This is a genomic window from Methylobacterium sp. 88A (assembly GCF_000376345.1).
In the GTDB taxonomy this organism is placed as follows: Bacteria; Pseudomonadota; Alphaproteobacteria; order Rhizobiales; family Beijerinckiaceae; genus Methylobacterium; species Methylobacterium bullatum.
This window is the reverse complement of the sequence record NZ_AQVT01000001.1, coordinates 3,487,298-3,601,847: the sequence shown is the minus strand read 5'-3', so window position 1 is coordinate 3,601,847 and position 114,550 is coordinate 3,487,298. Positions and strand designations below refer to the sequence as shown.

Genomic DNA, 114,550 nt, shown 5'->3' with positions numbered 1-114,550 from the left:
CCCCGCCGCAACGTCGTCGACCGTGCCATCTCCCTCGGGGTCAACGAGATCATCGCCAAACCGTTCTCGCCCAAGACCCTGTGGTCGCGCCTGGACGAAGTCATCAACCGGCCCCGGCCGTTCTCCCAGGTGAAGAGCCTCCTGCGTCCGGTACCGAGAATGACGGCAGCCGGCAAAGCTCTCTGACGCCATCACGATCGAGGCTTTGCACTGACGCCCAAGGCCTGTAGGCTTCTTATCGCATGATGGTCGACCTACCCGGTCGGGCCACGATCGAGGATGCCGGCTAGGCCGATGAGGGAAGAGAGCGCCGCCATGATGCCGGCCCGCCCTATGGCTGGCCCGTCTTCACCGAGCGCTCCCGCCTTGCCGGATGCGGCTCGGTCGCCCGTGGTGGGTTACCGGCCCGGACGGCGCAACGCTTACGCCGCCCTCGACCTCGGCACGAACAATTGCCGCCTTCTGATCGCCGAGCCTGCGTCCCACGGCTTTCGCGTGGTCGATGCCTTCTCGCGCATCGTCCGGCTCGGCGAAGGGCTGGGGACGTCCGACCGTCTCAGCGAAGCCGCCGTGGAGCGCACGCTGGAGGCTCTGCGCGTCTGCCGCGCCAAGATGGAATCACGCGGCGTCGCCCGTGCCAAGATCATCGCCACGGAAGCGTGCCGGCTTGCCGTCAACGGGGCGGATTTCGTGGCGCGCGTGCGCGACGAGGTGGGGCTCGATCTCGAAATCGTCGACCGGCAGACCGAGGCCTACCTCGCCGTCACCGGCTGCGCCGCCCTGGCCGACCCCTATTCGGAATCGGTGGTCATCTTCGATATCGGCGGCGGCTCCACCGAGATCGCCTGGCTCGACGGCGCGGCCACCAACCCTTCGGCGGACCCCACCTTACGGATCCGCGCCTGGGATTCCCTCCCCGTCGGGGTGGTCACCCTGGCCGAGCGGCACGGAACGGCCGATGTCACCCGCCTGACGTTCGAGGGCATGGTGGAGGAGGTGGCCGACATGCTGTCGCGCTTTGCCATCCGCGCCGCGCCGGCGGCCAATGCCCGGCATTTCCATCTCCTCGGCACGTCCGGAACGGTGACGACGCTGGCCGCCATGCATCTGCGACTGGCACGCTACGAGCGCCGCCGCGTCGATGGCTTGTGGATGAGTGACGGCGAAGTCAGCGACGCCATCGACGATCTGCTCGACACACGCCTCGACCAGAGGGCAGACAATCCCTGCATCGGCCGTGATCGGGCCGATCTCGTGCTCGCGGGTTGCGCCATCCTGGAAGCGATCCGCCGGGCATTCCCCTCCGAACGGCTACGCATCGCCGACCGGGGGCTGCGCGAAGGTCTTTTGATGAACATGATGCGCGAAGACGGCGTCTGGCGCCGCGGAGGCTACCGTTGACCGACAGGCGTGGTGCGGGCGGCGGGTTGCGGGGCGATCTCAAGCAGCGGGTCAAGACGGGGCGAGGCCGCACTGCCTCTCAGAAGCGCTGGCTCGAACGGCAGCTCAACGATCCCTACGTGGCGCGGGCCAAGCGCGAGGGATACCGTTCCCGCGCGGCCTTCAAGCTTCTCGAGATCGACGAGCGCTTCAAGATCCTGAAGCCGAACCAGAAGATCATCGATCTGGGGGCCGCACCCGGCGGCTGGTCCCAGGTCGCCGCCAAGATCGTCGGGCCGAGCGGGCGGATCGTCGGCATCGATCTGCTCGAGATCGAGCCGATGGTCGGCGTCGAGTTCATCACCCTCGACTTCCTCGATCCCGACGCCCCGAAGCGGCTGATCGATCTTCTCGGCGGGCAGGCCGATATCGTCATGTCCGACATGGCGGCCAACACGACCGGGCACAAGCAGACGGACCATTTGCGCATCATCGGCCTCGCCGAGACCGCCGCCGAATTCGCCCGCGAGGTATTGGCGCCGGGCGGCACCTATCTCGCCAAGGTCTTCCAGGGCGGGACGGAGGGCACCCTGCTCGCCGACCTGAAACGCGACTTCACCCTGGTGCGCCACGTGAAGCCCTCGGCGAGCCGCGCCGATTCGAGCGAACTCTACGTGCTGGCTACCGGGTTTCGCGGAGCCGTCGTCGAAACTGCCGAGGACGACGCCTGACAGCGGATGGCAATGAGGGCTCTCATGGCCGTCTGCCGGTTTGATCGCAGGGCGGCGACCGTTCGCCGGGCGAGCTGATGTCGACCGGCGGTTGGGATCTGCGCCGCCCAGTATGAGCCGTCGCGGTCAGAGTCCCGGCGGGATCAGGATCGGGTAGCATCGCGCGCCGGCACCCGCCGCCAGAACCTCGACCGCACCCACGGTGGAGGCGTCGCCTGCCACATGCACGACGTCGGTGGTCTTCAGGCCGGTGAGATGCGCGGTGAGGGGGCCCGGACGAACATCCGGTGGGCGCTGCCGCGTCCTGTCGGCGACGAGGGTGATCCGTGAGACTCCCGTGGCCCTGAGCCAGTCGAGCGACGGGCGCATGTAGAGGTCGAGGGGGTCGCTCGCCCCGATCACCACCACGATCTCGCGCTGTGGCTCGATGTAGCGCGCCGCCCGGGCGATCGCCCAGATCGGCGCGAAGCCGGTCTCGCGGCCGACGAGGAGAAGACGACCGCCGCCGGGACGATAGTAGCCGCGACCGACCGGACCCTTGATCTTGACCGGATGCCCGAGAAGGATCTCCTCGCCGAGGGCATGGGCGACCGCGTCGCAGGCATGTCCGAGACGCAGGTGGAAGACGAGTTCGTTGAGCTCCGTCGTGCCGTCGAGGCGCAGGGTCGGGCTCACGTCGATCGAGTCGAACCCTTCGAACGTGGCGGTGACCTGGTGACCGGGCTCGATGTCGAGACGGCGCGTGATCGTGACCACGACCTCGACCACATGGGCGCCGAGGGGAACGATCTGCGTGACGGTGCCGACCCGGCGCGCCTGGGCGGCCGGCTTGACCTCGGCGAAGACGAGGCTCTCGGCCGCCTTGGACGGGCGGGGCGTGGAGAGCTTGACGGGCTCTGCCCGGTGCAGGCGGGCCTGGGCGCGGCGCGACGACGGGCTGGCGCCCTGGCCGAGGAGATGTGACCCGTGCAGGCCGGTGGTGGGGGCGATCACGCCGTCGGCAAGGGCGGCTTCGAGCGGCGTATCGCCGGTCGAGACCCGCACGGCCTTGCCGTTGACGACAAGCGAGCAGCGCGCGCTCATGGTCGAGCCTCGAATGGTGAGAGAAGTCGAAAGGAAGCCGGCATCGGATGACGCGCGCCGGCCGATGGCGGAGACCTCACCGGTGTCCGTCGAGCAACTGATCCACGAGAGCGGCCCAGCGGTCGCGCACCGCGCAGGCTTCCGGCGAGAGCGGTGCCGGCCCGGCGAGACGCTCGACGCTGGCACGGACGCTGGCGGCTTCCTCCCGCTCGGCGCGCAGGACCGCCTTCATCACCATGATCTCGGAGCGCAGCCGCGCCAGGTCGTCGGACGGTGCGGCCTCCTCGGCCACCTCCGCCCGCGGCTCCACCGGCAATGTCACCGGTGCGATGTCCACGCGCTTCCGCGCGGCGCCGGTGCGGATCGGGCGCGCCATGAGGCGCTTCACGATATCCGAGCCGAAATCCTCGCCCGGACCGAATTCGTCACCTAATCGCAATGCCGCTTCGGCCATCACGCCCGCCTCCTGTCGAACGGCAGACCGTGCCGCGCCGCTCGATCCATCTCGACCGTCACGATGAGCGATCATGGTTAAGGGAGGTTTAATTCAACCGTCGCGGTTTGGCGATCAGGCCGCTTCCGGTGCCGCGCCGACCAGTTGGCGGGCCTGGAGCATCGACATCGGGTCGCCGAAGGCGGGACCTTGCGCGTATTCGCAGCCGAACTCGGCCAGGGCCTGTGCGTCGGTTTCGTTCTCGGCGCCGTCGGCGATGATCGCGAGGCCGAGTTCCTGGGCCATCTTGACGATGGAGCGGAGCATCACCGAGTGCCCGGCCGCCATCTGGCGCACGAAGCTCGGGTCGATCTTGATCGTGTCGAACGGGAAACGCTGGAGATAGGACAGGGCCGAGTAGCCGGTGCCGAAATCGTCGAGCGAGAGGCCCGCCCCGAGATCGTGGATGCGGCTCAGCATCTGGGCCGCGTATTCCGGGTTCTCCATCACCAGCCCTTCGCCGAGTTCGAGCTTGAGCGAACCGGGAAGTACGCCCGAGCGGGCCAGGATCGTCTTCACGTCGTGAAGCAGGTCGTGCCGGAGGATCTGCCGCGAGGACACGTTCACGCAGGCGAAGATCGGCGGATCGACGTCGAGGGAGCGCTGCCAGGCGGCGAGTTCGAGAGCCGTGCGCTCCAGGGCGAAGATGCCGAGATTGACGACGAAACCGCTCTCCTCGGCGATGGGCATGAAGGTGGAATGCGGAATGCGGCCGAGCTTGGGGTGGTCCCAGCGCAGGACCGTCTCGAACCCCGCCACCGTGCGGTCCTCCAGGCGGACGACGGGCTGGAACAGCACCTTCATCTCGTTGCGGTCCAGGGCGCGGCGCAGGTCGGCTTCGAGCATCAGCCGGTCGCTGCGTTCGTTGCGCATGGAGGCGCGGAACACTTCGGTGCGGTCGCCGCCGTTGCGCTTGGCCTGGATCATCGCGATCTCGGCGTTCTTGAACACGTCCTCGCGCTTCAGGGCGGCACCGGCCTCGTGCAGGACGATGCCGATGGAGACAGTGAGGAAGATCTCGCGGTCGGCATAGGTGATCGGCGTGGCGATGGCCCGGCGGATCATGTCCGTGAAGGCGAGGATGCGGTCCGGCTCGCGCTCCGAGAGCAGGATCAGTCCGAACTCGTCGCCTGCGATGCGGGCCAGGGAATCCTGCGGGCGCAGAAGCCGGCCGAGACGGCGCGACAGGGTGAGCAGGATCGAATCGCCCGCCGAAAGACCGATAGCGTCGTTGATCGCCTTGAACCGGTCGACGTCGAGGAGGATCGTCGTCGGTTTCAGGCGCGCGTCCTGGCTCGCGAAGGCGAGGGCGGCGTCGAGGCGGTCGTTGAACAATTCGCGGTTGGGCAAGCCGGTGAGGCTGTCGTGGATCGCGTCGTAGAGCAGACGCTCCTCGGCCGTCTTCACCTCGGTCACGTCCGAGATGGTGCCGACGATGCGGATGACCTCACCGTCCGGTCCGATCACCGGCCGGGCCTTCAGCCGGTACCAGACATAGAGGCCTTCGGTGGAGCGCAGGCGGAAATCGTGGACGATGCGGCCGCGCCGTTCCTCGATCACCGTGTCCAGGGCGGCCGAGTATCGGTCCACGTCGAAGGGGTGGACGAGGCCGAGCCAGTTCGAGGCCGGCCCCTCGAGGGTGCCGCGCTTCAGGCCGAGCTGGTTCTCGATCTCCTGTCCGGCGAAGACCCGGTCGGCCGGCACGTCCCAGTCGAAGACCACGTCGCCGGCGCCGGTCAGGGCCAGGGCACGCCGTTCGGTGTCCGAGACCAGGGAATGGGTCATCCCGCCCCCGGTGAAGGCGTGCTGCATCACCGTGAAGCCGATGAGCATGACGATGAGGACGAGGCCTCCGATGAGCGCCGGCTGGACGAGGTCGCTGCCGATCTGGCCGGTGATGGCGAAGCCCGCGGCCACGACCCAGACGAGGAGCAGGAACCAGGTCGGCACCAGCAGGATCGCCCGGTCGTAACCGTTATGGATGGCGAGATAGACGATCAGCAGCAGGCCGACGCCGGCGACGGCGGCGATGGAGATGCGGGCGACGCCCGCCGCCACCGGCGGGTCGAACACCGCCAGGCCCACGAGGCCGGCCAGGAACGCGAGCCAGAAGAAGGCCACATGGCCGTAGCGCACATGCCAGCGGCTCAGGTTGAGATAGGCGAACAGGAAGACGAGAAGCGTCGCCCCCAGCACCGCCTCTGCGGAGGCCCGGTAGACCCGCTCGGCCACTTCGGTGACGGGAAAGACCCGCTGCAGGAACCCGAAATCGATGCACGCATAGGCGAGCACCGCCCAGGCGAGGGCGGCGGCCGCGGGAAAGATGATCGCGCCCTTCACCACGAAGATGATCGTGAGGAACAGGGCGAGCAGGCCGGCGATGCCGATGATGATGCCCTTGTAGAGCGTCAGGCCGGTGGATTTCTTGCGGTAGGCTTCCTGGTCCCAGAGATAGACCTGCGGCACGTTCGGCCCGTTCAGCTCGGCGACGAAGGTGACGGTGGCGCCGGGATCGAGGGTGATCACGAACTGGTCGGCTTCCGGGTTCTCGTCCCGCTCGGGCCTGATACCCTGGCTCGCCGTGATCGCCGCGATGCGCGAGCCGCCGAGATCCGGCCAGATCACGCCCGAGCCGACGAGACGGAAATGGGGCGCCACGAGGACCCGGTCGACCTGCTCGTCGGTGTCGTTGGTGAGCGCGAAGACCATCCAGTCGGGCCGCGCTCCGCTGTCGCGGGCCTTCACCACGATACGGCGGACGATGCCGTCCTTGCCGGGGGCGGTAGAGATCTGGATCAGGTCGCCGTCCGAGCGATAGCGCTCGATCATCGGCGTCAGATCGATCGCCGGAGCGTCGAGGGTCACGCGCACGGCTTCCACGGCCGAAGCCGGCATCCTCGTTCCGAGGAAGCCGATCAGGAGCGAGACGAAGGCGGTGAGGACGAGGAAAGATCTGCGCAACGGGCGAGTGTTCCGGCCGGGCGGGCACTGACGAGGAATACGGCTCAGCTTGTGGCCCAGTCGTACCGGCGGGGGGGTCCACGGACAAGGCGAGCGGCTTGCCCGCAATCGCGGCACCCACTGCTTCTTGGCGTAGCGCCGAGGCGTTTTGGATCGCGTCCTTTTGCGGCCAAAACAAGCCGGACACACTTCTGAAACGTGGAGGCGTACGCCTGGAACGCTAACAGGGTCGACAATCGCCGGTATGAGATCAAACCCATGACCCTTCGCCGGGCGTTCGGTCGGTCGTCGAAAGCCTTATCCTCGACGCCGAGCCGCCCGGCCGGCGGCGCCCATCAATTCGCCCGCAGCACGCCCGTCATCTTCTCCAGGGACGGGAGCTTCTTGATCGGGCCGATCGCGGCGAGCGTCGGAGCGCCCGAGAGCAGGCGCAATCCCGCCGCCCTGACGTCATCCACCGTGACGGCATCGATCTTGGCGATGACTTCCTGAGGCGGGATCACCCGGCCCCAGGCGAGCATCTGGCGGGCATTGCGCTCGATCCGGCCGCCGGGGGTCTCAAGGGCCGACAGGAGTGCCACCTTCACCTGCGCCTTCGCGCGGGCGACCTCCACGGAATCGGCATCGCGCGCCGCCTTGGCCGTGGCCGCCAGGGTCACGTCGACGAGTTCGGCGAGATCCGAGCCGGACGTGCCGGCGCCGATGCCGAACAGGCCGCAATCGACGAAGGACCAGTGGAACGCCTGAATCTCATAGGCGAGGCCGCGGGTCTCGCGCACCTCGTGCCAGAGCCGCGAGGTGAGACCGCCGCCGAGGACCTGCGCGAACATGTGGAGGGCGTAATAGCCTTCGTCGCGAAACGAGAGGCCGGGCAGGCCCAGCACGAGATTCGCCTGTTCGAGCTTCTTCTGGATCCGCTTCTCGCCGCCGACATAGCTGCCGGGGACCATGTCCGGGGCGACCGTCGCCGGCATCCCGCCGAAATGATGCTCGGCCGCCTCGACGATGGCCTCGTGGGAGATGGCCCCCGCTGCGGCAACGACGATGCGGTCCGGGGTGTATTCGCGGGCGAGATAGGCTTCGATGGCGTCGCGGTCGAAGCTCGCGATGGTCTGCGGCGTGCCGATGATCGGACGGCCGATCGGCTGGTCCGGAAACGCCGCCGCGGTGAAGGCCTCGTAGACCACGTCGTCGGGCGTATCCTCGATGGCGGCGTATTCCTGCAGGATCACACCCTTCTCGCGAGCGAGTTCACCCGCGTCGAAGACCGAGCGGGTGAGGATGTCGCCGATGACGTCCAGGGCGACGCCGGCATCCTCGCCGAGCACGCGTGCGGTGTAGCTCGTACCCTCGGCGCTGGTGGCGGCATTGATGTCGCCGCCGACATTCTCGATGTCCTCGGCGATGCGTCGGGCCGAGCGGGTCTCGGTCCCCTTGAACGCCATGTGCTCGATGAGGTGGCTGAGGCCACCCTCGTCAGGCCGCTCGTGGCGCGATCCGGCGCCGACCCAGACGCCCAGGGTCGCGGTGGCGACACCGGGCATCGTCTCCGTGGTGACGGTGATGCCGTTGGAGAGGCGGGACACCTTCAGGCCGGGGGAAGCACCATGGGTCGCGAAATGCTGGTTCATGGGTTCTCAGTTCCCCGCCGTGATGCGTGAATGTGCGCGGATGAAAGCTTCCACCGCCGCCTGGTCGTTGGCGACGCGGGTGAAACGCTCCTTCCGATCCAGCAGATCGGCGAGGTGCGGCGGCAGGGCCGGGCGATGGCCACCCGTCGCCTGTGCGACCGCATCCGGAAACTTCGCCGGATGGGCGGTGGCCAGGGCGACGACGGGGGTCTTGCCGTCCTTCTCCAGAAGGCGCCGGCCGGCATGAACGCCGATGGCGGTATGCGGGTCGATGACCATGCCGATCTCCCGGTGGACCCGCGCGATCTCGGCGATGACGGCTTCTTCGGGGACCGAGGCGGCATCGAATTCGTCACGGACGGCCTTGAGCACCGCCTCGTCGAGGTGGAATCCGCCCGATTGCTTGAGACCGGCCATCAATCGCGACAGGCTCGACGCGTCGCGGCCCAGGGCCTCGAACAGCAGGCGCTCGAAATTCGAGGAGATCTGGATGTCCATGGAGGGCGAGGTGGTCGGCTGGACGCCGCGAACCTCGTAGGCGCCATGCTCCAGGGTGCGCGCCAGGATATCGTTGGCGTTGGTGCCAATCATCAGGCGCTCGATGGGCAGGCCCATGCGCTTGGCGACCCAACCGGCGAGGATGTCGCCGAAATTGCCCGTCGGCACCGCGAAGGAGACGGGGCGGTGCGGTGCGCCCAGGGCCACGGCGCTGGTGAAGTAATAGACAGCCTGAGCGGCGACCCGCGCCCAGTTGATCGAGTTGACGCCGGACAGCCGCAGCTCGTCGGCGAAATCCGCGTGCTGGAACAAGGCTTTGACGATGTTCTGGCAATCGTCGAAATTGCCGTCGATGGCGATGGCGTGGACGTTGTCCGCGCCCACCGACGTCATCTGGCGGCGCTGCACCTCGGAGACGCGGCCATGCGGGAACAGGATGAAGATGTCGACCTGATCGAGCCCTCGGAAGGCCTCGACGGCGGCGCTTCCGGTATCGCCCGAGGTGGCGCCGACGATGGTGGCGCGGGAGCGGCGGGACCGCAGGACGTGGTCCATCAGCCGGCCGAGGAGCTGCATCGCCACGTCCTTGAACGCCAGCGTCGGACCGTGGAAGAGCTCCAGCAGGAACAGGTTGTCGTCGAGCTGCACCAGCGGACACACCGCCGGGTGGCGGAAGGTGGCGTAGGAGTCCTCGATCATCCGGTCGAGATCGGCATCCGCGATCTCGCCGTCGATCAGCGGCCTCAGGACGAGCTTGGCCGCATCGGCGTAGCGCTGTCCGGCGAGCCCGGCGATCTCGTCACGGGAAATCTGCGGCCAACTCTCGGGCAGGTACAGACCGCCGTCGCGGGCGAGGCCGGCGAGGAGAGCATCGGAAAAGCTGAGGGGCGCCGCGGCGCCGCGGGTCGAAACGTGTAGCAAAGGGGCCTCCGGGAAGGGGGCCGGTCTACACGAAGTGGATGGCGCTGTCGAAAGCGGGAAATTGCCGCCCTGTCGCAGCCGCTGCTCTCGCAGGCGTATTCAGCCGAGGATCGGGCCAGGGAAGGCAAATTGGTCCGACAACGTTGTGTCGCGAGAGGGAGCACGTGTGTTCTAGATGTTGGCAAGCCATTTTTCCGCTGAGTGAGACGTTCGCCCCGTGCTGATTGCGCAGCCTTGCGGGCGCAGGATACTTGACATTCACGAACCTTCGACTTGAGCCAGGAAGGCTTTTCCCATAAGCTAAATTTACCTGAGTCAAAATAAGTCGGGCATCTGATGGCGAGTACGATTATAAATATCAGCGTCGGATATGACGATTATGATCTCGACTTCACCGATACGCAGCGTGGATATGCCGAGCGTCACGGATACGAATATAAGAAAATAACTGATAATTTGATACCGGGAGCTTTGCCTACCTGGAGCAAACATCAAGCTGCGATCGAAATCATCGAGAACCGCGACGCTGTGATGATCATCGATACAGATGCAGAGATCCTCAAGACCTGCCCACCATTTCATCGCCTTGTCGCAGACAACCGCAGGCACGATCTTTTTTTCGCGTTGGGACATAGCTTTCGTCCCAATGCTGGTATGATTTTGCTCCGGGGCGGCAGTAAAAGCATCGCGCCGGAATTTCTGCGCACCATTCTTGCCGAAAGACTTGCTCCAACTAAAGACAAGGTCAAGCGTGGTGGCGACAATGGCCACGTCATCAGCATACTTCGAAGAAAAATGTTTGCAAAAAAACTGTTCTTACTTTCACCAGTATGGAACAATACAATAAAAACTTCAGATTGGGACCATATTAGGCATTATACCGGACCAATGCGAGAGGCGTTTTTGGCAAGTGCGGCGGAGAAAGTGAAGTCAAGGCAGGACCCGTAACGCCCTCCGGCTTCGCCTTGTCGATTTGTCCGTTCAGGGCGACGTGGAAAAGTAGAGAAGCCGCCGTCCTTATGCGTTGTCGCCGGGCGCCTTGGCGAGGCGGCAGCCATTGATCCGCCATGTGCCGTCGCTCTGCTTTTCGAGGCTGTAGAGCGCAGTCCAGTCGATGCCGTTCTCGTCCTGCAGCGTCATGCCCAGGCTGAGACCGTCCTTGCCGCTCTCCTCGACACGATCGATGCTGAAGCTGCGGGCGCGGTAGACGGCACCGTATCCCTTCCGGACCATCTCGATGAACGTGTCCGGTGAGGCGAACATCCCCTGGATCGACGGGGCGGCCTGGGCATAGGCGGTGGCCGCGTCGTCCTTGCGGAACGCCTCGATCTGACGCTCCACCGTCGCCCTGGCTGCGAGCTTCGCCGCTTCGTCTGCGGCCCGGGCCGGTTCCGAAGCGAGACAGGTGAGGGCGATCAGCAGGGAGAGGACGGCGCGCATGGACCACACTCCGCGATGGGGATGTCCGACGTCAGGATAGCGCGACGCGTCCGGCCGGCAAGAGCGAGCCCGGATCCCGAGCCCTGCCGGCTTCCTTATGTGGCCGGGTTGCTCCCGGAGCCGTCCCGTTCTTCCGAGAGACGTTTCCACGCGAAGACGCCGAAGACGCCGACCAGGCAGGCGGCGATGCCGAACCATGTGAAGGCGTATTGCATGTGGTTGTTGGGAAGGTCGACGCGAAGCTGTCCGCCCTTGGGCCAGCCGCCGGGGTTCGGCGTGGCATCCGCCTCGATGAGATAGGGCATCACGGTGAGCCCCCTCGCAGCGGCGATGCCGTCGATGTCGCGATGGAACCACTCTCCCTTGGCGGGCTCCGGCGGCGGCACGAACATGGTCCGTATCTCAGGACCGCGCAGCATCCCGGTGATCGTGACCGATCCGGCGACCTGTCCCGGCTGGCGCCGCGCCGCATCCTTCAACTCCGTGGGCACGAAACCCCGGTTGACGATGACGAGGCTGCCGTCATCGTCCCGCTTCAACGGTGTCAGAACGTAGAAGCCCTGGAGAGCCTTGCCAGGCACGGCACCGGCCGCGAGACCGTGGACCAGGGTCTCCTGATCGTTTAGCAGCGTCCCCGTTACCCGCACGCGCTCGAACTCGTCCCGCGCCGGATCCCAATCGTTTCGGGCCGGGAGAGGGGCAGGGGGCTCGGCGCGCGAGCGAGCGACGATGCGGCCGATCAGGGCCTCCTTCTCGCCCTTGCGATGCAACTGCCAGACGCCGAGGCTCAACAGGATGGCAAGGCAGATCAGCGAGGCGATGGCGGGCGCCGCCAGCGCCCGCACGGCGCCCGGACGAACAGGCTTGGGCATCAGCGAAAGCGCCCCTCCGCGGCCTTGTTGGCGAATTGAAGCGCCGCCAGCATTCCCTTCAACGGGCGCACGAGGGCGAGGCTCAGCCCGACCGACAGGGTGATGGCCACGACGGCATGGACCCAGATCGGCGGCTCGAAGGTGATCTCGAGCCAGAGCGCCAGCCCGACGACGACGATGCCGACGATGGACATGACGAAGAAGGCGGGGCCGTCGCCGGAATTGAAGTTCGAATAGTCGAGGCCGCAGACCTCACAGGACGGCCGGAACGTGAGGAAGCCGTCGAACATCGCGCCCTTGCCGCAGCGGGGGCAGCGGCAGCGCAATCCGGTGGGAACTGGCGGCGGTAGCGGCCGAGGGTGATTCACGATGCTTGGCTCCTCGGTGACGGGCGAATCCGCCGTCCGCCCCATATGGGGTTCCCGGCAGTCATGGCACGAAAAAGGGCGGCTCGCGCCGCCCTGATTCTCATACCTGTGTCGCTTCGCCTCGATGAGGCGGGACCGGTGTCAGTGAGCCGCCGTGCCGGCGCCCCAGACGTAGATCGACGCGAACAGGAACAGCCAGACCACATCCACGAAGTGCCAGTACCAGGCGGCGAACTCGAAGCCGAGATGCTGCTGGACCGTGAACTGGCCGAGATAGACCCGATAGAGGCAGATCGCGAGGAAGATCGTGCCGATGATGACGTGAGCGCCGTGGAAGCCCGTCGCCATGAAGAAGGTCGCCGAGTAGATGCTGCCCGAGAAGCCGAAATGCGCGTGGCTGTACTCGTAGGCCTGGCAGGCCGTGAACAGCACGCCGAGGATGATCGTGAGCCACAGGCCGTATTTCAGGCCCTTGCGGTCGTTGTGCAGCAGGGCGTGGTGAGCCCAGGTGATCGTCGTGCCGGAGGTCAGCAGGATCAGCGTGTTGAGGAGCGGCAGGTGCCAGGGATCGAACGCCTCGATGCCCTTGGGCGGCCAGGTGCCCCCGGTGAAATCCAGGCGCGTGGTCTGGATCGGGTCGGCGGTGTAGAGCGCCGCTTCGAAATAGGCCCAGAACCAGGCGGCGAAGAACATCACCTCGGAGGCGATGAACATGATCATGCCGTAGCGGTGGTGAAGCTGCACGACACGGGTATGGTCGCCGGCATTCGCCTCGTGGACGACGTCGCGCCACCAGGAGAACATGACGTAGAGCACACCGATCGTGCCGGCGCCGAAGATGTAAGGACCGGGGCTGAGCGTGCCGATCTGCAGGCTCTTCATCCAGAACACGGCGCCGAACGCCATGAGGAAGCCGGAGAAGGCACCCAACAGCGGCCAAGGGCTCGGGCTCAAGATATGGAAGTCGTGATTCTTGGCGTGCGCCTCGGCCATCTCAATTCTTCTCCTCACCCCGGGCCCAATGCCGCGAACGGCTCTGACCTTCTGAACGTTCGGCTACACCGGAACCCTTAATCGGGACGGCGCAGTGTTGTCACGCTTGAGACCTCAAAAAACCTGGCGCGTACAAAACGCGTCCCGCCAAATTAGTTGACGACCCTAGAAATTGGTTTTCGCACCCTTGCCGTCCGTCGTCGCCAGGGCGGCCGAGGGCTGGCCGTTCTTCGACGCGAAGTAGGTGTAGGAGAGCGTCAGTTCCTGCAGATGGGCGGTGTTCGAATCGGCGCGCACGGCCGGATCGATGTAGAACACCACCGGGAAATCCATCGTCTCGCCGGGCTGCAACGTCTGCTCGTTGAAGCAGAAGCATTGGATCTTCACGAAGAAGCTGCCCATGAGCCCCGGCTGGACATTGTAGGTCGCGATCCCCGTCGAGGGGGTCGTCCCCGTGTTCTTCACGCGGAAGAACACGGTCTTCGTTTCGCCCAGACGCGCCTCGATCTTCGGAGACTCGGCGACGAAGCGCCAGGGCAGGGTCGACGCGACGTTGGTGTCGAAATGGACGACCATGCTGTCGTCCATCGCGACTTGCGTGGGAGCGAGCCCGACTCGCGGCGTGCCGTCATAGCCGGTGGCCTTGCAGAACATGTCGTAGAGCGGCGCCGACGCGAAGGCGAGGCCGACCATTCCCATAGCCAGACCCGCACAGGCGAGGGCGGTGACCGAAGCCTTGCGGTTCGGCGTGCTGCTTCGCTTGGTTGGCATGTCGGTCATGATGACGTCCGACTCTCTTCGCTGAACGATCCTGTCGATCGGGTCACAGCGGGCGGTTGAGGATCTGCGGTCCGAGCTTGGCGATGGTCAGGGCGTAGAAGATGGCCACGAGGACGAACAGCACCGTGGCGATGGCGATCGAGCGCCTGCGCTGGCGCTGCTGCTCCTCGGGCGTCAGACGCCGCGGCGGCGTGGATTTCTCCGGCATCGAGGTCACGCCAGCACCGCGCGGTAGAGCCCGAGGCCCTGCTCGGCCAGGACCGCCGAGAACAGCAGGAACAGGTAGAGGATGGAAAAGCCGAACATGCCGAGCGCGGCCTTGCGTTCCGCCTCGCCCTCGCGGTTGCGGTAGACATGGACGCTGAAGGCCAGCATCCCGAGGCCGCCGATGAAGGCGGTGACGCCGTAGAGCCATCCACCGAAGCCGAGGAACACAGGGGCGAGGCCCACCGGGAACAACACGATCGAGTAGTAGATGATCTGGCGGCGGGTGGATTGCGGCCCGGCGACGTTGGGCATCATCGGGATGCCGGCCTTGGCGTATTCGCCGGCCTTGATGAGCGCCAGCGCCCAGAAATGCGGCGGCGTCCAGATGAAGATGATGAGGAACAGGATCGTCGATTCGATGCCCACCGATCCCGACACGGCGGCCTGACCGATCATCGGGGGCAGGGCACCGGCGGCACCGCCGATGACGATGTTCTGCGGCGTCGCCCGCTTCAGCCACATGGAATAGACCACGGCGTAGAAGACGATCGTGAAGGCCAGGAGCGAAGCGGCGAGCCAGTTCGAGGCGAGGCCGAGCACCAGCACCGAGCCCACCGACAGGACGATGCCGAAGGCGAGGGCCTCGCCGGGCTGGATGCGGCCGCCGGGGATCGGGCGGGTCGCGGTGCGGGTCATGACCGCGTCGATATCGGCATCCCACCACATGTTGAGGCAGCCGGAGGCACCGGCGCCCACCGCGATCATCAGGAGCGAGATCACGCCGACGACGGGCTGGATGTGAACGTGCGAGACCACCATGCCGACGAGGGCGGTGAAGATCACCAGCACCATCACGCGCGGCTTCAGGAGTGCGAAGAAATCCGCGACCTCACCACCGACCATCATCGGGGTCGGCGCGAAATCGTTCGGCTCGGCGGCAGCGGAGACGCTGTTCGACAGGCTCGTCATGGGGTCCCGATACTGTTGTCGGTATGGCCGGAATTCGGATCACGCCGTCTCTGGCGCCGCCCTTTGCGGGATGTCGCTCGGTGAAGAGGGGCATCCGGTAAAGAGCGAGGACCGCTCACGCGATCCTCGCAATCCCTAGTGTCGTTTTAGAACAATCGCAATTTCGAAGCCGATCGCGATCGTGAAGACGGCAGTGCCTCAGTGACCGTGGTCGTCGACGATGGTCGGCAGCGTCTCGAACTGGTGGAAGGGCGGCGGCGAGGAGAGCGTCCACTCGAGGGTGGTGGCGCCTTCGCCCCACGGATTGTCGGCAGCGCGGACCTTCGAACGGAAGGCAAGGACGACGCCGATGAAGAACACCACCATGCCGAGAGCGAAGATGTGACCGCCCCAGGTGGAGACCTTGTGCCAGCCGGCGAAGGCTTCCGGGTAGTCGGCGTAACGACGCGGCATGCCGGCGAGACCCAGGAAGTGCATCGGGAAGAACAGGACGTTCGCACCGATGAAGGCCAGCCAGAAGTGCAGCTTGCCGGCCCATTCCGGGATGACGTAGCCGGTCATCTTCGGGAACCAGTAGTAGACACCGGCGAAGATGATGAACACGGCGCCGAGCGACAGCACGTAGTGGAAGTGGGCGACGACGTAATAGGTGTCGTGCAGGTACTTATCGACCGCCGAGTTCGCCAGCACGACGCCGGTGACGCCGCCGACCGTGAACAGGAAGATGAAGCCGACCGCCCAGTGCATGGCGGCGGTGAAGCGGATCGAGCCGCCCCACATCGTCGCGATCCACGAGAAGATCTTCACGCCGGTGGGCACCGCGATGACCATGGTGGCGAAGACGAAGTAGGACTGCGTCTGGAGCGACAGGCCGACCGTGTACATGTGGTGAGCCCACACGACGAAGCCGACGACGCCGATGGCGACCATGGCATAGGCCATGGCGAGGTACCCGAACACCGGCTTGCGCGAGAAGGTCGAGATGATGTGGGAGACGATGCCGAAGGCCGGCAGGATCATGATGTACACTTCGGGGTGGCCGAAGAACCAGAACAGGTGCTGGTAGAGCACCGGATCGCCACCGCCGGCCGGATCGAAGAAGGTCGTGCCGAAGTTGCGGTCGGTGAGCAGCATCGTGATCGCGCCGGCGAGGACCGGGAGCGACAGGAGCAGCAGGAACGCGGTCACCAGCTCGGCCCAGGCGAACAGCGGCATCTTGTGCAGGGTCATGCCCGGCGCGCGCATGTTCAGGATCGTGGTGATGAAGTTGATGGCGCCCAGGATCGAGCCGGCGCCCGAGAGGTGGAGGGCGAAGATCGCGAAGTCCACGGACGGGCCGGGATGGCCGGAGGTGGAGAGCGGCGGGTAGACGGTCCAGCCCGTGCCGGCACCGGTGGTTCCGGGGGCGCCTTCGACGAACAGCGAGCAGACGAGGCTCGCGAAGCCGGCGACGGTGAGCCAGAACGAGATGTTGTTCATGCGCGGGAACGCCATGTCGGGCGCGCCGATCATGAGCGGGACGAACCAGTTGCCGAAGCCGCCGATGAGCGCCGGCATCACCATGAAGAACACCATGATGAGACCGTGGCCGGTCACGAACACGTTGTAGGTGCCGGGATTCGAGAAGTACTGCAGGCCGGGCTCTTCCATCTCCATGCGGATGCCGAAGGAGAGGAACGCGCCGATGATGCCCGCGCAGAACGCGAACAGGAGGTAGAGCGTGCCGATGTCCTTATGGTTGGTCGACAGGAACCAACGGGCGAAGAAGGACGGCGTATGGGAGGCGTGGGCGTCGTGATGCCCTGATTGTGCTGTGGCGGTTGCCATCGTTGCAGACCCTGTTCAGGTTTCTCTAAATCTCTCGATTTGCGAATGGACCGACCCGGTGAAGGGCCGGTCCAGCCGGTGCCGTCGGGCGGCGCCGGAAAAAGCCGCTACTTGGCTTCTGCGAACTTCGAACCGTCGTCGAGGCGGGCGAACTTGGTCTTCCCCTCGGCGAGCCACGCGGCGTAGGCCTCGTCGCTGACCACCTGCACCGTGATGGGCATGTAGGCGTGGCGGGCGCCGCAGAGCTCCGAGCACTGGCCGTGATAGGTGCCCTCACGCTCGGCCTTGAACCAGAACTGGTTCAGGCGGCCGGGGATCGCGTCGATCTTGAACCCGAAGGACGGCATCGCCCAGGAGTGCAGCACGTCGGCCGCGGTCACCTGGATCTTCACGATCTTGTTCACCGGAACGACCATGTCGTTGTCGGTGCCCAGCAGCTTGGGCTGCTTGTCTTCGTCGATATTGGCATCGAAGGTGAAGCCGCCGCCGTTCTCCACGGCCGGGTACTCGTATGACCAGTACCAGGCATGGCCGATCACCTTGATGATGACGTCGGCCTTGGGGTCCGAGAGCTGGGTGCGCAGCAGGCGGAAGGAGGGGATGGCCACTGCCACCAGGATCAGCACCGGGACGATGGTCCAGGCGATTTCGATCATGGTGTTGTGGGTGGTCTTGGACGGGACCGGGTTCGCCTTCGCGTTGAACTTGAAGATGCAATAGACGATCAGGCCCAGCACGAACGCCGAGATGCCGAAGGAGAGCCAGTGCATCCCCTGCTCGAACGTGTGGATGTCCCGCGCGTTCTCTGTGACGGCGACCTGACGGTCCATCTGCCACGGCTCGGGCTGGCCGATGCCCGCCGCCAGAGCGGCTGTAGAAACGAGGGCGGTGCCGAGCGCAGCAAAAGCGCCCGCAGCAAGTCCCCATGATGACCGGTGTTGCGCCTGCGTGGTCCGCATGTGCCTCTCGTGGCTCCCCTTGGTATCGTTCTACGTCGTCCCGCAGCGTCTTGCGACTTTTGACGTCGCGCGCAAGTCCTAGCTCAACGGGAAAGGCAAGCCTCGATCACGTATTTCGGGCCGGCATTGCCGGTGTCAGACCACATGGAGGTCGGCGGCGCAACCGCAACAGCGTCGCATGGATGAGGCTTTCCCCGTAGTGCAGGCCGAAGGGAGCCCGAATGACGAGTGGGGTTCAAAGCGATTTTGCTCGGCGGCAAACTTAAATTTATCTTACAGCGGTCTTCGGGGTTGAATCCATCGCCAGTATAGCGCCGTTCCCGCTATGGAGGGGGCCTGATCCCGTGCGAGGATGCCCGTGCCCATCCAGGTTTCGAACGCGCCGAAGGCCGGAACGGGGATGAACACGATAAGGTCCCGGCGGTGATCGAGCGTCTCGAATTCCTCCTTGCCTTGGCCCGCGAGCGGCATTTCGGCCGGGCGGCGCAATTCTGCAACGTGTCTCAGCAAACCCTGTCGGCCGGGGTGAAGCAGCTCGAAGAGCGACTCGGCGTCCTGCTGGTGGAGCGCGGGTCCCGCTTCCAGGGGTTCACCCCGGAAGGCGAGCGCGTCCTCGATTGGGCACGCCGGATCGTCGGCGACGCGCGCGCCATGCGGGAAGAGGTGGCCAGCTTGCGCCGAGGTTTGTCGGGTACCCTGCGGCTCGCGGCGGTTCCCACCGCGACGCCCATCGTCGCCTCGTTGACGACGCCCTTCCGTGCCCGCCATCCCGACGTGCGGTTCTCCGTCCACTCGACGACCTCCGGCGAGATCGGCCGGCTGATCGCCGACCACGAGATCGATGCCGGAATCACCTATCTGGAGAACGAGCCCCTCGGGAAAGTCATCGCGGTGCCACTCTACCGCGAGCGCTACCGCCTGCTCACGGCCATCGACGGCGTCTACGGCAAGAGGGATTCGGTCAGCTGGGAGGAGGTCGGTCGTCTGCCCCTGTGCCTGCTCACGCCGGACATGCAGAACCGCCGCATCATCGACGGTCACTTGCACAATGCCGGGCGGGATGCCGCGCCGCTGCTCCAGTCCAACTCGATGATCGTGCTGCTCACCCATGTCCGCACGGCGAAATGGGCGAGCGTGATGCCCGCTGTCCTCGCCGACAGCTTCCGCCTGAGTGAGCGCGTCCGCTCCGTTCCGATCGGTGAGCCCGATGTGAGCCACATGATCGGGCTGGTGGTGCCGGAACGGGACCCGATGACGCCCCTCTGCGCCGCGCTCATCGTCGAGGCCCAGGCGATCGCTCCCACCGTCGCCGACGACATCGCCTCGCTCTGACGGGCTGCCCCTCAACTCACTCGTCACACTGCCCTTTCGCAGCGCACAATAGAATTATAACAAAAAAGCATTGTCGACCGACCGAACCGCGCGATTGATTCACGTTCGGAGATATACCACCTTGGAACGACAACAAGTTCACTAGGTAGGAACAATGCTGCAGCACGAGCCCTGGAGCGCGCAGCGTGCGGCCGGCATCATCGCCGACCATACGCATCTCGAAGGCGCCACGCTCCCCATCCTCCACGCCTTGCAGGAGACCTTCGGTTACGTGGACGAGGGCGCGGTCCCGCTGATCGCGGATGCGCTGAACCTGTCTAGGGCCGAGGTTCACGGCTGCATCACGTTCTACCACGACTTCCGTCGCGCTCCCTCGGGCAAGCATCAGGTGAAGCTGTGCCGGGCCGAGGCCTGCCAGGCCATGGGCTCGGACGCGTTGCATGCCGACATTCTCGCCCGCCTCGGGATCGATTGGCACGGGACGACGCCTGACGGTCAGATCACCGTGGAGCCCGTTTATTGTCTCGGCCTCTGCGCCAACGGTCCGGGCGCCCTGGTCGACGACGAGCCGCTCGCGCGCCTCACCGCAGATTCCCTGGAATCGGCCCTCACGGAGATGAAGTCGTGAGCATCACCATCTATGTCCCGCGCGACGCCGTCGCCCTCGGTCTCGGCGCCAACCGTGTCGCCCGCGCGATCTTCGCCGGCGCCGAGCGCCGCGGCCTCGACGTCACCATCGTCCGCACGGGCTCGCGCGGGATGCTGTGGCTCGAGCCCATGGTCGAGGTCGCGACCCCGGAGGGCCGCATCGCCTACGGTCCCGTCACTCCCGGCGATGTCGACAGCCTTCTCGATGCCGGTCTGGTGAACGGCGGCGAGCATGCCCTTCGCCTCGGCAAGCCCGAGGAGATGCCCTATCTCGCCCGGCAGCAGCGCCTGACCTTTCATCGCTGCGGTGTGATCGATCCCGTCTCGGTGGAGGATTACCGGGCGCATGGCGGCTATAACGGGCTGGACGCCGCGCTGAAGCTCGATGCCGCCGGCATCGTGGCGCAGGTGCGCGATTCCGGCCTGCGTGGACGCGGTGGTGCCGGCTTCCCCGCCGGCATCAAGTGGAACACGGTGATGCTCGCCCAGTCCGAGCAGAAATACGTCGTCTGCAATGCCGACGAGGGCGATTCCGGCACCTTCGCAGACCGGATGATGATGGAGGGCGACCCCTTCAACCTCATCGAGGGCATGACCATCGCGGGCATCGCGACGGGCGCCACGCGCGGCTACATCTACCTGCGGTCCGAATATCCCCAGGCCTTCGCGACGCTCAAGGAAGCGATCGTCAACGCCCGGGCCGCCGGCTATCTCGGCGAGAACGTGGCGGGCTCGGGCAAGGCCTTCCATCTTGAAGTGCGCTTGGGCGCCGGCGCCTACATCTGCGGCGAGGAGACCTCTCTGCTGGAGAGCCTGGAGGGTCGTCGCGGCATCGTCCGCGCCAAACCGCCGATCCCGGCACTCAAGGGCTTCCTCGGTCAGCCGACCCTCGTCAACAACGTCATGACCTTCACGGCCGTGCCCTACATCCTGGAGCACGGCGCCAAGGCCTATGCCGATTACGGCATGGGTCGTTCGCTCGGCACGCTGGCGATCCAGCTCGCCGGCAACATCAAGCATGGCGGCCTCATCGAGTTCGCCTTCGGCATCACCCTGCGCGAGATCATCGAGGATTTCGGCGGCGGCACGCAGAGCGGCCGTCCGGTCCGCGCCGTGCAGGTCGGCGGCCCCCTCGGGGCCTACTTCCCCGACCATCTCCTCGACACGCCTCTCGACTACGAGGCGATGGCGGCCAAGAAGGGCCTCGTCGGCCATGGCGGCATCGTCGTGTTCGACGACACCGTGGACATGGCCAAGCAGGCCCGCTTCGCCTTCGAGTTCTGCGCGGTGGAATCCTGCGGCAAGTGCACCCCCTGCCGCATCGGCGCGACGCGCGGCGTCGAGACCATGGACAAGGTCATCGCCGGCATCCGTCCCACCGAGAATCTCGCCGTCGTGGCCGACCTTTGCGACGTCATGACCGATGGGTCGCTCTGCGCCATGGGCGGGCTCACACCGATGCCCGTCATGAGCGCGATCACCCATTTCCCCGAGGATTTCCAGCAGCGCGGACCGATGTCCGTGGCCGCTGAATAAGGAGGCGCGACCCATGGCCCTCATCAAAGAGATCGATTACGGCACCCCGATCCGGGTGAACGAGCAGACCGTCACCCTCACCATCGACGGCATGAGCGTGACCGTTCCCGCCGGCACCTCGGTGATGGCGGCGGCGATGCATGCCGGCACGCAGATCCCCAAGCTCTGCGCCACCGATTCGCTGGAAGCCTTCGGCTCCTGCCGCCTCTGCCTCGTGGAGATCGAGGGGCGGCGCGGCACGCCCGCCTCCTGCACCACCCCAGCCGAGAACGGCATGGTGGTCTCGACCCAGACGGACAAGCTCGCCAAGCTCCGCAAGGGCGTGATGGAGCTCTACATCTCCGATCACCCCCTCGACTGCCTGACCTGTGCCGCCAACGGCGATTGCGAGTTGCAGGACATGGCCGGCGCGGTCGGCCTGCGCGACGTGCGCTACGGCTATGACGGCGCCAACCACGTCAAGCCGTCCTCGGACCAGTACCTGGCCAAGGATACGTCCAACCCGTATTTCACCTACGATCCGTCGAAGTGCATCGTCTGCAATCGCTGCGTCCGCGCCTGTGAAGAGACCCAGGGCACCTTCGCGCTGACGATCTCGGGCCGTGGCTTCGACAGCCGCGTGGCTGCCGGCCCCACCGACTTCTTCAATTCCGAATGCGTGTCCTGCGGCGCCTGCGTCCAGGCCTGCCCGACGGCGACGCTTCAGGAAAAGTCGATCATCGAGCACGGCCAGCCGGACCATTCCGAGGTCACCACCTGCGCCTATTGTGGCGTCGGCTGCTCGTTCAAGGCCGAGATGCAGGGCACCCGCATCGTCCGCATGGTCCCCTACAAGGACGGCAAGGCCAACGAGGGCCATTCCTGCGTCAAGGGTCGCTTTGCCTACGGCTACGCCACCCACAAGGACCGCATCACCAAGCCGATGATCCGCGACAAGATCACGGACCCCTGGCAGGAAGTGTCGTGGGAGGTCGCGATCGACCGGGCCGCGTCGGAGTTCAAGCGCATCCAGGCCAAGTACGGCAAGGATTCGGTGGGCGGCATCACCTCGTCACGCTGCACCAACGAGGAAGCCTACCTCGTCCAGAAGCTCGTGCGCGCCGCCTTCGGCAACAACAACGTGGATACCTGCGCCCGCGTCTGCCATTCGCCCACGGGCTACGGCCTGATGTCGACGCTCGGCACCTCGGCCGGCACGCAGGACTTCGCCTCGGTGGCGCATTCCGACGTGATCCTCGTCATCGGCGCCAACCCGACCGACGGTCACCCGGTCTTCGGCTCGCGCATGAAGAAGCGCCTGCGTGAGGGTGCCAAGCTCATCGTCGCCGATCCGCGCAGGATCGACCTGGTGAAGTCGCCCCATATCGAGGCCGATTATCACCTGCCGCTGAAGCCCGGCTCCAACGTCGCCTTCATCAACGCGATGGCGCACGTCATCGTCACGGAAGGGCTCATCGACGAGGCCTATGTCCGCGAGCGCTGCGATCTCGGCGACTTCGAATCCTGGGCGCGTTTCATCGCCGAGGAGCGTCACTCGCCCGAGGCCCAGGCCGACAAGATCGGCGTGAACCCCGAGGACATCCGGGGCGCTGCCCGCCTCTACGCCACCGGCGGGGCTGCGGGCATCTATTACGGTCTCGGCGTCACCGAGCACAGCCAGGGCTCGACCATGGTCATGGGCATGGCCAACATCGCCATGGCCACCGGCAATATCGGCATGCTGGGCGCCGGCGTGAATCCGCTGCGCGGCCAGAACAACGTCCAGGGCTCCTGTGACATGGGCTCGTTCCCGCACGAGCTGCCGGGCTACCGCCATGTGTCGGACGATGCCACCCGCGAGACCTTCGAATCCCTGTGGGGCGTCCAGCTCGACAAGGATCCGGGCCTGCGCATCACCAACATGCTCGACGAAGCCGTCGATGGTGCCTTCAAGGGCATGTACATCCAGGGCGAGGACATCGCCCAGTCCGACCCGGACACGCACCACGTCACCGCCGGCCTGATGGCGATGGAATGCATCGTCGTCCAGGACATCTTCCTGAACGAGACGGCCAAGTACGCCCACGTCTTCCTGCCGGGCGCGTCGTTCCTCGAGAAGGACGGCACCTTCACCAATGCCGAGCGGCGCATCAGCCGCGTCCGCAAGGTGATGCCGCCGCTGGCCGGCTACGGCGATTGGGAGGGTACGATCCTGCTCTCCAACGCGCTGGGCTACCCGATGAACTATTCGCATCCCAGCGAGATCATGGACGAGATCGCCTCGCTCACCCCGAGCTTCAAGGGCGTGAGCTTCGCCAAGATCGACGAGCTCGGTTCGATCCAGTGGCCGTGCAACGACGCCGCCCCCAACGGCACGCCGATGATGCACGTGGACCGCTTCGTGCGCGGCCTCGGGAAGTTCATGATCACGGAATACGTGGCCACCGAGGAGCGCACCGGCCCGCGCTTCCCGCTCATCCTCACCACCGGCCGCATCCTGTCGCAGTACAATGTCGGCGCGCAGACCCGCCGCACGGAGAACTCGCGCTGGCACGAGGAGGACGTGCTGGAGATCCACCCGTTCGACGCGGAGGTGCGCGGCATCGTCCAAGGCGATCTGGTGGCCCTGGAGAGCCGTTCCGGCGACATCGCGCTCAAGGCGATCGTCTCCGAGCGCATGCAGCCGGGCGTGGTCTACACCACGTTCCACCACGCCAAGACCGGCGCCAACGTCATCACCACCGACTTCTCGGACTGGGCCACCAACTGCCCCGAGTATAAGGTGACGGCGGTGCAGGTGCGACGGACCAACCGGCCGTCGGACTGGCAGGCGAAGTTCTTCGAGGAGGACTTCTCGCTCACGAGAATCGCGACGCAATTGAATGCTGCCGAGTGAACGGAACGATCTGAACGAGAGCGACGCGCCGGCTCCGACGAGCCGGCGTGTCCCGACCCTGGTCGTGGCCTACGACGACCCCACGGCCCGCGAAGGGCATCGCGATCTTGCCGTCGAGATGCCCGTCAACCTCGTCTATGGCAGCGTGCCCTACGCGGTCATGATGACGACCCCGTCCGACCTCGTGGATTTCGCCTACGGGTTCAGCCTCACCGAGGGAATCGTCGAGTCCGCCGACGAGATCAGGTCGGTCCGGGTCGAGGACGGGGACGGGGGATTGCGCCTCGTGGTCGATCTCGCACCGGGGCGGTTGCGCGAGCACCTTGCCCGGAAACGCGCCATCTCCGGGCGCACCGGTTGCGGCGTCTGTGGGATCGACGATCTCGCCGCCCTGCCCAAGGCGGAGCCGCGTGCTCATGCGGTGCAGTCGGTCGGGATCGAATCGATCCAGCGCGCCCTGCTCGGAATGGGCGACGCGCAGGTTCTCAACCACACGACCCGCGCCGTCCATGCCGCGGCCTGGGCGGATCGCGACGGCAACCTTCTCGCCCTGCGCGAGGATGTCGGCCGCCATAACGGCCTCGACAAGCTGATTGGCGCGCTGATGCGGCAGCGGACCGACCCACGCGAGGGGTTCGTCGTCATCACCAGCCGCTGCTCGTTCGAGATGGTCGAAAAGGCCGCGACCTTCGGCGCCGCAATCCTCGTGGCGATCTCGGCCCCGACATCGTTGGCCATCGACCGGGCGCGCCTGCACGACATGACGCTCTGCGCCATCGCCCGGTCTGACACCCTCACGGTCTTCACCGGCCGCGAACGCCTTCTCCTTGCAGCCGAGTGCTAGAGGCGCGCGGCCCCCTTCACCCGTCGACCAGAGCCAGTCCCATGAGCGCCCTGACCACCAACGACAAGCTCGTCCGCATGGCGAACCAGATCGCGGGCTTCTTCCGATCCTATCCGGATGACGAGGCGGTCGCCGGAATTCACAAGCACATCGTCGCGTTCTGGACGCCGAAGATGCGCCGCGCCCTCGAAGCGCATGGCCCCACGGAGGGAAGCGGCCTCGATCCGCTGGCGTTGAAGGCGATCACGACCTCCCCCGACCAGAACGACAGCCCCGTTCGGGCGGCCACCAACGATCCGCACCTCCAGGGTGCCGGCGCCAGCGACGCCGGCTGAACGGCCGGAGGCGCTTCAAAGAAAATGGCGCCGAGCCCTCATGGCTCGGCGCCTTCTTTCGGCATGGTGGAAATTGAGGTGCCGGCTACTCGGCCGGACGGTCGCCCGGCTGATCCTTGTCGGTCGATCCCGGCACCACCGTCGCGCCGCCGATGACCCGAACGGCCTTCCTGTCAGACGGCGGGTCGCTCCAGGTCTGGGACTTGGCGGATGACGGAGCCTGCGCCGTGTCGCGTCGGGGCTGATTCGCTGCCGGCGTCGTTGGCTCGGCCTTCGGCTGCTCGATGGCGGCGACCGGCGGCGTGCTGGCCCGAGCGTCGGACGCTGCGTCCGCGGGGGACGGCGAGGGGGCTTCCGGCGCTAGCCGGGGCGCGGCCGGTTTCGCTGGCGGGGCCAATCTGGTGATTTTGCGGGCAGGTGCTGCTTCCGCCGGGCGTCTGACGTCGCCGGACCGGGCATCCGGGTTCAAGCCCAGCGGATTGCGGTCGGAGGGCTCGGCGCGGGTGGTGGACTCGGGGCGCGCCGCCACGTCGTAACGCGGCTGCCGGCCGATGCTATCCTGGCTCGGGATCCTGCCGGGAGGAACCAGCCGTTCCGCTTCGCGCATCGGTCGACGGGGCTGCTCGTCCGCTTCGGTCCAGCCATAGCCGGGCGCCGCCGGACGGGCGACCGGAACCGGTGCCGGCTGCATCGGGACACCGAGCCGCTGGCGGTCGAGAACGGCGCCGTCCCGTGCGTCCACGAACAACCGGACCCTGTCGCCATAGGGGCCGGTCGCTTCGACGATATAGGCCCGGCCGTCGAATCGCGGCCGCGTCACTTCGGTGAAGCCCCGGTCGTTGAGGCGCCAGACCACGGCACGGGGGGGAAGGAACGGATCGGGCTCGTAGCCGTACTGTGCCTGGGCCGTGCCCGTCCCGAGAGCCGATAGGGTGATGAACCCCGCCAGCATGGTCAGGCTGATCGTATGGGAGCGCACAGGCGCCCTGCGGCTCGATTCCATGGTGCCTCGTCTCGATGAAGTGTCGTCGTTCCGTAGCCCACTGTTCGCGCAGGTCTATGGAGGTCTCCGTGCGGTCCATCACCCCGCATGCCGCTTGTGCTTGGCAAGCCCTGTAGACTGCCTGAATGGGGCGGGAATACGAGTGAAGCGCGGCAAGTCGCGGGCGACCGCGATCCGCCGTGATTCCGTTAGGGACGAGTGCTGTCCATAGGCTACCGGGCGCCTCGGCCGGTCGCGGCGTCGCATGGCGTATCAAACCTGTCCAACACGCGCGCGAGCCTCTTGCTGGACCGTTTAAAATCTGTCACCTTCCGTAATTAGGACAGTACGGCTGTCCCATTTTTGGCGGGGCGTCCCTACGGCGAGCGATCGCCGGGGACGAAGTGCCTTCGAGGAACGTGGAAGGTCTGGAGCGGGTGTCGAATCTCACGAAAAAACGAGATTCCAAGCCGGTCGCCATCGCGGCGATCCGGGCCCGCACGGCTTGAATTCAAGCCGGCGCTGAGCCCGCGGAGAGCGGGCGCTTCCTCACCGAAGACCCTGCCCGAATCCGACCGCGTCGAGGACGGAGCCTGAGTGCCGGATGGCATTTGGGCATGAAACATGCTCGCATGCGGGCACGGACGAACGAGGCTGAGGGGTTATGAACATGGCCGCATCTGAGGTTGCCGGGGTCGTCCAGAACCCGATCCCCGCCACGCGGGACGGCGTCGCGCCGCTCGTCGTCCGCGATCACGCTCTCCCGCCCAAGCAGGGCCTCTACGATCCCGCCCGCGAGGGCGATGCCTGCGGCGTCGGCTTCGTGGCGGACATGCATGACCGGCGCACCCACGCCATCGTGGCGCAGGGCCTGCTCATCCTCGAGAACATCGACCATCGCGGCGCCGTCGGCGCCGATCCGAAGATGGGCGACGGTTGCGGCATCCTCACCCACATCCCTCATTTCCTCCTGAAGGAGGAGTGCGAGAGCCTCGGCATCGCGTTGCCCGAGCCCGGCCATTACGGCGTCGGGCAGTTCTTCATGCCGAAGGACGAGGAAGGCCGCCGCATCGTCGAGGAGATCGTCGAGAAGGCCCTCCAGGACGAAGGGCTTCCCTTCCTCGGCTGGCGCGACGTGCCGGTGGATTCGAGCGACCTCGGCGTGCGCGTCAAGGAGACGGAGCCGCACCACAAGCAGGTCTTCATCGGCCGCCCAGCCGCGATCACGGACGAGGACGCGTTCGAGCGCCGTCTGTTCATCGCCCGCAAGGTGATCTCGAACAAGGTCTATGGCCTCAACGATCCGCGCGTGAAAGCCTATTACCCGGTCTCCGTTTCGACCCGGACCATCGTCTACAAGGGCATGGTCCTGGTCACGCAGCTCGGCCATTACTTCAAGGACCTGCAGGACGAGCGCTACGTCTCGGGCCTCGCCCTCGTGCACCAGCGCTTCGCCACCAACACCTTCCCCACCTGGCAGCTCTCGCACCCCTACCGGATGGTCGCCCATAACGGCGAGATCAACACCCTGCGCGGCAACGTGAACTGGATGGCGGCACGCCAGGCCAGTGTCGATTCGGACCTGTTCGGCAACGACATCTCGAAGCTCTGGCCGATCTCTTACGAGGGCCAGTCCGACACGGCCTGTTTCGACAACGCCCTCGAGTTCCTCGTGCAGGGCGGCTACTCGCTCGCCCATGCCATGATGATGCTGATCCCGGAGGCCTGGGCCGGCAATCCGCTCATGAGCGAAGAGCGCAAGGCGTTCTACGAATATCACGCCGCGCTGATGGAGCCGTGGGACGGCCCCGCCGCCGTGTGCTTCACCGATGGCCGCCAGATCGGCGCGACCCTCGACCGCAACGGCCTGCGCCCCGCCCGCTACATCGTCACCGAGGACGGCCTCGTCGTGCTGGCCTCCGAGATGGGCGTCCTGCCGATCCCGGACGAGAGCATCGTCGAATCCTGGCGCCTGCAGCCGGGCCGCATGCTGCTCATCGACCTGCAGAAGGGCCGCATCATCTCCGACGAGGAGATCAAGAGCGAGCTCGCGGCGGCCAATCCCTATGCGCAATGGGTGAAGAACACCCAGATCGTGCTGGAAGACCTGAAGCCGGTCATCCCGCGCGCCTCGCGCTCCGACGTGTCGCTGCTCGATCGGCAGCAGGCGTTCGGCTACAGCCAGGAAGACCTCAAGCTGCTGATGGCGCCCATGGCCGTCACCGGCCAGGAGGCGGTCGGCTCCATGGGAACCGATACGCCGCTCTCGGCTCTCTCCGACAAGCCCAAGCCGCTCTACACCTACTTCAAGCAGAACTTCGCCCAGGTCACCAATCCGGCGATCGACCCGATCCGCGAGGAGGCCGTGATGAGCCTCGTCTCGTTCATCGGGCCGCGCCCGAACCTGCTCGACATGGAGGGCGCCTCCCGCAAGAAGCGCCTGGAGGTCCGTCAGCCGATCCTGACCAACGGCGATCTGGAGAAGATCCGCTCGATCTCGCATTTCGAGGACCGTTTCGACACCAAGACCCTCGACATGACCTTCCCGGCCGAATCCGGCGCCGTCGCCATGGAAGGCGCGGTCGACCGGCTCTGCGACCGGGCCGAGGCGGCGGTGCGCGGCGGCTACAACATCATCATCCTGACCGACCGCGGCGTCGGCCCGGATCGCATCGCGATCCCCGCCCTGCTGGCGACGGCGGCGGTGCACAACTACCTGATCCGCAAGGGGCTTCGCACCTCGGTCGGTCTCGTGGTCGAATCCGGCGAGCCGCGCGAGGTGCATCACTTCGCTTGTCTCGCCGGCTACGGCGCGGAGGCCATCAACCCCTATCTCGCCTTCGAGACCGTGATCGCGATGAAGGCCGAGTTCCCGCCGGATCTCACCGACGACGAGATCGTCTACCGCTACATCAAGTCCATCGATAAGGGCCTGCTCAAGGTGATGTCCAAGATGGGCATCTCGACCTATCAATCCTATTGCGGCGCCCAGATCTTCGACGCGATCGGCCTGAACTCGTCCTTCGTCGCCCGCGACTTCTTCGGCACCAAGACCACCATCGAAGGCATCGGCATGGCCGAGGTCGCCGAGGAGACCGCCCGGCGGCATGCCGACGCGTTCGGCGATGCCCCGGTCTTCCGCCATGCCCTCGATGTCGGCGGCGAATATGCCTACCGCCTGCGTGGAGAGAGCCATACCTGGACGCCGGATTCGGTGGCGACCCTGCAGCACGCGGTGCGCCTCGGCCTGCCCGAGCGCTACCGCGAGTTCGCCCGGCTGGTGAACGAGCAGGAGAACCACCTCAAGACCATCCGTGGTCTGTTCCGGATCAAGCAGGCGGCTGAGCTCGGCCGGGCGCCCGTCGACATCTCAGAGGTCGAGCCGGCGGTGGACATCGTCAAGCGGTTCGCCACGGGCGCGATGTCTTACGGCTCCATCTCGAAGGAAGCCCACGAGACCCTCGCCATCGCGGTGAACTCGTTCGGCGGTCGTTCGAATTCCGGTGAGGGCGGCGAGGAGGTCGAGCGGTTCAAGCCGATGGCCGACGGTCGTTCGCGCCGCTCGGCGATCAAGCAGGTGGCCTCCGGCCGCTTCGGCGTGACGACGGAGTATCTCGTCAATGCCGACATGATGCAGATCAAGGTCTCGCAGGGCGCCAAGCCCGGCGAGGGCGGCCAGCTGCCCGGCCACAAGGTCGACGCCAAGATCGCCAAGGTCCGTTACGCCACCCCCGGCGTCGGCCTGATCTCGCCGCCGCCGCATCACGACATCTACTCCATCGAGGACCTGGCCCAGCTCATCTTCGACCTGAAGAACGTGAACCCAGCCGCCGACGTGTCGGTGAAGCTCGTGTCCGAGGTCGGTGTCGGCACGGTCGCCACCGGCGTCGCCAAGGCGCGCGCCGACCACATCACGATCTCGGGCTTCGACGGCGGCACCGGCGCCGCGCCGCTGACCTCGATCAAGCATGCGGGCGGGCCATGGGAGACGGGTCTCGCCGAGACCCAGCAGACCCTGGTGCTCAGCCACCTGCGCGGTCGTGTCGTGCTGCAGGCCGATGGCGGCATCCGCACCGGTCGCGACGTGCTCGTCGCGGCCCTGCTCGGCGCCGACCAGTTCGGCTTCTCCACCGCGCCGCTCATCGCGGCCGGCTGCATCATGATGCGCAAGTGCCACCTGAACACCTGCCCGGTGGGCGTGGCGACGCAGGATCCCGTCCTGCGCAAGCGCTTCAAGGGCACGCCCGAGCATGTGGTCAACTACTTCTTCTTCGTGGCGGAGGAGTTGCGCGAGCTGATGGCGGCGATGGGCTACACCAAGCTCGAAGACCTCATCGGCCGCTCCGACTTCCTCGACACGCTGGAGGTCATCAACCACTGGAAGGCGCGGGGCCTCGATTTCTCGAAGCTGTTCCATCGGCCCGATGTCGGCCCCGACGTGGCGATCCGCCATACGGAGAAGCAGAAGCATCCGATCGACACGGTGCTCGACCGTCGCCTGATCGAAGGCGCCAAGGCGGCCATCGAGACCGCCGAGCCGGTGGTGCTCAACGAGGTCATCAGGAACTCGGACCGCACCGCGGGTGCGATGCTCTCCGGCGTCGTCGCCAAGCGCTACGGCCATGAGGGCCTGCCCGACGACACCATCACGGTGAACCTCGCCGGCACCGCCGGCCAGAGCTTCGGGGCATGGCTCGCCGCCGGCATCACCGTGGTTCTCACGGGCCACGCCAACGATTACGTCGGCAAGGGGCTGTCGGGCGGCAAGCTGATCATCCGGCCGAGCGACGCGCTGCGGTCGCCCGCCGGTCGGACGATCATGGCCGGCAACACGGTGCTCTACGGGGCCATCGCGGGCGAATGCTACATCCGGGGTTCGGCCGGCGAGCGCTTCGCCGTCCGCAATTCCGGCGCCATCACCGTGGTCGAAGGCATGGGCGACCATGGCTGCGAGTACATGACCGGCGGCGTCGTGGTGTCCATCGGCGAGACCGGGCGCAACTTCGCGGCCGGCATGTCGGGCGGCATCGCCTACGTGCTCGATGCGGACGGTTCGTTTGCCGCCCGCTGCAACCTCTCCATGGTCGATCTCGAACCCGTCGAGGAGGAGGACGACGTCATGCGCCGCTTCCACCAGGACGGCGACCTCGAGACCAAGGGGCGCGTCGACATCCTCGCCGACATGTCCGGGCACGACGAGGAGCGCCTGAGCCAGCTCATCACCAATCACCTGAAGTACACGGGGTCCCCGCGTGCCAAGGCGATTCTGGAAGACTGGGCCGGCTACCGCACGAAGTTCGTGAAGGTGATGCCGGTGGAATACCGCCGCGCTCTCCGCGAAATGGAGATGGCGCGGATGCCGGTGGCGGCGGAATAGCACTGAGACGTCGGATCGGTTCCGATCCGACGTCGTCGAGGGGATCGATGCGGACGCTCGTTTCGCGTCGGACCGTGACTGAGGAGAAGGGACGCATGATCGAACGGAGGATCAAGCTTCATCGCGAAGGGCATGAGCAGACCATCCGGCTCCCGGATGAGTTCGCTCTGCCCGGCGACGAGGCGATCCTTCGCTTGGAGGCCGGCCGTCTGACGCTCGAAGCCGTCGGACAGCCTTCCCTCCTGTCGACCCTTTCGCGCCTCATGCCTCTGGACGACGCGTGGCCCGAGATCGAGGACCGTCTTCCGGAGCCGGTTGATCTCTAGTGCGCTACCTGCTCGACACGAACATCCTGTCGGCCCTCGTTCGCGCTCCCAATGGGCTCCTCCGGGAGACGATTGCGCAGGTGGGGGAGTCGAACGTTTACACGAGTGTGGTGGTGGCCTCGGAACTGCGTTTCGGTGCTGCCAAGAAAGGATCCGAACGCCTGACCCGGCAGGTGGATGCGGTTTTGGGTGCGATCACCGTCGCATCCCTCTCCGTGCCCGTCGATCACACCTATGGCGAACTGCGCCGACTTCTCGAAGCGGCTGGAACACCGATCGGAGCGAACGACCTGCTGATCGCGTCGCACGCGATTTGCGATGGCAGTGTATTGGTGACGGACAATGTCGGTGAGTTCTCGCGGGTGCCGATGCTCGACGTCGAGAACTGGTTAAGACCGTAGCGAGCTCGCTCGCGAAAGAAGAATCGGTCTCCGCTTCGTGCGGAGCGCTTTGGGTGAGTGGGGCTTTAGGTCATGGGCAAGATCACGGGTTTCCTCGAGTTCGACCGGCAGGAGCAGAAGTATCAGCTCGCAGCCGACCGCGTGCGGCACTTCCGCGAGTTCACGCTGCCTCTCGACGAGCACGACCTAAAGAAGCAGGCGGCGCGCTGCATGGATTGCGGCATCCCGTTCTGCCATGGGCCGACCGGCTGCCCCGTCCACAACCAGATCCCGGACTGGAACGAGCTCGTCTTCCAGTCGGATTGGGAGGAGGCCGCGCGCAACCTCCACTCCACCAACAATTTCCCCGAGTTCACCGGCCGCGTCTGCCCCGCGCCGTGTGAGGAGGCCTGCACCCTCAACCTCGAGAACCAGCCCGTCGCCATCAAGACGATCGAGCAGGCCATCGCCGACCGTGCCTGGAACAACGGCTGGGTGAAGCCGGAAATCCCCACCACCCGCACCGGCAAGAGGGTCGCCGTCATCGGCTCGGGGCCGGCGGGCATGGCCGCTGCGCAGCAGCTCGCCCGCGTCGGCCACGACGTCCATGTGTTCGAGCGTGAGCCGAAGGCCGGCGGTCTGCTGCGCTACGGCATCCCCGACTTCAAGATGGAGAAGCGCCATATCGACCGGCGCGTGAAGCAGATGGAAGCGGAGGGCGTGACCTTCCATTACGGCGTCAATGTCGGCGTGACGAAGCCGCTCGACGAGCTCACCGCCGAGTTCGACGCGGTGCTCTTCGCCGGCGGCGCCGAAGATCCGCGCAACCCGCAGCTCCCCGGCCAGGAGCTCGCCGGCGTGCATTACGCGATGCCGTTCCTCGTCCAGTCGAACCGCAGGGTGGGTGCCGAGCCGATGCCGGGCAACGGCGAATTGCCGATCCTCGCCACCGCCAAGAACGTCGTCGTGATCGGCGGCGGCGATACGGCGTCGGATTGCGTCGGCACCTCCTTCCGGCAGGGCGCCCTCTCGGTGACGCAGCTCGACATCCGGCCGCGTCCGCCCGAGCGCGAGGACAAGCTCTCGGTCTGGCCCTACTGGCCGACCAAGATGCGGACCTCGTCGAGCCAGGCCGAAGGCGCCGAGCGCGAGTTCCAGGCCGCGACGCTTCGCCTGGAAGGCAACAAGAAGGGCAAGCTCACCGGCGTGGTCTGCACCCGTGTGGATGAGAAGCGCCAGCCCGTTCCCGGCGGTGAGTTCACCCTGCCGGCCGATCTGGTGTTCCTCGCCATCGGTTTCGCCGGTTCGGTCCGCAAGGGCCTGCTCGAGGAATCCGGTGTCATCATGGACAAGCGCGGCAACGTCACCGCCAACGAACTCGATTACCGGACGTCCAACGAGAAGATCTATGCCGCCGGCGACATGCGCCGTGGGCAGTCCCTCGTGGTCTGGGCGATCCGTGAAGGCCGCCAGGCGGCGCGCTCCATCGACGAGGCGCTGATGGGATCGAGCGTCCTGCCGCGCTGAAGTAGCAATCCGGGGCCGGCTTTATGCCAGGCCCCGGCGACTCGATCTCTTCTCGAACTCAGTTCCGCCACGCCGGGCTCAGCCCGGGGGCCATTTGAAATCGTCGGCCCGGCCCGGCTGGGGCATCGGCGCCGAGCCGCGCTGAAGCACCCGCTCCACGTTCCCCGATGCATCGCCATCGCGCGGTCGTCCGCTGATGAGCGTGCCGCCGGGCGTCACTTCGGCGCGGCCGAGGGGAATGACCGGGCCGAACGCGGGCTTCACCGGCAAGGCGGGGATGCCCGGAGGCTCCGGCAGGCTCGGCAGCATCGCGGTGATCTGGCGATCGATCGCGGCGGTATCGTCGAGCTTCGGTGTCTCGCCATCGAGGAGGGGGCCGGGAACCGTCGCCACGGGCGCGACGGCCGGCGCCTCGGTGGGGTTCGTGCCCATGAGACGCTTGAGTTCGACGTCGGCGAAATGCGCGACCTTGCGGGCGCCCGCCTTGGTGAAATGCACGCCGTCCGACGTCCGGAGCTTGGCTTCCTGCCCCTCCAGGTCGGGGCCGGTCATGGTGAAGCGGTTGCGGTCGTCGACGAAGCCCGGCCAGATGTCGACATAAGTCCCGCCCGCCTTGGCGACCCGGTCACGGATCAGGTCGTTGATCGACGCGATGTCTTTCGTCAGTGGCTCGCTGCGCATGGGCGGCGCGCCTACCCAGATGAACGGGATCTTCTGGCTGGCGAAGACCTTGGCCAGGGCGTCCACGCGGTCGCGGTAGATCTCGCGCCAGCGCTCCGTCCCCGGGTCGACATTCTCCGTCCCCTCGCGGATGGGCTGCCGGTCGTTCGCGCCCAGCATCACCACGGCGTAGGCGACCTTCGGGCTCGTTTTGAGGAAATCCTCCGCGGCCTTGGGCCAGTCGACCACGTCCTTCCGGACGAGGCCGCTATCGGCCTTCGAGCGGTCGAGGATCGCCACATCGGCATTGTCCTCAAACACGTCGTCGAGGCCGCGTCCGAGATAGCTCGCCAGCGAATCGCCGAACACCGCGATGCGGATCGACGGCTCCGCCTTGGGCTGGACCGGCTTTGGCTGGGCGATCACCGGAGCGGGACGCGGCCGCTTCGTGTAGGAGCGCTGGCTCTCCCCGATGGTCGGCGGCCGCGGCCGGGTGGGTCGGGCCGATGGCACGGGCGCGGGGGTCGGCTGAACCTGCTGAGGACGATCCTCCCAAGGCCAGTAGAATTGGCGCGGTGCCTCCTGAGGGGGAGGGGTGTAGCGCCGATTGGCCTGGCGTGCGCCGTAATCACCCTCCTCGCGGGGGCGGCGGCGCGGCGCGTAGTAGGAATCGCCGCGAGGGGTATCGTAGGAATCCCCCCATTGGGCCACGGCGGACGGGCTCGACGAGAACAGCGGGGGCGTCGCGAACAGAGCGAGGAGACAGGCGCGACGAACGGCGTCCTTCACCCGCCCCGCGATGGTCGCCCCGTTCGGTACGGTCTTGACGGTCCTTGATGCCACGCTGCGACCTGCCTGCTGATCGTCGAAGGACGAGACAATGCCATCCTATCCGACGATCCGCCCCGCGTCTAAGCGGGCGTTCGATCGAACCTTTCAGCGGATGATCGGGATCGATCGGGTCTTCCGATCCGACCACCTCATCCTGAGGTGCCCTTCGCCTCGGCGAAGGGCCTCGAAGGAGGGTTCCAGAGACCGATGCGATCCCTGGAGGGCTCCTTCGAGGCCGCTTCGCGGCGCCTCAGGATGAGGTAAGGTATTGGATCGTCGAGGCAAACTCAATTCGAGCCACCTTGCCATGTCCCCCGTCGCCGGTATCCCCCTTGAATAGAAAGACGCTTCGTATGACAGGAGTCACGGGCGCGCCGTGATGTGTTCGAGGAGAGCGGGCGTGGCATAGCCGTCGGCCACGAGACTTTCCTTGATCTGATACTGGCGGACCGCTTCGCGCAGCTTCGGTCCAGCGCGGCCGTCGGCGTCGCCGGTATAGAGGTTGCGGGCAGCGAGGCCCTTCTGCAGTGCCTGCAGGCCCGCCTTGTCGAGGCGAGCCGCGCCTGTCGGCCAGGGGGCCGCCAAGGCCGGCCCGCCGGCAAGACGGTCGGCGAGGTGCCCGACGGCGAGCGCGTAGGAATCCGAGGTGTTGTAGCCCCGGATGACCTCGAAATTGTCGGTGATCAGGAAGACCGGGCCGCCCGAACCGCCGGGCAGGAACAGGCTCGCCGCTCCCGATGCCGGCAGGGACACGCCATCGATCCTGCGAACGCCGCGCTTCGCGAAATCCGACAGGTCCGCGCGATACTTCGTCAGGTCGAAACCGCCGGGAAGCGTCACGGCGTAGCCCCACGACAGGTCGCGGTTCCAGCCGAGCGTTTGAAGATAACCGGCGATGGAGGCGAGGGCATCGGCCTCGGAGCGCCAGATGTCGCGGTGGCCATCTCCGTCGAAATCCACCGCATGTTTGAGGAAGGTCGACGGAAGGAACTGGGTCTGGCCCATGGCGCCGGCCCATGATCCCTTCATCGCCTCTGGCGCGATGTCGCCGCGCTGAAGGATGGTCAGGGCGTCGAGGAGTTCGTCGCGAAACAGCGTCCCGCGAAAGCGCGCCTGGGCCAGGGTCGCCAGGGCGCGGATGGTCGGGACGGTCCCGCCGCTCGCCCCGAAATCCGACTCGACCCCCCAGAATGCGAGGACGATCCAGCGGGGCACGCCCGTGCGCGCTTCGATCGCCGACAGGGTGCCGGAGAGACGCGCCGCCTGGGATCGCCCCTTGGCGATCCGCCCGGTCGACACCGCACCGACGAGATAGTCCCAGACGGGGCGTCCGAACTCCCCTTGAGCGGTGGTTTTGGCGAGAATGCCGGGGTCGGGGGAGGAGACTCCACGAAAGGCCGCATCGAAGGTCGCCGCGCTGACCCCACGTGCCTCCGCATCGGGCCGCAGGGCATCGATGAAGCTACGGAACGACGCGTTGGCCGCCGTGTCCGGTTTGGCGGCCTTCGCCGGTGCGCGGACGGCATCCCGTGCTCCGGCCTCTGTCGCCAACAGGACGCAGAGGGCGAGGGCGGCGCGAAGGAGCGTTGTCATAGGCGGTTGCGCCGGGCCAGCGACTCTTCCCAGGCGAGGGCCTGGGCCACGATCCCATCGAGGTCGTCATGGCGCGGGCGCCATCCCAATTCGCCGCGGATCCGGTCGGCCTTCGCCACGATCTGCGCCGGGTCGCCGGGCCTGCGCGGCGCCAGCCTCACCTCGAAGTCGCGGCCCGACATGCGCTTCACCACCTCGATCACCTGGAGGACCGAATAGCCGCGCCCGTAGCCGCAATTGAGCGTCTTGCTCTCGCCGCCCGAGCGCAGATGCGCGATCGCCACGCAATGGGCATCGGCGAGGTCGGACACCTGGATGTAGTCGCGCAGGCACGAGCCGTCGGGGGTGGGGTAATCCGTGCCGAATACGTCGAGATGAGTGCGCCGGCCGAGTGCCGCCTGAGTGGCCACCTTGATGAGGTGGGTGGCGTCGCTTGCGGATTGGCCGCTGCGCCCGCGCGGATCGGCCCCGGCGACGTTGAAATAGCGCAGGATGACGTAGCTGAAGCCGTGGGCCTTGGCCGCGTCGGCGATCATCCACTCGCTCATCAGTTTCGAGCGGCCGTAGGGGTTGATCGGCGCGGCGACGAGGTTCTCCGGTACCGGGACAATCTCGGGCTCGCCGTAGACGGCGGCGGTGGAGGAGAAGATGACGTGCTTCACCCCACCCGCGACGGCGGCCTCGATGAGCGCCCGGGTCTTGACCGTGTTCGCGAGATAGTAGCCGAGCGGGTCCGCCACCGATTCCGGCACCACGATCTTGGCGGCGAAATGCGCCAGCACGTCGATTCCGTGCTCGGCGATGACCCGCTTCACCAGGGCCTGATCCGCCACGTCACCCACCACGAGGGTCACTTCGGGGGGGAGCACCCAGTCGAAACCGGTGGACAGATCATCGATGACGACGACGTCCTCATGGCCGGCATCCAGCAGCGCCAAAACCATGTGGCTGCCAATATATCCCGCGCCGCCCGTCACCAGAATCGCCATGGCCCCACTTCCATTCCCGCCGACTTCGCGGAAGATATACCTTAAACTCTCCGTGTGATCATGCGGCGCGTTAGGCTGAGTTGGGCGTGGAAATGGGTTTGTTCTTGCTCGCGAGATCGCGACAACGTGCTATCGTCCTCCGCCTCCGGGTTGTTCCCACCGCATTTTAAGAGACCGGGTCCCGCTTGATGAAACCGATTCGTAAAGCCGTCCTGCCTGTCGCAGGGTTGGGTACCCGCTTCCTGCCCGCCACCAAGGCCGTCCCGAAGGAAATGCTCACCGTGGTCGACCGGCCGGTCGTCCAGCATGTGGTGGACGAGGCGCGCGAGGCCGGAATCGAGCATTTCATCTTCGTCACCGGCCGCGGCAAGGCCGTGATCGAGGACCATTTCGACATCGCCTTCGAACTGGACCGCATGCTGCAGGAGCGCGGCAAGGAAGCGATCTACGAGGAGTTGAAGCGTGATCTCCCGGCCGCCGGGCAGACGAGCTTCACCCGCCAGCAGGCCCCCCTCGGCCTTGGCCACGCGGTCTGGTGCGCCCGCGAGATCGTCGGCGACGAGCCCTTCGCGGTGCTGCTGCCCGACATGCTGAGCAAGGGCTGCATGCAGCAGATGCTCTCGGCCTACGAGCGCCATGGCGGCAACGTCATCGCGGTGGAAGAGGTGAAGCCCGAAGAGACGCACCAGTACGGCATCGTCGGCGTCGGCGAGACCTACGGGCAGACCTTCGAGATCAACGGCATGATCGAGAAGCCCAAACAGGGCACCGCCCCGTCGAATTTCATCATTTCCGGGCGTTACATCCTCCAGCCGGAGATCTTCTCGATCCTGGAGCATGGCGAGAAGGGGGCCGGCGGCGAGATCCAACTCACCGACGCCATGATCAAACTGGCCGAGAAGCAGTCATTCTTCGGCATGCGCTATGAGGGCCGTACCTACGATACCGGCTCCAAGCTCGGCTTCCTCACCGCGAACATCGCCTACGCGCTCGAGCGCAAGGATCTGGCCGAGCCGCTGAAAGCCGAAATTGCCCGTCTGCTCAGCGAATCGTGAGGGAAAACGGAGGAGACCTGCAAGCTGCGCCGTATGGTGCAGCGGACGCGGGCGGGGCATGCGCGGTGTGCAGCCTTTCGACGGCGAAACACTCTTGCGTTTTGTGCGGCGCACTTTACTTTGTGCATTGCGAGATCGCGATGGCGTCGCGGTCCCGCAGCCCTTCTTGGGCGTTTCCTCCCTAGACTTCGGGCCGCTCTTCGGAGCGGCCTTTTTTCTTGGGCGATCCATTTTTCGGTGGGGTCGGGCTCAGTTCAGCCGTTCAGGCGCGCTCGAACCCTCGATGGACGGGGGCAGAAGGCCCGGGCCTATTCGGCCGCCATTCTGCGCGGCGTGAGGCTGTCCATCTCCTCGGCGACCGCCTTCACCACCTCGCGCAGCATCCAGACCAGATCGGCGAAGCCCTGCGTGACCGCGAGGGTGGCCTCGTTCATGTAGAGACCGCGATTGATCTCGATCTGGAGCGCGTGACGGCCGATATTCGGCTCGCCGTAATGCTCGGTGATGAAGCCACCCGCATAGGGCTTGTTGCGCAGGGTGCGGAAGCCGCGCGCGTGCAAATGATGTTCGAACGCCGCGATCAGGGCCGGGGTGCAGCTCGTTCCGAACCTGTCGCCCAGAACGAAATCGGCCTTCGAATCCTCCTCGCGCAGCAGGCTCGATGACGGCATCGAGTGGCAATCGATGAGGATGGCGTGGCCGAACACGCGGGCCGTGCGCTGAACGAGACCGCGCAGGGTGCGGTGATACGGCTTGTAGAGTTCCTCGATCCGCGCGACCGCCTCCTCGACGGGAAACCGGCCGCGGTAGATTTCCTGGCCGTCGGCGACCACCCTCGGCACCGTGCCGAGGCCGCCGGCCACCCGCATGGACCGGGTGTTAGCGAAGGGCGGGAGGCGCCCGTCGAACATGCGTGGGTCGAGTTCGTAGGGCTCGCGATTCACGTCGAGATAGGCCCGCGGGAAGTTCGCGCGCATCAGCGGCGCACCGAGATCGACCACCGGCGCGAACAGCCTGTCGACATAGGCGTCCTCCGAGCGCCGGAGCGCCAACGGGTCGAGGCGTGACGCCGCCAGGAAGGCCTTCGGGTAGACCGCACCGGAATGAGGCGTGTTGAACACGAACGGAAGCGTGTGCTCCCTCGGCTCGTCGATGGCGAAGGGTGGCGCGAAATCTCCTGGATTCGCTGCATCCCGGCGAAGGCTCGGCTCGGTCATCGCGGCGTGGGCGCCCAGGGGCTGATGGGGAAACGCATGACCGCACTTTGCGGTGCGCGAAGGAGCGTGTCCACTGTGACACCACCTGTCACGAAACGAACGGTGTGCCCCTGTGCACGTGGCCCGGCCACCAATCTCAACACCTTGTTTACCAAGTCTGCGCTTTATGAAATGAACTCAGCGACTCACGGGTGCGGGACACCGACAGATGAAGATCCTCCTGGCCGAAGACGACAACGACATGCGCCGGTTCCTGGCCAAGGCGTTGCAGAATGCCGGCTATGACGTGCTGTCGTTCGATAACGGCCTGTCGGCCTATAACCGCCTGCGGGAGGAGCCTTTCGAGCTGCTCCTCACCGATATCGTGATGCCGGAAATGGACGGGATCGAACTGGCCCGCCGCGCCACCGAACTCGATCCGGACATCAAGGTGATGTTCATCACGGGTTTCGCGGCGGTGGCCCTCAACCCCGATTCGAAGGCTCCGAAGGACGCGAAGGTCCTGTCCAAGCCTTTCCACCTGCGCGATCTCGTCAATGAGGTCGAGAAGCTGCTGGCCGCCTGAGTCGGGACGTGATCCCCGGCCCGACGACGGCTTTGTAACAGGACGGTGTCTTGTCGGTAGGAAGGTGACCGCCGTTCCCCTATATGCTGAGGGGAGCGAAGCGGGACGTCAGCAAACCATGCCTCCGGTGACCATCTACACGACAGCCTGGTGCCCTTATTGCACCGCCGCCAAGACCTTGCTGCGGGAGAAGGGCGCTTCCTTCACCGAGATCGACGTCGAGAAGATCGCGGGCTCGCGCCTCGCCATGACCCAGCGTGCCGGCGGCCGGACCAGCGTGCCGCAGATCTTCATCGGCGAGGCGCATGTGGGTGGTTGCGACGACCTCTATGCCCTCGACCGGTCGGGAAAGCTCGACCCGCTCCTGTCGGCGCCGGCAGTGCAATCATGAGCGACGCGTCATCGACGGAACAGAGCAAGACGGAGCCCCGCTTCGTCGCGGCCTGCGTCCAGATGCGGTCCGGGCGCGATCCACTCGCCAACCGCGATGCCGCCGTCGCCCTTGTGCGAGAGGCGGCGTCCCAGGGGGCGGACTACGTCCAGACACCGGAAATGACCTCCCTGGTGGAGCGGGACAAAGCCAGCCTGTTCGCCAATGTGCGCGAGCAGGACGAGGACATGACCCTCGCCGCCCTGCGCGATGTGGCCCGCGAGCGCGGCATCGTCGTCCATATCGGCTCGCTGGCTGTGCGGAACGGCGACAAGATCGCGAACCGCGCCTTCCTCATCGATGCGGAAGGCGCGATTACCGCGTCCTACGACAAGCTCCACCTTTACGACGTGGACCTTCCCAACGGCGAGCGCTGGCGCGAATCCAACACCTATACCGGCGGCGCCTGTGCCGTCGTCGCCGAGACGCCCTGGGCGCCCCTCGGAATCGCGATCTGCTACGATCTGCGTTTCCCCGCCCTGTACCGGGCTCTGGCGGAAGCCGGAGCGACCATCCTCAGCGCGCCGGCCTGTTTCACCAAGCAGACGGGCGAGGCGCATTGGCATGTGCTCCACCGTGCCCGCGCCATCGAGACCGGATCGTTCATGATCTCGGCCGCCCAGGGCGGTCGCCACGAGGACGGCCGCGAGACCTACGGCCATTCGATCATCGTCGATCCCTGGGGCAAGGTGCTGGCGGATGCCGGCGGTGCCGAGCCCGGCGTGATCCTGGCCGAGATCGACCTCGCCCGCGTCACCGAGGCGAGAGGGCGGATCCCCACCCTCAAACACGCGCGCCCCTTCACGGTCGAGCGTATCGGGCGGGCCGGGTGAGCATGCGTCCGGTCCGATCCCGCCCATGATCCGCTACACGCTCGTCTGCGAGAACGGACACGATTTCGAGGGCTGGTTTCGCTCGAGCGATTCCTACGACGCTCAGGCGGCGGACGGTCTCGTGGCCTGTCTGGCCTGCGGCTCGACCAAGGTCGCGAAGGCCATGATGGCGCCGGCTCTGGCGAAGACCGTCGCATTGGCGCCTGACCGAAGCCGCCTGACTGTCGAACCCGCTGCGAGCGCGCCCGTTGCCGTGCCTTCGGCGGACGTGCCGGTGATGGCAGAGCCGGAGCGGCAGTTGCGCGCGTTGATGCGTGCCATGCGCGAGCATGTGACCCGGACGGCCGACAATGTCGGCCCCCGTTTCCCCGAGGAAGCCCGCCGCATGCATTACGGCGAGGCCGAGTCCCGGCCGATCTACGGCGAAGCGAGTCCCGCCGAGGCGCGCGCGCTGGTGGAGGAGGGAATCGACGTGGCGCCGCTCCCCGCACTGCCGGGCGACCTCAACTGAGAGGTCGGCCCCGTCTCGTCACCGCTTGAGGGCCGCCGTTCCGGCGATGGAGGCCAGGACGAAGGCGATCGCCGCATTCCAGCCGGCGAGCGAGATGCCGAGGAAACGCCAGGCGGCGGTGGAGCAATCGGCGACCCGCGTCGCCTTCAGGGTATCGAGGAAGTCGCCGACATCGCTGGGATTGGCGCCGCTGCCGCCGCCGCAATCGGACGGGCCGGCCCAGAACGCCCATTCGGCGCCCGCGTGATAGACGCTGAGGCCGGCCCCGTAGAGCAGCCCGAGGGCGGCGATCCCGAGGATCAGCCGGGTCAGGCGCTCGGGCGTGAAAAGGGCCAGGAGGGCCAGCGGGATCGCCGCGTAATAGGGCAGGCGCTCCGTCAGGCAGAGCTTGCACGGCACGTAGCCGAGGACCCACTGAAAATAGAAGGCGCCCGCGATCGCCAGTGCGGAGCCGATCAGGACCGCCAGCGCAGCCCGGCGAAGGCGGAGAAGGGTGGAGTAATCGATCACAGCAGCACCTTGAACAGGACGAAGCCGAGGATGACGACGGCCACCGTGATGGCCGCGACGACATTCAGATGCCGGTCGAGGACGGCGCGAATGGATACGCCGTAGCGCTTCAGAAGCCCAGCGAGCAGGAAGAAGCGCGCCCCGCGGGTGATGAGCGAGAGCAGGACGAACCAGAACAGGTCGTAATGGGCGAAGCCCGAGGTGATCGTCACCAGCTTGAACGGGATCGGCGTGAGCCCCTTCAGCAGGATCACCCAATGCCCGTACTGGGCGTAGGAGGCCTGGAAGCTCGCCGCCTTCTCGTTCAGCCCATAGAGCGAGAACAGCCAGACCCCGATGGAATCGTAGAGCAGGGCGCCGATGGCGTAGCCGAGCAGCCCGCCGGCCACCGAGGACAGGGTGGTGATCGTCGCGTAGAACCAGACCTTGTCGGGCCGGCTCACCGCCATCGGCACCAGCATCACGTCGGGCGGGACCGGAAAGAACGAGCTCTCCGCGAACGCCACCGCACCGAGTGCGTAGGGGGCCGACGGCTTGCCCGCGAGCGCGAGTATCCACTCGTAGAGGCGGCGGATCATGAAGGGCTTCTATCCGAAAGGGGAGGGCGCGAGGCCCTTTGAGCACAACCCGGCCGGACTTGCGAGCCGGAACCGTAGCGGCGAGGTTTCCCCGCAAAACCCCTCTGGCCGTCCGGGCGATCCTGTGCCATGAGGCGGATGTTGCGGGCGTGGTGGAACTGGTAGACGCGCCGGACTCAAAATCCGGTTCTGGTGACAGAGTGTCGGTTCGATTCCGACCGCCCGCACCAATCGACCCTGCGACGCGGCCCGTGAGCCAGAGGCGGGCAACCCCTATCTCGATTGCAGGAAACGGCGGATCCAGCCGCCGACGCGGTGAGCATCGCTCTCGCCGCGCAGCGAGGCGACGGCGGCTGCCTGAAACGCCTCGTCGTGGGGCAGCGTGGGCTGGTGCCCGGCAATCAGATCCGTGGCGTAATCGGTCTCGAATTCCGGATGGACCTGGAACGAGATCGCCCGTCGTTCGGGGTAGGACAGGATGCCGTAGGGCGTGAAGGCGTTGCCGCCGAGGATGCGGGCATCCGCCGGAGGAACGACGACCTGATCCTGATGGATCGCCGGGACCGAGACGCGGCGCGCCTCGTCCATCCATTCCGCGCGTTCGAAGACGTCATAGGTGTGGAGGCCGATGCCCCAGCCCTTGGCCGATTTCTCCACCGTGCCGCCGAAGGCCGCCGCCAGGATCTGGTGTCCGAAGCAGAGCCCGACGAGCTTGGCACGCCCGTCGACCTCGCGCAGGAAGCTCTTGAGCGGCGCGATCCACGGCAGGTCGTCATAGACGCCCGCCGCCGATCCCGTCACGACGAACGCATCGAACGCCTCGGGAGAGGTGGGAAACCGCCCCTCCGCCACCGGGAGGATCGTCACCTCGGCAGGGTCGCCGAGGAGCCTCTCCACCATGCGGCCGTAGGACGGGTAGGATTCGGCCAGGCGAGCGGGCGGTGCGCCCGCCTCAATGATTCCAATCTTCATCGCCGCCTTATGGCCAAGAGAGGGGATCGATGCGAGCCCTATGCCCTCAGATCCTACTTGATTGGATTTCTGAGCGAATACTCATGTCGACGTCGATCATCCGCCAAAGGCGATCGTCCAAGCAGACCGCCTCATCCTGAGGTGCCCTTTGCTGGAGCAAAGGGCCTCGAAGGAGCCCTCCAGAAACCAAAGTGATCCCTGGAAGGCTCCTTCGAGGCCGCTACGCGGCGCCTCAGGATGAGGTAAAGTCTTGGAAAAACGTCTCGATTAGCTCCTCAGATGACCGGATCGAGCGTCGCGGCGGGAGCAGCCGCCACCGGCCTTGCCAGGAAATGCGAGGCGGCGACCGCGACCACCATCACGGCCAGGAAGATCGCGAAGATCATCGGATTGAAGACGACCAGGGCGATGAAGCAGATGCCGGCCATGGCCAGAGCGAAGGCGGGGGCGACGGGGAAGAACGGCGCCCGGTAGGGACGGGCGAGGTCGGGCTCGCTGCGGCGCAGCTTGAACAGGGCCGCCATGCTCATCCCGTACATCACCAGCGCGCCGAACACCGCCATGGTGACGATGCTCGCGGTGAGGGACTGGCCCGCGATCTCGATGAGGTTGTCGCTGTAGATGGCGGCGATGCCGACGAGTCCGCCGGCCACCGTCGCCACGTGCGGGGTCTGGAAGCGGGGGTGCACCTTGGCGAGGAAACCGGGCAGGTAGCCGGCGCGGCCGAGGGCGAAGATCTGGCGCGAATAGCCCATGATGATGCCGTGGAACGACGCCACGAGGCCGAACAGGCCGAGCCAGACCAGCATGTGCAGCCAGCCGCTCGACTCGCCCACCACCGTCTTCATCGCCTGGGGCAGCGGGTCGTTGAGGTTGCTAAGGGTGCGCCAGTCACCCGAGCCGCCGGCGAAGATCATCACGCCGAAGGCGAGGACGGTGAGCGTCAGGACGCCCGTGATGTAGGCGATGGGGATCGTGCGCTTGGGGTCCTTGGCCTCTTCCGCCGCCATGGCGACGCCCTCGATGGCGAGGAAGAACCAGATGGCGAACGGAATGGCCGCGAACATGCCGCCGATTGCGGCGAGGCTGAATGTGGATTCACCGGCCCAGCCATGGGCGGCGAAATTGGAGAAGCTGAAGGCCGGGGCGACGACGCCCATGAAGACCAGCAATTCGGCCACCGCCAGGATGGTCACGAACAGTTCGAACGTGGCGGCGATCTGCACGCCGACGATGTTGAGGGTCATGAAGATCAGGTAGGCGCCCAAAGCCGCGTGTTTCGGGTCGAGCCCCGGAAACTGGACGTTGAGATAGGCCCCGATGGCCAGCGCTATGGCGGGGGGCGCGAAGACGAATTCGATCAACGTCGCATAGCCGGCGATGCAGCCGCCGATGGGTCCGAAGGCGCGCCGGCTATAGGCGAAGGGGCCGCCGGCCTGCGGGATGGCCGTGGTGAGCTCGGTGAAGCTGAAGATGAAGGCGACGTACATCGCGGCGATGAAGGTCGTCGTCACCAGGAAGCCGAGGGTTCCGGCGCTGGCCCAGCCATAGCTCCAGCCGAAATACTCGCCCGAGATCACGAGGCCGACGGCGATGCCCCAGAGATGGAAGGCGTTCAGGCCCTTATGCAGGCCGGTGGATTCGCTTTGCATGGTGGGTTCCCGTCATCGGCGAAGGCTGCCGTCGGGAATGGCCAAGCAAGAGTTTTGCCGCAAGAGAAATAGGGCGTGTGAAGCCCGTATCCGGCCTCACGCCGCCGTGGCGCGGGTGCGCAGGCGGGGCGTCTCCTTGGGGCGGATGTCCATGGCGTTGCCGCGCCAGACGATGGCGCTCTGCATCCAGGCGCTCGCCCACATGACGGGGAGGATCGCGTCGCGCAGGAGGAAGGCAAGGAGGAGCCGGGGAGAGCGGTGCCACCCGGCGCGGGCGGCGAGCGCGTATTCGGCCCCGTACCAGAGCATGGCCATGGCGACGACGCCGATCAGGACCGGAGCGTCCGGGACCGCGAGAGCCGCGATGGCGAAGGGAAGCACCGCGCCCGAGCCGATCTCGGGCGCGAAGAAATGCGGGAATGTCACCCGGCGCAGGCGCGCCCAGCGCACCTGCCGCGACCAGACCTCGCGGAACGTCCGAAATCCGAGGGGCTGGTCGAAGGGCGCGGCCACGAGATGCACCCGCTTGCCCGCCGCGCGCACGAGCTTGGTCGCCGCCGCATCCTCGGCGATCTCGGCGGCGAGCGCCCGGATGCCGCCCCGCCCATCGAGGAACGGCTTGTGCCAGAGCATGCTCTTGCCCTGAGCAAAGCCGAGGCCGAGGCTCTCGCCGGTATATTGCCAACGCGCCTGGAGCGTATTGAGGAAGGCGCATTCCAGTTCGGCGAAGAAGCCGTGCGGCCTTGCGCCGATGGGCGTGGAGCAGACGAGGCCCGTATCCGGCCGCCACGAGGCTTGCAGCCGCTGCAGGTAGTCCGGCGGCATCAGGACGTTGGAATCGGCGAGCACCACCCAGTCGTGGCGGGCCGCCTCCCAGCCGCGCACGCAATTGTTGAGTTTGGGATTGTCGCTGATCCGCTCGTCGCCGACGATGAGCCGCGCCGGCACCGCCGGATGGGCCGCCATCAGGCGGTGCAAGAGCGGGACGATGGGATCGCGGCCATCGGCGACGCAGAAGATCAGCTCGTAATCCGGGTGGGCGAGATGGAAGCCGCGCTCCAGCATCTCCTCGCTGAACGCTTCGAGACCGCAGACCGGGCGCACGAGGGAGATCGGCGCGGCGCTGGGAAAGCTCGGCGTGCCGCGGTTGCGGCCGATGCGCCATGCGGCGATGGCGATGCTGAGACAATTGACCAGGGTCAGCGCGGCACAGAGCGAGAGCGCGACGATCGCGCCGGTCTCGATGCTGCCGATCATGCCGTGCTCCCTCCGGGCATCCGCCGCCTGACGGAACCAGCCCCTGCCCGAGGCCGTAACAGGCAGGCTGTTTCAGTCGTATGACAGCAATGCGGAGTCGATCGGCTCCTCGTCGCAGGGAAGGGGCCGGTGTGACCGAGACGTGGCAGATCGCCGAGGCGACATGATTCCACCCATCGTCGTCCACCCCGCCTATCAGGCCGTCCTGCCGGACGGGCACCGGTTCCCGATGCGGAAATACGGTCGCCTCGCCGAAACGCTCACGGCGCTCGGGCTCGCTCCCGCCGGTTTCGTCAGACCCGAACCGGCCGACGCGGCCCTCCTGAAGCGCGCGCACCGCTCGAATTACGTCGATGCGGTCCTGTCCTGTTCGGTCTCGCGGGAGGTCGAGCGCGAGATCGGCCTTCCGGTGGACGAGAGCGTCGTCGCCCGCTCCTGTGCCTCCGCGGGCGGCACCCTCGCGGCGGCGCGGCTCGCGCTGGTCCATGGCCTCGCCGGCAGCGCCGCCGGCGGCAGCCACCATGCGCGGCGGGAGACCGGCGCGGGCTTCTGCGTGTTCAACGACGTCGCGGTCGCCGCCCTGGCGCTCCAGGACGAGGGCACGATCCGCCGGGCGCTGGTAGTGGATTGCGACGTGCATCAGGGCGACGGCACCGCCGATTGCCTCGCCGGCTCGCCGGATCTGTACACCTTCTCGATCCATGCCGAGAAGAACTATCCGACGCGCAAGATCCCCGGCGACCTTGATGTGGGCCTCGTCGATGGCGTCGACGACGCGGCCTACGCCGCCGTCCTCGGCGCGCATCTGCCGGGCCTCCTCGACGGGCTCTCGCCGGACATCGTGTTCTACAATGCCGGGGTCGATCCGCACGTGGACGACAGGCTCGGGCGCTTGGCCCTCACCGATGCGGGCCTCGCCGCACGGGATCGCTTCGTCGTGGGAGAAGCGCGCCGGCGCCGCATTCCCCTCGTGGCGGTGATCGGCGGCGGCTATGCCACCGATATCGACGCCCTGGCCGCCCGCCACGCCCTCGTCTTCCAGGCCATGGCCGCCCTCGCGTGAAGCCGCTCAGGGCGTCCCGCACGCTTCCGGCGGGATCTCGCCTTCGGTCACGCAGCGTGCCACCTTTTCGAGACCGTCGAAGAGCCGCTCCAACTGCGCGCCCTCCATGGAATGGAAGCCCAGCGTCCGGGAGATCAGCAGCCCCAGCGTCGAGAAAACCAATGCCGCACCGATTCCCGGACAGGTCTCGATCTTTTCCAGGGCGGCGAGCCGCTCGCTGAGGAAGGCGTTGAATCCGGCGAAGGCCTCGGGATTCTCCGCCGAGGCCAGGAGGAAGGCCCGCGGGAACCCCTCTTCCTCCGCATAGACCTGCCTCGCATGGGCGATCAGCGCGAGGGGGAGGGCCGAGGGGCCCGGCACCTGCTCCGCTTCGAGCTTGGCAATGCCCTCCTTGACCTCCTTCAGCTTGCGCTCGGCCATGGCCGTGATGAGCGCTTCCTTCGAGGAGAAATGGTGGAGGACCCCGCCCTTGCTTAAGCCCGCCTCCGCCGCCACCGCGTCGATGGTCAGGGTGCGCGTGCCCGCGCGACGGATCAGGCTTTCGGCCGCATCGAGGATGACGCTCGGCCGATCCTCCCGCCGTGTGCGCGGCTTCGCCATGTTCACACCCTAAAAACCGTCTGGACGGTCGGTAAGATAACCGATAGACAGGCGCTTCGATAGAGCTTTTGCGGGATGGGGTCACAGTGTCTGGTCCGACCATGTCCATTCGACGGTACCGAGGCGCCCGGACGGTGGCCTGCCTTGGCTTCGCCGCCCTGGCCTGCTTCCCGGCGCAGGCGAAGGACGAAACCGCCCAACCCGGCCCGACGCCTTCGAAAAAGAGCCTCGCCACGGTCCGCACGGCGAAGGCCGAGCGCAGCACCATCGCGGCCGATCTCGTCTTCACCGGCGACATCCAGGCCCAGTCGCAGGTGAACGTCGCCTTCCGCAACAACGGCAAGATCGCCGTGCGTCTGGTGGAAGTGGGCGATCACGTCACCGCCGACCAGGTTCTGGCCAGGCTCGATCCGCAGGAGCAGCGGGCCAACCTCAACAACGCGCAGGCCGCGCTGACCTCCGCCGAGGCGCTGCTGACCCAGGCCAAGGTCAATTTCAAGCGCCAGGAGATGCTGCTCTCCAGCGGATACACCACGCGGCCGAGCTATGACGACGCCGAGCAGCAGCTCCGCACGACCCAGGCCTCGGTGGAATCCGCCAAGGCGGCCCTGGGCACCGCCCAGGAGCAGTTCTCCTACACCGACCTGAAGGCGGGCGTGGACGGCATCGTGCTCAGCCGCAGCTTCGAGGTGGGCCAGGTGGTCCAGGCGGGCCAGACCGTCCTCACCATGGCGGAGGACGGGCCGCGCGACGCGGTGTTCAACGTGTTCGAGGCGGTGCTGGCGACCCCGCCCGAGAGCAAGCAGGTGGAGATCACCCTCCAGGCGGACCCGAAGGTGCGGACCGTCGGCACGGTGCGGGAAATCTCGCCGAGCGTGGACGCCGCCTCCGGCACCGTGCGGGTCAAGGTCGGCCTGAAGGACACGCCCGCCGCCATGTCCCTCGGGGCCATCGTCATCGGCACCGGCAAGTTCAGGCCGCAGACGGCCATCGTCCTGCCCTGGTCCTCGCTCTACCGCTGGGAGAACGGCCCCGCCGTGTGGGTGCGTGATCCGGCCAGCGGCAAGGTCGCCCCGCGCAACGTGACCATCGACCGGTATTCGCCCAACACCATCGCCCTGTCCGGCGGTGTCGAGCCGGGCGAGGAGGTGGTCGTCGCCGGCATCCAGTTCCTCCGGCCGGGCCAGTCCGTCGCCGTCGCCGAGGAGATCGCCCGATGATCCGCTCCGGCATCCGCCTCGCCCTGATCGGGGTGGCCCTGTCCGGCCTCGGCGCCTGCCATGGCGCGGAGGAAGAGGCCGGACCGCCGCCGGTGCGGCCCGTGCTCTATACGGAGGCCAAGCCCGTCGACACCATCGTGTTCGGGCCCTTCGCCGGGTTCGTGGCCCCCCGATATCAATCGGAGATCGGGTTTCAGATCGCGGGCCGTATGATCGCCCGCGACGTGACGATGGGGGACGTCGTCAAGAAGGGCCAGCGCATCGCCGCACTCGACCCCATCGTCACCCGCTTCGCTCTCACCCGCGCCGAGGCGGAGCTCGCCGATGCCACGGCGCAGGCGGAGAATGCCAGCGCCACGGAGTTGCGCCAGCGGCGGTTGATCGCCAACGGCAATGTCAGCCAGGCACGGCTCGACAGCGCCGTGGCGAGCCGCGACACCGCCCAGGCCCGTCTCGCCCAGGCCCAGGCCAACCTGCAGAAGGCCCGCGACCAGATGGGCTATACCGAGCTGCATGCGGATTTCGACGGCGTCGTCACCGTTCGCAGCGCGGAAGTGGGGCAAGTGCTCTCGGCGGGGCAGGCGGTGGCGACCCTGGCCCGGCCCGAGGAGCGCGAGGCCGTGGTCGACATCCCCGAGGATCTGGTCGGCGCCATGCCGAAGGATGCGGTCTTCACCGTGGCGCTCCAGAGCGCCCCCGACGTGACGGCGACGGGCAAAGTCCGCGAGATCTCGCCCTTCGCCGACCAGAAGACCCGCACCCGGCGCATTCGGATGACGCTGCTCAACCCGCCGGAGGCGTTCCGCCTCGGCTCCACCATCACGGTCGGGCTCTCGCGCCACATGAAAGCGCGGTTCCAGCTGCCGGCGACGGCGGTGTTCGAGGCCGATGGTCGAAGCGCGGTCTGGATCGTGAACGAGGCCGGGGATTCCGTGTCCCGCCGCGACGTCACCCTGGCGGAACGAAACGACCAGCGCGTGTCCGTCACCGAGGGACTGAAACCGGGGGACCGTGTCGTCCTCGCGGGCGCACGCAGTCTCGGCGAAGGCCAGCGCGTCCGCCTGTCCGACAAGCCGCAATAGCTGCCGCCCCGCGCTGGGTTTAGAGCCGCGCCGACCCGAACAGCCTCACGCGAGAGCCGCCCGTGAAGAACTTCAACCTGTCCGAATGGGCGCTCGAGCATCGCTCCTTCGTCTGGTTCCTGATGCTGATCTCGATGCTGGCGGGCTTCCTCGCCTACGAGAAGCTCGGCCGCGAGGAAGACCCGCCCTTCGCCATCAAGACCATGATCGTGCAGGCGCGCTGGCCCGGCGCCACGATCAGCGACACGCTGGATCAGGTCACCGAGCGGATCGAGAAGGAATTGCAGCAGATCGACGCCGTCGATTTCAGCCGCAGCTACACCACGCCCGGCCAGACCACGGTCTTCGTCCAGTTGCGCGAGACGACGCCGCCGAAGACGATTCCGGGCATCTTCTATCAGGTGCGCAAGCGCATCGGCGATATCGGCAGCACCTTCCCGCAGGGGATCCAGGGGCCGTTCTTCAACGATGAGTTCGGTGACGTCTTCGGCAACGTCTATGCGTTCACCGCCGACGGTGTCTCGATGCGCCAATTGCGCGACTACGTGGAGCGGGTGCGGGCCGACCTGAAGAAGGTCAACAATGCCGGTAAGATGCAGCTCCTCGGCGCGCAGGACGAGGTCATCTACCTCGACTTCTCCACCCGCAAGCTCGCCGGCCTCGGCGTCGACCAGGCCGCCGTCATCGCGACCCTGCAGGCACAGAACGCCATCGCCCCCTCCGGCGTGATCCAGGCCGGCCCCGAGCGCGTCTCCGTGCGGGTCGGCGGCCAGTTCGTTTCCGAGGACAGCCTGAGGACCATCAACCTGCGGGTGAACGACCGCTTCTTCCGCCTCTCCGATGTGGCCGAGATCTCGCGCGGCTTCACCGATCCGCCCACCGCCCTGTTCCGGTTCGACGGCCAGCCGGCGATCGGCCTCGCCATCGCCATGCAGCCCTCGGGCAACCTGCTGACCTTCGGCCACGACCTCAAGGCGCGGATGAAGAAGCTCGAAGGCGAGCTGCCTTATGGCGTCGGCATCCACCTCGTCTCGGATCAGCCGAAGATCGTCGAGGAGGCGGTGGGCGGCTTCACCAAGGCCCTGATCGAGGCCGTGGTCATCGTGCTGGGCGTCAGCTTCATCAGCCTCGGCTGGCGCGCGGGCCTCGTGGTCTCGTTCTCGATTCCCCTCGTCCTCGCCGTGGTCTTCGTGGTGATGCAGGTGATGGGCGTCACGCTTCAGCGCATCTCGCTCGGCGCCCTCATCATCTCGCTCGGCCTCCTCGTCGACGACGCCATGATCACCGTCGAGATGATGGTCGCACGGCTCGAGGTGGGCGACACCCTGAAGAAGGCGGCGACCTTCGCCTACACCTCCACCGCCTTCCCGATGCTCACCGGCACCCTCGTCACGGTGGCGGGCTTCCTGCCCATCGGCTTCAACGGCTCGGCGGCCGGCGAATACACCTACAGCCTGTTCGTGGTCATCGCGGCCTCTCTCCTGATTTCGTGGGTCGTGGCCGTGCTGTTCGCGCCGCTCATCGGCGTGAAGCTCCTGCCGAAGACCATCAAGAAGCACCACGACAAGCCGAGCTTCCTGCTCCGCACCTTCCGCGGGTTGCTGCTGCCGGCCATGCGGTTCCGCTGGATCACCGTGGCCTTCTGCGTCGGCCTGCTCGGCCTGTCGCTCTACGGCATCCAGTTCGTGCAGCAGCAGTTCTTCCCGGCCTCCGACCGTCCCGAGATCCTCGTGGACATGACCTTGCCGCAGAATGCCAGCATCGCCGAGACCAAGGCCCAGATGGACCGGTTCGAGGCGACGCTGAAGGGCGATCCCGAGATCCTGCGCTGGAGCTCCTATGTCGGGCAGGGCGCGGTGCGCTTCTATCTTCCGCTGGACCAGCAGCTCGGCAACGCGTTCTTCGGCCAGATCATCGTGGTGACCTCGTCGCTCGAGGCCCGCGATAAGATGATCCAGAAATTCGAGGCGCTGGCGGCCAAGGAATTCGTCGGCACCGACGTCTTCGTCCACTCCCTCGACCTCGGCCCCCCGGTGGGCCGGCCGATCCAGTACCGGCTGAGCGGACCCGATCTCCAGAAGGTGCGCGGCCTCGCGCTCCAGCTCAGCAACATCGTCGCCTCGAGCCCGAATGTCGGCCTGCCGAACCTCGATTGGAACGAGCCCGGCAAGGTGCTGAAGGTCGACATCATCCAGGACAAGGCGCGCCAGCTCGGCGTCACCTCGGAGGATATCGCCGGGCTCCTCAACGGCATCGTCGGCGGTCGCTCGATCACGCAGGTGCGTGATTCGATCTACCTCGTGGACGTGGTCGGCCGCGCCCAGGCGGCGGAACGTAAGTCCGTCGAGACGCTGCAAAGCCTGCAGGTGCCGCTGTCGAACGGGAGCGTCGTGCCCCTGCTGGCCTTCGCCACGGTGAGCTACGAACTCGAACAGCCCATCGTCTGGCGCCGCGACCGCCTGCCCACCATCACGGTGCGGGCGGCGATCGTCGACGACACCCAGGCGCCCACCATCGTCAACGCCCTCGATCCGGCCATCAAGGCGTTCGAGAAGACCTTGCCGGACGGCTACACCCTCGCGGTCGGCGGTGCGGTGGAGGAGAGCGCCAAGGGCAGCGGACCCATCGCGGCGGTGGCGCCGGTGATGCTGCTCGCCATGGCGATGTTCCTGATGATCCAGCTCCAGAGCTTCCAGAAGCTGTTCCTGGTGGCGAGCGTGGCGCCCCTCGGCCTCATCGGCGTGGTGGCGATCCTGCTGCCCTTCGGCAAGCCGCTGGGCTTCGTCGCCATCCTCGGCGTGCTGGCGCTCATCGGGATCATCATCCGCAACTCGGTGATCCTGGTGATGCAGATCGACGAGTACGACCGCGAGGGCTACGCCCCGTGGGACGCGGTGGTGGAGGCGACCTGCCACCGGATGCGGCCGATCCTGCTCACGGCCGGCGCGGCGAGCCTCGCCCTGATCCCCATCGCGCGGGAGGTCTTCTGGGGGCCGATGGCCTACGCCATGATCGGCGGCATCATCGCCGCCACCTTCCTGACCCTGTTCTTCCTGCCCGCGCTCTATGTCGGCTGGTACCGCATCAAGGCTCCGAAGGGGGACCGCCCCGCGGGCGGCGCATCGACGGCCCCGGCGGCTGGCCATCACGCCGAGGCCTGATCAGGGCGCTGCGGCGCAGAGTACGGGCTCCAATGCCCGCATGACGCGGCGATAATCGGTGATGTGCAGAGCGTCGCGCAAGGCGCCGGGCAGGGCGAACCCGGTGTCGCCGTCGCGCAGATCCGCGTAGGGGTCCACGTACCGGCAGGAGAGGCGCCGGCACAGAGCCTCGATCCGCGCGGAGTACGCGACGACCGCCGCCGGTTCGAGGCGCTTTTCCACCGAACGGGAGATGGGCGGAACGGCGGCGACCACGACACGGTCGCTGCCGGCCTGCAGCTGCTTCACGATCCGCTCCACCGCGTCGTCGAAGCCCTGGGCGGTCCTGTCGGACAACGGCTCCTTCTTCCGCTGCAGGTCGTTGGTTCCGATGAAGACCACCACCGCGCGGGCGCGGGTCTTCACCGACAGCTTGGCCACGAGATCGGCATAGACCGAAGCCGATGCGCCGCTGATGCCGCCATTGACGATCTCCGTGCCGCAGACCCGCTGGGCCGGGCTCTGCAACTCGGCCTGCGAATCGCCGGCGAGGAGGATGTAGCCGTTCGGTGCATCGTCGAGATGGGCCTGGATCGAAGGCAGCCGGTCCGTGGCGTAGAGCCGGGCGTTGAGACGCGAGGGCTTCTCGACCCATCCGACGGTGAAGCCCACACCGAGGACGGCCAGCCCGGCAATGCCCAGACGCAGGGCCTTCATCGGGTTGCTCCCGGCACGTCCGATGTCTTCGATACCTCCGATGTCTTCGCCGTGCCGGCCCTGTCGACGGTGGCGCCCGGCCGCGAATCCGTCGTGGCGTAATAGGGCTTGATGTCGAGGAGCGGCGTGCCGTCGAGGCAGTCGAGCCCCCGGACGCTCAGGGTCGCTCCGTCGATGCCGAGGAGTTCCACCACCGAGAGCGCGATGGGGTTCGGGCGCGCCGGCGAGCGCAGGGAGAACGTGCCCCGGCTGCCCTCCGCATGGCGCGGCCTCTGGCGCACGATGTCCCGGGCGGCCCGGTCCATCCAGTAAAGCACGATGAGGTGGCTCGCCCCCTCCACGTTCTGCAAGCCGGGGGCGAAGGTGGCATCGACCTCCAGCGTGCAGATGGCGTCGGTCTGAAGCCCGTTCTTGGGGCATTCCGCGCGGGTCGCCCACGGGGTCCTGACACGGCCGATGAAGTAGAGCCCTGCATCGTGGGAGGCGGGCAGCGTGACGGTCTCTTCGCCGGGCCGCCGGTCGATCGGGTCGCTCATCAGACGCATCGGATTTGGAGAGGCGGTGCCCGGAAGACCCCCGAGCCGTTCGAAGCGAGCATGTCGGACAACTCGCCCCCGTGCGCAAGCCGGTCGACAGCGAGCCGCCATGCGGGCCGCATCGTTCCATCGGGCGCCGGTGCGGTATAGATTCTTGCATATAGCCGTCGGCGGCACCGCCGGCCTTCGGGCCGAAGCCTTCCCAAGGAGAGAGCGTGACCACCAGCGAATGGCGCCCGATGGAATCCGTGGGCGATGCCGAGACCGCCGTCGACCGCCTCGCCGCTCTCTACGCGGGTGCGATCCAGTCGCTCCAGACCGCCCTGACCCGCTATCTCGACGGAGGCGCCGCGCCCGACCATGCCGAGCGGCTTCAGTTCCGCTATCCCGAGTTGCGGATCACCTATCACCCGTCCGGGCCGATCCCGCGTTTTTCCCGCGCGACGGCGAAGTTCCAGTCTCCCGGCACCTACGCCACCACGGTGACGCAGCCGGCGCATTTCCGGCCGTACCTGCTGGAGCAGCTGACGCCCCTGATCCGGGATTACGGTGCGACCCTCGAAGTCGGATTGAGCGCGCAGGAGATCCCCTATCCCTATGTGCTGGAGCCGGGCGCCAACCTCTCGGGCAGCGGGATCACGCCGCGCGATCTAGCCACTTACTTCCCCGTCCCGCTGCTCTCGGTGGTGGGAGACGAGATCGCCGACGGCCTCTGGGTGGCACCGGTCGAAGAGCCGAAGCCCCTGGCGCTGTTCGACGCGATCCGGGTCGATTACTCCCTGCGCCGTCTCGTCCATTACACCGGCTGCGACTGGCGCGACGTCCAGCCGTGGATCCTGCTCACGAACTACCATCGCTACGTCGACGGCTTCATCCGGCACGGCTTGGAGCAGCTGGCCAGCGGCAGGGACGGCTACGAGCGCATGATCCTGCCCGGCGGCATCACCGTCTCGCGGGAGGAGGCGGCGGGCATCGATCCGGCGGCCCTCATCGCCGCCTCGCCCTGGCACAAGTTCCAGATGCCGGCCTATCACCTCGTCGCGCGCGGCCCCGACGGGTCGATGCAGGGCACGACGCTGGTCAACATCGGCGTCGGCCCCTCCAACGCCAAGACGATCACCGACCATCTCGCGGTTCTGCGTCCGCATTGCTGGCTCATGGTCGGCCATTGCGGCGGGTTGCGGCAGTCGCAGACCATCGGCGATTACGTCCTCGCCCATGGCTATCTGCGCCGGGATCGTATCCTCGACGAGCTGGTTCCGCCGGACGTGCCGGTGCCGGCCCTGGCCGAAGTCCAGCTCGCGCTCCAGGCCGCAGCCGCCAGCGTCACCGGCGAGACCAGCGACGACCTGAAGCGGCGCCTGCGCACGGGCACGGTGGTGACCTACGACGACCGCAACTGGGAGCTCCGCTTCAGCCAGGAGCGGCGGCGGATCAACCTGTCCCGCGCCATCGGCGTCGACATGGAGAGCGGCACCATCGCGGCACAAGGCTACCGCCTGCGGGTTCCCTACGGCACGCTCCTCTGCGTCTCCGACAAGCCGCTCCACGGCGAGATTAAGCTGCCGGGCGCGGCCAACGCCTTCTATGAGCGGGCAGTGGCCGAGCACCTGCTCATCGGCCTGTCCGCCCTCGATATCCTCCGCGCCGACCGGAACGGCCTGCATTCGCGCAAGCTGCGCAGCTTCGACGAACCGCCGTTCCGGTAGGCCGCTCTATGCGGCGTTCAGTATTCTGGAGAGACCGACGATGAAGTCCCGGCCCGGATTGGTCCCGAGCTCGAACCGCTCCTGGTAGACAGCGAACATCAGGTCCCGCCGCCTGCGCGAGCGGGCCAGATCGGCGGCTGCCAGTGCTTCGGGCAGGTCTGCCAGCGTCACCTCGGTGCAGTAGCAGGGTGAGCCGGTCTGTTGCCGCCAGGAATCCGCGAGTGTGCCTGCATCATAGGCGTCGAAGCCCGAGTCTTCGACGAGCGCCATCGTCACCTCCCGGTCCCGGTCGCGGTCGGCTGCCACGGGGGCGGCGATGCGCTCCGGGTGGCCGGCGGGACGGCCCATCTCCTTCAGGGTCACGGAGTAGATCGAGTTCCACGCCTTCGCGATGGGACGACCGAGGCGCTCGGCGACCCAGGCGCTGTCCGCCTGACCGTTCTCGATCGCCTCGATCCGCTCGTCACGCGCGGGAATGTAGTTCGAGGTATCGATCACCACGGTCTCGGCGGGCAGTCCGGCGAGCAACGGCGCGAGGGCGGTGATGCCGCAGAAGGGGATCGAGAGGATGACCACGTCGGCATCCGCGACCGCATCCTCCTTCGTCACCGCCTGCGCTCCGGTGGACAGCACGTCGGCATCGATGGTGCGCGGATCACGCGAATTCGCGACCTTTACGCGATGCCCAGCGGCGCTGAGTGTCTTGGCCAGGGTACCGCCGATGAACCCGCTGCCGAGTATACCAATCTTCATATCGAACTATCCTAGGTTTCGCGTTGTCAGCTCTCAATTGCCGGAATGCACCGAACGGTTCATGGCGATGATGTCGGCATGGCTGGGGTTGGGACCGAGCTTTCCCATGAGGCCGTAGACCCGGATCAAGGTCTTTTGCGCCTCTCCCTTCACTGCGGCGAGCAGGGCCTTGTGCATCGTCTCCGCATCGTAATCGCAGCAATAACTCGGGGTGGCGGGCTGCTGACGCCAGGATTCCGCCAGCGACCCCCCATCCACCGGATCGAAGCCGACCTGGTCCACGATGCCCATCACGGTCCGCTTCGCGGCATCGTCGTCGCCGGCCACGGCGACGGCGATCCGATCGGGCGCTCCCGCGGGACGACCGAGTTCGGCGAGCGAGTCGGCGAGGATGTTGTTGAACGCCTTGATGATCGGACGGCCGATCTGTTCCGACACCCAGACGCTCTCCGTCTTCCCGGCGTCGAGTTCCGCGATCTGCGGATCGCGCAGGCCGGGATAGTAGTTGCCCGTGTCGACGATGGGGGTCGCCTCGGGCAGGCCGTCGAACAGGTCCTTCGGCAACTGCGCCACGGCGGGGAACGGAATCGACAGGATCACGAGGTCCGCGCCCGCGATGGCACCGTGGGCATCGGCGGGAGTCGCGCCGATCTCCTCGGCGAAGGCGCGCACGCCGTCGGGGCCCTTCGAATTCGCGACGCGGACCTCGTGCCCTGCCGCGCTGAGCTTGCGGGCGAGCGTGCCGCCGATGTTGCCGGTGCCGATGACGCCGATCTTCATGTCTGGTTCCTTTGCAGTTGGATGGATGGCCCCTCAGGGGGCGGTGATCGGGCGCGCGAGTCCGTCGAGCGTGCGCCGAAGCGCTTCGAGGCCGTCAGGGGTCAGCTGGCACGCCGTCCGGATCTTGTCGGGGATGCCGCGAAGCGCGTCTTCCATGGCCCGGCCATGCGGGGTCAGATCGATCAGAACCCGGCGTTCGTCGGACGCGTCACGTGTCCGCGTCACCACGCCGGCGGCCTCCAGCCGCTTGAGCAGAGGCGTCAGGGTGCCCGTCTCCATGTCGAGGCGGACACATAACTCGCCTACGGACAGCGGCGAGCCGTTCATCAATTCGAGGGCGACGAGGTACTGCGAGAATGTCAGCCCAAGCGGCTCGAGGAACGGCTTGTGCAGCCGCACCATACGGTTGGCGGCGGCGTTGAGCGCGAAGGAAAACTCCGTCGCGATCCTCTGTCGATCACGGGTCATTTGTGCAGCTTACTATCATGTAGTGTGCTGCACAAATGGGTGAGGCATGGTCGCTTGTCAATGGCGGGCGAACGAACCTACCGCTCGCGCCGCCACAAACCGGCCCGCTCGGACCGGGCCTGCTCCTCCGCCGCCAGAAGGTCCGACGGGGCATCCTCCGACGCGCGGGCACCGCCGGCCGTGAGGATGAGGGAGGCGAGGTCGTCGCCGTCGATCTGGCAGCGCAGGCCCGCGGGCTGCGCCTCGTCGGTCGCCTCGCCGGCCGCCGGGGCACAGACGACTTCGCGCCGGCGCAGATAGCGGGCGAGTTGGCGCGCCAGGGCGCCGCGCTCGCCATCGACGCCCAGCAGGCGCACCGTCCGGCCACGGAACGAGAGAGTGCCGGTATCGATCACCTCCGGCACGCCGCGCAACGCCCCGGCCGCACTGGTCTCCTTGGCGGCGGGGGCCGGCTCGGCGCGGGCGGCCGAGGGGCGCTTGCGCCGTGACGCCATCTGGATCGTGGCGCGCTGGGTAAAATCCTTGAAGATCGCCGCCGGCAGGTCGCCGCCGCCGACCTTGTTCATGGAGGAATTGTCGTCGTTGCCGACCCAGACGCCGACGACGAGGTCCGGGGTCACGCCGACGAACCAGGCATCGCGGTAATCCTGCGTCGTCCCGGTCTTGCCGCCCACCGCGAGGTTGGTGATCCGCGCCGCGCGCCCGGTTCCGCTATCCACCACGGCCTGAAGCGAATCGAGCATCATCGCGCGGCTCTCGCCCGGCAGCGGCGTCGTCGGTTTGGCGTCGGGGCGCAGGTAGAGCGGGTCTGGGCCGGGGCCGCGAATGGCATGGACGCCGTAGGTGTCGAGGGGCTGGGCGCTCGCCAGCACGCCGGCATAGGCCCGTGTCATCTCCAGCAGGGAGACTTCAGCCGAGCCGAGGGCGAGGCTCGGGACGTTGGGAAGGTCGGAGGTGACGCCGAGCTTGCGCGCGGTCTCGATCACGGAGGCCATGCCGATCTCGTCGGCCAGTTGCGCGGCGATGGTGTTGATCGATTGCGCGAAGGCGGTGCGAAGGGGGACCGCGCCCCGGAAACGGCCGCTGGCATTCTGCGGCTCCCAATCGCCGATCTGGATCGGCCGGTCCACCAGCACCGTCTCCGGCGAGAGGCCCTTCTCATAGGCGGTGAGGTAGACGAACAGCTTGAACAGCGACCCGGCCTGGCGCTTGGCCTGGGTCGCCCGGTTGAACTGGCTGTCCTCGTAATCGCGCCCGCCCACCATGGCGAGGATCGCGCCCTCCTTGTTCAGGACGACCATGGCGCCCTGGCTCGCCTTCTTCTTGGCCCCTTCCGCATCGAGCCGCCGGGCGATGACGCCCTCCGCCAGGCTCTGCAAATCGAGGTTGAGGGTCGTGCGCAGCGTGACGTCGCCGGCCGTGTCGGAGAGGCGCTTGGCGTCCGCCGACACCATGTCGAGGAAGTAGTTGGTGCCCGGCGGCGTCTCCGGCGGGGTGCGCAGGGTGATCGTCTCGGCGCGTGCCTTGTCGGCCTCGGCGGCGGTGATCGCGCCGGTCTCGACCATGGTCTGCAGCACGATGTCGGCCCGCTCCTTGGCGCCGCCGAAGTTGCGCGTCGGCGCCAATTGCGACGGCGCCCGGACGAGGCCCGCCAGCATCGCCGCCTCGGGCAGCGTCAGCGCCTTCGCGCCCTTGCCGAAATAGCGCCGGGACGCGGCGTCGATCCCATAGGCGCCGGCCCCGAAATAGGCGGTGTTGAGATAGCCGAGAAGGATCTCCTCCTTCGACATCGTGCTCTCCACGCGCAGGGCCAGGAACGCCTCCTGGATCTTTCGGCGCAGCGTCTTCTCCTGGGTGAGGGAGGTGAGCCGCACATATTGCTGCGTGATGGTGGACGCGCCCTCGCGCACGCCGCCGCTCACGGTGTTGCGCCAGAGCGCCCGCACCAGCCCGCGCGGGTCGACCCCCCAATGCGAGTAGAAGCGCCGGTCCTCGATGGAGACCACCGCCTGGGCGAGATGAGCGGGCATGTCGGCCGCCGTGAGCTTCTGGCCCTGGAAGGCGCCGCGCGTGGCGAAGACCCTCCCGTCATCCGCCTCCACCGTGAGGGCGCGCTGGCCGCCTTCCGGCACCACCCCGCCGAGCGGGGGCAGGGTCGCGAAACTGTAGAGGACGAGGCAAGCGACGAAGACCAGCGGCAGGGCGAGGGCCGCGAGACCGGCGGCGAGGTAGGGCCGTTGCCGCAGACGGCCGCGCCAGCCCGATTGTGGCGTCTGCGCCGCCGGAGCGATCCCTGCCGCAGGCGGAGTGCCCGTGTCGCTCGTCCGCGCGGAGGCGGCGCGCGCACTGAGCCTCGAACCGAGGGTGCCGAGCATCCGCCTCGCAGCGCGCCCCGTCGAAAGCGAGCCCCGCGCCAGGCCGCGTAAGGCCGTGGCGAGGAGGAAGCCGAGATGCCTGAACAGGACACGTGCCGCCTGCCCGGCTTCGCGGGCGGCGGTTCGGGCATCCGGCACGTCAGGGGCCTTCGGCCGTTCCGGTTCTTGATCTGTCATCGGCCGCCGGTCGTCATCCAGGAGTGCAGGTCCCGTCGGCTTACCGTCGGCGCTGATTTGGCGGTTCTAGACCGGAAAGAACCGTGGACGCCATGCCGGAAGCGGCATCGTCACGCCCTTTGGTCCCGTGCAGCCCGAGCGCCGAATCTCCTCCGAAGCTCTACTCTCTCGGCAAAGCCTCGGTCACCTGCATCCGCTGGGTCGGGGCCGAAACGCGCAGGCTGGCATCGAGGAGGGCCGAAGCCTGGCTCGGATCGCTGTTCGTCCCCGGGGTGACGTCCTGGGTACCGACCAGGGCGGTGACGCCTTCATACTGGTCGAGCCGGCGGTCGATCATGTCGCCGAGGCGCTCGCGGACTTCCGCGACGGTGAGGCTGCGGCGGTGCTTGCCGTCCTTCGCGGTGAAGAGGCTGCGGTTGGCGCGGGCTGCGGCGCGGAAAGCCTGCTTGGCCACGAGGTCCGGGTTGTCGTCGCTCAGCGTCAGGAACTTGCCGGCGCTCGACGTCCCGAGGAAATGGGCGAGATAGAGTTCTGACGTCTTCAGTTCGCGGCCGATACGCTGCTCAATGCGGGCGCGGTCGCGCTTGATCAGTTCGCCGGCCATGAGGGCTGCCACATAGGGGTCCTGCCGAAGGCGCAGCACGCGGGTGCGGGTGGCTTCGTCCTGAATCGTGATGGCGCTGCCGCGGCCGGTGATGGCGTTGGCCTCGGTCTCATAGCCGTAGCGGGCGCCATAGGTTCGCAGCAGTTCGAGCCAGGTGGCGGACAGGAACTGGAACAGCCCCTCGGCCGAAGAGGTCGATGCCTTCACGGTGGTCGAGAAGCTCGATTCCTTGTCGGCCAGCGCCATCATGTAGACCGGATCGACCCCGGTTTCGGACGACGCCTTCAGGATCGTCTCGACGATGTCGCGCGGGACATTCATGTCGCCGAACCGAAGCACGTCCCGGCCGTCGCTCTCGCGGCTCTGGGGAAGAGAGGCGAGGTCGTTCTCGATCAGGCTGGCCGTCGCAGGTTCCTGGTCGAGGAGGGGAACCCCATCCCAATCCGTGGGTTTGTCGATGGTGGCCGCCGCGAAATCGTTGGCGACGTAGGCGCGGATGTCGATGCGGTCATGGGCGGTCGCTGCCGGCGCCAGTGCGCTCTGTGGCAAACCTGAGCCGAGCAGCAGGCCGATTGCGATCTTCGCGACAGTGAGTTTGGCCGATACCGTGGTGCATGCCTTTTTCCTGCCGTGAAGGGAACCGGGCTTCAGCCAAGCCACCGTCTCGTCACGATCCAGGGTCTCGTTAGGCACGAGACGGCACGCGTCGTCGGCGCGGTGCGCCGGCTCCGGGAAAAGCCCCATCATTGTTCCTTGTTCGTGCCGCGGCGTTCTAGGACGCGGCTTCGATCAGTTCAGCGAGCGGACATCTCGCTGGGAGCTGTGACCACATTGGGACAGCTCCGTGATTCAAGCGTGGCACGCTTAAGGAACGGTTAAGGCTATGATTTAACGATATTTTAAGTAATCGTTCGGACGCGGTTCAGAGAGGCCGCGTCAAAAAGGCATTCTGGCCGGGGTTGGAACGAAGGCTCCGTAGCCCAGTTACGATGGTCCCAGAGGGCGATTTCGAAACATCGACGAGACGCGCCCCGATGGACCCATTGAAGGAAGCCTTTTTCCAATGAGCATGCAGACCGGTCGCCGCGTCGGCGTTGCCTTCGTCGGTATGGGTGGCGCTGTCGCCACCACCGCCATCGCCGGCATCGAGATGATCAAATCCGGATCGAACCGCCTCGACGGGTTGCCTCTCGCAGGCCTCTCGGTTGCCGGATTGGCCGATTACAAGGATCTCGTTTTCGGCGGCTGGGATCTCAACGACGACGATCTCGCCTCGGCCGCCACCGGCCACGGCGTGCTCACCAAGCAGGATATCGAGAACGGCGCCCAGGTACTCAAGGGCATCAAGCCCTGGCCGGCTGTCGGCAGCGCCAAGTTCTGCAAGAACATCGAGGGTGCCAACCGCATCGTCGCCGCCGATCACCGCGAGGCCGTCTCCGTCATCGCGAACGACCTTCGTCGTTTTCGGCTGGAGAGCAATCTCGACGAGGTCGTCGTGATCAACCTCGCCTCCACGGAACGTTGGCCCAACCTGGATGCGCCCGCACTGAACTCCCGCGACGCTTTCGAGAAGGGTCTCGATTCCAGCGACGAGGCGATCAGCCCGGCGATGCTCTACGCCTATGCGGCGATCCAGAGCGGCGTGCCTTACGCCAACTTCACCCCGAGCGTGGCCGCCGACATTCCGGCCCTGCTCGAACTCGCCCGCGAGAACGGCGTACCGTTGGCGGGCAAGGACGGCAAGACCGGCCAGACCATGATGAAGACCGTCCTGGCGCCGGCCCTCAAGGCCCGCGCCCTGCACGTGGATGGTTGGTTCTCCACCAACATCCTCGGCAACCGCGACGGTCTCGCCCTGAACGACAAGGATTCGCTCCAGTCGAAGCTCAACACCAAGGGTACGGTGCTGGATTCGATCCTCGGGTATCCGGTCGAGGACCATCTGGTCCACATCCACTATTACCGTCCGCGTGGCGACGATAAGGAAGCCTGGGACAATATCGACGTCACCGGTTTCCTCGGTCAGCGGATGCAGATCAAGGTCAACTTTCTCTGCAAGGATTCCATCCTGGCCGCACCCCTGGTGATCGAGATCGCCCGCGTGCTCGACCTCGCCAAGAAGCGCGGCGAGAGCGGCCCGCAGGAGCAACTGTCCTCGTTCTTCAAGGCGCCCATGGTCGCCAACGGCCATGGACCGGAGCACGATTTCGGTAAGCAGCAGCACATGCTGCTCGAGTGGCTCGGCGGCCAGCAATGACCTCGTCCGATACAGGGGGCGGCATGGCCGCCCCCTTCGCCTTGCGCGAGTTGTTCGTCGAACTCAACGACCTCAAGCGCGTGCATTCGGCCGGGCGCATCGGCTCCATCGCCGAGCGGCTGTTCGCGCAAGGCTGGTCGGCCCTGACCGGTGGCGCCGATCCCGAGACGGTCGCCATCGACATCACCGCCAAGGCGCTCGCGGCCTCCCGGCTCTGCGACCTCGACGCCGCTTTCCTCGCCTCCACCGGTCTCGGCGAGGTGGAAATCGGCGACGTTCTGACGTCCGGACTCGACGCCGTCACCGCCACGGTCGACCCCGAGCTGAAACGGCGTATGGCCGTCGCGTTGCGCACGAACGGGGTGGTTCATGGCGGTCCGTTACCGGGTTTCGTGGCGGCACTGAGCCACCAGCCGCGCGCCGGCGTGACCTGTCCCGGCAAGCCTCGCATCCTGCTCGAACCGCCGGAAAACCATGCCGAACATTGCCTGATGGTGGCGGTCTACGGGGTCGTCCTGAGCCCGTTCTACCGGGCCGACCCCACCCTCGTCTTCCTGGCGGCCATGAGCCACCACTTCCACAACGCGGCAATGCCCGATGCCGGTTTCACCGGCGAAATGCTGCTCGGCGACCACCTCGCTCCGATCATGGCGCGGACCGCGCAATGGGCTCTCGACGAGTTGGACGCCCCCTTGCGCGAGACCGTTGAGCGGGCGCGCGCCGTCCTGCCCGACGATGCGACGGCTGAGGGTCGCGCCTTCCACGCGGCCGATTGCATCGACCGGGTTCTTCAGATTTCCCAGCACCTTAAGGCTGCGTCCCTGACCATGACGACCGTGCTCGACGACATGGAGCTGGTCCATGCCGGCCCGGTGAAGGGCTTCCACGACCGTGTCCTCAGGGACATGCGAATCCCGTGATGGTTTGCAGCGGCAGGATGGGCCGCGTGTCATGATTCCATTCGACCTCCTCTCCCCTCACACGGGGCACGCGCTCAAAGCCGACACGCCGCATTCCCTCCGCGATGTGGAGACGAATGCGCGCTGGCCCGTCGTGGACGGCATTCCTTACCTCCGGACCGGGCGCGACGACCTCGTCGAATCCACGCTCGCCCTGCTCGACAACGGCCAGGACGATCTCGCCCTGGAAGGTCTGCTCGCCGATCAGGACGATTGGTGGACCGGCCCGCCGGCCGATCCCCTGGACCTCCATGCCCTCGTCCGCGACCGGAGCAAGGCCAGTCTGCGGGACGCCGTGCGTCTTCTCGGCTGGGGCCGAGTCGGCGACTACTTCCTGCATCGCTGGACCGACCCGACCTTCCTGGCCGGGCTGACGCTCCTTGAGGCGCATTGGAACGACCCCCTCTGCGTCTTCGAATTCGCCTGCGGCATCGGCCATTATCTGCGCGAAATCCAGGCGCGCGGCGTCAAAGTAGCGGGCGCCGACGTCGTCTTCGCCAAGCTTTGGGTGGCGCGCCATTGGGTCGTCGGCGAGACGGCGCAGTTCGTCTGTTTCGACGCCGGTTCGCCGCATTGGCCGATCCCGGGTGCGCCGGTGGATCTCGTCGTCTGCAACGACGCGTTCTACTTCCTCGACGACAAGCCGGCCGTGCTCGAATGCCTCCGCCAGAATGCCGGCGACGATGGCTGGCTCGTTCTCAGCCACATCCACAATTCCGAGCGGCCGGGCTTCTCGGCCGGTCGTGCGGTCTCGGCGGACGAGATCGAGGAGCTGTTTCCGGACGCGCTCGTCTACGATGACGACGAACTCACCCGCGCCCTCGTCGAGAAGCGCGCGCCGTCGCCACGGCGCCCGGCCGACCTGCGACATGTGGAGGCGTTCTCCGTGGTCGCCGGCGCCGGAATGAGGCCAGCCCCGCGCGCCATCCTCGATGGTCTGACCTGGCCGACCGAGGGAACGTCGCTTCGCCTTAACCCGCTCTATGAGCCCGACCCGGTGGGCGGCTACACCGTCGCTTGGCCCTCCGAACGCTACGAGTCGGAATACGCGTCCCGGGTGACCTATCCGTTGCATTCGGACGGACCCGAGTTCCTCGATTGGGTCGGCGGCGAGCAATCGCCCCACGAGGACCGTGTCCGTCGCCGCGAGTTCGTCGACCTGCCGGAGCGCTGGTGATGGGCGATTCCATCGGTTGGGGCATCGTCGGCTACGGCTGGGTCGCGCGTGATTACATGGCGCCCGGCATCCGCGGCGCAGGGCATCGGCTCGTTGCCGTGTCCGATCCCGGAGAGGCATCGCGCGCTGCCGCCGAGGCGGAAGGCGCTCGCGCTCATGCCGACATCGCCGGTCTGCTCTTGGAGCCGGAGGTCGAGGCGGTCTACGTGGCGACCCCGAACCACCTCCACCGAGAGGCGGTGGAGGCCCTCGCCGCATCGGGCAAGGCGGTGCTCTGCGAAAAGCCGATGGCGGCCTCGCTCTCCGACGCCGAGGCGATGGTCGCTGCGGTTGGCAAAGGCGGCATCTTCTACGGCACCGCCTTTGACCAGCGCCATCACCCGGCGCACCGGGTCATGCGCGACGCGATCCGTCAGGGCCGCATCGGCGCCGTTACCACCATCCGCATTGTCTATGCCTGTTGGCTCGACCGCGCCTGGACGTCCTTCGCCGGACAGGACAATTGGCGCATCGACCCGCTCAAAGCGGGCGGCGGCGCGCTGATGGATCTGGCACCCCACGGCATCGACCTCGTTGATTTCCTCCTCGACGAGTCGATCGAGGACATCGCCGCGCTGACGCAGGCGAGGGCGCAGGATTACGCTGTCGACGACGGCGCGCTTCTCATCGGCCGTACCGGCTCCGGCATCCTCGCCAACCTGCACGTCGCCTATAATTGCCCTGATGCGCTGCCGCGCCGCCGCCTGGAAGTGATCGGCACCAAGGGGGCACTCACCGCCATCGACACGATGGGGCAGGTGGCGGGCGGCACGCTCAGCTTCACCGACGGTGTCAGCGGGCAGGCGCAAGCCCTCTCCTTCGACGCAGAGGCCTCGCCCTTCCTCGAACAGGTCCGCGCCTTCGGCTCCGCCCTGCGCCGGCCCGCCGAGCGCGACGCCTACAGTGCCGAGCGCGACCTTCACACGATGCGGCTCCTGGCGCGGGCTTACGAAGGTTGCCGGACCGCTCGGGTCGTCGAGGACTAGAATGCGGACCGTGACGCCTACTTGCTTCCCACCCCGGATCTCATCCTGAGGTGCTGCGAAGCAGCCTCGAAGGAGACTTCCAGCGATCGCTCTCGGTCCCGGAGGCCTCCTTCGAGGCCGAAGCGACGCTGCGGCACCTCAGGATGAGGTCGATGGGTGGGACTATCCTGAACTGAGGGACGACCGACATGAGCGAACACGATCAGGACGCCCGGGCGCGCGACCCGCGCATCAAGTCTCCCCGGCCCTACACCTATGGCGGCCCACGGGTTATCGAGGGGCTGCCCGCGTCGCTGCCCGAGCCCGTGCGCGCCTATCTCGACATCCTGCCGAAGGGGCGCATCGTCGGCTTCCCCCTGGCCCCACTCGACCGGACCGGCATCCCTGTCTGGTTCGTCTCGCTGTTCCTCGACGATCCGTTCTTCGTCGGCGCCATGCCGAGCGGTATCGGCTACGGCGCCACCGACGACGAGGCGCTGATCGGCGCGGTCGCCGAAATCGCCGAGAACCTGATGCCATCGCTGGCGGTCATGCCGCGCAAGAAGGAGCGAGGCTCCTACCACGACCTGACCAAGGTCTTCGGCATTGGTTCAGTCGCCGATCCGCTCACCCTGTGTCTGCCCGCCGGCTCCTCGGTTGGCCGCGACACGGTGCTCGAATGGACACCGAGCGTCCGGGCGCGCACGGGCGAGACCGTTCTGATGCCCCTCGACATCGCGGCCACGGACTATTTCGAACTGTCGGAGGGCTACAAGCCCTTCACCAACCTCATCACCAACGGCCTCGGCGCCGGGCCGGATGTGGAGTTCGCCCTCGGCCACGGCCTGCTCGAACTGCTCCAGCGCGACGGTAACGGCCTCCTGTTCCGCGCCCTCGACCAGGGCGTGATGCTCGATCTCGACGGGATCGGCCCGGAAAACAGGGCGATGCTCGCCCGTCTCGACGATCTCGGCATCCGGGCGCTGCCGAAATTCGCCACCGACCAGTTCGGTCTCACCAACATCTACGTCGTCGGTCACGACCGGAACCCCGCCGACGCTCCGGTCCCCGTGGCCCTCTCCGCCTGCGGCGAGGCCTGTGATCCGGACCGCGAGCGGGCCCTGCGCAAGGCGCTCCTCGAATTTCAGGCGGCCCGCGTGCGCAAGGCCTTCGGCCACGGCCCACTTTCCTTCGCCGAACGGGTGACGCCGCCGGGCTACGTCAACGCCTTCATCCAGAAGGCTCTGCCGAGCCTCGATCTGGAGGAGAGCCGCGCCCTGAAAGCCATGCTCGAATGGATCGTCCTGCCGCCGGAGGGGCTGCGCGACGTTCTGAAGGACACGGTCTATTCCGAGCGCAGCACCAAGGCGTTCACGGACCTGCCGACGACGGAGGCCCCCGACGGCCATGCCCGTGGACGGATCGCCCGCGAGCGCCTCGAAGAGGCCGGGTTCGACGTTCTCTACGTCGATTGCTCTCCGCCAGGCGGCAGCGTCGGTGTGGTCAAGGCGATCGTACCGGGGCTGGAAGTCGAGACGATGAGCTATCACCGCATCGGCGAGCGCAACGCCGCCAAACTGATCGAGCGGGACCATCCGCTGATCACGTTCGGTGAGGCCAGCGAGACGAAGCTCCCCGTGCGTCTCACCCCCGAAGCGCTCGATCGTCTCGGTGGCCAGCCGCTCTTCGACGTGGCCCTGGCCGACGAGATCGTCGGGCGGCATTACCCGCTTTACCGTGAGCCGGAATCGCATCACGCGCCGTTCCGCCTCGAACAGCAGGGGAGGGCGGCATGACCCTTCGTTTCGCCTACAACACCAACGGCACGGCCAACCATCGCCTGGACGACGCCATCGAACTCATCGCCGATGCCGGCTACCAGGGCGTGGCACTGACCCTCGACATCCACCATCTCGATCCGTTCGCCGAGAACTGGGCCCAGGAGGCCCAGCGCGTGTCGAGCCGGCTGCAACGGCTGGGCCTCGGCAGCGTCATCGAGACCGGTGCCCGTTTCCTCCTCGACCCAAGGGCGAAGCACGAGCCGACCCTCGTGAGCGCGGACGCTTCCGGGCGCGCCCGGCGCATCGGGTTCCTCAAGCGGGCGGTGGACATCGCCGTGATCCTGCATTCGGAGGCGGTGTCGTTTTGGGCCGGCGTTCCGAGATCCGGCATCGACCGGGACGAGGCCCGCCTCTGGCTCGGCGATGGCGTCGCCGAGATCGTGGCTTATGCCCGTGAGCAGGGCATCGTCGCCTGCCTCGAGCCGGAACCCGGCATGCTGGTGGAGACCCTGGACGATTTCACCGCCTTGAACATCGAAGGCTTGAGGCTTGCCCTCGATACCGGCCATTGCCTCGTGACCGGCGAGCGCGATCCGGCGTTGGCCGTGGCGGAATTCGCCGACGTCATCGGCACCGTCGCCATCGAGGACATGGCGCGGGGCGAGCATATCCACCTGCCCTTCGGTGAGGGCGACATGGAGGTCGCCGGTGTGCTCGATGCCCTCGACGCCATCGGCTTCCAGCGCCTCGTCTGCGTCGAACTCTCCCGCGAGAGCCACCGCGCCGACGTCATGGTGCCGAGATCGCTGGATTATCTGCGGACCTGCCGCAACCACAAGGCAGAGGTGAACGCGTGAGGATCTGCTTCGTCAGCCGCCGCTACTTTCCGGCGATTTCCGGCATGAGCGTGTACGCGCAGAATCTGCTGCGTGAACTCGTGGATGCCGGCCACGACGTGACCATGATCAGCCAGTACCGGGGCGACGAATTCGGCACCCGCGTCTATGGCGGTGGCCCGCCGCCATCCGTGCCGGGTGTGCGCGTCATCGGCCTCGAACAGGTCGGCGAGCAGACGAACGGCGATTTCGAGCGCGACATCGAGACGATGGTGGAGACCGTCGTGGCCGAGCACGCGCTTAAGCCCTTCGATCTTCTCCACGCCCAATACGGCTATCCAACCGGCTGGGCGACGCTGCTCGCCTCGAAGCGGATCGGCGTTCCCAACGTCGTCTCGATCCAGGGCGGTGACGGCCATTGGGTCGGGTCCTGCTGCGAGACCCATCGCGTCGCCATGTGCGAGGTGCTGGCCCATGCCAACGCCCTCCTCATCGGCGGCCGCTCCTTCGTGGAGGAGGTCTGCGACCGGCTGGGCTCCGACCCGGACCGCTTCACCATCGTGCCCGGCGCTGTCGACACGGCGCGCTTCACGCCTGGTGTCGCCGGGCATGCGGGGCCGGTGCGGCTGTTCTATCACGGCCGGGTCGACCGCCGGAAAGGCGTCCTCGACTTCATCGACGCGCTCGGCCTGCTGCGTTCGCGCGGGGTTCCGTTCGAGACGATCGTCTCCGGCATCGGGCCCGACGTGGATTCCTCGAAGGCCCGTGCGGCAGAGCTGAACTTTTCCGAGGCCGAGATCCGCTTCACGGGCTACGCGGATTACCACACCGTGCCCGACCTCTACCGGCAGGCGGACGTCTTCGTTTCGCCGACCTATGCCGAGGGCTTTTCCAACACCATCCTGGAGGCCATGGCTGCGGGGCTTGCCGTGGTCTCGACCCATGCGGTGGGCGTGTCCGACTGCTTGCGCGACGGTGAGAACGGATTGCTGGTCCAGCCCGGCGACGTGGAAGCCCTCGCCGATGCGCTCCAGCGCGTCATCGAGGACGAGCCTTTGCGCCGGCGTCTCGCCCTGGATGGGCTCGACGAGTGCCGCCGCGTCTATTCCTGGACGGCGGTCGGCCGCCAGATCATGGACGTCTATGCCGAGGTCGCGGGCGAGCGGCCCCGGACTGACTTCGTGGACACCCTTCCGCATGATCCCGCCTGCCGGTTCCGCGCCGAGCCCCACCTGCTCTGACCATGCCCGTCGCCCTCGCGCTCTCACCCCATCTCGACGATGCCGCCTTCTCATGCGGGGGAACCCTGGCGACCCTGGCCGAATCGGGCTGGAAGGTGGTGATGGCGACGATCTTCACCGCCACCGTCGCCGATCCGAAGGGTTTTGCCCTCGCCTGCCAGACCGACAAGGGACTGGGGCCGGAGATCGACTACATGGCCCTCCGGCGGGACGAGGACCGGCGCGCGGCCGAAGCGCTCGGGATCGCGCCGCCCCTGCACCTGCCGTTTCGGGAAGCGCCGCATCGCGGCTACGGCACCGCACCGGAGCTCTTCGCCGAACCTCGCGGCGACGACGACATCGTCGATACCCTCGGCGATGCGGTCTCGCGCCTCGTCGGCGACGTCTCTCCCGATCTCGTCTTCGCCCCGCAGGCCGTCGGCGGCCATGTCGATCACGTCCAGCTGGTCCGCGCCATGAGCCAAGCGCGATGGACCGTTCCGATTCTGTGGTGGCGTGATTTTCCCTATACCGTTCGCGACGCTGCACCGAAGGAGCCGTTCAAGCGAGATTTTTATGCGTTGCCGGAGCGCGCGTATCGCTATTCGGCGATGGCCGAGGCGAAGAAGGGTGCCTCCTGCTCGGCCTATGCGACTCAGCTCGCGTTCCAGTTCGGTGGAGTGGAAGGGTTGATGGGTCGTCTGGCGGGCGAGGCGAGGACTGAGCGGTTCCGCCTTGCCGGGACATTGTCCGCCGATGTTGCCGCCCTGTTCGAGGACCATGCCGCCCGAGGCTGACGTGATCCGGCCAAGGAGCCTCGCCGATCCGGAGCAGCTCGCGGTCCGTCGCGCACGCCGAAATGCGGCGCATGTGGCGCCCTTGCAAGCGCTGGCGCGACGGATCGCGGCGGAACGGTCCGCGGAGGTGCCGGACCCCGATCCGCAAGATGGTGGGATCGGCGCACGGCTTCTCCTGCTGCTGGAGACACCGGGTCCGGGCATCGGCCGCACCGGCATCGTCTCGCGCGACAACCCCACCGGCACCGCCGCCAACCTGTTCCGGTTCATGGCGGAGGCCGGTATCGCACGGCGCGACAGCCTCATCTGGAACGCCGTTCCCTGGGTCATCCACGCGCCCGGCGCCCTCAACCGGGCACCGAGGAAAGCCGAGATCGCGTCCGCCGCCGTCTACCTCGCGCCGCTCATCGATCTGCTTCCGTCCCTCGCCGTCGTGGTGCTTGCCGGGCGCGTGGCCGGCCTGTCGCGCGAACCACTCTCGCGGCTCCGGCCGGGGATACCGGTTCTCGCCATTCCACATCCGAGCCCGACCTTCGTCTGCACCTCCCCCCTGGTGGCTCAGCGGATCGTCGAGGGGCTGGCCCAAGCCGCGGCGACGCTACTCTCATACCGGACTTCACCAGCGGAAGGGCCGAGGTGACTGGCCATCCGGACGCAAAGACCCTAAATGCCGGGGCACGGGCCGCGGTCCGGCAAAAGCTCGGTCCCAATCCACGCCGCCGTCGAGGTTGGGCGGGAAGGCCGGCGGAGGCGGACGCCGACGACATGAACTTTGCGGGAGACCATCATCGGCGGGCCGACGTGAAACCGGCCGAAGCCGTGAGGACGGCCGAAACAGAGGATTGCGCTCCGCCAGCGCCGAAGCGCTCCTACAGGAATCGCTACGCTTGGCTCGGCACCGCCGCCAGCATCGTCATCTTCGCGGTGTCAGTCGGCGTGTTGTGGAAGCTGTCGCAGCAGGTCACCTGGGCCGAGCTGCATGCGGCACTGACGGCGGCCACCGGCGAACAGCTTGGCTTCGCTTTCCTGTTCGTCGGTGTCAGCTATCTTTTCCTAACCTGCTACGACGCCCTCGCCCTGAGACAGCTCAAGATCAAAGTCCCCTACAGGACGACGGCGCTCGCCTCGTTCACCAGCTACGCGGTTAGCTTTACCCTCGGTTTCCCGCTGCTGACGGCGGGAACGATCCGCTATTGGATCTACTCGAAGAAGGGTTTGAGCGCGGCGAAGATCGCGGCGCTCACCGTCATCGCCGGCTTCACTTTCTGGCTCGGCATGGGGGTCGTCCTCGGTCTCAGCCTCGTGGTCGAGGCGGGGCAACTGGCGGCGCTCACCTTCACCAGCATCCGTCTGAACCAAGGCGTGGGCTTTGCGGCCCTACTCATGGTGTTCGGCTATCTCGGTTGGGTCTCGCTCAAGCGCCGCCATGTCAGGGTCAAGGGCTGGTCCCTCGAACTGCCTGGCGCCACGGTGTCGATGAGCCAGATGGTGGTGGGCATCGGTGACGTCTGCGCTGCGGCGGCGACGCTCTATGTCCTGCTCCCCGCTGGTTCGACCATCGGATTCACCACCTTCGTCGGCGTCTACGTCCTGGCGGCCATGCTCGGCATCGCCTCTAACGCACCGGGCGGGCTCGGGGTCTTCGAGGCGACGATTCTGCTCGCCCTATCGAGCCTGCCGCGAGATCAGGTCCTCGGCTCGCTGCTGCTGTTCCGGGTCTGCTACTACCTCGTTCCCTTCGTGGTCGCCCTGGCGATGCTTGGCGTCTATGAGATCGTCCGGCGCCTACGCGGGGCTTCGCCATCCGCGTCAAGCGGCTCCTGAGCGGTGTTTTCGGCCAGGGAACGGTGAGCGATGGCCCGTGGCGCGCGAAGATCGGCCTGGATCGGCGCAGGCATCGCTGCCACGATCACGGTCGTCGCCTCGAGCGTGAGAGGTGACCTTGCCGCCATCGTCGCCGCGGGCGCGGTGGCAATCGTCATTGGTGGCCTCGTCGGCAGCCTGAACCGGCCGAGGAGGGTGGCCCCGCCCGAGGCCGCCGCCCGCACGCGCCACTCCATCGCCGAGGCCCTTCTGGCCAACATCCCCGACCCGGTGATCCTGGTGGATCGGCGCAGCGTGGTCATCGAGGTCAACCCCGCCGCGCGCACGCTCCTACCGGCCCTCAAGCTCAAGCACCCGCTTTCCTTTGCCTTACGGGCACCCGACGTTCTCGACGGGATCGAGGAGGTGCTCCGCACCGGTGCCCCACTGAAGACCCTCTACACGACACGTGTGCCGACCGAGCGTGCGTTCGAGGTGCAGATCGGCGCATTGCCGATGCCGGACGGCCCGGGGGGCGGACAGCCCAACGTCGTCTTGTTCCTGCGCGATCTCACGGCGGCGCGTCGCCTCGAGGCGATGCGGGTCGATTTCGTCGCCAATGCCAGCCACGAGCTTCGCACGCCGCTCGCCTCCCTCCTCGGCTTCATCGAGACCCTGCAGGGGCCGGCCAAGGCCGATGCGCCGGCCAGGGAGAAGTTCCTCGGCATCATGAAGACCCAGGCGCAGCGCATGACGCGCCTCATCGACGACCTGCTCTCGCTCTCGCGCATCGAGCTGCGCGAGCACGTCCCGCCGACGCAGGTCGTCGATCTCGGTCAGATCGCGCGGCAGATGGTGGACATGCAGGGGCCGCTGGCCCGCGAGCGCGGCGTGAGCATCACCCTCGACGCGCCGGATGCCACCTATCCGGTGCTCGGCGAGCGCGACGAGCTCGCCCGCGTGGTCGAGAATCTCGTGGAGAATGCGGTGAAGTACGGGGGCGGCAACGTCGTCGTCGGTCTGGAACGGACCCTTCGCCCGGCGTCGGGAAAGCCGCAGATCGCGCTCAGCGTGCAGGATGACGGACCGGGTATCGCGCCCGAACACATTCCCCGTCTGACGGAGCGGTTCTACCGGGTGGATGTGGCCTCGAGCCGGCAGAAGGGCGGGACGGGCCTCGGCCTCGCCATCGTCAAACACATCGTCAACCGCCACCGTGGCAAGCTCGTCATCGAGAGCGAGCCGGACCGGGGCACCACCGTCCGCGCGCTGCTACCGGAACGGCAGGCCGGCGACGAAACGTCTACGACCCTCTGACCGTGGCCCTGGCCGTTCAGTTCCGGCTGGTGCCGAGGCGCCGGTACTGCGCCTCGATGATCGCCTTCAGCACGGGTAGGAAGGGGGAGGGGCTCAAGCGCTGGTCGACCGCATGGTCGAGCATGCTCAGGGCCGCCACCTGCTTCGCCGGACCGGGAAACGTCGCGAGATAGGTCTCGATGCAGGCATTGGCCTCGGCCTCACCCGCCGGGATGTCGGAGGTGATCAGCGCGCTCAAGGTTCGCATGCAGGTGTCGAGAGGCTGTATCATCGCCTTCCTATGACGCGGAAAAGCCTCGGACGCCATGCGCACGCGACGCGATGAGCCATGCGTCGCAGCCTTGACCTTCCCACGATGGGAAGCCCCACATAGGCTCGTATGGATACCGTGATCGCTTCCCCCAAGCAGCGCCCCGTCAGGGGACGTCGTCTCGACCTTCCAGTCGTCGGCATGAGCTGCGCGTCCTGCGTCGGTCGCGTCGAGCGCGCTCTTGCCGCTCTTCCCGGTGCATCTGACGTTGCCGTCAATCTCGCCACCGGGCGGGTCAGCCTGACACTGAACGACGACCCGGCAAGCGTCGTCGCCGCTATTCGCAGAGTTGGCTATGAGGTGCCCGAGACCGTCACGGAGCTGTCCGTCGACGGCTTGTCCTGCGCGTCCTGCGTCGGCCGCGTGGAGCGCGCGCTTCTCGCCCTCGACGGGATAAGCACAGCCAATGTGAACCTCGCCACCGGGCGCGCCACGCTGCGCCATGCGGAAGGGGCGGTCGACGTTGCGGATCTCGTAAAGGCTGTCGAGACCGCTGGCTACGAGGCCACTCCCGTTGGCGAGGTGAAGGGAGGAGTGCCCGCGGATCGGCACGAGCGCGAGGCTTCGGAGCTCCGGCGCGATGCCGTCATCTCCGCCGCCCTGTCGGCCCCGATTGTCGTCCTCGACATGGGGGGGCATCTCGTCCCCGGATTTGGTGAGGCGGTCCAGGCCCATCTCGGCACGGCGGCCGGCCTGTTTCAGGCCGTTCTCGCCACTCTCGTCCTCGCTTGGCCCGGACGGCGCTTCTTCCGGCAGGGTTTTCCGGCCCTGGTGAAGGGGCATCCGGACATGAACGCCCTCGTCGCCCTCGGCGCGGGGGCGGCGTATTCGTATTCCCTCGTCTCGACCCTCGCGCCGCAGGTTCTGCCGCCCGGAACGGCCCATCTCTATTTCGAGGCCGCCGTCCTCATCGTCACGCTGATTCTCCTCGGCCGCATGCTGGAGGCTCGGGCCAAAGGGCGTACCGGCGCGGCCATTGCGCGCCTCGTCGGACTCGCGCCGGCGACCGCACGCGTCATGCGGGAGGGTCGCGAAAGCGACATTCCCCTCGCGTCCCTTCGGCTCGGCGATATCGTCCGCATCCGCCCCGGCGAGCGCATCGCCGCCGACGGCGTGGTCGTTGCGGGGGAGAGCTTCGTCGACGAAAGCATGGTCACCGGCGAACCTTTGCCCGTGCGGAAGCGCGAGGGCGACCGCACGGTCGGCGGCACGCTGAACACCAATGGCGGCTTCGATCTGCGCGTGGACACGATCGGCGCGCGTACGGTGCTGGCGCAGATCGTGGGGATGGTCCAGGCGGCGCAGGGCGCCAAGCTGCCGATCCAGGCCCTGATCGATCGGGTCACCGGCTGGTTCGTGCCGGCCGTCATCGCCGCATCCCTGATGACTTTCGTCGGATGCCTCGCCTTCGGTCCGAGTCCCGCAATGGGCTTCGCCCTCGTCAACGCCATCGCCGTCCTCATCATCGCCTGCCCCTGCGCCATGGGGCTGGCGACGCCGACCTCGATCATGGTCGGCACGGGGCGCGCGGCGGAGCTCGGCGTGCTCTTCCGCAACGGCGCGGCGCTACAGGCCCTGCGCGACGCCAAGGTCGTTGCCTTCGACAAGACCGGAACCCTCACCGAGGGCAGGCCCACCCTCACCGACTTCGTCACCGCGGCCGGCTTCGAGCCGGACGCGGTGCTGAGGCTCGCGGCCTCGGTGGAAGCACGGTCCGAACATCCTATCGCGCGCAGCATCGTCGAGGCGGCCGGTGAACGGGGCGTTTCCCTGCTTCCCGTAGACCGTTTCGAGGCCGTGCCGGGCCACGGCGTCGAGGGCAGTGTCGGGGGGCAGACGATCATCGTCGGCGCACGGCGCCATCTGGACAGGTACGGCATCGCCGTGGCCGGCCTCGCCGAGGCGGCATCCCGATTGGAGGGTGAGGGAAAGAGCCCCCTTTACGTCGCCATCGACGGTCGCCTCGCCGCCCTCGTGGCCGTATCGGACCCGATCAAGGCGGGTGCGGCCGAGGCCGTCTCGGCCCTGAAGGCACAGGGTCTCGTCGTGGCCATGGTCACTGGGGATGCCAGGGGAGCGGCCTCCGGAGTCGCGGCCCGGCTGGGGATCCCCGAGATCGTCGCCGAAGTGCTTCCCGGCGGCAAGGTCGAGGCCGTGCGGGACTTGCGCGCCCGGTTCGGTCCCGTGGCCTTCGTCGGGGACGGTATCAACGATGCTCCGGCCCTCGCGGAGGCCGAAATCGGCCTCGCCATCGGGACGGGTACGGACATCGCCGTGGAGAGCGCGGACGTGGTGCTGATGTCGGGGGCACTGTCCGGCATCGTCTCTGCCATCGGCCTGTCGCGCGCGGTGATGCGGAACATCACGCAAAACCTGTTCTGGGCTTTCGCCTACAACGTCGCGCTGATTCCCGTGGCGGCGGGGCTGCTCCATGCGTTCGGCGGTCCGTCGCTCTCGCCGGTCCTGGCCGCGGGCGCCATGGCGCTGTCGAGCGTGTTCGTGCTCGCCAATGCCCTCCGCCTCCGTAATGCGGGACGCCGCGTGGGAGGCCTGGGATGAGCGGTGCCGTCACCATCGGCGTGGCGGCAAAGGCCACCGGCGTCTCGGCCAAGATGATCCGGTACTACGAGGAGATCGGCCTGTTGCCGCCAGCGGGCAGGACGACGTCCGGCTACCGGCTGTATGGCGAGGAGGATCTGCACGCCTTGCGTTTCGTGCGCCGCTCCCGCGATCTCGGCTTCTCCGTCGAGGACATCGCCGGCCTTCTCGCCCTCTGGCAGGATCGCAGCCGCGCCAGCGCCCAGGTGAAGGCTTTGGCCCTGCATCACGTTGCGGACCTGCGCCGCCGCATCGCCGAGCTCGAGGCCATGGCCCGAACTCTGGCATCGCTCGCGGACCATTGCAGCGGCGATGCCCGCCCCGATTGCCCGATCCTCGACGATCTCGCCGCCGCTCATGCGCCGGCTCCACGACGGCCCGTCCGGGCAAGGCCGCCCTCCCGCTAGCACCGGCGATCACGTTCTGCACATGATCCGTCGTCCGCGCCCTTTGAAATCGATCTGAATGGCCTCGCCTTTGCTGGTATGCGCTATGGTCGACGAGCTCGGCCCGAGACGAGCCAAGACGCGCAAGAGACGTGAACCATGCCCATCGTCGACCGGATCGCAGCCCTGGCGGATGAGATCACCGCATGGCGGCACGACCTCCACGCCCATCCGGAGCTGCAATACGACGTCCATCGTACGGCGGGCTTCGTCGCCGAAAAGCTTCGGGATTTCGGTTGCGACGAGGTCGCCACGGGGATCGGCCGGACGGGAGTCGTCGGGATCATTCGCGGGCGCTCGCACGGTTCGAACCGTGCCATCGGGCTGCGCGCGGACATGGACGCGCTGCCGATCCAGGAGGTGCGCGATCTCGCCTATCGCTCCACCGTGCCGGGGCGGATGCATGCCTGTGGCCATGACGGTCATACCGCGATGCTTCTCGGTGCCGCGAAGTACCTCGCCGAGACACGCGATTTCGACGGCACGGCGGTGATGATCTTCCAGCCAGCCGAAGAAGGCGGCGGTGGCGGCGAGGCGATGGTCCGCGACGGCATGATGGAACGGTTCGGCGTCGAGACCGTCTACGGCCTGCACAACATCCCCGGATTGGAACTCGGCCGTTTCGCAATCCGTCCCGGCCCGATCATGGCCTCCACAGACCGCTTCACCATCACGATCGAAGGGCGCGGCGGCCACGCGGCGCAGCCGCATCTCGCCATCGACAGCGTGCTGGTGGCGAGCCACATCGTCGTCGCGCTGCAATCGGTCGTGGCGCGCAGCGTGAACCCCCTCGAGAGCGGTGTCGTGTCGGTCTGTGCCCTCGAGGCCGGAGACGCCTTCAACGTCCTGCCCCAGCAGGTGACCATGCGGGGCACCATGCGCGCGCTCTCGAAGACGGTACGCGCCACCATGCTGGAGCGCATCGATGCCATCGTCACGAACACGGCCGCCGCCTACGGGGCCATCGCCCGTGTGGATTACAGCGGCGGATATCCGGTGACGGAGAACCACCCGGCCGAGGCGGAATTCATCGCAGACGTGGCGGCAGGGATGGTCGGAGACAGCCATGTGGAGCGGGATGTGGCGCCGATGATGGCGGCAGAGGATTTCTCCTACATGCTGGCCCACCGGCCCGGTGCCTACATCTTCATGGGGAACGGGGACAGCGCCGGGCTCCACCATCCGCATTACGATTTCAACGATGCCGCCATTCCCTACGGGGCTTCGCTGTGGGCGAGGGTGATCGAGACGGCTCTGCCGGCTCGCTGACCGTCAATCCGGGCGGATCCCTGAATCCGCCATGTCCCCGAATCCGCCATGCCCTTCGCGAATCATGTCGCCGGGCAGGCCACGCCGCCGGGCAGGATGATCGGCTTTCCGTTCATCGCTCGGACGGGCCAAGTCACTTCCTTCTCGAACGAGAAGGAGGTGAGCGCCGGGAAGATGTCGAAGATGGGCCTATATTCGATCGTCATCTTGGCGATGACGTAGCGGGCCTTGTCGACCGCCTCCGACGGTGGCGGTGCTCCAAGGTCCGTGGAAGCCGCGTATTTCTGGGCATTCACCGCCGTGCTGGAGCAGACCTTGGCTTTGAACGAACCGTCTTTCTGCTGATAGACGCCCGCCGCCGTCAGGACGATCTTCGCGTCGGTGGCATCGTACGGCGCCATCATGTTGCGGCCCGTGTTGTAGACGCCGTCCACCTCCTGAGCGGTCAGGGTCTTGCGTGAGATCAGATCCGCCATCGAGCGAGCGGCGCGGTTGGCATGTTGCCCGGTCGTGTAGGCACGGGGCAGTTCGATCGTTCCCATGAACAGCAGGATCATCACTGGCGCGACGAGTGCGAATTCCACGGCGGAAACACCCGAGCGCTCGGTGACGAACCGACGGCAGAGAATGACGGCCCGCATCAATTCGCCTGACATTTTCCCTGCGCGTATGGCTCCGCACGAAAGACGACCATCGACCGAATCATCTGCTCGTTGTTCGGGAGGGGCGGCAAGGTCAGTTTGGATGTCGGGAAATAGCGCGGGATCGCAGCCATGGCACAGATCGTGACGATATCGTCGCCATTGGGGCACTGGAACTTGGTCCCGAAACCCGCCGAGATCGACTGGCTCGTGCTGTCGTAGGGAGAGCAGGTCACAGGCGCGTCGTCAGCATCCGCGGTGGTGACCTCGATCTTGATCTTCTCCGCGTTGCACGTGAACAGCGTGGCGTCCTTGCACATTTCCTGGATGAGGCGGGCCGCCGGGTCGCTGCCGTTGGACCCCTGTTGGAACGTACCGGTGAATACGGCTCGCGCGGCCCGGTCCAGGGCGTTGTCGAAGGAGACCTGGGCGACCATGAACATGAAGCCTTCCAGCATCGCGCCGAGCAGCACGAAGAAGGGGATACCGACGAGCCCGAACTCGACGGCTGTCGCACCGCTTCGGTCACCTGGGAGTTCCCGCAGCGTGCGGACGATCAGGCGAGTGCGTCCCCGGACGTTCATCGGGAAATCCGCAACTCGCTCATCTGTGATCCGATCGCCTTGAAGGCATCGGTGAGTGTTGCCGAGTTCTGGACGTCGTAGAACTTGTCCGTGCTGGTGGCGCAGTTGCGCAGGATGTCGCTGGTTCCCTCGGTCACCTCGACGCGAACCGTGAAGATGGTGATGCCGGCATTCTTCATGTTGGAGCAGAGCGTCGACAGCCGGGCATTCATGGCGTTCGTGCGGGTGGTCGTATTCGTCGACGTGGTCCCGATCCGGTTCTGCCAGATGAAGCCGAGGCCGGAATAGATCGATGCGTTCGCGGACGATCCGACATAGGAGGTGTTCTGACCGTCCGTCATCAGGACGACGAACTTCCGGGTGTTCTTGTCGTCATAGGGCACACCCTCAGCGAAGGGGGCGTTCGGAGACAGCAGGTGCCATCCCCAGACCAACCCCATGGCGATGTTCGTGTCGCCGACCACGGTCATCGCGTTGATCGCGTTCGTGAGCGTCGATTGCGATGTGGTCAGGCGCGTGATGGGCTGGAGTTCGCAGCCGGAATTGGGCCCGTAGAGATAGGGGATGTTGCTGCTGATCCGGCCTTTTTGTAAGATGGCGTTCTTTGAATATTTTGTGATCTGGCCCTGTCGCGTGCGGTAGTCGGTCACCGACGACGTGGTGACGTAATCGTTCATATAATCGTTGACGGCGTTATTGTCCTTGTCGGACTCGTCGGGTGCGAAGAAGGGGACGAACAGAGTGTTGGGAGTGGCGATCGAGGGTGGCGTGTCCTGAACGTCGTAGGGCGCCGGCCGGCTCTCGACGCACCCGCCCCACGCGACCTTCATCTGGCTGAACAGGGTCAGGCGGTTCGCCGGCGAGACGAAGATGTCCGAGTGATAGGAGGCCTTCGCATCCTTATCGAGCCACGACTGGGTCGCATTCGAAGGCCCGACATTCACGGTCATCGAGAACGGGACAATTCCGATCTTGAGGGCGTTGGGCTTGGTGGTGTCGGCCTCTTTGAACAGCGACGTGACGAGGTCGTTGGCGGCCGCTTTCAGGTTGGTGATCTTCGTGCCGCTCATCGATCCGGTATTGTCGAGTACGAGGGCGATCTCGAGATTACCGGATCCGCGCGTGCCGGCGGCTGTGACCGAGACGGGAAAGGCATCGTAGCCGGCGATCTTGGACACGCTGGTCGGGCTCTTGCCGACCACCGTCACGGTGATCGTATTGTCCACGCGCGTGGCGGTGACCGTCGTGCCTGCGTCCACCAGTTTGGGAACGGCGGCCCGGATCTGTTTGTCCGCCTTCGCCTGGAGCTCGGCATCCGTGGTGGAGAGCGGCAACTTCAGCAATGAGATGACGGTGGAATCCGCAGCATCCTGGAGGCCTTGCTGGGCCATGGAGTTCACGCTGTAATCGATCGCTAGCCCCGACAGCATCAACAGGGGAATCGAGAGCAGGGCGAACAGAATGGCGATGGCGCCGTCGGTCTCCTTGCGAAACCGACCGAGTAGATTCATCGCCGACTGTCTGATGCGGGTGGTCATGCACCGAGGCGTAGGATGAACCTTCTAACGGAACACTAAATCCCGCCGGACCTCGGCAGTCGGCGGGAGACAATGTTGATGAATGTCAACAACCCGTAAACCAAACGGAAGACATTCGTCGCGTTCCCGCAGACCAGAACCAGCAAGGTATCGCTGCTGCCGGCAGGCGACGATCCCCTCAACCCTGGCGTGCCGTTCCGCCGAGGTGGAATACGCGATGCGGGACCAGTTCGCCGCGCTCGACGTCGCCCACGGCCACGAGGATACCGCCGCAGGTGGCAAAAGCCTTGCCCTCCGTGGGGGCGTCTTGCCCCCGGAGGAGAACCGGCTGGCCCCGCATCAGACGAAGCGCCATGTCGCGCGAGACGGCCACCGAGACGACTGCGTCGAGCGCCGTTTCGACGGGCCTAAGATGAGCGGCGTTGCCGTCCGGACCGCCCTCTTCGAGAGTGGCCACGAGGCAGGATTCGGCTTCCGCGAAGGGGCCGACGCGGGTGCGGCGAAGCGCCGAGACGTGCCCGTAACATCCGAGCACGCGGCCGAGATCACGGGCGATGGCGCGCACATAGGTGCCCTTGCCGCATTCGGCCGAAATGACGGTGCGATCGGGCGTGTGTTCCACCACCGCGAGATGGTCGATCTGGACCGGGCGCGCGACCAGCTCCACCACTTCGCCGTCGCGGGCAAGATCGTAGGCGCGCTCGCCGGCGATCTTGATCGCCGAGTAGCGCGGCGGCACCTGCTCGATAGCGCCGATGAAGGCGGGGAGGGCTGCCTCCACGAGGGCGCGATCCGGCCGCGTGTCGCTGGTAGCAACCGGACGGCCTTCCGCATCGTCGGTATCCGTCTCGATGCCCCAGGTCACGGTGAAGATGTAGGCCTTTCGGCCATCCATGACGAAGGGAACGGTCTTGGTCGCTTCTCCGAGGGCGATCGGGAGGATGCCGGAGGCCAGCGGATCGAGCGTGCCGGCATGACCCGCCTTTTTGGCGTTGAAGGCACGCTTCACCACGGCAACCGCATGGGTCGACGTCATGCCGACCCCCTTGTCGAGGATCACCCACCCGTTCACGTCGCGGCGCTTGGGCCGATCGGAGCCTTGACCCCGCTGCTGGCGGCGGCCTTTGGAGGGGCTTTCCTCGCCGGAACGGTGGGGCGGCGGGGAGGCGACGTCGGAATGCTCGATCGTCGGATCGTTGATCATGATGTCCTCGTCGGCGGCGAGATGGAAGCAACGGCCTCTGCAGCCGGAAAATCCTTAATCTACGCCAGGGTCAGTTCGTGATGGGGTGTAACGCAGGGGGCGGATCGCTGGGGCCGATCTGTATCGCCGCGGTGGTCAGTTCTGAGTGCCGCCGTCCTGATCGTCCGAATCCTGGGGTTGGGATTCGAGATCGCGCCGGACCTTCTCGCTCCTGAGAAGGGCGTCGATGCGGTCCGCCTCGTCGAACGTCTCGTCACGGAGGAAGCGGAGATCGGGGGCGAATTTCAGGTTCACGCGCCTGGCGACTTCCTGGCGCAGCGCCTTCTTGTTGCGCTCCAGGGCCGCGATGACAGGTTTCTCGTCGAGCCCGCCGAGCGGCATGATGTAGGCCGTGGCGATCTTGAGATCCGGGGACATCCGCACTTCCGGCACGGTGATGACGTGCGAGCCGAGGACGGGATCCTGGATGTCACCGCGTTGAAGCACCTCGGCGATGGCGTGCCGGACGAGCTCGGCCACGCGCTGCTGTCGCTGCGAGGGACCGCTGGGGTTGGGTTTCTGAGCCATGATCGCTTGGTCTCGGATCCGGGATCGCCTGGAGGGGGCAGCCCACCTTGCGGGGGCGCATCGACGTGCCGGCCCTCTTCAAAACAAAACGGCGGCTGCAGCGCGCGCTGCAGCCGCCGGGTTCGTCTGGCCGCGTCGCTGCTAGAGCGTGCGGCGGATCTCCTCGACCCGGTAGCACTCGATCGTGTCGCCGGCGCGCATGTCCTGGAAGTTCTCGAAGGACATACCGCACTCGTAACCCGACCCGACTTCCTTGGCGTCGTCCTTGAGGCGCTTCAGCTGGGACAGTTTGCCCTCGTGGATCACCACGCTGTCGCGGATCAGGCGGACATGAGCACCGCGCTGCACGACACCGTCGGTGACGCGGCAGCCGGCGATCTTGCCGACCTTCGAGACATCGAAGATCTGCAGGATCTGCGCCTCGCCGAGGCGCTCCTCGCGCAGGGTCGGCGGGAGCATGCCCGAGAGAGTCGCTTTGATGTCATCCACGAGGTCGTAGATGATGTTGTAGTAGCGGATTTCGACGCCCTTGTTCTCGGCCGATTCGCGCGCTTCCTTGTGGGCTCGCACGTTGAAGCCGATGACGACGGCCTTGGAGGCCTCCGCCAGGGTGACGTCCGACTCGGTGATGCCGCCGACACCCGCGAGCAGGATGCGCGCCGACACCTCATCGTTGCCGAGCTTCTCCAGTGCGCCGATGATGGCTTCCACCGAGCCCTGCACGTCGCCCTTGACGACGATGGCGAGTTCCTTGCGGCCCAGGCCTTCCTTGAGGTCGCGCATCATGTCGACGAGCGAGCGGTTCGCACCGCCGGTCCGTGCGGCGATGCGCTCGCGCTTCTGACGGGCGCGATATTCGGTGACTTCACGGGCACGGGCTTCGTTCGGCACCACGGCCACGCGGTCACCCGCGTCCGGAGTTCCATTGAAGCCGAGCACCTCCACCGGCACCGACGGACCGGCATAGGGGATGCTCTCTCCCTTGTCGTCGATGAGGGCGCGGACGCGACCCCATTCGGCGCCGGCGACGACGATGTCGCCGGTGAAGAGCGTTCCGCGCTGCACGAGCACCGTCGCGACGGGACCACGACCGCGATCGAGCTTGGCTTCGATGACCGTACCCTCGCCGTCGCGGGCTTCGTTAGCACGCAAGTTCAGGATCTCGGCCTGGAGCTGCAGGCCTTCGAGAAGGTCCGGCAGACCGTCGCCGGTCTTGGCGGAGACTTCGAATTCCAGGGTCTCACCGCCCATCGATTCGACCTGGATGTCGTGCTGCAGCAACTCGGTGCGGACCCGCTGCGGGTTCGCCTCGGGCTTGTCGATCTTGTTGATCGCCACGATGAGCGGCACTCCGGCCGCCTTCGCATGGCTGATCGCCTCCACCGTCTGGGGCATGACGCCGTCGTCTGCCGCCACCACGAGCACGACGATGTCCGTCACCTTGGCACCACGGGCGCGCATGGAGGTGAAGGCCGCGTGGCCGGGGGTGTCGATGAAGGTGACCATGTCACCGGATGGCGAGGCCACTTGGTAAGCGCCGATATGCTGTGTGATGCCGCCGGCCTCACCGGACACCACCGCGGTCTTGCGGATGGCGTCGAGGAGCGAGGTCTTGCCGTGGTCGACGTGGCCCATGATGGTCACGACGGGCGGACGCGGATCGAGATCCTCCTCGAGATCGGGCTCGTCGTTGAACAGGCCTTCCTCGACGTCTGACTCGGCGACGCGGCGCACGGTGTGTCCGAGTTCCTCGGCAATGAGCTGAGCGGAATCCGAGTCGATCACGTCGGTGATCTTGTGGATCTCGCCCTGCTTCATGAGCAGGCGAATCACGTCCACGGCCCGCTCCGACATGCGGTTGGCGAGTTCCTGGATGGTGATCGTCTCGGGGATCGTCACCTCGCGGGAGAGCTTTTCCTTTTGCTCAACCTGCCGGTTGCCGCTCATGCGCTGCTGACGGCGGCGGAACGAGGCAACGGAACGCGTGCGCTCGTCCTCGCCCGACGTGGCGGTAGCGATCGTGAGACGCCCACGGTTGCGGTCGCCGCCCGGCTGCTTGGGGGTCTTGGGCGGCGTGATGATCTTGAGCGGCATGCCCGGACGGCGGATCACGCGCTTCTGCTCGCTCTCCTCCTCGGCAGCCTGTGGCCGACCCGGCGCGCGGGCGGTGGGAGCCGCCGCACCGGCCGGGCGTGCAGCCGTGGAAGCGGTCGGAGCCGCCTCTGGCTCGGGCGCGGGCGCCGGCTTGGCCATGAAGTTCAGGTCGCGCGGCTTGCGCACGTCTGCGGTGATGGTCTTGCGCGGCTCGGCCGGTGTCGGGCGTGCTGTGAGGGGCTGACGCACGGCAGGGGCCGCCGGACGAGCCGGGGCCGCAGCCTGCGGAGCGGGAGCAGGTGCTGCCGGGGCAGGCTTCGGGGTGGAGGATATCGGAGCCGAGACGGGCGCCATCGGCACCGTCTTGGAGACGGGCTTCGGCGGCGTTGCCGGAACGGGCGCAGCTGCGGGGGCTGCCGCAGCGGCCTCCTTCGCAGCGGCCTCAGCGGCGCGAGCTGCCTCACGAGCAGCTTCTTCCTCGGCACGCAGGCGAGCCTGCTCCTCGGCGCGAAGACGCTCCTCTTCCTGGCGGCGACGCTCTTCGGCCTCGCGCTGACGGATTTCCTCGGCCTCGCGGGCACGCTGAGCAGCGGCCTCTTCCTCGACCTTGCGGCGTGCTTCCTGCTCGCGGCGCTGGGCGTCGGCGAGAGCTGCGGCGCGCGCGTCACGCTCCTGCTCGCTCAATGTCCGCAGCACGACGCCACCCGCCGCCCGCTGGGCGGGGCGCGGAGCCGCAGGTGCGGGAGGCGCCACGCGTGACGCCGGGGCGACCGGTTGCGTTTCGCGAACGGGAGCGGCCGGTGCCGCCCCGATGACGCGCCGCTTCACGGTCTCGACCACGACCTGCTTGGAGCGGCCATGGGAGAAGCTCTGACGCACCGTTCCCTGCTCGATCGGGCGCTTCAAGGACAGCGGCTTCGAGGGGGGTCGTGCCTGCGTCTTGTCGCCCGGATTATTCGTATCGCTCATTCAGTCCAAACCCTGAGGGTTTCCATCGTCCCGTGAACCGGCAAACTGCTGTGCGCCGGGTAAATCCGTCTCGTCGTCGTCCTGCAGAGTCGGAGCGGTCTGCCCTGTTCGGGCGTAACCGGCCCCCTCGGCCGTCGTGGGCTTGCCCTCGAAAGAGCGTAGCCGACGCCAACGCGCAAGGCAGCCGGTGCTTCCGACTCCTGCGACAAGCGCCGCATGTATCACATGATCCCGACCCAAGGCCATGTCCAATTCTTCATTGGACAAATCATCGATGACCGGGACACGGGATATGGCATCGCCATGCCTCCGGTGCAATGCCGCAGCGATCTTCCGCCTGCCATCCGCACTGCCATCCGAGGCCTGTATCACGGCGGCTACGCCGGCCTTGTCGCCGATCGCGGATTCGACCTTGGCGAAGCCGGCCACCAGGCAACCCGCCTTGTTGGCGAGTGATAGGGATTGGCGCAGGTCCTCGCGCAGGATCGCGGCGATCCGGTCGCCCAGATCCGCCGGTGCCACGGCATCCTTGGTCTTGAAGGCACGCTGGAACAGCCGCTTCTTCAAGGCCGCCTCCACGGTGACGCGATCGGCGGTGAGCCATGCACCGCGCCCCGGCAGCTTCGCTTTCAGATCGGTTACCACCTCGCCGCCCGGCGACAGAACGAACCGAATCATACCATCGGGATTTTGGGCGACCCGGCTGACGAGGCATGTGCGCATTGCATTGCGCCGGCCGCGCCCGAGACCGGGATCGAGCAGCGTGCTCGGCTCGGGCTCGGCGGCATCGTCCGCGACATCTGCGTATTCGCCCGTCATGCGGCGGTCGGATCCCTGTTGATCGTCGCATGGACCGCAACAATTCGCGGCCCTCTCGCCTTGCAATCCACCGGCATCCTCGACGTGAGATGCCGGAATGTCGCGAAGGCACTCTCCGGTCGGCCCTGCGATTCCTAAGGCCCGCCTCAGGCGGGTGCCTCAGGGGGGGAGTGCCTGGCTCGCCCGGAACGCCGTGCTCAGACCGCCTCGGGCTCTCCGTCGGTGGTCTCGGCCTCATCCGCCTCGGACGGCGCCTCGATCCATCCGGCCTTCACGCGGGCCGCCATGATCATGGCTTCTGCTTCAGCGCGGGAGATCTCGAACCCGTCGAGATAGCCAGCATGCTTGGTGGCCTCGGGGCCGCGTCCCTCGGTGTAGCCCACGAGATCGTCCGTGGCGCAGCCCGCGAGATCTTCCACCGACTTCACGTCGTTCTCGCCCAACGCCACCAGCATCGGCGTGGTCACGCCGTCGATCTCGCGCAGGTCGTCGGCGACGCCGAGTTCCTGGCGCTTGGCGTCGAACTCCGATTCGACTCGGGCGAGGTGATCCTGGGCGCGGGCCTGGATCTCGGTGCCGCTTTCCTCGTCGAGGCCCTGGATATTGGCGAGCTCGCCCGGCTCGACATAGGCGATTTCCTCCACGTTCCGGAAACCTTCCGCCGCGAGGAGCTGACCCACCGTCTCGTCGACGTCGAGGGCGGCCATGAAGACAGCGGTGCGTTCGGCGAATTCTTTCTGGCGCCGCTCGGATTCCTCGGCCTCGGTGAGGATGTCGATGTCCCAGCCGGTGAGCTGCGAGGCGAGGCGCACGTTCTGGCCGCGACGGCCGATGGCCAGCGAGAGCTGGTCGTCGGGCACCACCACCTCGATGCGGTCGGCCTCCTCGTCGAGCACCACCTTGACCACCTCTGCGGGCTGGAGCGCGTTGACGATGAAGGTCGCCTGGTCTTCCGACCACGGGATGATGTCGACCTTCTCGCCCTGCAACTCGCCGACCACCGCCTGGACGCGGGAGCCGCGCATGCCGACGCAGGCACCGACGGGGTCGATGGAGCCGTCCCGCGAGATCACCGCGATCTTGGCGCGCGAGCCCGGATCGCGGGCCACCGCCTTCACTTCGACGATGCCGTCGTAGATCTCCGGCACTTCCTGCCCGAAGAGCTTGGCCATGAATTGCGGGTGGGAGCGCGACAGGAAGATCTGTGGACCACGCACTTCGCGGCGCACGTCGAACAGATAGGAACGGATACGGTCGCCGGGGCGGAAGGTCTCGCGCGGGATCATCTCGTCGCGGCGCACGATGCCCTCGCCGCGTCCCAGATCGACGATGACGTTGCCGTACTCGACCCGCTTGACGAGGCCGTTGACGATCTCGCCGATGCGATCCTTGTACTCGTCGAACTGGCGGTCGCGCTCGGCGTCGCGCACCTTCTGGACGATGACCTGCTTGGCCGACTGGGCTGCGACGCGGCCGAAATCGAAGGGCGGCAGGGTGTCGGAGATCACGTCTCCCACCAGCGCGCCGGGATTGTAACGGCGGGCCTGGTCGAGGGTGACCTCGCGGGCGTCGTTTTCGACCTCGTCCACCACCACGAGGTGGCGCGACAGGCGGAGCGCCCCGGTCTTGGGGTCGATCTCGGCATGGACGTCCGTCTCGGCGCCGTAGCGTGAGCGGGCAGCCTTGGCGATGGCCTCCTCCATGGCGTCGATGACGATGGAGCGGTCGATCACCTTCTCACGGGCGACCGCTTCGGCGATCTGCAGGAGTTCGAGCCTATTGGCGCTGACGACAGCCATCGGATTTCGTCCCTCTCTTCGTCGTGTGTTTTTTTCGGAAACCCCGGCGTGCCATCGGGCATCCGCCTGGGCTCCGGGCCGATGTTCTAGTGAAGCTTGCCGTCGTCCTTGACCCGCACCGCCTTGGTGCGGACCGGCTTGGCCTTGTTGGCCCGGCTCGCCTCGGTTTCGATCTTTTCGGGCTTGGGCTTGGCCGAAGCCTTGGGCTTCAGCGGCCGCTCGACCTTCTTCTTGAGAGGGGCGGGGGGCTCGATCTCGGCCTCGGCGCCCTCTTCGATCTCGGTGTCGTCCTCATCGTCCAGCATCGGCGGTGGCCCGCCGCCGCGTCGCAGCGATTCACGCACGAGATCGTCGGTGAGGACGAGGTAGGCGTCGCCGAGATCGCGAAGTGGCAGGTCGATGCGGCTCGGCAGACCCTCCTTCACGTCGGGAAGATCGATCGGCACCGTGAGGCCATCCGCGTTAGGAGCTCGGATGATCCCGCGAAAACGCTTCCGGCCGTCGAGGGGTATCGCCAGCTCGATCTTGGCTTCGTAGCCGGCCCAACGCTCGAAATCGACGGCCCGTACCAGCGGCCGGTCGATGCCGGGGGAAGAGATTTCCAGATAATAGGCCTTGCCCACCGGGTCGTCGAGATCGAGCAGAGGCGAGATCGCCCGGCTCACGGTCTCGCAATCGTCCACCGTCATGGTGCCGTCCGGCCGCTCGGCCATGATCTGCACGGTGCAGCCATTGGCGCTCGACACCCGCACCCGGACCACGCGATAGCCGAGGCCCTCGATCGAAGCCTCGATGACCTGCACGACCCGTGCGGCGACGCCGGTCTCGGTGATCAGACGTTTTTCGGAAGTGTCCGCCATGCTGCGCTGTACGTCCGGCCTTGCGTGAAGCGATCCGGTGCGAGAGGCGTTGCGGCAATAAAAAAGAGCGGACCCGGTGGGGCCCACTCCCGAACCACAGCCTCAAGACTGCAACCAGAACTGATGTGCTATGAGTAGTCCCATCGTCGGATCGTTTCAAGCGATTTCGCGAGCCGTTCCCCGGCGGAGCGCATCCCGGTCGCTCCGTCGCCGTCAACTCGTTCCAGGAAGCCTCGGCCATGACCGCCGGTTCGTCATTCGGCCCCGACCCGGATTGCCTTCACCCGGTTACGGGCCACAGCCGCATCACCTTCATCCGCAATCTCCCCCTGCCGCCGAATGTCGAAATCGGCGCCTACACTTACTATGACGACCCTGGTGGCCCGGAGGCCTTCCTCGACAACATCCTCTACCACTTCGCCTTCCTGGGCGACCGCTTGCGAATCGGTCGCTTCTGCGCGTTTGCGGCGGGCACGCGCTTCCTCATGAACGGGGGCAACCACCGCCTTGACGCGCCCTCCACCTACCCGTTCGTCATCTTCGGCGGCGCCTGGGCCGGACGCTTCCCCGAAGAGATGGCCTTCCCCAACCGGGGCGACACGGTGATCGGCAACGATGTCTGGCTCGGCTACGACAGCACGATCCTACCGGGAATCCGCATCGGCGATGGAGCCGTGGTCGCCGCCAAATCCGTGGTCACCCGCGACGTACCTCCCTACGCCATCGTCGCCGGCAACCCGGCCACGCTCGTGCGGATGCGCGTACCGTCCGATATCGCCGCGCGACTCCAGGCCGTGGCGTGGTGGGACTGGGATGCCGAGCGGATCACCCGGTGCCTGCCGGCAATCAGTGGTGGGGATGTGGCGGCGTTGGAGGCCGAGGCGGCCGCAGACCTGACCGGCGGATGAGCCGCCATGGACGTCAGAACGGGTATTGTCCGGGAGACCAGTAGGGCTCTAACGGCGATCCGACGATGGTCTCCGCCTCCCAGCGGCGTAGAATCTCGAAGAGCGCGTCCCGGTCAGCTGCTCGCAAGGGTTCATCGAGCAGGCGAAGCCGGTCGTGCATCTGCTGTTCGAATGCGTTTTCCGGGATGTAACCGTTGAAATAGAACGGTGGCATCGAAGCCCAGATCTCTTGGGCTTTCTCGATCTCGTCGAGCGCGATGCAGGCGGCGAGGTGCCAGTCCTTGTTGAGAAAACAGGCGCAGTCCCGGTGAGTCCGTAAGAATTCCAGGCACTTGCGGCCGGTATCCAGGGGACGGAGGGCCGAGAAGGCCACCGCATCGACCTGAAACACGAAGTCCTCGTAGATGGTGGGATCAGACCAGAACCAACCATAGCCTCCAGGAAAGCGACCGGATCGCTGGATTTCATCGCCGCCTCGTCCCAGGTCCTGCCAGGACCGCGTTTCGTGCATGAAGAAGGGTACGAGGTGCCAACTCACCACGCAGACGGCAGGGTTCGAGATCCGATCGACGAAGATCATCCGTCCCACGGGCCCCACGGGCTTCAGCCAAACCCTGTTCCTGCCGGCAGGGAGCAGATCCGGGTTGGCTTGGAGCAGTGGCGCGTAGAGGCCCTTGATTTGGCGCTTCGTCGTCATCAGTTCGGCCTTACCTGGACAATGACGACGCATTTGGCGTTCGGGAAATGCATCCGCGCAGTCCTGGCCAGAAGGAGTGCCCGCGTTGCGCTGAGTCCCTTTCTGCCCGTCTTATAGTCATAGACGCAAACCATCTGGCTTGGGGTATATTCATACAAGTCCAAGCGAACAGAATTTTTCTACCCATAATCAGCTCTCGTTCGCGTAGTTCTATCGATTGAATATTCGACGAGAACGTTGGGATAGTTCCGCGATTTAAATGTCTCGCCGATATCGTGCTGAATTACGGTGCCGAGTACCGGCTCGCTCAGATGGAAATTCAAGGCTGTCAACCGTTGCGTCGCCTCGTTCGTTGCGGCCCGCGCTTCGGCGGTGCGTGGATAATCAGTGCCCAAGCGTTGCCCAGGTAATATATTATAGTGTGCAATTAATAACGAAATATTCACTATTATAGTTATATAACGTTCATCTGTCTAGAATACTTTTCTCAGGACGGCCAATCATGAAGATTTTTACTAGACGATCTAAGAAGGTTAATTCGCGAGTGCTTCCACACAATGTGTGTGCGCAGTTCCTCGACCGCATGTCTCATGCGATTTACGTCGTCGATGATGATTCGCCGGTTTTCAATGTTGTATACGTGAACAACAAATTCATGACGACAATGCGCGCCAGCTCTATAGAGGAAATTACAAATATTTCAGTGATGTCATATCATACATTTGAACAGGGGAATGGACTCACGATAAACGATGTGGCCGGCCCTTTCATAGAAAGTATCAAGCGAGATGGGCACGCTACAGCAACTATGAGATTTTTACGATTAGACAAAACGGAATTCATGGTCGACATTCACTGTGAGTCTATTAATATAGAGGGAAAAAATTTCACAGTAACGTTTGTAGAGGACGCAAAACATATCGAGATACAAAATGAAAAGAAGATATATATGAATACATTGACAGAAGAATTTGAGCAATCAGTTGGAAAAGTTTCTGGATCAGTCAATTCGTTTTCGGATGACCTACAAGTATCTGCGAAACTTATGACCAAGACAGCGATGGAAACAGCTGAATTATCATCCCTTATGCTATCGGCTGCCGAACATGCGGCTGCAAATGTCAGCATGGTGGCTGCCGCAGCCGAAGAGCTCGGCAGTTCCGTCCATGAAATCGCCCGCCAGGTTCAAGGCTCGGCGGGACTGGCTCAGGCGGCCGTGGGCGAAGCCAACCGCACCGTGGCCTTCGTCGGGGCGTTGCGCCAGACCTCGTCCCGGATCGGTGACATGGTCGGGATGATTTCCAGCATCGCCGGCCAGACCAATCTGCTTGCCCTCAATGCCACGATCGAGGCGGCGCGTGCCGGTGATGCAGGCCGCGGCTTCGCGGTCGTCGCCGCCGAAGTGAAGGAGCTGGCGAGACAGACGGCGGACGCGACGAAGGAGATCGCTGCGCAGATCGGCGAAATTCAAAGCGTGACAGATCAGGCCGTGTCGGCCATCGACTCCATCACCGACCGAATCCGCGAGATCAATGACGTGGCCGCCAGCATCGCTGCGGCCGTCGAGCAACAGGGAACCGCAACCCAGGAGATCGTGCGCAATGTGGCGCAAGCCTCGAGCGGCACCGCCGAAGTGACGGGCAACCTTGCTGGCGTCGCTCATGCCTCGAAGGATACCGGGGCCGCCGCTCAACAGGTGCTCCTTGTCTCGGATCAGTTATCCTCCCAGTCCGAACACCTCTCGGAGGAGATCCACCGCTTCCTGAGCACGTTGCGAGCCGCCTAATCAGCGAGACCCAATGCAGGCTTCCGCGCGAATCCAGGGTCATTAAGGTAAGCGAGGTCGACAATTTCGCGAAGGTGATCTGCGGCACCTTGTAAGTTCCTACCTCGCTGACGACCCGGCCAAGGCCAAAACCTTTTCGCTAGCCTGGCTATCGAGATCCTGCGGGTGAGCTTGACGCTTGCCCCCTCCAGTTCGCGATTTACGATGGGACCCGGGGGCAGCCATCATCAGGGGGCAACTAAGGGTGCCTCACGGAACGGCTCCGAGCCGGATATCGAGCGTTGGTTTGGCATGGTCAGACCACTTCTCCCCGATGATCTGTGGGATGACATCGCTCCGCTCGGCGATTTTCTCCCTGTAAGCTTGCCAACCCTGACAGCCCGATCATCCCGGTCCAAGCCGTTCATCGCGGTGACGACAGCGAGCTACGCCACGTCGAGGGACCCGACCGACGCGAAGAGCGATGTTATCCGGAAGGAGATGCTTGCCCGTTTACGGGATGAGCATGATCTTACGGTCGGAATCTTTACACGCTGGGGGGCCTCGCCGCGCAGGGCCTATTCTGGAAAAACGCCGCCCCGTGAACGGGACGGCGTCGATGAAAATGGCCGGTCGATGGGTTTCGGCCCGAGGACTGGAAGTGGAGTGATCAGGCCGCAGCCCGCTCCTTAAGCAGCTTCCGGTTGATCAGCATCTCGGCGATCTGCACCGTGTTCAGGGCCGCGCCCTTACGCAGGTTGTCGGCGACGCACCAGAACGAGAGGCCGTTATCGACCGTGGAATCCGCGCGGATGCGCGAGACATAGGTCGCATCCTCGCCGGCCGCCTCGTGCGGAGTCATGTAGCCGCCGGGCTCACGCTTATCGACGACCAGGATGCCCGGCGCCGAGCGCAGGAGGGCGGTGGCCTCCTCGGGCGAGATCGGGTGCTCGAACTCGACGTTCACCGCTTCGGCATGGCCGATGAACACCGGCACGCGTACGCAGGTCGCCGTCAGCTTGATCTTGGGATCGAGCATTTTCTTGGTCTCGGCGACCATCTTCCACTCTTCCTTGGTGGAGCCGTCGTCGAGGAACACGTCGATCTGCGGGATGACGTTGAAGGCGATGCGCTTGGGGAACTTCTCCATGGTCATCTGACCGGCGGTGAAGACCGAACGGGTCTGCTGGAACAGCTCGTCCATGGCCTCCTTGCCGGCGCCGGAGACCGACTGATAGGTCGCCACCACCACGCGGGTGATCTTGGCCACGTCGTGCAGGGGCTTCAGCGCGACGACGAGCTGCGCCGTGGAGCAGTTCGGGTTGGCGATGATGTTCATCTTCGAGAAGCCGGTGATCGCCTCCGGATTCACTTCCGGCACGATCAGCGGCACGTCGGGATGGTAGCGGAAGGCCGACGAATTATCGATGACGACGCAACCGGTCTGGCCGATGCGCGGCGACCATTCCTTCGAGGTCTCGCCGCCGGCGGACATCAGGCAGATGTCGGTGTCGGAGAAATCGTAGGTGTCGAGCGCCTTCACCTTCAGGATCTTGTCACCGAAGGAAACTTCCTGCCCGGCGCTGCGGCGCGAGGCGATAGCCACGACCTCGTCGGCGGGGAATGCCCGCTCCGACAGAATGTCCAGCATCTCGCGTCCGACATTGCCCGTGGCACCGACGACGGCGACCTTGTAACCCATCTCTCCAACTCCGCTTCGTGATGCCCTGGCTCGCCGCCGTGGCCGGGCTCTTCGCCTCGGCTCCGCCGACAGGATTTCCGGGCACGTATCCGTGTACCGTTGCCAGTGGGGCTCGCAGAGGTTCCCGGTCTCGACCGGACCGACCGGCTGCGAAAACGCGCCGTACCGCAGACATGCCGGCACGCCCCGTCTCGTCCGGCCCGTCAAGGAAGCCGGATATCCCGTAATCGGCGGAGCAAGACGCTTCGTCTTCGTGGCTGTCAAGGGTTGCGCTGCACGCGAGACTTTCGCGCCGTCACAAACGGATCACGACGGCAGGCGCGCCGAGCCTTCGGCAAGGATTGATTCACCGCGAATTCCGAAACCTCGAACCGGACACCCGGCGGGAAACCCGATCTGCGCACCCTCGACGGCATGGTCGCCACCCGAGCGGCGCGAGCCGCGAGAAATGCCGCCGGTTTCAGGGTTACATGCATCGCATCGCTGTTCAGGACGAGATCCAGGAATCGCCGGCCAGGCGCGCCCGCCGCCCGCTGGTGCGGTTCGCCGTACCCTGTCTCACGGTCCTGATCTGCTTTGCCGCCGTCGGACGATTCGTCGGCGGTGAGCCGACGCCCCGCGATCCGAAAGCGGGCTTGGCCGGGGCGGTGGACGCGAACCCTCCGGCATATGGTGCGTCCACCGCCTCGAACGTACGTCAGGCCCTTCCCATGGCCGCGTCGGCGCCGCGATACCGGCTCGATGACCCCGATGCCCTCGACCCGGCGAAGATCGAGCCCGCGCGCATCAACCCGGCGACGGGGCTCCGCGAGGACAGCCTCTCACAGGGCCGCTTCGACGCCAGCGAGGCGCCCTATCTCAGACTGACCATCGGCGAGGGCCCGAATCCTCCGGTCAGCCTGTTCGTCACCATCGCCCGGCGTGCCGCCGAGGGGCAGGGCCTCGCCGTGGTGCGAACCGGCGAGCGCGGCTCGATCGTGACCAAGTTCGGTCCGTTCGAGACCCTGGAAGCCACGTTGAGCGGTCCGGTGACGCGGGTCTGCACCGGCTTCTCCAATGCGGGGCAAAACGGGCCCGTGCCGGTCGCTCCGCGCATCGACGGTTGGCTCTGCGCGCCCTTGAGCCAGCCTCCCGAGCCGCGCGCCATCGTCTGCGCCCTGGACAAGATCGTTCTGAATGGCCAAGCTTTCCCGGACCTCGAAGCGGCGTATCGCGTGTTCGAGGCGAGGCGGGTGGACGGGTGCGCACCGCCGGTCGCAGCCGCGCCCAATCGAGAGGCCGCCGGGGAAACCGGTTCGATCTCGAAGCGCCGAATTCGACATAATGAGGCGAAACTGCGGCGTACCGAACAAGCGCGGCCTTAAGCCGGGAACAACGGCGCCACTGGCACGTCTACTCACCATGAATGGCCGAGTTTCTTAAGGAAATCAGGTCTACCCTTACACAGGTTCAACGAAGGTCCGTCATGCGCACTGCCACGATTGCCCTGATGGGCGCGCTCACCCTCACCGCCGTCGCCGCGAATACCGCCGCCGAGGCGCAGGGCCGCTACGCCCCCGGTATCCGCGTCAGCCAGCCGCTGCCGATCCGCATCCGTCCGCGCAGCTGGCTCGATGCCGGCAACGTCGTCGAGGCGAATAACGGCTCGATCAGTAATCCGGCCACGAATCCGCACTTCATCACGGCGAGCTACCTGAACTCGCCGCCCTACGGCCGCAACGATCGCTTCGGCGGTGCGATCCTGCCCGATCCGATCACCAACGGCCCGTTCGTCGGCGCCCGGTCGAGCGCGATCCACAATATCGACTTCTCCGGTGTCGATGCGATCGACCCGACCTCCTACGTCTCGCGCAACGGCAGCCCCTACTAAGGGCAGCAGTCGGGCGATGAACCGAAAAAGGCGCCGACCCAACCGGGTCGGCGCCTTTTTCATGTCCAGACGAGACCGCGGTTCGCGCTTCAGCGCACCCGCGACTTGAGAGCCGCCACGACTGCCTCTCCCATCCCGGCGGTCCCCAGCGGCGTCACGCCCTCTCCGGCGATATCCTTTGTGCGGGCACCCGCCGCGAGTGCATCGGTGATTGCGCCGTCGAGAAGGTCCGCCGCCTCGCCGAGGCCGAACGAGTAGCGGAGCGCCATGGCGAGCGAGCCGATCATGGCCAATGGGTTGGCGAGATCCTGGCCGGCGATGTCCGGGGCCGAGCCGTGAACGGGCTCGTAGAGCGCCTTGCGGCTGCCTTTCTCATCCACCGCGCCGAGGGAGGCAGAGGGCAGCATGCCGAGGGATCCCGTGAGCATGGCCGCCACGTCCGACAGCACGTCGCCGAACAGGTTGTCGGTGACGAGGACGTCGAACTGCTTGGGGCGGCGCACCAGCTGCATGGCGCAATTGTCGGCGAGCACATGCTCCAACTCGACATCGCTGTAATGCTCGGCATGGACCTTTGTGACGACCTCCTTCCACAGGACGCCGGACTTCATCACGTTGTGCTTCTCGGCCGAGGCCACGCGTCCCGAGCGCTTGCGCGCCAGATCGAAGGCCACATGGGCGATCCGCTCGATCTCGCCCGTGGTGTAGACCTGGGTATCCACGGCGCGCTTGGTGCCGTCGGGCAGGGTGGTGATCTCCTTCGGCTCGCCGAAATAGACGCCGCCCGTGAGCTCGCGCACGATCATGATGTCGAGGCCCTCCACCAGCTCGCGCTTGAGGGCCGAGGCGTCGGCGAGTGCGGGGTAGCAGATCGCCGGGCGCAGGTTGGCGAACAGGCCGAGATCCTTGCGGAGCCGCAGGAGCCCCGCCTCGGGGCGGATGTCGTAGGCGACACCGGACCATTTCGGGCCGCCCACCGCCCCGAGCAGGATCGCATCGGCCGCGTCCGCCCGTGCCAGGGCCGCATCTGTGAGCGGAACGCCGTGGGCGTCGATGGACGACCCGCCAACGAGGTCGATCTCGGTCTCGAAACTTGCGAGGCCGGTCTCCGCCAGCGCCCCGATCACGGTCGTCACCTGGGCCATGACTTCCGGGCCGATGCCGTCGCCAGGGAGGAGGAGGAGCTTGTAGGCGGTCATGGGAGCACTCGCGGCCAGGGGTGATGCGTCGGGCGGCTGTAGCGAGGGGCTCGGGCGCTTGGCAAGTGTTCGCGGTAGGGACCGGCAGTTCCCGCGAGGTCGTCCGCGGCCTGAGCACCTTGCTCGGTCTCACGCCCGACGAAGCAATCGCTTCAGGACTTTTGGGGCTCCATCTCTCGAGGGGATGGAGCTGTGGGCTGCGGGGATCATCAGAATGGGCACGGCTCGCACGACACTGCGATTTGCTCGGTCGCGGCCAGAATCGGCTGTTCGCGCCAGACGACGGGCGACGGGATCGCGAGATCCAACCGAAGCCTGTGGGCCAGCCGGGACGACGATCACCGCCCCGGCACCTCCTTGCATCCTCGACCGGGTGGCCGGCCGAAAGACATCGATGCGGCCTCTCACCCGTTCGGGTGGATCAGGCTGCTCTCACGGTGGTGAGGAAGCGTGCCACTTCGGCGTTGAGATGCTCGGATTGGCGAGATAGTTCGGAGGCCGAGGACAGCACCTGGGTCGCCGCCGCACCCGTATCCTCGGCCGCACCGGCCACACCGGCGATGTTGCGGGTCACCTCGCCGGTGCCCGTCGCCGCCTGGGCGACGTTGCGAACGATCTCCTGCGTCGCCGCTCCCTGTTCCTCCACAGCGGCGGCAATGGCGGTGGCCACGACATCGATCTCGCGGATACGGTTCGTGATGCCGGCGATCGCCGCTACCGCTTGACCTGTCGCCTCTTGAATCTGCGCGATCTGGCTGGAAATCTCCTCGGTGGCTCGCGCTGTCTGGCTCGCCAGTTCCTTGACCTCGGTGGCGACCACCGCGAAGCCGCGTCCCGCCTCGCCTGCACGGGCCGCCTCGATGGTCGCGTTGAGGGCCAGCAAGTTGGTCTGCCCGGCGATGTTGGCGATCAAACCGACGACCTGGCCGACATGGGTCGCCGCTTGTGACAAAGTATGAACGAAGGCGGCGGTCTGGTCCGCTTCGGCGACCGCTCTCTGGGCCAGCGTGGCCGAACCGGTGACTTGACGGCCGATCTCCTGGACGGAAACGCCCAGTTCTTCGGCGGCGGCCGCCACCGTTCCGACATTCGTCGCTGCTTCCTCCGCGGCGGCTGCCACGGTGGTGGACTGGCTCGCGGTCTCCGCGGCGGTGGCGGTCATGGTCTGGGCGGTGGTCTGAAGCTCCGTGGACGACGATGACAGCATGCCGATGATGCCGCCCACCGCTCCTTCGAAGGTATCGGCGAGTTCGACCATCGTCCGGCGGCGCTCGGTCGCCGCGGCCTCGTCCGCGACGCGTCGGATCTCGGCCTGCTCGGCCGCCTTCTGCGCGACCATGGCCTTGATGCCTTCCACGGCCTTGCCGATCATGCCGATCTCGTCGCGGCGGCGGGTTTCGGCGATTTCGGCGTCGACCTCTCCCCGGGCCATGCGCTGCAGCACATCGGTCAGTCTGCGGAGCGGTCGTGTGATGCCGAAGATGACGACGAAGATCGCGGCGAGCACGCCCGTGGCCACGCCCGCGGTGGACAGGATCATGGTGAAACGGCGGGTCGTCGTGGTCTGAACGGTCAGATCGTTGGAGCCCTTCTGGATCATCGCGTCGATGTCCTCCACCAACTGCCGACACGCGGTGAACAGCTTCTGCTGCACCGGATCGACTTTCGTATGGGCCACAGCCAGCGCCGCCTCGCCCATGTCATTGTCGGCGAGTCCGCGCATTTCCTCGATGCTCCGGATGAACTCACCGAGGAGCGCCGCTACTATGTCGGTCTGAGCTTTGAACGTTGGTGCCGTTTCCCGAATGTTTTCGATCAACTGTGCCGCATTGGCGGGAAGCCCCTCAAAGGTGGCGCTGACACGCTTTCTGTCGCCAAGGTTGGGCTCCGCGAGGATGCGAAATGCAATATAGCTCATCTGAAAAACGGTACGATTGAGCCGGACGCCCGCAGTCGCTCCCTTTGCATTTTTGTCGAGATAGACAGTATAAGAATCGTCGATGGCCGTCATCTGTGATGTTGCGTACCAGATGCAACCTCCGATGATTGTCGCCATCAATGAAATCACAAGCATAAGCTTATTAATTATTTTTAAGTTCGCCAACATGGCCGATGCTCTTCCGCTGTGCCCGACTTCGTACTTATCATCCGATAATTAAATTTCTGTTTTTTTAATATAGAGCGCGAAGCGGCGCGGCGTTACAGCGATTGTCCACCACAGGTGGGACATGGACGGAACATCGGGGAGTCGAACGGACTTGCCCCATGCCGGACCGAGGCGTTCACGGCATGTCGGAGCTGAGGCTCCAGGCCGCGTTCCCGGGGCTGCGGCACCGGGGACGGCTCAGTGCGGTCCTGCAAATCAGTCGGTGGTTCTCCGGCTCGACCGGATCGTGACGCTCAATGTCCCGAGCCGGCGAGCGCGGCACCCGGCTTCTGATGTGTGCCGACCTGGTCCACGAGCATTGCCGTCGCTTCGTTCATTCCGGAGATCTCGACCGGAACGCCGTGATGGCGAAATTTCAGCACCACTCGGTCCAATGCGTTGATGCTGGTGATGTCCCAGAAATGCGATGCAGCAAGATCGATGATGACGGAATCCAGGTCGTCCTCGCGGAAATCGAAGGCGGAGTGAAAGGCCTCGGCCGTGGCGAAAAAGATCTGCCCGCTCACCCGGTAGGTCCGCACCCGGCTCCCCTCGTCCCGCACCGAAGACACGCGGAAGAACCGGGTCACCTTATGGGCGAAGAACAGGCCCGAGAGGATGACGCCGAAGAGGACGCCCTTGGCGAGGTCGTGGGTGGTGACGACGACGGCCACCGTGCCCAGCATGACAGCGCTCGAACTCTTCGGATGGGTCAGCAGCGTGCGGACGGAGTTCCACTGGAAGGTATTGATCGACACCATGATCATCACTGCCACCAGGGCCGCCATGGGAATTCGTGCCACGTAGGGGCCGAGCACGACGATGAGGAACAACAGGAACGCGCCGGCCCACAGCGTCGAGAGGCGGCCCCGACCACCGGACGAGACGTTGATGACCGATTGCCCGATCATGGCGCAGCCGGCCATGCCGCCGAACAGGCCGGAGGTGACGTTGGCGAGGCCCTGGCCGGCGCATTCGCGATTCTTGTCGGAGGTCGTGTCGGTCATCTCGTCGAGGATGGCCGCCGTCATCATGCTCTCCAGCAGCCCGACCATTGCCAGGGTGAGCGCATAGGGCAGGATGATCCGCAGGGTCTCCAGGGTGAACGGGACCTGGGGCAGGGCGAAGACGGGCAATTCGCTCGGCAGGGCGCCCATATCGCCCACGGTCCGGATATCGAACCCGAACCAGACCGAGATTCCGGTGAGGACGAGGATCGTGATCAGCGGGGAGGGGACTGCCTTCGTCAGGTAGGGCAGGCCGTAGATCATCGCGAGGCCGATGGCGGTCATCGCGTAGACGACCGGCCCTCGCCCGATGAGCTCCGGCATCTGCGCGAGGAAGATCAGGATCGCCAGGGCGTTGACGAAGCCGGTGACCACCGAGCGCGAGACGAAGCGCATCAGGTTGCCGAGGCGCATCAGGCTCGCCGCGAGCTGCAGGAGGCCGGTGAGGATGGTCGCGGCGAACAGGTAGCCGAGCCCGTGTTCCTTCACGAGGGTCACCATGACCAGGGACATGGCGCCGGTGGCCGCCGAGATCATGGCCGGGCGTCCGCCGGCGAAAGCCGAGATCACCGCGATGCAGAACGATGCGTAGAGACCGACCTTGGGGTCCACGCCCGCGATGATCGAGAAGGCGATGGCCTCGGGGATCAGCGCGAGGGCGACCACCGTTCCGGCCAGGAGTTCACGCGTGACGTCGGGAGCCCACTCGCTCCGGAGGTGCTGACGGTTCATGGATAAAGCTTTCGAGGGTCCCCGTGCGCGAAGCGTCGGCAGGGACAGGCATCTGGAGGCCCGGGCGCTTCAGCGCTCATCGGGCATGGACGGAACACGATCTGCTCAGCCTCCGCCTACGGCGGAGTCAGGCCAAGAAAGTCGATGAACCGCTTGAGATGCATGGACGCCTGATAGCATGGACCCGCCGCGATGCAACATCGCGGCGGGTCGGGGCACGGCTTACATTCGCGCCGCTGCCGGTCCCGCACGACGCCCGGGGTATCACGCCGTCATTCCGAGCGCGGCTACGCAGACCCCGAATGACGACGGATGTCTTGGAGCCGGCCCAACCCCTCACACCAAGGAGATCCCGCGACCCGGAGTTTCGAGGCCCGCGGGCGTGGCAAAATTATTTTTAGACCTTACGCGCCACCGTGAACCGCGCCGCTTCCCGCAGAGTCTGGGCCTTGTCGCCCCAGGCGGAGACAGCCTCCTCGCAGATGCCGACGAGGCGGTCGCATTCGGCGCGGGCTCCGTCGATGCCGAGCCGGTCGACGAGGGTCGCCTTGCCGGCATCCTTGTCCTTGCCGGTGGCCTTACCCATGGCTTCCGGCGAGGCCTCGCGGTCGAGGATGTCGTCGGCGATCTGGAAGGCCTGGCCGAGGGCGAGCCCGTAGCGCCACAGGGCGGCGCGCTGGTCGGGTGTCGCTCCGCCCACGAGGGCTCCCGCATCCACCGAAAAGGCGAGAATGGCGCCGGTCTTCATCGCCTGGAGTTGGAGCGTGTCCTCGACGTCCAGGGAGACGGCGCCGAAGCGTCCTTCCGCGCCCAGATCGAGGATCTGCCCACCGACCATGCCGCCGAGGCCCGAGGCCTTGGCGAGGCCCAGTACGAGGTCCGCGCGGATCGACGGGTCCGGCTGCCATGCGGAATCGGCCAGGATTTCGAAGGCGAGGGTCTGGAGGGCATCGCCGACGAGGATGGCGGTGGCTTCGTCATAGGCCTTATGGACGGTGGGCTTGCCGCGCCGCATGTCGTCGTCGTCCATGGCCGGCATGTCGTCGTGGACGAGGGAGTAGCAATGGACGAGCTCGATGGCCGAACCGGCGGCCAGCGCCCCGGCCTCGGAGCCGCCCAGCATCCGGGCGGTCTCCACCGCCAGGAACGGGCGCAGACGCTTGCCGCCGCCGAGAACGGCGTGACGCATGGCCTCCATCAGGCGAACGGGCCGCGTGATCTCGCCCGCCTGCGTCTCGGGACCGAGTCGTTCGGCCAGAAACGCCTCGACGGCGTCGGCCACGCTCGAAAGCTTGTGGGAAAACGCCTGGGATGCGTCCGCCTTGACCGAAGCGTGGGATGCTTTTGGTGAGGTCATCGTAAGAAGGGCCTTGGTCAAGAATGGGCGCGTCGTTGTGCGGGAGGTACGGATTCAGGAACGGCGCGACGGCGCGGCGGAAGACAGCGATTCGCGATCACGCCATGCGCGCGATCTCGATTCCATCCGCCAAGGACGAAGGAAGCATTGGGTGAGGCGGTTCGTCGGCCTCGTCATGCTGCTCCCCGTCATGTTGCTGGCCCTGATTCTTGTTCTGGGGCTCGTCTATAGTGCGCTGACGCCGCCCTCAACCCTGATGCTGGCGCGATGGGTCAGCGGTAAGCCCGTCAGCCGGGAGGCCGTCCCCCTCGATGCGATCTCGCCGTTTCTCGTCCAGGCCGTCATCGCGTCCGAGGACCAGCGCTTCTGCCTTCACAACGGCGTCGATTGGGGCGCCCTGCGCGACGTAGTGGATGATGACGAGGGGCCGAGCCGCGGGGCTTCGACAATCTCCATGCAGGCCGTGAAGAACGTGTTTCTCTGGCCGGGCCGTTCCTTCATCCGGAAAGGCCTCGAAATTCCCCTCGCGGTCATGGCCGACGCCCTGTGGGGCAAGCGGCGGATGATGGAGGTCTATCTCAACATCGCCGAATGGGGGGACGGTGTGTACGGCGCCGAGGCGGCGGCGCAGCGCTGGTTCGGAAAGAGCGCGCGGAACCTCAACCGCAGCGAGGCGAGCCTGCTCGCCGCCGTTCTGCCGAACCCGATCCAACGCAATGCGGCTCTGCCGTCTCGCGGCGTGCGTGCGGTCGCCACCCGCATCCAGGGGCGGATGAATGGGGTCGGTGGATTGATGGGCTGCCTTCGCTGAATCCACACACGTGGAGGCTTGCCGCAACACGTGTCATAGAGCCGTCCATTCTCCGGCAGGCGGCCGGGGCCGGCCCGTGACGGGGCGGATGCGAGACACGACGAACATAACACCGATAGCGGACGCGACATGGCCGACAGCACAACCTTCGACCTCACCCTCGAGCGGATCGCCCTGATCCGCCGGATGGTGGTGGCCTGGAACCCGGCCGGGCAGGGCGCGCCCATCGTGCATCCCGATGCGCCCTATGGCAGCACCGACCGCGACGGGGACATCTTCAACGTCACCGGGGACGATGACGGGGCGGACGAGGAACACCGGGCGCTCGGCGATGCGCTCGCGGTCTTCCTCCATAACGCCGTGCTGAAGCCGGGGCGCTACGCCTACCACAACACCTTGGCCAAGCTCTCCTCGGAGGATGTCGGCGACGTGTTCCGCGACGAGGCGTCGGGCGAGACGCCCGAGCACGTGACCTTCGACGTCACGGCCCAGCATCTGGCCCTGGTGCCGAAGCTCAACATCGTCTGGGACGAGGGCCGCGACGTGCCGGCCTTCGACACGGCCGAGCCCTATGGAGCGGGGACCGAGATACCGGCGGTGCATCACGAGATGCAGCCGGCCCTGCAGATCTTCCTGCGCTATGGCGATCTCGGCCCCGGCCCCTTCGGCAAGGTGGGCAACCGCTGGGCTGCCGTCTGAGCGCCGCGTAAACCCCTCCCCGCGACGGGGGAGGGGTGGATCCCGAGGCCTATGCCCCGAGCTTCTTCTTGCGCTGCGCCAGGGTGCGCAGCCGCAGGGCGTTGAGCTTGATGAAGCCCGCCGCGTCGCGATGGTCGTAGGCCACCGCGCCCTCCTCGAAGGTAACGAGATCCTGATCGTAGAGGGAGTTCGGGCTGGTGCGGCCGATGACGTGGATGCCGCCCTTGTAGAGCTTCAGCCGGACCTCGCCGGTGACCATTTCCTGGCTCTTGTCGATGAGAGCCTGAAGCATCTCGCGCTCGGGCGAGAACCAGAAGCCGTTATAGATCAGCTCCGCATATTGCGGCATGATCTGATCTTTGAGATGGGCCGCACCACGGTCCAGCGTGATCGACTCGATGGCGCGGTGGGCCGGCAGCAGGATCGTCCCGCCCGGCGTTTCGTACATGCCTCGGCTCTTCATGCCGACGAAGCGGTTCTCCACGAGATCGAGACGGCCAATGCCGTTGTCATGGCCGAGCTGGTTGAGCTTGGCCAGAAGAGTGGCAGGGGAGAGGCGCTCGCCGTCGATGGAGACCGCGTCACCCTTCTCGAAGCCGATCGTGACGATGGTCGGGGTGTCGGGGGCCTCTTCCGGCGAGAGGGTCCGCGAGTAGACGTAATCCGGCACCTCATCGGCCGGATCTTCCAGGACCTTACCCTCGGAGGAGGCGTGGAGAAGGTTCGCGTCCACTGAGAACGGACTCTCGCCGCGCTTGTCCTTGGAGATCGGGATCTGGTGCTGCTCGGCGAAGGCGATGAGCTGCTCACGGCTTTTGAGGTCCCATTCGCGCCAGGGGGCGATGACGGTCACATCGGGCTTCAAGGCATAATAGCCGAGCTCGAACCGGACCTGATCGTTGCCCTTGCCGGTGGCGCCGTGACAGACCGCATCGGCGCCGAGACGTTCGGCGATCTCGATCTGCTTCTTGGCGATGAGCGGGCGGGCGATGGAGGTGCCGAGGAGATAGACGCCCTCGTAGACCGCGTTGGCGCGGAACATCGGGAAGACGTAGTCGCGCACGAACTCCTCGCGCAGGTCTTCGATGAAGATGTTTTCCGGCTTGATGCCGAGCAGTTCGGCCTTCTTTCGCGCGGGCTCGAGTTCCTCGCCCTGGCCCAGATCGGCCGTGAACGTGATGACCTCGCAGCCATAGGTGGTCTGCAGCCATTTCAGGATGATCGAGGTGTCGAGGCCACCGGAATAGGCGAGCACGACCTTGTTGACGGGCTTCGGATTCGCGTCTGACATGGGGCTCGCTTCGGTTCTCGTGACGTGGGGGCGACTTATCAGCCGAGAGCCGCGTCGTGCAACCGGCATGCCGCAGGAGACGTTGCAGAGGTATCGGCCCCGCTTTCCACGGCCGCGGCAGCGGACCCTGTTGCCGCCCTGGCCGCGACAGCCGAAACTGCGTAATCCGACCTCACTCTTGATCCCACGCCGGAGATTCGACGAATGCCGAGACGGCCGACCCTCGAATTCTGGTACGAGTTCTCCTCCACCTACTCCTACCTGGCGGCCATGCGGATCGATGCGATGGCGCAAGCCGCCGGCGTCGACCTGCGATGGCGGCCGTTTCTCCTGGGGCCTATTTTCGCCAGCCAGGGCTGGAATTCCTCGCCGTTCAATCTCTTCCCCGCCAAGGGACGGCACATGTGGCGGGACGTGGAGCGCGAGGCGGCGCGGCAAGGCCTGCCGCCGCTGAAACGGCCCGACCCGTTCCCGCAGAACAGCCTGAGCGCCACGCGCGCAGCCACCTACGGCATGGATCACGACTGGCTCGTTCCCTTCTCGAAAGCCGTCTACGAAACCCAGTTTGCCGTCGGGCACTCCATCGCCGAACCCCAGGCCGTGGCCGGCATCCTCAACCGGCTTGGTCTCGACGGCACCGTGATCCTCAAGGCCGCGGCTCTGGAGGGCAACAAGGGGCGTCTGCGCGTCAACGGAGAGGAGGCGCGCTCGCGCGGCATCTTCGGCGCCCCGACCTTTTTGACCGGCGACGGCGAATTGTTCTGGGGCAACGACCGGCTTGAGCAGGCTCTCGCCTGGGCGACCGGGGACCGGCCGGGGGCGATGCGATAGGCGCCGCTGATCCCTCACCGAAACGGCCGGGTTAATTCGAGGCCGCGAGGCGGCGTCATGAAAAAAGATCGGTCGCGAGCCTTGTCGGGCCGCGACCGCATTTCTCGCCTCGATAGAATCAGGACCGGTGAAGCTTCAGGCAGCCTCTTGTGAGGCGGTTCTGACTTTCTGCGTGGCCTCGTCGACCTCTTCGGTGGAGCGGGCGATTTCGCTGAGGCTACCGGTGATGAGGGTGACGCCGTTCGAGGCGGTCTGCATGCTGGCCGACATCTCACGGGTGACGGCGCTCTGCTCCTCCACCGCGGCCGAGATCGCGCTCGCGACCTCGTTCAGAGTCATGATCGTGTCCTGGATCGAGGTGATGGCCCCCACCGCGTCCTGCGTCGCCTGCTGGGTCGACGCGATCTGAGCGGTGATCTGTTCGGTGGCCTTGGAAGTCTGGGCAGCCAGTGCCTTCACCTCGGTGGCGACCACGGCGAAGCCCCGCCCCGCCTCACCGGCCCGTGCCGCCTCGATCGTGGCATTGAGAGCGAGAAGGTTGGTCTGTGCCGCGATGCCCTGGATCAGGGCGACGACCTCGCCGATTCGGGTCGCCGCACCGGACAGGCCGGCGATGATGGTGCTGGTTTCCTGAGCCTGCCTCACCGCCTGACCGGAAATCTCGGACGCGTGAGTGACCTGCATGCTGATCTCGGACACCGACGCAGCAAGCTCCTCGGCGCCGGACGCCACGGTCTGGATGTCGGCGGAGACCTGCGTCGAAGCCAGCGCGGCCTGACCGGCCTGCTGCGACGCACCGGAGGCGGATCCCGCGATGGCGTTGAGGTCGGTGGCGATCGAGATCTGGATGTCGGCGCGCCGCTTTCGCTCCAGAACCTGCCGCGTCACGTCGATGCAGAATTTGACGACCTTCAGCGGGCGTCCTGCACGGTCGAGGATCGGGTTGTAGGTGCCCTGGATGAAGACCTCGTGTCCGCCCTTGGCGATCCGCCGGTACTCGTCGGCCTGATACTCGCCGCGCCCGAGCTCGTCCCAGAAGCTCTTGTATTCGGCGCCGGCGCGCAGAGCGGGATCGACGAACAGGCTGTGATGCTTCCCCTGAATCTCGGACAGGTCGTAGCCCATCACGTCGAGGAAGTTCCGGTTGGCGGTGAGGATGGTGCCGTCGAGGGCGAACTCGATCACCGCCTGAGAGCGGTGGAGGGCCTTGATCTGAACCTCGTCGTTGATCGACTGCATCACCCGTTCGGTGATGTCGGACGAGAACTTGACGATCTTGGTGGTCTTGCCGTCGCGTCCGAGGATGGGATTGTAGGTGGCCTGCAGCCAGATCTCGCGCCCGGCCTTGCCGATGCGCTTGAACTCGCCGGATTGGAAGGTGCCGGCGGCCAAGGCGGTCCAGAAGGCACGGTAATCCTGGCTCTCCCGGAACGCCGGTTCGACGAACAGGCTGTGATGCTTGCCCTGGATCTCGGACAGTTCGTAGCCGATTGCAGCAAGAAAATTCCCGTTGGCCGTCAGTACCTTGCCATCGGTATCGAATTCGATGACCGCTTGAGAGCGATCCAGTGCGTCGATCTTGGACCGGAGATCGCTGTTCGTGAAGAAGTTCATCACCCTATTTGACGCGTAAGGGTTGGGGGTGGATCGCCGCGCTCGACCCTGCAATCTTTGATACGCTCGCGTTTCTATCTGCCAAGTTAACGAGATCCTCACTGGATCGCAAAAATCAGAAATCGCCCATCACGATAACGTTATAAAAATTGAACAAGATGTGTTTGTATTTCAAATTAGGTGAGTGAACTCGCCATTGATTTTGGTTTTTCTCAAATATAAATATATATTCCTGTATAAATCTATGTCGGTTCTGCCTTTAGAATTATACAATGTCGACTGTTTCTCTGATTATTTTGATATTTGGTAAGACGAAGCGGAGGCCCTTTTAGGTGCCCGGTTCTGGGACATGGAACGATATCTCATTGACGGACGGACTGGCTGTGCTGGAACGATCCCCGTTGCGGGCACCGGCGGACTGGATACGGTCACGAACCGGGATTATGAGGCGCGACCTGCGGTGCCGAATGATTGGAAACCGCGCACATTCGAGGCTTGGTTCCCATGACCATCGACCGTCGAACTTTCCTGACCGGGGCCGTGAGCCTGGCCTCTCTCGTCTCCTCCTCCGGCGCGAGTGTGGCCCAGGGATACGGCCAGACCTTCAAGGTCGATAACGACGACGGCCGACCCATCGCGAACACGCGGCTCCCGGGCGAGATCGTCGGAGAAATCCCCGCGTTGAAGGGTGTCACATACGTGGGCGCCCGCGAGGCGGAAATCACGCTCTACGAGTTCTTCGACTATAATTGCCCGTATTGCCGGAAGGCGGCGGTCGACATGGTGTCGCTCGCCGCAAGCGATGCCGCTTTGCGGATCGGGCTCGTCAACAACCCGATTCTCTCGCCGCAATCGGCGCAGGCGGCGAAGGTCGCCTTGGCGATCCAGCGCAAGCTGGGCTCAGCCGCAGCCTGGACGCTCTACCAGAGGCTCCTCGCCAAGCCGGGCAAGATCGACGGCGGCGGCGCGCTTCAGGTTGCCGCCACCCTGGGTGTTTCCGCTTCCGAGATCGAGACGATCGCCGACAGCGACGAGGTGCGACTCGCCCTGAGGGCGCAGATGCGGATGGCCGCCGACCTCGGCCTCGTGGCGACTCCCTCCTACGTCCTCGGCAATACCGGCCTGCTCGGGCATCCGGGAGCGAAATCCCTCGCCCGGATGATTGGCGCCATGCGCCGTTGCGACCAGATCGCCTGTTGACGGTCCTTGTCGTAGGTCCCGACCGATGCCACCCGGTCCGCGCCTCACCTTCGCCATCGTTTGCGCGGATTGGGGATGATCGCACGACCGCGCGCCGCACAAGCTTATGCAGCGCCGTCTTCGTCTTGCGCCTCCCCAACACGCATGCTAGGCCCTCGCCGCGCCGGGAGGACGGGTTTCAGACCTGTATTTCGAGGCGGTTCCCATTCCTGACGGTTTCAGAGCCGACGCCGAGAACGGTGTCACGGGCCGGAACCTCGGGCCGGATTAAAAGAGAGAGTGGCGCGTGGCGCAGACCAGTTCCGAGGCGGGTTCCCCGGTTGCAGGCGTAGCAGGTCGCTATGCCTCCGCACTGTTCGAGCTGGCCCGCGACGAGCGCCAGATCGATGCGGTGGCGGCGACCCTTCAGCAATTCGACGGCCTTTTGAACGAGAGCGCTGACCTGATGCGCCTCGTGCGCAGCCCGGTCTTCACCGGCGAGCAGCAGGAAGCCGCCATCGGCGCCATCCTCGACAAGGCCGGGATCACCGGGCTCGGCGCCAACTTCATCCGTCTCGCCGCCGCAAACCGGCGCCTGTTCGTGCTGCCGGACATGATCCGCTGCTTCAATCGGCTCGTGGCCGCCTCGAAGGGCATCGTGCGGGCCGAAGTCACGGTGGCCGAGCGCCCCTCCGACGCCGTCCTTGAAGAGATCAAGGCTTCCTTGCGCGATGTCGCCCGGTCCGAGATCGATCTCGACCTGCGGGTGGATCCGGCCCTGATCGGCGGTCTCATCGTCAAGATCGGCAGCAGGATGGTGGATGCGTCCCTGCGGACCAAGCTCAACGGTATTCGACTCGCGATGCGGGAAGCCTGAGGTCGGCGCCCCGGCGCACGACCGCTCCCGTTTTCTCCACAGCAACTTCGTTCCGAATTTAAAGAGGCCAGACGATGGACATCCGCGCTGCCGAGATCTCCGCGATCCTGAAAGAGCAGATCAAGAATTTCGGCCAGGACGCCGAAGTCACCGAGGTAGGCCAAGTACTCTCCGTAGGTGACGGCATCGCCCGCGCCTACGGCCTCGACAGCGTCCAGGCCGGCGAGATGGTCGAGTTCGAGTCGGGCGTGCGCGGCATGGCTCTCAACCTCGAGCAGGACAACGTCGGCATCGTGATCTTCGGGTCCGATCGCGACATCAAGGAAGGCCAGACCGTCAAGCGCACCGGCGCCATCGTGGACGTTCCGGTCGGCAAGGCACTCCTCGGCCGCGTCGTCGACGCGCTGGGCAACCCCATCGACGGCAAGGGCCCCATCGCCACCACCGAGCGTCGCCGCGTCGACGTGAAGGCGCCCGGCATCATCCCGCGCAAGTCGGTGCATGAGCCGATGGCCACCGGCCTCAAGGCCATCGACGCGCTCATCCCCGTCGGCCGTGGCCAGCGCGAGCTCATCATCGGCGATCGCCAGACCGGCAAGACCGCCATCGCCCTCGATACGATCCTCAACCAGAAGCCGGCCCATGCTGGCACCGACGAGAACGCCAAGCTCTATTGCGTTTACGTCGCTATCGGCCAGAAGCGGTCGACCGTCGCGCAGTTCGTGAAGTCGCTCGAAGACAACGGAGCGCTGGAATATTCCATCGTCATCGCCGCCACCGCTTCGGACGCTGCTCCGATGCAGTTCATCGCACCCTTCGCCGGCTGCGCCATGGGCGAGTATTTCCGCGACAACGCCATGCACGCCGTGATCGTGTACGACGATCTCTCCAAGCAGGCCGTGGCCTACCGCCAGATGTCGCTGCTGCTGCGCCGCCCACCGGGCCGCGAAGCTTATCCCGGCGACGTGTTCTATCTTCACTCGCGCCTGCTCGAGCGCGCCGCCAAGATGGGCGATGCCGCCGGCAACGGCTCACTGACCGCGCTTCCGGTCATCGAGACCCAGGCCAACGACGTCTCTGCCTACATCCCGACCAACGTGATCTCGATCACCGACGGCCAGATCTTCCTCGAGACCGACCTGTTCTACCAGGGCATCCGTCCTGCGGTGAACGTCGGCCTCTCGGTCTCCCGAGTGGGCTCTTCGGCCCAGACGAAGGCGATGAAGAAGGTCGCCGGCAAGATCAAGGGCGAGCTCGCCCAGTACCGCGAGATGGCTGCCTTCGCGCAGTTCGGCTCGGATCTCGACGCCTCGACCCAGAAGCTCCTGAACCGTGGCTCGCGCCTCACCGAGCTCCTGAAGCAGCCGCAATTCTCGCCGCTGAAGATGGAAGAGCAGGTTGCGGTGATTTATGCCGGCGTGAACGGCTATCTCGACGCTCTTCCCGTGTCGAAGGTCCGTCCCTTCGAGGACGCGCTGCTCTCGACCCTGCGCACCAAGCACGCCGACCTGCTCACCAAGATCCGTGACTCGAAGGATCTGTCCGACGACAGCGCGAAGACGCTGAAGGGCGTCGTCGAGAGCGTCGCCAAGTCGCTGGCCTAAAGCCAGTCGATGATCCCCTCCCTTAGCGGGGAGGGGACTGGGGTGGAGGTGTGCCGGACCGGCCGAGACCTCTTCGACACCACCCCCAACTCCGGCTCTTCCTCACGCGAGGGGAAGAGAGATGGCGTCGAACCGCACCGAACGGATCTGGAAGTCACCCCATGGCGAGTTTGAAGGATCTGCGTAACCGCATCGCTTCGGTGAAGGGCACGCAGAAGATTACCAAGGCGATGCAGATGGTCGCCGCGGCAAAGCTGCGG

General features: G+C 66.2%; 98 protein-coding genes, 1 tRNA gene and 1 pseudogene (2 of these 100 cut by a window edge). 50 read left to right on the top strand and 50 right to left on the bottom strand.

All coding sequences use genetic code 11. From position 1 onward, the window contains the following. From A3OM_RS0117215 to A3OM_RS0117205, 3 genes are all read left to right on the top strand, one after another. Positions 1-186, top strand: the final stretch of a protein-coding gene (locus A3OM_RS0117215) for a response regulator (protein WP_018045013.1). 285 nt of this gene lie to the left of the window's left edge; only the last 186 of its 471 coding nucleotides appear in the window; the start codon falls outside the window, past its left edge; the stop codon is at positions 184-186. 108 nt (positions 187-294) lie between these two features. Beyond that, positions 295-1,401: a Ppx/GppA phosphatase family protein gene (locus A3OM_RS0117210; protein ID WP_026176142.1), complete on the top strand. Its 1,107-nt coding sequence runs from the start codon at positions 295-297 to the stop codon at positions 1,399-1,401. Next, positions 1,398-2,111 carry an RlmE family RNA methyltransferase gene (locus A3OM_RS0117205; RefSeq protein ID WP_026176141.1) on the top strand — a complete coding sequence of 238 codons (714 nt, stop codon included), beginning with the start codon at positions 1,398-1,400 and terminating at the stop codon, positions 2,109-2,111. Before A3OM_RS0117210 ends, A3OM_RS0117205 begins: the two co-directional genes overlap by 4 nt. 126 nt (positions 2,112-2,237) lie before the next feature. On the opposite strand, the gene A3OM_RS0117200 is transcribed toward A3OM_RS0117205, so the two are convergent. The 5 genes from A3OM_RS0117200 to thrC all read right to left on the bottom strand — a co-directional run bounded on the left by A3OM_RS0117200 (position 2,238) and on the right by thrC (position 9,698). Beyond that, positions 2,238-3,194: a hypothetical protein gene (locus A3OM_RS0117200; protein ID WP_018045010.1), complete on the bottom strand. Its 957-nt coding sequence runs from the start codon at positions 3,192-3,194 to the stop codon at positions 2,238-2,240. A gap of 76 nt (positions 3,195-3,270) precedes the next feature. Next, the gene (locus A3OM_RS0117195) at positions 3,271-3,648 is read right to left on the bottom strand and encodes a hypothetical protein (protein WP_018045009.1); all 378 of its coding nucleotides are present in this window, start codon (positions 3,646-3,648) and stop codon (positions 3,271-3,273) included. Between the two features lie 114 nt (positions 3,649-3,762). Then, a complete protein-coding gene (locus tag A3OM_RS0117190; protein ID WP_238253768.1) occupies positions 3,763-6,582 on the bottom strand; it encodes an EAL domain-containing protein in 2,820 nt (939 codons plus the stop codon). Positions 6,583-6,983: 401 nt separating this feature from the next. Next, complete coding sequence (locus A3OM_RS0117185) at positions 6,984-8,279, bottom strand: pitrilysin family protein (protein WP_018045007.1); 1,296 nt, start codon at positions 8,277-8,279, stop codon at positions 6,984-6,986. 6 nt (positions 8,280-8,285) lie between these two features. Then, positions 8,286-9,698, bottom strand: a complete 1,413-nt coding sequence (thrC, locus tag A3OM_RS0117180; protein WP_018045006.1) for a threonine synthase — start codon at positions 9,696-9,698, stop codon at positions 8,286-8,288. 336 nt (positions 9,699-10,034) lie between these two features. Between thrC and A3OM_RS25920 the strand changes: the two genes are divergently transcribed. Continuing rightward, positions 10,035-10,646: a hypothetical protein gene (locus A3OM_RS25920; protein WP_157196502.1), complete on the top strand. Its 612-nt coding sequence runs from the start codon at positions 10,035-10,037 to the stop codon at positions 10,644-10,646. A gap of 69 nt (positions 10,647-10,715) precedes the next feature. Here the strand turns inward: A3OM_RS25920 and A3OM_RS0117170 are convergent, their stop codons facing one another. The 9 genes from A3OM_RS0117170 to coxB form a co-directional block, all read right to left on the bottom strand. Continuing rightward, positions 10,716-11,138 (bottom strand): DUF4864 domain-containing protein, encoded by a 423-nt coding sequence (locus tag A3OM_RS0117170; RefSeq protein WP_018045004.1) that lies wholly within the window; start codon positions 11,136-11,138, stop codon positions 10,716-10,718. Between the two features lie 95 nt (positions 11,139-11,233). Beyond that, positions 11,234-12,010 carry an SURF1 family protein gene (locus A3OM_RS0117165; protein ID WP_018045003.1) on the bottom strand — a complete coding sequence of 259 codons (777 nt, stop codon included), beginning with the start codon at positions 12,008-12,010 and terminating at the stop codon, positions 11,234-11,236. Beyond that, entirely contained in the window at positions 12,010-12,423 is a 414-nt protein-coding gene (locus A3OM_RS0117160; RefSeq protein ID WP_244478996.1) for a DUF983 domain-containing protein, read from the bottom strand. Before A3OM_RS0117160 ends, A3OM_RS0117165 begins: the two co-directional genes overlap by 1 nt. A gap of 96 nt (positions 12,424-12,519) precedes the next feature. Then, positions 12,520-13,371, bottom strand: a complete 852-nt coding sequence (locus A3OM_RS0117155) for a cytochrome c oxidase subunit 3 (protein WP_018045001.1) — start codon at positions 13,369-13,371, stop codon at positions 12,520-12,522. 165 nt (positions 13,372-13,536) lie between these two features. Further along, complete coding sequence (locus A3OM_RS0117150) at positions 13,537-14,151, bottom strand: cytochrome c oxidase assembly protein (RefSeq protein ID WP_018045000.1); 615 nt, start codon at positions 14,149-14,151, stop codon at positions 13,537-13,539. Positions 14,152-14,194: 43 nt separating this feature from the next. Beyond that, positions 14,195-14,359 carry a hypothetical protein gene (locus A3OM_RS26180; RefSeq protein ID WP_162238932.1) on the bottom strand — a complete coding sequence of 55 codons (165 nt, stop codon included), beginning with the start codon at positions 14,357-14,359 and terminating at the stop codon, positions 14,195-14,197. 5 nt (positions 14,360-14,364) lie between these two features. Continuing rightward, complete coding sequence (locus A3OM_RS0117140; protein WP_018044998.1) at positions 14,365-15,327, bottom strand: heme o synthase; 963 nt, start codon at positions 15,325-15,327, stop codon at positions 14,365-14,367. 198 nt (positions 15,328-15,525) lie between these two features. Continuing rightward, positions 15,526-17,154, bottom strand: coding sequence for a cytochrome c oxidase subunit I (gene ctaD, locus A3OM_RS0117135; protein WP_018044997.1), 1,629 nt, complete (start codon positions 17,152-17,154; stop codon positions 15,526-15,528). 107 nt (positions 17,155-17,261) lie between these two features. Beyond that, positions 17,262-18,113 (bottom strand): cytochrome c oxidase subunit II, encoded by an 852-nt coding sequence (coxB, locus tag A3OM_RS0117130; protein WP_026176137.1) that lies wholly within the window; start codon positions 18,111-18,113, stop codon positions 17,262-17,264. Positions 18,114-18,536: 423 nt separating this feature from the next. Here coxB and A3OM_RS0117125 point away from each other — a divergent pair, with 423 nt between their 5' ends. The 6 genes from A3OM_RS0117125 to A3OM_RS0117100 all read left to right on the top strand — a co-directional run bounded on the left by A3OM_RS0117125 (position 18,537) and on the right by A3OM_RS0117100 (position 25,683). Then, positions 18,537-19,445 (top strand): LysR family transcriptional regulator, encoded by a 909-nt coding sequence (locus A3OM_RS0117125; protein WP_018044995.1) that lies wholly within the window; start codon positions 18,537-18,539, stop codon positions 19,443-19,445. 154 nt (positions 19,446-19,599) lie between these two features. Continuing rightward, the gene (locus A3OM_RS0117120) at positions 19,600-20,073 is read left to right on the top strand and encodes a formate dehydrogenase subunit gamma (RefSeq protein WP_018044994.1); all 474 of its coding nucleotides are present in this window, start codon (positions 19,600-19,602) and stop codon (positions 20,071-20,073) included. Then, positions 20,070-21,629, top strand: a complete 1,560-nt coding sequence (locus tag A3OM_RS0117115; protein ID WP_018044993.1) for a formate dehydrogenase beta subunit — start codon at positions 20,070-20,072, stop codon at positions 21,627-21,629. The genes A3OM_RS0117120 and A3OM_RS0117115 overlap by 4 nt, the downstream gene beginning before the upstream one ends. 13 nt (positions 21,630-21,642) lie before the next feature. Beyond that, the gene (fdhF, locus tag A3OM_RS0117110) at positions 21,643-24,504 is read left to right on the top strand and encodes a formate dehydrogenase subunit alpha (protein ID WP_018044992.1); all 2,862 of its coding nucleotides are present in this window, start codon (positions 21,643-21,645) and stop codon (positions 24,502-24,504) included. Beyond that, positions 24,491-25,348 carry a formate dehydrogenase accessory sulfurtransferase FdhD gene (gene fdhD / locus A3OM_RS0117105; protein WP_018044991.1) on the top strand — a complete coding sequence of 286 codons (858 nt, stop codon included), beginning with the start codon at positions 24,491-24,493 and terminating at the stop codon, positions 25,346-25,348. Before fdhF ends, fdhD begins: the two co-directional genes overlap by 14 nt. Positions 25,349-25,389: 41 nt before the next feature. After that, positions 25,390-25,683 (top strand): formate dehydrogenase subunit delta, encoded by a 294-nt coding sequence (locus A3OM_RS0117100; RefSeq protein ID WP_018044990.1) that lies wholly within the window; start codon positions 25,390-25,392, stop codon positions 25,681-25,683. 85 nt (positions 25,684-25,768) lie between these two features. Here A3OM_RS0117100 and A3OM_RS0117095 read toward each other — a convergent pair whose 3' ends face one another. Next, positions 25,769-26,686: a hypothetical protein gene (locus tag A3OM_RS0117095; RefSeq protein ID WP_018044989.1), complete on the bottom strand. Its 918-nt coding sequence runs from the start codon at positions 26,684-26,686 to the stop codon at positions 25,769-25,771. A gap of 643 nt (positions 26,687-27,329) precedes the next feature. Between A3OM_RS0117095 and gltB the strand changes: the two genes are divergently transcribed. The 4 genes from gltB to A3OM_RS0117075 all read left to right on the top strand — a co-directional run bounded on the left by gltB (position 27,330) and on the right by A3OM_RS0117075 (position 34,275). Next, positions 27,330-32,042 carry a glutamate synthase large subunit gene (gene gltB / locus A3OM_RS0117090; protein ID WP_018044988.1) on the top strand — a complete coding sequence of 1,571 codons (4,713 nt, stop codon included), beginning with the start codon at positions 27,330-27,332 and terminating at the stop codon, positions 32,040-32,042. 95 nt (positions 32,043-32,137) lie between these two features. Beyond that, positions 32,138-32,368, top strand: a complete 231-nt coding sequence (locus A3OM_RS0117085) for a hypothetical protein (protein WP_018044987.1) — start codon at positions 32,138-32,140, stop codon at positions 32,366-32,368. Continuing rightward, positions 32,368-32,769, top strand: coding sequence for a type II toxin-antitoxin system VapC family toxin (locus tag A3OM_RS0117080; protein WP_018044986.1), 402 nt, complete (start codon positions 32,368-32,370; stop codon positions 32,767-32,769). The genes A3OM_RS0117085 and A3OM_RS0117080 overlap by 1 nt, the downstream gene beginning before the upstream one ends. A 72-nt stretch (positions 32,770-32,841) precedes the next feature. Next, positions 32,842-34,275, top strand: coding sequence for a glutamate synthase subunit beta (locus tag A3OM_RS0117075; RefSeq protein WP_018044985.1), 1,434 nt, complete (start codon positions 32,842-32,844; stop codon positions 34,273-34,275). Positions 34,276-34,353: 78 nt separating this feature from the next. Here A3OM_RS0117075 and A3OM_RS0117070 read toward each other — a convergent pair whose 3' ends face one another. The 3 genes from A3OM_RS0117070 to galE form a co-directional block, all read right to left on the bottom strand. After that, on the bottom strand, positions 34,354-35,670 hold the full coding sequence (locus tag A3OM_RS0117070; RefSeq protein ID WP_245257847.1) for an SGNH family hydrolase: 1,317 nt from the start codon (positions 35,668-35,670) through the stop codon (positions 34,354-34,356). Between the two features lie 459 nt (positions 35,671-36,129). Further along, entirely contained in the window at positions 36,130-37,359 is a 1,230-nt protein-coding gene (locus A3OM_RS0117065; protein WP_018044983.1) for a lytic murein transglycosylase, read from the bottom strand. Next, entirely contained in the window at positions 37,356-38,348 is a 993-nt protein-coding gene (gene galE / locus A3OM_RS0117060) for a UDP-glucose 4-epimerase GalE (protein WP_018044982.1), read from the bottom strand. Before galE ends, A3OM_RS0117065 begins: the two co-directional genes overlap by 4 nt. Before the next feature lie 188 nt (positions 38,349-38,536). Here galE and galU point away from each other — a divergent pair, with 188 nt between their 5' ends. Beyond that, the gene (gene galU / locus A3OM_RS0117055) at positions 38,537-39,403 is read left to right on the top strand and encodes a UTP--glucose-1-phosphate uridylyltransferase GalU (RefSeq protein WP_026176136.1); all 867 of its coding nucleotides are present in this window, start codon (positions 38,537-38,539) and stop codon (positions 39,401-39,403) included. A gap of 308 nt (positions 39,404-39,711) precedes the next feature. Here galU and A3OM_RS0117050 read toward each other — a convergent pair whose 3' ends face one another. Next, complete coding sequence (locus A3OM_RS0117050) at positions 39,712-40,620, bottom strand: N-formylglutamate amidohydrolase (protein WP_018044980.1); 909 nt, start codon at positions 40,618-40,620, stop codon at positions 39,712-39,714. A gap of 208 nt (positions 40,621-40,828) precedes the next feature. Here A3OM_RS0117050 and A3OM_RS0117045 point away from each other — a divergent pair, with 208 nt between their 5' ends. The 4 genes from A3OM_RS0117045 to A3OM_RS0117030 all read left to right on the top strand — a co-directional run bounded on the left by A3OM_RS0117045 (position 40,829) and on the right by A3OM_RS0117030 (position 42,959). Then, a complete protein-coding gene (locus A3OM_RS0117045; protein ID WP_003603128.1) occupies positions 40,829-41,185 on the top strand; it encodes a response regulator in 357 nt (118 codons plus the stop codon). A 118-nt stretch (positions 41,186-41,303) separates the two neighbouring features. After that, positions 41,304-41,576 carry a glutaredoxin 3 gene (gene grxC, locus A3OM_RS0117040; RefSeq protein ID WP_018044979.1) on the top strand — a complete coding sequence of 91 codons (273 nt, stop codon included), beginning with the start codon at positions 41,304-41,306 and terminating at the stop codon, positions 41,574-41,576. Then, positions 41,573-42,448 carry a carbon-nitrogen hydrolase family protein gene (locus A3OM_RS0117035; RefSeq protein ID WP_018044978.1) on the top strand — a complete coding sequence of 292 codons (876 nt, stop codon included), beginning with the start codon at positions 41,573-41,575 and terminating at the stop codon, positions 42,446-42,448. The genes grxC and A3OM_RS0117035 overlap by 4 nt, the downstream gene beginning before the upstream one ends. 25 nt (positions 42,449-42,473) lie before the next feature. Continuing rightward, the gene (locus A3OM_RS0117030; RefSeq protein WP_018044977.1) at positions 42,474-42,959 is read left to right on the top strand and encodes a DUF1178 family protein; all 486 of its coding nucleotides are present in this window, start codon (positions 42,474-42,476) and stop codon (positions 42,957-42,959) included. Positions 42,960-42,977: 18 nt separating this feature from the next. On the opposite strand, the gene A3OM_RS0117025 is transcribed toward A3OM_RS0117030, so the two are convergent. Together A3OM_RS0117025 and A3OM_RS0117020 are read right to left on the bottom strand one after the other, a co-directional pair. After that, the gene (locus A3OM_RS0117025; protein WP_018044976.1) at positions 42,978-43,469 is read right to left on the bottom strand and encodes a disulfide bond formation protein B; all 492 of its coding nucleotides are present in this window, start codon (positions 43,467-43,469) and stop codon (positions 42,978-42,980) included. After that, positions 43,466-44,047, bottom strand: coding sequence for a YqaA family protein (locus tag A3OM_RS0117020; protein ID WP_018044975.1), 582 nt, complete (start codon positions 44,045-44,047; stop codon positions 43,466-43,468). Before A3OM_RS0117020 ends, A3OM_RS0117025 begins: the two co-directional genes overlap by 4 nt. Before the next feature lie 143 nt (positions 44,048-44,190). Here A3OM_RS0117020 and A3OM_RS0117015 point away from each other — a divergent pair. Continuing rightward, positions 44,191-44,277, top strand: a tRNA-Leu gene (locus A3OM_RS0117015). Between the two features lie 43 nt (positions 44,278-44,320). Here A3OM_RS0117015 and A3OM_RS0117010 read toward each other — a convergent pair. The 3 genes from A3OM_RS0117010 to A3OM_RS0117000 all read right to left on the bottom strand — a co-directional run bounded on the left by A3OM_RS0117010 (position 44,321) and on the right by A3OM_RS0117000 (position 47,928). Beyond that, a complete protein-coding gene (locus A3OM_RS0117010; RefSeq protein WP_018044974.1) occupies positions 44,321-45,019 on the bottom strand; it encodes a GMP synthase in 699 nt (232 codons plus the stop codon). Between the two features lie 275 nt (positions 45,020-45,294). After that, positions 45,295-46,671, bottom strand: a complete 1,377-nt coding sequence (eat, locus tag A3OM_RS0117005; RefSeq protein WP_018044973.1) for an ethanolamine permease — start codon at positions 46,669-46,671, stop codon at positions 45,295-45,297. A 96-nt stretch (positions 46,672-46,767) separates the two neighbouring features. Continuing rightward, the gene (locus tag A3OM_RS0117000) at positions 46,768-47,928 is read right to left on the bottom strand and encodes a ceramide glucosyltransferase (protein ID WP_018044972.1); all 1,161 of its coding nucleotides are present in this window, start codon (positions 47,926-47,928) and stop codon (positions 46,768-46,770) included. 163 nt (positions 47,929-48,091) lie between these two features. Between A3OM_RS0117000 and A3OM_RS0116995 the strand changes: the two genes are divergently transcribed. Further along, positions 48,092-48,991 (top strand): histone deacetylase, encoded by a 900-nt coding sequence (locus A3OM_RS0116995; RefSeq protein WP_018044971.1) that lies wholly within the window; start codon positions 48,092-48,094, stop codon positions 48,989-48,991. 6 nt (positions 48,992-48,997) lie between these two features. On the opposite strand, the gene A3OM_RS0116990 is transcribed toward A3OM_RS0116995, so the two are convergent. Beyond that, the gene (locus A3OM_RS0116990) at positions 48,998-49,591 is read right to left on the bottom strand and encodes a TetR/AcrR family transcriptional regulator (protein ID WP_018044970.1); all 594 of its coding nucleotides are present in this window, start codon (positions 49,589-49,591) and stop codon (positions 48,998-49,000) included. 101 nt (positions 49,592-49,692) lie between these two features. Between A3OM_RS0116990 and A3OM_RS0116985 the strand changes: the two genes are divergently transcribed. From A3OM_RS0116985 to A3OM_RS0116975, 3 genes are all read left to right on the top strand, one after another. Next, entirely contained in the window at positions 49,693-50,811 is a 1,119-nt protein-coding gene (locus tag A3OM_RS0116985) for an efflux RND transporter periplasmic adaptor subunit (protein ID WP_043764364.1), read from the top strand. Then, the gene (locus A3OM_RS0116980) at positions 50,808-51,893 is read left to right on the top strand and encodes an efflux RND transporter periplasmic adaptor subunit (RefSeq protein WP_018044968.1); all 1,086 of its coding nucleotides are present in this window, start codon (positions 50,808-50,810) and stop codon (positions 51,891-51,893) included. The genes A3OM_RS0116985 and A3OM_RS0116980 overlap by 4 nt, the downstream gene beginning before the upstream one ends. Positions 51,894-51,955: 62 nt before the next feature. Continuing rightward, on the top strand, positions 51,956-55,054 hold the full coding sequence (locus A3OM_RS0116975; protein ID WP_018044967.1) for an efflux RND transporter permease subunit: 3,099 nt from the start codon (positions 51,956-51,958) through the stop codon (positions 55,052-55,054). Here A3OM_RS0116975 and A3OM_RS0116970 read toward each other — a convergent pair whose 3' ends face one another. Then, the gene (locus A3OM_RS0116970) at positions 55,055-55,750 is read right to left on the bottom strand and encodes a GDSL-type esterase/lipase family protein (protein WP_018044966.1); all 696 of its coding nucleotides are present in this window, start codon (positions 55,748-55,750) and stop codon (positions 55,055-55,057) included. Beyond that, complete coding sequence (gene tsaA / locus A3OM_RS24245) at positions 55,747-56,286, bottom strand: tRNA (N6-threonylcarbamoyladenosine(37)-N6)-methyltransferase TrmO (RefSeq protein ID WP_018044965.1); 540 nt, start codon at positions 56,284-56,286, stop codon at positions 55,747-55,749. The genes A3OM_RS0116970 and tsaA overlap by 4 nt, the downstream gene beginning before the upstream one ends. A gap of 239 nt (positions 56,287-56,525) precedes the next feature. Here tsaA and A3OM_RS0116960 point away from each other — a divergent pair, with 239 nt between their 5' ends. Continuing rightward, positions 56,526-57,995 (top strand): AMP nucleosidase, encoded by a 1,470-nt coding sequence (locus A3OM_RS0116960; protein WP_026176131.1) that lies wholly within the window; start codon positions 56,526-56,528, stop codon positions 57,993-57,995. A gap of 6 nt (positions 57,996-58,001) precedes the next feature. Here the strand turns inward: A3OM_RS0116960 and A3OM_RS0116955 are convergent, their stop codons facing one another. The 5 genes from A3OM_RS0116955 to A3OM_RS0116935 all read right to left on the bottom strand — a co-directional run bounded on the left by A3OM_RS0116955 (position 58,002) and on the right by A3OM_RS0116935 (position 63,899). After that, complete coding sequence (locus A3OM_RS0116955; protein WP_018044963.1) at positions 58,002-58,748, bottom strand: NAD(P)-binding domain-containing protein; 747 nt, start codon at positions 58,746-58,748, stop codon at positions 58,002-58,004. A gap of 33 nt (positions 58,749-58,781) precedes the next feature. Then, positions 58,782-59,555, bottom strand: a complete 774-nt coding sequence (locus A3OM_RS0116950) for an NADPH-dependent F420 reductase (RefSeq protein ID WP_274533760.1) — start codon at positions 59,553-59,555, stop codon at positions 58,782-58,784. A gap of 6 nt (positions 59,556-59,561) precedes the next feature. After that, entirely contained in the window at positions 59,562-59,996 is a 435-nt protein-coding gene (locus tag A3OM_RS0116945) for a MarR family transcriptional regulator (RefSeq protein WP_018044961.1), read from the bottom strand. A gap of 77 nt (positions 59,997-60,073) precedes the next feature. Beyond that, on the bottom strand, positions 60,074-62,548 hold the full coding sequence (locus A3OM_RS0116940) for a PBP1A family penicillin-binding protein (protein ID WP_018044960.1): 2,475 nt from the start codon (positions 62,546-62,548) through the stop codon (positions 60,074-60,076). A gap of 160 nt (positions 62,549-62,708) precedes the next feature. Next, positions 62,709-63,899 (bottom strand): transglycosylase SLT domain-containing protein, encoded by a 1,191-nt coding sequence (locus tag A3OM_RS0116935; protein ID WP_018044959.1) that lies wholly within the window; start codon positions 63,897-63,899, stop codon positions 62,709-62,711. A gap of 316 nt (positions 63,900-64,215) precedes the next feature. On the opposite strand from A3OM_RS0116935, the gene A3OM_RS0116930 reads away from it, so the two are divergent. The 11 genes from A3OM_RS0116930 to A3OM_RS0116875 all read left to right on the top strand — a co-directional run bounded on the left by A3OM_RS0116930 (position 64,216) and on the right by A3OM_RS0116875 (position 76,303). Continuing rightward, positions 64,216-65,409 (top strand): inositol-3-phosphate synthase, encoded by a 1,194-nt coding sequence (locus A3OM_RS0116930; RefSeq protein WP_018044958.1) that lies wholly within the window; start codon positions 64,216-64,218, stop codon positions 65,407-65,409. Positions 65,410-65,432: 23 nt separating this feature from the next. Next, a complete protein-coding gene (locus tag A3OM_RS0116925) occupies positions 65,433-66,329 on the top strand; it encodes a hypothetical protein (protein ID WP_018044957.1) in 897 nt (298 codons plus the stop codon). 31 nt (positions 66,330-66,360) lie between these two features. Next, on the top strand, positions 66,361-67,545 hold the full coding sequence (locus A3OM_RS0116920; protein ID WP_018044956.1) for a methyltransferase domain-containing protein: 1,185 nt from the start codon (positions 66,361-66,363) through the stop codon (positions 67,543-67,545). Next, positions 67,545-68,570, top strand: a complete 1,026-nt coding sequence (locus A3OM_RS0116915) for a Gfo/Idh/MocA family oxidoreductase (protein WP_018044955.1) — start codon at positions 67,545-67,547, stop codon at positions 68,568-68,570. The genes A3OM_RS0116920 and A3OM_RS0116915 overlap by 1 nt, the downstream gene beginning before the upstream one ends. A gap of 188 nt (positions 68,571-68,758) precedes the next feature. Next, complete coding sequence (locus A3OM_RS0116905; RefSeq protein ID WP_018044953.1) at positions 68,759-70,345, top strand: YcaO-like family protein; 1,587 nt, start codon at positions 68,759-68,761, stop codon at positions 70,343-70,345. Continuing rightward, positions 70,342-71,187 carry a sugar phosphate isomerase/epimerase family protein gene (locus A3OM_RS0116900; protein WP_018044952.1) on the top strand — a complete coding sequence of 282 codons (846 nt, stop codon included), beginning with the start codon at positions 70,342-70,344 and terminating at the stop codon, positions 71,185-71,187. The genes A3OM_RS0116905 and A3OM_RS0116900 overlap by 4 nt, the downstream gene beginning before the upstream one ends. After that, on the top strand, positions 71,184-72,407 hold the full coding sequence (locus A3OM_RS0116895) for a glycosyltransferase family 4 protein (protein ID WP_018044951.1): 1,224 nt from the start codon (positions 71,184-71,186) through the stop codon (positions 72,405-72,407). Before A3OM_RS0116900 ends, A3OM_RS0116895 begins: the two co-directional genes overlap by 4 nt. Before the next feature lie 2 nt (positions 72,408-72,409). Continuing rightward, positions 72,410-73,183, top strand: coding sequence for a PIG-L family deacetylase (locus tag A3OM_RS0116890; protein ID WP_018044950.1), 774 nt, complete (start codon positions 72,410-72,412; stop codon positions 73,181-73,183). Next, positions 73,167-73,823, top strand: a complete 657-nt coding sequence (locus A3OM_RS0116885; protein ID WP_018044949.1) for a uracil-DNA glycosylase — start codon at positions 73,167-73,169, stop codon at positions 73,821-73,823. Before A3OM_RS0116890 ends, A3OM_RS0116885 begins: the two co-directional genes overlap by 17 nt. 125 nt (positions 73,824-73,948) lie before the next feature. Continuing rightward, entirely contained in the window at positions 73,949-75,007 is a 1,059-nt protein-coding gene (locus tag A3OM_RS0116880; RefSeq protein WP_018044948.1) for a lysylphosphatidylglycerol synthase domain-containing protein, read from the top strand. 30 nt (positions 75,008-75,037) lie between these two features. After that, a complete protein-coding gene (locus A3OM_RS0116875) occupies positions 75,038-76,303 on the top strand; it encodes an ATP-binding protein (RefSeq protein WP_018044947.1) in 1,266 nt (421 codons plus the stop codon). A 16-nt stretch (positions 76,304-76,319) separates the two neighbouring features. Here the strand turns inward: A3OM_RS0116875 and A3OM_RS0116870 are convergent, their stop codons facing one another. Next, positions 76,320-76,574 carry a hypothetical protein gene (locus tag A3OM_RS0116870; protein WP_018044946.1) on the bottom strand — a complete coding sequence of 85 codons (255 nt, stop codon included), beginning with the start codon at positions 76,572-76,574 and terminating at the stop codon, positions 76,320-76,322. Positions 76,575-76,682: 108 nt separating this feature from the next. Here A3OM_RS0116870 and A3OM_RS0116865 point away from each other — a divergent pair, with 108 nt between their 5' ends. The 3 genes from A3OM_RS0116865 (at position 76,683) to A3OM_RS0116855 (ending at position 80,926) form a co-directional block, all read left to right on the top strand. Beyond that, positions 76,683-79,172, top strand: coding sequence for a heavy metal translocating P-type ATPase (locus A3OM_RS0116865; RefSeq protein ID WP_018044945.1), 2,490 nt, complete (start codon positions 76,683-76,685; stop codon positions 79,170-79,172). Next, positions 79,169-79,618, top strand: coding sequence for a Cu(I)-responsive transcriptional regulator (cueR, locus tag A3OM_RS0116860; protein WP_018044944.1), 450 nt, complete (start codon positions 79,169-79,171; stop codon positions 79,616-79,618). The genes A3OM_RS0116865 and cueR overlap by 4 nt, the downstream gene beginning before the upstream one ends. 138 nt (positions 79,619-79,756) lie before the next feature. Beyond that, on the top strand, positions 79,757-80,926 hold the full coding sequence (locus A3OM_RS0116855) for a M20 aminoacylase family protein (protein WP_018044943.1): 1,170 nt from the start codon (positions 79,757-79,759) through the stop codon (positions 80,924-80,926). Positions 80,927-80,988: 62 nt separating this feature from the next. Here the strand turns inward: A3OM_RS0116855 and A3OM_RS0116850 are convergent, their stop codons facing one another. The 9 genes from A3OM_RS0116850 to rimP all read right to left on the bottom strand — a co-directional run bounded on the left by A3OM_RS0116850 (position 80,989) and on the right by rimP (position 92,001). After that, positions 80,989-81,567, bottom strand: a complete 579-nt coding sequence (locus tag A3OM_RS0116850) for a TadE/TadG family type IV pilus assembly protein (RefSeq protein ID WP_018044942.1) — start codon at positions 81,565-81,567, stop codon at positions 80,989-80,991. Continuing rightward, entirely contained in the window at positions 81,567-82,151 is a 585-nt protein-coding gene (locus tag A3OM_RS0116845) for a TadE/TadG family type IV pilus assembly protein (RefSeq protein ID WP_018044941.1), read from the bottom strand. Before A3OM_RS0116845 ends, A3OM_RS0116850 begins: the two co-directional genes overlap by 1 nt. Beyond that, positions 82,148-83,662 (bottom strand): TadE/TadG family type IV pilus assembly protein, encoded by a 1,515-nt coding sequence (locus A3OM_RS0116840; protein WP_018044940.1) that lies wholly within the window; start codon positions 83,660-83,662, stop codon positions 82,148-82,150. The genes A3OM_RS0116845 and A3OM_RS0116840 overlap by 4 nt, the downstream gene beginning before the upstream one ends. A 205-nt stretch (positions 83,663-83,867) precedes the next feature. Then, positions 83,868-84,893: a tRNA pseudouridine(55) synthase TruB gene (gene truB / locus A3OM_RS0116835; RefSeq protein ID WP_018044939.1), complete on the bottom strand. Its 1,026-nt coding sequence runs from the start codon at positions 84,891-84,893 to the stop codon at positions 83,868-83,870. 135 nt (positions 84,894-85,028) lie between these two features. Further along, complete coding sequence (rbfA, locus tag A3OM_RS0116830; protein ID WP_018044938.1) at positions 85,029-85,460, bottom strand: 30S ribosome-binding factor RbfA; 432 nt, start codon at positions 85,458-85,460, stop codon at positions 85,029-85,031. Between the two features lie 141 nt (positions 85,461-85,601). After that, positions 85,602-88,523, bottom strand: a complete 2,922-nt coding sequence (gene infB, locus A3OM_RS0116825; RefSeq protein ID WP_018044937.1) for a translation initiation factor IF-2 — start codon at positions 88,521-88,523, stop codon at positions 85,602-85,604. Next, positions 88,524-89,342 carry an RNA-binding protein gene (locus A3OM_RS0116820; protein WP_018044936.1) on the bottom strand — a complete coding sequence of 273 codons (819 nt, stop codon included), beginning with the start codon at positions 89,340-89,342 and terminating at the stop codon, positions 88,524-88,526. It lies immediately after the preceding gene. A gap of 197 nt (positions 89,343-89,539) precedes the next feature. Then, positions 89,540-91,141 (bottom strand): transcription termination factor NusA, encoded by a 1,602-nt coding sequence (gene nusA / locus A3OM_RS0116815; protein ID WP_018044935.1) that lies wholly within the window; start codon positions 91,139-91,141, stop codon positions 89,540-89,542. Positions 91,142-91,227: 86 nt separating this feature from the next. Beyond that, positions 91,228-92,001, bottom strand: coding sequence for a ribosome maturation factor RimP (rimP, locus tag A3OM_RS0116810; protein WP_018044934.1), 774 nt, complete (start codon positions 91,999-92,001; stop codon positions 91,228-91,230). Positions 92,002-92,240: 239 nt separating this feature from the next. Here rimP and A3OM_RS0116805 point away from each other — a divergent pair, with 239 nt between their 5' ends. Then, entirely contained in the window at positions 92,241-92,909 is a 669-nt protein-coding gene (locus A3OM_RS0116805; protein ID WP_018044933.1) for a CatB-related O-acetyltransferase, read from the top strand. A gap of 13 nt (positions 92,910-92,922) precedes the next feature. Here the strand turns inward: A3OM_RS0116805 and A3OM_RS0116800 are convergent, their stop codons facing one another. Further along, positions 92,923-93,606 carry a hypothetical protein gene (locus tag A3OM_RS0116800; RefSeq protein WP_018044932.1) on the bottom strand — a complete coding sequence of 228 codons (684 nt, stop codon included), beginning with the start codon at positions 93,604-93,606 and terminating at the stop codon, positions 92,923-92,925. Positions 93,607-94,540: 934 nt separating this feature from the next. Here A3OM_RS0116800 and A3OM_RS25390 point away from each other — a divergent pair. Next, positions 94,541-95,392 (top strand): annotated as a pseudogene (locus A3OM_RS25390) (methyl-accepting chemotaxis protein); the annotation flags it as partial. Between the two features lie 649 nt (positions 95,393-96,041). Here the strand turns inward: A3OM_RS25390 and A3OM_RS0116790 are convergent. After that, positions 96,042-97,073, bottom strand: a complete 1,032-nt coding sequence (locus tag A3OM_RS0116790; protein ID WP_018044930.1) for an aspartate-semialdehyde dehydrogenase — start codon at positions 97,071-97,073, stop codon at positions 96,042-96,044. Positions 97,074-97,543: 470 nt separating this feature from the next. Between A3OM_RS0116790 and A3OM_RS0116785 the strand changes: the two genes are divergently transcribed. Both A3OM_RS0116785 and A3OM_RS0116780 read left to right on the top strand, forming a co-directional pair. Then, positions 97,544-98,437, top strand: a complete 894-nt coding sequence (locus tag A3OM_RS0116785; protein ID WP_018044929.1) for a hypothetical protein — start codon at positions 97,544-97,546, stop codon at positions 98,435-98,437. Between the two features lie 101 nt (positions 98,438-98,538). After that, on the top strand, positions 98,539-98,943 hold the full coding sequence (locus A3OM_RS0116780) for a hypothetical protein (RefSeq protein ID WP_018044928.1): 405 nt from the start codon (positions 98,539-98,541) through the stop codon (positions 98,941-98,943). Positions 98,944-99,032: 89 nt separating this feature from the next. Here the strand turns inward: A3OM_RS0116780 and leuB are convergent, their stop codons facing one another. The 4 genes from leuB to A3OM_RS0116755 form a co-directional block, all read right to left on the bottom strand. Further along, positions 99,033-100,142 carry a 3-isopropylmalate dehydrogenase gene (leuB, locus tag A3OM_RS0116775; RefSeq protein ID WP_018044927.1) on the bottom strand — a complete coding sequence of 370 codons (1,110 nt, stop codon included), beginning with the start codon at positions 100,140-100,142 and terminating at the stop codon, positions 99,033-99,035. Positions 100,143-100,563: 421 nt separating this feature from the next. Then, the gene (locus A3OM_RS0116770) at positions 100,564-102,249 is read right to left on the bottom strand and encodes a HAMP domain-containing methyl-accepting chemotaxis protein (protein WP_026176130.1); all 1,686 of its coding nucleotides are present in this window, start codon (positions 102,247-102,249) and stop codon (positions 100,564-100,566) included. 293 nt (positions 102,250-102,542) lie between these two features. Further along, positions 102,543-104,027: a SulP family inorganic anion transporter gene (locus A3OM_RS0116760; protein ID WP_018044925.1), complete on the bottom strand. Its 1,485-nt coding sequence runs from the start codon at positions 104,025-104,027 to the stop codon at positions 102,543-102,545. A 397-nt stretch (positions 104,028-104,424) separates the two neighbouring features. Further along, on the bottom strand, positions 104,425-105,384 hold the full coding sequence (locus tag A3OM_RS0116755) for a polyprenyl synthetase family protein (RefSeq protein ID WP_026176129.1): 960 nt from the start codon (positions 105,382-105,384) through the stop codon (positions 104,425-104,427). A 151-nt stretch (positions 105,385-105,535) separates the two neighbouring features. On the opposite strand from A3OM_RS0116755, the gene mtgA reads away from it, so the two are divergent. Both mtgA and A3OM_RS0116745 read left to right on the top strand, forming a co-directional pair. Continuing rightward, a complete protein-coding gene (mtgA, locus tag A3OM_RS0116750; RefSeq protein WP_157196499.1) occupies positions 105,536-106,195 on the top strand; it encodes a monofunctional biosynthetic peptidoglycan transglycosylase in 660 nt (219 codons plus the stop codon). A 129-nt stretch (positions 106,196-106,324) separates the two neighbouring features. Further along, positions 106,325-106,894 (top strand): hypothetical protein, encoded by a 570-nt coding sequence (locus A3OM_RS0116745; protein ID WP_018044922.1) that lies wholly within the window; start codon positions 106,325-106,327, stop codon positions 106,892-106,894. Between the two features lie 49 nt (positions 106,895-106,943). Here A3OM_RS0116745 and A3OM_RS0116740 read toward each other — a convergent pair whose 3' ends face one another. Beyond that, complete coding sequence (locus tag A3OM_RS0116740; protein ID WP_018044921.1) at positions 106,944-108,185, bottom strand: argininosuccinate synthase; 1,242 nt, start codon at positions 108,183-108,185, stop codon at positions 106,944-106,946. A gap of 204 nt (positions 108,186-108,389) precedes the next feature. Here A3OM_RS0116740 and A3OM_RS0116735 point away from each other — a divergent pair, with 204 nt between their 5' ends. Beyond that, positions 108,390-109,016, top strand: a complete 627-nt coding sequence (locus tag A3OM_RS0116735; protein ID WP_018044920.1) for a 2-hydroxychromene-2-carboxylate isomerase — start codon at positions 108,390-108,392, stop codon at positions 109,014-109,016. A gap of 135 nt (positions 109,017-109,151) precedes the next feature. Here A3OM_RS0116735 and A3OM_RS0116730 read toward each other — a convergent pair whose 3' ends face one another. Continuing rightward, on the bottom strand, positions 109,152-110,630 hold the full coding sequence (locus tag A3OM_RS0116730; RefSeq protein ID WP_018044919.1) for a PAS domain-containing methyl-accepting chemotaxis protein: 1,479 nt from the start codon (positions 110,628-110,630) through the stop codon (positions 109,152-109,154). Positions 110,631-111,134: 504 nt separating this feature from the next. Here A3OM_RS0116730 and A3OM_RS0116725 point away from each other — a divergent pair. The 4 genes from A3OM_RS0116725 to A3OM_RS0116710 form a co-directional block, all read left to right on the top strand. Beyond that, positions 111,135-111,830, top strand: coding sequence for a DsbA family protein (locus A3OM_RS0116725; protein ID WP_018044918.1), 696 nt, complete (start codon positions 111,135-111,137; stop codon positions 111,828-111,830). Between the two features lie 286 nt (positions 111,831-112,116). Continuing rightward, positions 112,117-112,686, top strand: a complete 570-nt coding sequence (locus tag A3OM_RS0116720) for a F0F1 ATP synthase subunit delta (RefSeq protein WP_018044917.1) — start codon at positions 112,117-112,119, stop codon at positions 112,684-112,686. A 74-nt stretch (positions 112,687-112,760) separates the two neighbouring features. Then, entirely contained in the window at positions 112,761-114,290 is a 1,530-nt protein-coding gene (atpA, locus tag A3OM_RS0116715; RefSeq protein ID WP_018044916.1) for a F0F1 ATP synthase subunit alpha, read from the top strand. Between the two features lie 161 nt (positions 114,291-114,451). Further along, a protein-coding gene (locus A3OM_RS0116710) for a F0F1 ATP synthase subunit gamma (protein ID WP_018044915.1) crosses the window boundary here: on the top strand, positions 114,452-114,550 show its 5' end (the start). Its footprint extends 777 nt past the window's final position; 99 of the gene's 876 nt are visible here — the first part of the coding sequence; it begins with the start codon at positions 114,452-114,454; the stop codon falls past the right edge of the window.

Bases quoted from the DNA above. Each gene is read 5' to 3' on its own strand.
- A3OM_RS0117210 (WP_026176142.1), top strand. From the start codon at position 295: ATGAGGGAAGAGAGCGCCGCCATGATGCCGGCCCGCCCTATGGCTGGC.
- A3OM_RS0117200 (WP_018045010.1), bottom strand. From the start codon at position 3,194: ATGAGCGCGCGCTGCTCGCTTGTCGTCAACGGCAAGGCCGTGCGGGTC.
- A3OM_RS0117195 (WP_018045009.1), bottom strand. From the start codon at position 3,648: ATGGCCGAAGCGGCATTGCGATTAGGTGACGAATTCGGTCCGGGCGAG.
- A3OM_RS0117190 (WP_238253768.1), bottom strand. From the start codon at position 6,582: ATGCCGGCTTCGGCCGTGGAAGCCGTGCGCGTGACCCTCGACGCTCCG.
- A3OM_RS0117185 (WP_018045007.1), bottom strand. From the start codon at position 8,279: ATGAACCAGCATTTCGCGACCCATGGTGCTTCCCCCGGCCTGAAGGTG.
- A3OM_RS25920 (WP_157196502.1), top strand. From the start codon at position 10,035: ATGGCGAGTACGATTATAAATATCAGCGTCGGATATGACGATTATGAT.
- A3OM_RS0117170 (WP_018045004.1), bottom strand. From the start codon at position 11,138: ATGCGCGCCGTCCTCTCCCTGCTGATCGCCCTCACCTGTCTCGCTTCG.
- A3OM_RS0117165 (WP_018045003.1), bottom strand. From the start codon at position 12,010: ATGCCCAAGCCTGTTCGTCCGGGCGCCGTGCGGGCGCTGGCGGCGCCC.
- A3OM_RS0117160 (WP_244478996.1), bottom strand. From the start codon at position 12,423: ATGGGGCGGACGGCGGATTCGCCCGTCACCGAGGAGCCAAGCATCGTG.
- A3OM_RS0117155 (WP_018045001.1), bottom strand. From the start codon at position 13,371: ATGGCCGAGGCGCACGCCAAGAATCACGACTTCCATATCTTGAGCCCG.
- A3OM_RS0117150 (WP_018045000.1), bottom strand. From the start codon at position 14,151: ATGACCGACATGCCAACCAAGCGAAGCAGCACGCCGAACCGCAAGGCT.
- A3OM_RS26180 (WP_162238932.1), bottom strand. From the start codon at position 14,359: ATGCCGGAGAAATCCACGCCGCCGCGGCGTCTGACGCCCGAGGAGCAG.
- A3OM_RS0117140 (WP_018044998.1), bottom strand. From the start codon at position 15,327: ATGACGAGCCTGTCGAACAGCGTCTCCGCTGCCGCCGAGCCGAACGAT.
- ctaD (WP_018044997.1), bottom strand. From the start codon at position 17,154: ATGGCAACCGCCACAGCACAATCAGGGCATCACGACGCCCACGCCTCC.
- coxB (WP_026176137.1), bottom strand. From the start codon at position 18,113: ATGCGGACCACGCAGGCGCAACACCGGTCATCATGGGGACTTGCTGCG.
- A3OM_RS0117120 (WP_018044994.1), top strand. From the start codon at position 19,600: ATGCTGCAGCACGAGCCCTGGAGCGCGCAGCGTGCGGCCGGCATCATC.
- fdhF (WP_018044992.1), top strand. From the start codon at position 21,643: ATGGCCCTCATCAAAGAGATCGATTACGGCACCCCGATCCGGGTGAAC.
- fdhD (WP_018044991.1), top strand. From the start codon at position 24,491: ATGCTGCCGAGTGAACGGAACGATCTGAACGAGAGCGACGCGCCGGCT.
- A3OM_RS0117100 (WP_018044990.1), top strand. From the start codon at position 25,390: ATGAGCGCCCTGACCACCAACGACAAGCTCGTCCGCATGGCGAACCAG.
- A3OM_RS0117095 (WP_018044989.1), bottom strand. From the start codon at position 26,686: ATGGAATCGAGCCGCAGGGCGCCTGTGCGCTCCCATACGATCAGCCTG.
- gltB (WP_018044988.1), top strand. From the start codon at position 27,330: ATGAACATGGCCGCATCTGAGGTTGCCGGGGTCGTCCAGAACCCGATC.
- A3OM_RS0117085 (WP_018044987.1), top strand. From the start codon at position 32,138: ATGATCGAACGGAGGATCAAGCTTCATCGCGAAGGGCATGAGCAGACC.
- A3OM_RS0117075 (WP_018044985.1), top strand. From the start codon at position 32,842: ATGGGCAAGATCACGGGTTTCCTCGAGTTCGACCGGCAGGAGCAGAAG.
- A3OM_RS0117065 (WP_018044983.1), bottom strand. From the start codon at position 37,359: ATGACAACGCTCCTTCGCGCCGCCCTCGCCCTCTGCGTCCTGTTGGCG.
- galE (WP_018044982.1), bottom strand. From the start codon at position 38,348: ATGGCGATTCTGGTGACGGGCGGCGCGGGATATATTGGCAGCCACATG.
- galU (WP_026176136.1), top strand. From the start codon at position 38,537: ATGAAACCGATTCGTAAAGCCGTCCTGCCTGTCGCAGGGTTGGGTACC.
- A3OM_RS0117050 (WP_018044980.1), bottom strand. From the start codon at position 40,620: ATGACCGAGCCGAGCCTTCGCCGGGATGCAGCGAATCCAGGAGATTTC.
- A3OM_RS0117045 (WP_003603128.1), top strand. From the start codon at position 40,829: ATGAAGATCCTCCTGGCCGAAGACGACAACGACATGCGCCGGTTCCTG.
- grxC (WP_018044979.1), top strand. From the start codon at position 41,304: ATGCCTCCGGTGACCATCTACACGACAGCCTGGTGCCCTTATTGCACC.
- A3OM_RS0117035 (WP_018044978.1), top strand. From the start codon at position 41,573: ATGAGCGACGCGTCATCGACGGAACAGAGCAAGACGGAGCCCCGCTTC.
- A3OM_RS0117030 (WP_018044977.1), top strand. From the start codon at position 42,474: ATGATCCGCTACACGCTCGTCTGCGAGAACGGACACGATTTCGAGGGC.
- A3OM_RS0117020 (WP_018044975.1), bottom strand. From the start codon at position 44,047: ATGATCCGCCGCCTCTACGAGTGGATACTCGCGCTCGCGGGCAAGCCG.
- A3OM_RS0117010 (WP_018044974.1), bottom strand. From the start codon at position 45,019: ATGAAGATTGGAATCATTGAGGCGGGCGCACCGCCCGCTCGCCTGGCC.
- eat (WP_018044973.1), bottom strand. From the start codon at position 46,671: ATGCAAAGCGAATCCACCGGCCTGCATAAGGGCCTGAACGCCTTCCAT.
- A3OM_RS0117000 (WP_018044972.1), bottom strand. From the start codon at position 47,928: ATGATCGGCAGCATCGAGACCGGCGCGATCGTCGCGCTCTCGCTCTGT.
- A3OM_RS0116995 (WP_018044971.1), top strand. From the start codon at position 48,092: ATGATTCCACCCATCGTCGTCCACCCCGCCTATCAGGCCGTCCTGCCG.
- A3OM_RS0116990 (WP_018044970.1), bottom strand. From the start codon at position 49,591: ATGGCGAAGCCGCGCACACGGCGGGAGGATCGGCCGAGCGTCATCCTC.
- A3OM_RS0116985 (WP_043764364.1), top strand. From the start codon at position 49,693: ATGTCCATTCGACGGTACCGAGGCGCCCGGACGGTGGCCTGCCTTGGC.
- A3OM_RS0116980 (WP_018044968.1), top strand. From the start codon at position 50,808: ATGATCCGCTCCGGCATCCGCCTCGCCCTGATCGGGGTGGCCCTGTCC.
- A3OM_RS0116970 (WP_018044966.1), bottom strand. From the start codon at position 55,750: ATGAAGGCCCTGCGTCTGGGCATTGCCGGGCTGGCCGTCCTCGGTGTG.
- tsaA (WP_018044965.1), bottom strand. From the start codon at position 56,286: ATGAGCGACCCGATCGACCGGCGGCCCGGCGAAGAGACCGTCACGCTG.
- A3OM_RS0116960 (WP_026176131.1), top strand. From the start codon at position 56,526: ATGGAATCCGTGGGCGATGCCGAGACCGCCGTCGACCGCCTCGCCGCT.
- A3OM_RS0116955 (WP_018044963.1), bottom strand. From the start codon at position 58,748: ATGAAGATTGGTATACTCGGCAGCGGGTTCATCGGCGGTACCCTGGCC.
- A3OM_RS0116945 (WP_018044961.1), bottom strand. From the start codon at position 59,996: ATGACCCGTGATCGACAGAGGATCGCGACGGAGTTTTCCTTCGCGCTC.
- A3OM_RS0116940 (WP_018044960.1), bottom strand. From the start codon at position 62,548: ATGACAGATCAAGAACCGGAACGGCCGAAGGCCCCTGACGTGCCGGAT.
- A3OM_RS0116935 (WP_018044959.1), bottom strand. From the start codon at position 63,899: ATGATGGGGCTTTTCCCGGAGCCGGCGCACCGCGCCGACGACGCGTGC.
- A3OM_RS0116930 (WP_018044958.1), top strand. From the start codon at position 64,216: ATGAGCATGCAGACCGGTCGCCGCGTCGGCGTTGCCTTCGTCGGTATG.
- A3OM_RS0116925 (WP_018044957.1), top strand. From the start codon at position 65,433: ATGGCCGCCCCCTTCGCCTTGCGCGAGTTGTTCGTCGAACTCAACGAC.
- A3OM_RS0116920 (WP_018044956.1), top strand. From the start codon at position 66,361: ATGATTCCATTCGACCTCCTCTCCCCTCACACGGGGCACGCGCTCAAA.
- A3OM_RS0116915 (WP_018044955.1), top strand. From the start codon at position 67,545: ATGGGCGATTCCATCGGTTGGGGCATCGTCGGCTACGGCTGGGTCGCG.
- A3OM_RS0116905 (WP_018044953.1), top strand. From the start codon at position 68,759: ATGAGCGAACACGATCAGGACGCCCGGGCGCGCGACCCGCGCATCAAG.
- A3OM_RS0116900 (WP_018044952.1), top strand. From the start codon at position 70,342: ATGACCCTTCGTTTCGCCTACAACACCAACGGCACGGCCAACCATCGC.
- A3OM_RS0116890 (WP_018044950.1), top strand. From the start codon at position 72,410: ATGCCCGTCGCCCTCGCGCTCTCACCCCATCTCGACGATGCCGCCTTC.
- A3OM_RS0116885 (WP_018044949.1), top strand. From the start codon at position 73,167: ATGCCGCCCGAGGCTGACGTGATCCGGCCAAGGAGCCTCGCCGATCCG.
- A3OM_RS0116880 (WP_018044948.1), top strand. From the start codon at position 73,949: ATGAACTTTGCGGGAGACCATCATCGGCGGGCCGACGTGAAACCGGCC.
- A3OM_RS0116875 (WP_018044947.1), top strand. From the start codon at position 75,038: ATGGCCCGTGGCGCGCGAAGATCGGCCTGGATCGGCGCAGGCATCGCT.
- A3OM_RS0116870 (WP_018044946.1), bottom strand. From the start codon at position 76,574: ATGATACAGCCTCTCGACACCTGCATGCGAACCTTGAGCGCGCTGATC.
- A3OM_RS0116865 (WP_018044945.1), top strand. From the start codon at position 76,683: ATGGATACCGTGATCGCTTCCCCCAAGCAGCGCCCCGTCAGGGGACGT.
- cueR (WP_018044944.1), top strand. From the start codon at position 79,169: ATGAGCGGTGCCGTCACCATCGGCGTGGCGGCAAAGGCCACCGGCGTC.
- A3OM_RS0116855 (WP_018044943.1), top strand. From the start codon at position 79,757: ATGCCCATCGTCGACCGGATCGCAGCCCTGGCGGATGAGATCACCGCA.
- A3OM_RS0116850 (WP_018044942.1), bottom strand. From the start codon at position 81,567: ATGCGGGCCGTCATTCTCTGCCGTCGGTTCGTCACCGAGCGCTCGGGT.
- A3OM_RS0116845 (WP_018044941.1), bottom strand. From the start codon at position 82,151: ATGAACGTCCGGGGACGCACTCGCCTGATCGTCCGCACGCTGCGGGAA.
- A3OM_RS0116840 (WP_018044940.1), bottom strand. From the start codon at position 83,662: ATGAATCTACTCGGTCGGTTTCGCAAGGAGACCGACGGCGCCATCGCC.
- truB (WP_018044939.1), bottom strand. From the start codon at position 84,893: ATGATCAACGATCCGACGATCGAGCATTCCGACGTCGCCTCCCCGCCG.
- rbfA (WP_018044938.1), bottom strand. From the start codon at position 85,460: ATGGCTCAGAAACCCAACCCCAGCGGTCCCTCGCAGCGACAGCAGCGC.
- infB (WP_018044937.1), bottom strand. From the start codon at position 88,523: ATGAGCGATACGAATAATCCGGGCGACAAGACGCAGGCACGACCCCCC.
- A3OM_RS0116820 (WP_018044936.1), bottom strand. From the start codon at position 89,342: ATGACGGGCGAATACGCAGATGTCGCGGACGATGCCGCCGAGCCCGAG.
- nusA (WP_018044935.1), bottom strand. From the start codon at position 91,141: ATGGCTGTCGTCAGCGCCAATAGGCTCGAACTCCTGCAGATCGCCGAA.
- rimP (WP_018044934.1), bottom strand. From the start codon at position 92,001: ATGGCGGACACTTCCGAAAAACGTCTGATCACCGAGACCGGCGTCGCC.
- A3OM_RS0116805 (WP_018044933.1), top strand. From the start codon at position 92,241: ATGACCGCCGGTTCGTCATTCGGCCCCGACCCGGATTGCCTTCACCCG.
- A3OM_RS0116800 (WP_018044932.1), bottom strand. From the start codon at position 93,606: ATGACGACGAAGCGCCAAATCAAGGGCCTCTACGCGCCACTGCTCCAA.
- A3OM_RS0116790 (WP_018044930.1), bottom strand. From the start codon at position 97,073: ATGGGTTACAAGGTCGCCGTCGTCGGTGCCACGGGCAATGTCGGACGC.
- A3OM_RS0116785 (WP_018044929.1), top strand. From the start codon at position 97,544: ATGCATCGCATCGCTGTTCAGGACGAGATCCAGGAATCGCCGGCCAGG.
- A3OM_RS0116780 (WP_018044928.1), top strand. From the start codon at position 98,539: ATGCGCACTGCCACGATTGCCCTGATGGGCGCGCTCACCCTCACCGCC.
- leuB (WP_018044927.1), bottom strand. From the start codon at position 100,142: ATGACCGCCTACAAGCTCCTCCTCCTCCCTGGCGACGGCATCGGCCCG.
- A3OM_RS0116770 (WP_026176130.1), bottom strand. From the start codon at position 102,249: ATGTTGGCGAACTTAAAAATAATTAATAAGCTTATGCTTGTGATTTCA.
- A3OM_RS0116760 (WP_018044925.1), bottom strand. From the start codon at position 104,027: ATGAACCGTCAGCACCTCCGGAGCGAGTGGGCTCCCGACGTCACGCGT.
- A3OM_RS0116755 (WP_026176129.1), bottom strand. From the start codon at position 105,384: ATGACCTCACCAAAAGCATCCCACGCTTCGGTCAAGGCGGACGCATCC.
- A3OM_RS0116745 (WP_018044922.1), top strand. From the start codon at position 106,325: ATGGCCGACAGCACAACCTTCGACCTCACCCTCGAGCGGATCGCCCTG.
- A3OM_RS0116740 (WP_018044921.1), bottom strand. From the start codon at position 108,185: ATGTCAGACGCGAATCCGAAGCCCGTCAACAAGGTCGTGCTCGCCTAT.
- A3OM_RS0116735 (WP_018044920.1), top strand. From the start codon at position 108,390: ATGCCGAGACGGCCGACCCTCGAATTCTGGTACGAGTTCTCCTCCACC.
- A3OM_RS0116730 (WP_018044919.1), bottom strand. From the start codon at position 110,630: ATGAACTTCTTCACGAACAGCGATCTCCGGTCCAAGATCGACGCACTG.
- A3OM_RS0116725 (WP_018044918.1), top strand. From the start codon at position 111,135: ATGACCATCGACCGTCGAACTTTCCTGACCGGGGCCGTGAGCCTGGCC.
- atpA (WP_018044916.1), top strand. From the start codon at position 112,761: ATGGACATCCGCGCTGCCGAGATCTCCGCGATCCTGAAAGAGCAGATC.